The organism is Bacteroides sp. AR20, assembly GCF_964250605.1.
Classification (GTDB): Bacteria; Bacteroidota; Bacteroidia; order Bacteroidales; family Bacteroidaceae; genus Bacteroides; species Bacteroides uniformis.
The window spans coordinates 1-96170 of record NZ_CAXUGK010000019.1 but is presented as its reverse complement, the minus strand read 5'-3'; the positions used below and the strand labels follow the sequence as shown (position 1 = coordinate 96170).

General features: G+C 47.6%; 69 protein-coding genes and 1 pseudogene. 21 read left to right on the top strand and 49 right to left on the bottom strand.

Translation table 11 applies throughout. The features are described 5' to 3' along the window. Positions 1 to 80: 80 nt before the first annotated feature. The 5 genes and pseudogenes from ACESTD_RS11395 to ACESTD_RS11375 form a co-directional block, all read right to left on the bottom strand. Positions 81 to 682, bottom strand: a pseudogene (locus ACESTD_RS11395) (hypothetical protein); the annotation flags it as partial. Between the two features lie 221 nt (positions 683 to 903). Beyond that, positions 904 to 2478, bottom strand: a complete 1575-nt coding sequence (locus tag ACESTD_RS11390; protein ID WP_117681327.1) for a peptide chain release factor 3 — start codon at positions 2476 to 2478, stop codon at positions 904 to 906. A gap of 21 nt (positions 2479 to 2499) precedes the next feature. Next, entirely contained in the window at positions 2500 to 3354 is an 855-nt protein-coding gene (gene rfbD / locus ACESTD_RS11385) for a dTDP-4-dehydrorhamnose reductase (protein ID WP_120172670.1), read from the bottom strand. Between the two features lie 60 nt (positions 3355 to 3414). Continuing rightward, positions 3415 to 3960 carry a DUF4924 family protein gene (locus ACESTD_RS11380; protein ID WP_005826317.1) on the bottom strand — a complete coding sequence of 182 codons (546 nt, stop codon included), beginning with the start codon at positions 3958 to 3960 and terminating at the stop codon, positions 3415 to 3417. Positions 3961 to 3997: 37 nt separating this feature from the next. Then, the gene (locus ACESTD_RS11375) at positions 3998 to 4651 is read right to left on the bottom strand and encodes a LysE family translocator (RefSeq protein ID WP_005826316.1); all 654 of its coding nucleotides are present in this window, start codon (positions 4649 to 4651) and stop codon (positions 3998 to 4000) included. 140 nt (positions 4652 to 4791) lie between these two features. Between ACESTD_RS11375 and ACESTD_RS11370 the strand changes: the two genes are divergently transcribed. From ACESTD_RS11370 to ACESTD_RS11350, 5 genes are all read left to right on the top strand, one after another. Then, positions 4792 to 7044, top strand: coding sequence for a family 20 glycosylhydrolase (locus ACESTD_RS11370; protein WP_195288675.1), 2253 nt, complete (start codon positions 4792 to 4794; stop codon positions 7042 to 7044). 188 nt (positions 7045 to 7232) lie between these two features. Then, positions 7233 to 10937, top strand: a complete 3705-nt coding sequence (purL, locus tag ACESTD_RS11365) for a phosphoribosylformylglycinamidine synthase (RefSeq protein WP_195288676.1) — start codon at positions 7233 to 7235, stop codon at positions 10935 to 10937. Between the two features lie 173 nt (positions 10938 to 11110). Next, entirely contained in the window at positions 11111 to 15154 is a 4044-nt protein-coding gene (locus tag ACESTD_RS11360) for a two-component regulator propeller domain-containing protein (RefSeq protein ID WP_373158879.1), read from the top strand. Positions 15155 to 15171: 17 nt separating this feature from the next. After that, positions 15172 to 15714 (top strand): chromate transporter, encoded by a 543-nt coding sequence (locus ACESTD_RS11355; RefSeq protein ID WP_005826309.1) that lies wholly within the window; start codon positions 15172 to 15174, stop codon positions 15712 to 15714. Between the two features lie 63 nt (positions 15715 to 15777). Continuing rightward, positions 15778 to 16347 (top strand): chromate transporter, encoded by a 570-nt coding sequence (locus ACESTD_RS11350; RefSeq protein WP_373158878.1) that lies wholly within the window; start codon positions 15778 to 15780, stop codon positions 16345 to 16347. A gap of 52 nt (positions 16348 to 16399) precedes the next feature. On the opposite strand, the gene ACESTD_RS11345 is transcribed toward ACESTD_RS11350, so the two are convergent. Together ACESTD_RS11345 and ACESTD_RS11340 are read right to left on the bottom strand one after the other, a co-directional pair. Then, entirely contained in the window at positions 16400 to 17911 is a 1512-nt protein-coding gene (locus tag ACESTD_RS11345; protein WP_034525493.1) for a glycoside hydrolase family 10 protein, read from the bottom strand. Positions 17912 to 17951: 40 nt separating this feature from the next. Next, entirely contained in the window at positions 17952 to 19901 is a 1950-nt protein-coding gene (locus ACESTD_RS11340; protein WP_057256358.1) for a sensor histidine kinase KdpD, read from the bottom strand. 184 nt (positions 19902 to 20085) lie between these two features. Here ACESTD_RS11340 and uvrA point away from each other — a divergent pair, with 184 nt between their 5' ends. Then, entirely contained in the window at positions 20086 to 22869 is a 2784-nt protein-coding gene (gene uvrA / locus ACESTD_RS11335) for an excinuclease ABC subunit UvrA (protein WP_195583506.1), read from the top strand. Positions 22870 to 22969: 100 nt separating this feature from the next. Here the strand turns inward: uvrA and ACESTD_RS11330 are convergent, their stop codons facing one another. Continuing rightward, positions 22970 to 24148 carry an energy transducer TonB gene (locus tag ACESTD_RS11330; RefSeq protein WP_175331350.1) on the bottom strand — a complete coding sequence of 393 codons (1179 nt, stop codon included), beginning with the start codon at positions 24146 to 24148 and terminating at the stop codon, positions 22970 to 22972. A 192-nt stretch (positions 24149 to 24340) separates the two neighbouring features. Here ACESTD_RS11330 and ACESTD_RS11325 point away from each other — a divergent pair, with 192 nt between their 5' ends. Both ACESTD_RS11325 and ACESTD_RS11320 read left to right on the top strand, forming a co-directional pair. After that, entirely contained in the window at positions 24341 to 24658 is a 318-nt protein-coding gene (locus ACESTD_RS11325; protein WP_005826303.1) for a type II toxin-antitoxin system RelE/ParE family toxin, read from the top strand. Positions 24659 to 24666: 8 nt separating this feature from the next. Beyond that, complete coding sequence (locus ACESTD_RS11320; protein WP_005835633.1) at positions 24667 to 24975, top strand: HigA family addiction module antitoxin; 309 nt, start codon at positions 24667 to 24669, stop codon at positions 24973 to 24975. 123 nt (positions 24976 to 25098) lie between these two features. Here ACESTD_RS11320 and ACESTD_RS11315 read toward each other — a convergent pair whose 3' ends face one another. From ACESTD_RS11315 to ACESTD_RS11305, 3 genes are read right to left on the bottom strand one after another with little or no spacing between them, the layout of a single operon-like run. Then, positions 25099 to 25587, bottom strand: a complete 489-nt coding sequence (locus tag ACESTD_RS11315; RefSeq protein ID WP_005826298.1) for an outer membrane beta-barrel protein — start codon at positions 25585 to 25587, stop codon at positions 25099 to 25101. Positions 25588 to 25612: 25 nt separating this feature from the next. Continuing rightward, positions 25613 to 25834 carry a hypothetical protein gene (locus ACESTD_RS11310; RefSeq protein ID WP_005826297.1) on the bottom strand — a complete coding sequence of 74 codons (222 nt, stop codon included), beginning with the start codon at positions 25832 to 25834 and terminating at the stop codon, positions 25613 to 25615. After that, positions 25834 to 27264 carry a carbon starvation protein A gene (locus ACESTD_RS11305; protein ID WP_008663941.1) on the bottom strand — a complete coding sequence of 477 codons (1431 nt, stop codon included), beginning with the start codon at positions 27262 to 27264 and terminating at the stop codon, positions 25834 to 25836. The genes ACESTD_RS11310 and ACESTD_RS11305 overlap by 1 nt, the downstream gene beginning before the upstream one ends. Before the next feature lie 122 nt (positions 27265 to 27386). Here ACESTD_RS11305 and ACESTD_RS11300 point away from each other — a divergent pair, with 122 nt between their 5' ends. Next, a complete protein-coding gene (locus tag ACESTD_RS11300; protein ID WP_227239016.1) occupies positions 27387 to 28844 on the top strand; it encodes a glycoside hydrolase family 10 protein in 1458 nt (485 codons plus the stop codon). Here ACESTD_RS11300 and ACESTD_RS11295 read toward each other — a convergent pair. Then, a complete protein-coding gene (locus ACESTD_RS11295) occupies positions 28828 to 30036 on the bottom strand; it encodes a hypothetical protein (RefSeq protein WP_044467947.1) in 1209 nt (402 codons plus the stop codon). The genes ACESTD_RS11300 and ACESTD_RS11295 overlap by 17 nt on opposite strands. A 128-nt stretch (positions 30037 to 30164) precedes the next feature. Here ACESTD_RS11295 and ACESTD_RS11290 point away from each other — a divergent pair, with 128 nt between their 5' ends. From ACESTD_RS11290 to ACESTD_RS11280, 3 genes are all read left to right on the top strand, one after another. Continuing rightward, a complete protein-coding gene (locus ACESTD_RS11290) occupies positions 30165 to 31343 on the top strand; it encodes an ATP-binding protein (protein WP_005826292.1) in 1179 nt (392 codons plus the stop codon). Positions 31344 to 31384: 41 nt separating this feature from the next. Further along, complete coding sequence (gene nifJ, locus ACESTD_RS11285; RefSeq protein ID WP_005826291.1) at positions 31385 to 34942, top strand: pyruvate:ferredoxin (flavodoxin) oxidoreductase; 3558 nt, start codon at positions 31385 to 31387, stop codon at positions 34940 to 34942. Positions 34943 to 35032: 90 nt separating this feature from the next. Next, positions 35033 to 35221, top strand: coding sequence for a hypothetical protein (locus tag ACESTD_RS11280; protein ID WP_005826290.1), 189 nt, complete (start codon positions 35033 to 35035; stop codon positions 35219 to 35221). A 62-nt stretch (positions 35222 to 35283) separates the two neighbouring features. Here the strand turns inward: ACESTD_RS11280 and ACESTD_RS11275 are convergent, their stop codons facing one another. From ACESTD_RS11275 to ACESTD_RS11225, 11 genes are all read right to left on the bottom strand, one after another. After that, positions 35284 to 38043, bottom strand: coding sequence for a substrate-binding domain-containing protein (locus ACESTD_RS11275; RefSeq protein WP_083790035.1), 2760 nt, complete (start codon positions 38041 to 38043; stop codon positions 35284 to 35286). A gap of 71 nt (positions 38044 to 38114) precedes the next feature. After that, a complete protein-coding gene (locus ACESTD_RS11270; protein WP_005826288.1) occupies positions 38115 to 39002 on the bottom strand; it encodes a carbohydrate kinase in 888 nt (295 codons plus the stop codon). Positions 39003 to 39235: 233 nt separating this feature from the next. Then, positions 39236 to 40402 carry an MFS transporter gene (locus tag ACESTD_RS11265; RefSeq protein ID WP_234146074.1) on the bottom strand — a complete coding sequence of 389 codons (1167 nt, stop codon included), beginning with the start codon at positions 40400 to 40402 and terminating at the stop codon, positions 39236 to 39238. Positions 40403 to 40420: 18 nt separating this feature from the next. Further along, entirely contained in the window at positions 40421 to 42235 is a 1815-nt protein-coding gene (locus tag ACESTD_RS11260) for a GH32 C-terminal domain-containing protein (protein WP_151852573.1), read from the bottom strand. A 133-nt stretch (positions 42236 to 42368) separates the two neighbouring features. After that, positions 42369 to 44549: a GH32 C-terminal domain-containing protein gene (locus tag ACESTD_RS11255; RefSeq protein WP_373158877.1), complete on the bottom strand. Its 2181-nt coding sequence runs from the start codon at positions 44547 to 44549 to the stop codon at positions 42369 to 42371. A 4-nt stretch (positions 44550 to 44553) separates the two neighbouring features. Then, positions 44554 to 46587, bottom strand: a complete 2034-nt coding sequence (locus ACESTD_RS11250; RefSeq protein ID WP_227212870.1) for a glycoside hydrolase family 172 protein — start codon at positions 46585 to 46587, stop codon at positions 44554 to 44556. Positions 46588 to 46622: 35 nt separating this feature from the next. Beyond that, positions 46623 to 48107, bottom strand: a complete 1485-nt coding sequence (locus ACESTD_RS11245; protein ID WP_373158876.1) for a glycoside hydrolase family 32 protein — start codon at positions 48105 to 48107, stop codon at positions 46623 to 46625. Then, entirely contained in the window at positions 48107 to 50242 is a 2136-nt protein-coding gene (locus tag ACESTD_RS11240; protein WP_373158875.1) for a glycoside hydrolase family 32 protein, read from the bottom strand. The genes ACESTD_RS11245 and ACESTD_RS11240 overlap by 1 nt, the downstream gene beginning before the upstream one ends. Before the next feature lie 73 nt (positions 50243 to 50315). Continuing rightward, positions 50316 to 52100: a RagB/SusD family nutrient uptake outer membrane protein gene (locus ACESTD_RS11235; RefSeq protein WP_008663960.1), complete on the bottom strand. Its 1785-nt coding sequence runs from the start codon at positions 52098 to 52100 to the stop codon at positions 50316 to 50318. A 19-nt stretch (positions 52101 to 52119) separates the two neighbouring features. Further along, on the bottom strand, positions 52120 to 55191 hold the full coding sequence (locus ACESTD_RS11230) for a SusC/RagA family TonB-linked outer membrane protein (RefSeq protein ID WP_373158874.1): 3072 nt from the start codon (positions 55189 to 55191) through the stop codon (positions 52120 to 52122). Positions 55192 to 55449: 258 nt separating this feature from the next. Next, positions 55450 to 56301, bottom strand: coding sequence for a patatin family protein (locus tag ACESTD_RS11225; RefSeq protein ID WP_008663962.1), 852 nt, complete (start codon positions 56299 to 56301; stop codon positions 55450 to 55452). 95 nt (positions 56302 to 56396) lie between these two features. Here ACESTD_RS11225 and ACESTD_RS11220 point away from each other — a divergent pair, with 95 nt between their 5' ends. Beyond that, complete coding sequence (locus ACESTD_RS11220; RefSeq protein ID WP_034525503.1) at positions 56397 to 57596, top strand: aminopeptidase C; 1200 nt, start codon at positions 56397 to 56399, stop codon at positions 57594 to 57596. A 44-nt stretch (positions 57597 to 57640) separates the two neighbouring features. Here ACESTD_RS11220 and ACESTD_RS11215 read toward each other — a convergent pair whose 3' ends face one another. Then, positions 57641 to 59401: a 1-deoxy-D-xylulose-5-phosphate synthase gene (locus ACESTD_RS11215; RefSeq protein ID WP_005826266.1), complete on the bottom strand. Its 1761-nt coding sequence runs from the start codon at positions 59399 to 59401 to the stop codon at positions 57641 to 57643. Positions 59402 to 59737: 336 nt separating this feature from the next. Between ACESTD_RS11215 and ACESTD_RS11210 the strand changes: the two genes are divergently transcribed. The 4 genes from ACESTD_RS11210 to ACESTD_RS11195 are packed head-to-tail and all read left to right on the top strand — an operon-like array spanning position 59738 to position 64208. Further along, positions 59738 to 60631: an electron transfer flavoprotein subunit beta/FixA family protein gene (locus ACESTD_RS11210; protein ID WP_005826262.1), complete on the top strand. Its 894-nt coding sequence runs from the start codon at positions 59738 to 59740 to the stop codon at positions 60629 to 60631. A gap of 4 nt (positions 60632 to 60635) precedes the next feature. Further along, positions 60636 to 61655, top strand: a complete 1020-nt coding sequence (locus tag ACESTD_RS11205) for an electron transfer flavoprotein subunit alpha/FixB family protein (RefSeq protein ID WP_005826260.1) — start codon at positions 60636 to 60638, stop codon at positions 61653 to 61655. A gap of 14 nt (positions 61656 to 61669) precedes the next feature. Beyond that, positions 61670 to 62491 carry a TonB family protein gene (locus tag ACESTD_RS11200; protein ID WP_373158873.1) on the top strand — a complete coding sequence of 274 codons (822 nt, stop codon included), beginning with the start codon at positions 61670 to 61672 and terminating at the stop codon, positions 62489 to 62491. A gap of 10 nt (positions 62492 to 62501) precedes the next feature. Beyond that, complete coding sequence (locus ACESTD_RS11195) at positions 62502 to 64208, top strand: acyl-CoA dehydrogenase family protein (RefSeq protein WP_005826256.1); 1707 nt, start codon at positions 62502 to 62504, stop codon at positions 64206 to 64208. Between the two features lie 137 nt (positions 64209 to 64345). Here ACESTD_RS11195 and ACESTD_RS11190 read toward each other — a convergent pair whose 3' ends face one another. Beyond that, positions 64346 to 64639, bottom strand: a complete 294-nt coding sequence (locus tag ACESTD_RS11190) for a chaperone modulator CbpM (protein ID WP_009036538.1) — start codon at positions 64637 to 64639, stop codon at positions 64346 to 64348. A gap of 17 nt (positions 64640 to 64656) precedes the next feature. After that, positions 64657 to 65625, bottom strand: coding sequence for a DnaJ C-terminal domain-containing protein (locus ACESTD_RS11185; protein ID WP_373158872.1), 969 nt, complete (start codon positions 65623 to 65625; stop codon positions 64657 to 64659). 308 nt (positions 65626 to 65933) lie between these two features. On the opposite strand from ACESTD_RS11185, the gene ACESTD_RS11180 reads away from it, so the two are divergent. Beyond that, positions 65934 to 68444: a glycoside hydrolase family 9 protein gene (locus ACESTD_RS11180; RefSeq protein ID WP_117965130.1), complete on the top strand. Its 2511-nt coding sequence runs from the start codon at positions 65934 to 65936 to the stop codon at positions 68442 to 68444. Between the two features lie 171 nt (positions 68445 to 68615). Here the strand turns inward: ACESTD_RS11180 and ACESTD_RS11175 are convergent, their stop codons facing one another. The 4 genes from ACESTD_RS11175 to ACESTD_RS11160 all read right to left on the bottom strand — a co-directional run bounded on the left by ACESTD_RS11175 (position 68616) and on the right by ACESTD_RS11160 (position 72212). Next, positions 68616 to 69635, bottom strand: coding sequence for a low specificity L-threonine aldolase (locus ACESTD_RS11175; RefSeq protein ID WP_005835591.1), 1020 nt, complete (start codon positions 69633 to 69635; stop codon positions 68616 to 68618). 156 nt (positions 69636 to 69791) lie between these two features. Beyond that, entirely contained in the window at positions 69792 to 70010 is a 219-nt protein-coding gene (locus ACESTD_RS11170; RefSeq protein WP_005826242.1) for a winged helix-turn-helix domain-containing protein, read from the bottom strand. 254 nt (positions 70011 to 70264) lie between these two features. Then, complete coding sequence (gene groL / locus ACESTD_RS11165) at positions 70265 to 71902, bottom strand: chaperonin GroEL (protein WP_005835590.1); 1638 nt, start codon at positions 71900 to 71902, stop codon at positions 70265 to 70267. Positions 71903 to 71939: 37 nt separating this feature from the next. Then, a complete protein-coding gene (locus ACESTD_RS11160; protein ID WP_004290132.1) occupies positions 71940 to 72212 on the bottom strand; it encodes a co-chaperone GroES in 273 nt (90 codons plus the stop codon). Between the two features lie 183 nt (positions 72213 to 72395). Here ACESTD_RS11160 and ACESTD_RS11155 point away from each other — a divergent pair, with 183 nt between their 5' ends. Beyond that, positions 72396 to 73250, top strand: a complete 855-nt coding sequence (locus ACESTD_RS11155) for a bile acid:sodium symporter family protein (RefSeq protein WP_373158871.1) — start codon at positions 72396 to 72398, stop codon at positions 73248 to 73250. Here the strand turns inward: ACESTD_RS11155 and ACESTD_RS11150 are convergent. The 3 genes from ACESTD_RS11150 to hisS all read right to left on the bottom strand — a co-directional run bounded on the left by ACESTD_RS11150 (position 73220) and on the right by hisS (position 75773). Beyond that, positions 73220 to 73981 carry an EFR1 family ferrodoxin gene (locus ACESTD_RS11150; protein WP_044469222.1) on the bottom strand — a complete coding sequence of 254 codons (762 nt, stop codon included), beginning with the start codon at positions 73979 to 73981 and terminating at the stop codon, positions 73220 to 73222. The genes ACESTD_RS11155 and ACESTD_RS11150 overlap by 31 nt on opposite strands. Before the next feature lie 48 nt (positions 73982 to 74029). Further along, positions 74030 to 74188 (bottom strand): hypothetical protein, encoded by a 159-nt coding sequence (locus tag ACESTD_RS11145; protein WP_008663974.1) that lies wholly within the window; start codon positions 74186 to 74188, stop codon positions 74030 to 74032. A 217-nt stretch (positions 74189 to 74405) separates the two neighbouring features. Beyond that, positions 74406 to 75773 carry a histidine--tRNA ligase gene (gene hisS, locus ACESTD_RS11140; protein WP_098032321.1) on the bottom strand — a complete coding sequence of 456 codons (1368 nt, stop codon included), beginning with the start codon at positions 75771 to 75773 and terminating at the stop codon, positions 74406 to 74408. A gap of 132 nt (positions 75774 to 75905) precedes the next feature. On the opposite strand from hisS, the gene ACESTD_RS11135 reads away from it, so the two are divergent. Beyond that, a complete protein-coding gene (locus tag ACESTD_RS11135; RefSeq protein WP_373158870.1) occupies positions 75906 to 77069 on the top strand; it encodes a transglutaminase domain-containing protein in 1164 nt (387 codons plus the stop codon). A gap of 106 nt (positions 77070 to 77175) precedes the next feature. Here the strand turns inward: ACESTD_RS11135 and ACESTD_RS11130 are convergent, their stop codons facing one another. The 7 genes from ACESTD_RS11130 to ACESTD_RS11100 form a co-directional block, all read right to left on the bottom strand. Beyond that, positions 77176 to 77862: a zinc metallopeptidase gene (locus ACESTD_RS11130; protein WP_044467929.1), complete on the bottom strand. Its 687-nt coding sequence runs from the start codon at positions 77860 to 77862 to the stop codon at positions 77176 to 77178. Between the two features lie 141 nt (positions 77863 to 78003). Then, entirely contained in the window at positions 78004 to 79308 is a 1305-nt protein-coding gene (locus tag ACESTD_RS11125; RefSeq protein ID WP_087332792.1) for an alpha-L-fucosidase, read from the bottom strand. A 102-nt stretch (positions 79309 to 79410) separates the two neighbouring features. Then, positions 79411 to 80682 carry an adenylosuccinate synthase gene (locus tag ACESTD_RS11120; RefSeq protein ID WP_373158869.1) on the bottom strand — a complete coding sequence of 424 codons (1272 nt, stop codon included), beginning with the start codon at positions 80680 to 80682 and terminating at the stop codon, positions 79411 to 79413. Beyond that, complete coding sequence (locus tag ACESTD_RS11115) at positions 80679 to 81167, bottom strand: Fur family transcriptional regulator (RefSeq protein WP_005835580.1); 489 nt, start codon at positions 81165 to 81167, stop codon at positions 80679 to 80681. The genes ACESTD_RS11120 and ACESTD_RS11115 overlap by 4 nt, the downstream gene beginning before the upstream one ends. 127 nt (positions 81168 to 81294) lie before the next feature. Continuing rightward, positions 81295 to 81969 (bottom strand): DNA alkylation repair protein, encoded by a 675-nt coding sequence (locus ACESTD_RS11110; RefSeq protein WP_117922745.1) that lies wholly within the window; start codon positions 81967 to 81969, stop codon positions 81295 to 81297. Positions 81970 to 81975: 6 nt separating this feature from the next. After that, positions 81976 to 84024 (bottom strand): dihydrofolate reductase, encoded by a 2049-nt coding sequence (locus ACESTD_RS11105; RefSeq protein ID WP_117922744.1) that lies wholly within the window; start codon positions 84022 to 84024, stop codon positions 81976 to 81978. A 101-nt stretch (positions 84025 to 84125) separates the two neighbouring features. After that, the gene (locus ACESTD_RS11100; RefSeq protein WP_005826207.1) at positions 84126 to 84599 is read right to left on the bottom strand and encodes an AraC family transcriptional regulator; all 474 of its coding nucleotides are present in this window, start codon (positions 84597 to 84599) and stop codon (positions 84126 to 84128) included. 281 nt (positions 84600 to 84880) lie between these two features. Here ACESTD_RS11100 and recQ point away from each other — a divergent pair, with 281 nt between their 5' ends. Then, complete coding sequence (gene recQ, locus ACESTD_RS11095) at positions 84881 to 86692, top strand: DNA helicase RecQ (RefSeq protein ID WP_035449635.1); 1812 nt, start codon at positions 84881 to 84883, stop codon at positions 86690 to 86692. A gap of 3 nt (positions 86693 to 86695) precedes the next feature. Here recQ and ACESTD_RS11090 read toward each other — a convergent pair whose 3' ends face one another. From ACESTD_RS11090 to ACESTD_RS11050, 9 genes are all read right to left on the bottom strand, one after another. After that, a complete protein-coding gene (locus ACESTD_RS11090) occupies positions 86696 to 87547 on the bottom strand; it encodes a lipopolysaccharide assembly protein LapB (RefSeq protein ID WP_005826199.1) in 852 nt (283 codons plus the stop codon). 15 nt (positions 87548 to 87562) lie between these two features. Next, positions 87563 to 88513: a cysteine synthase A gene (gene cysK / locus ACESTD_RS11085; RefSeq protein WP_035449638.1), complete on the bottom strand. Its 951-nt coding sequence runs from the start codon at positions 88511 to 88513 to the stop codon at positions 87563 to 87565. Between the two features lie 409 nt (positions 88514 to 88922). Then, complete coding sequence (gene leuB, locus ACESTD_RS11080) at positions 88923 to 89984, bottom strand: 3-isopropylmalate dehydrogenase (protein ID WP_005835570.1); 1062 nt, start codon at positions 89982 to 89984, stop codon at positions 88923 to 88925. Between the two features lie 4 nt (positions 89985 to 89988). Continuing rightward, positions 89989 to 90231, bottom strand: a complete 243-nt coding sequence (locus ACESTD_RS11075; protein ID WP_373158868.1) for a hypothetical protein — start codon at positions 90229 to 90231, stop codon at positions 89989 to 89991. Between the two features lie 12 nt (positions 90232 to 90243). After that, a complete protein-coding gene (locus tag ACESTD_RS11070) occupies positions 90244 to 91785 on the bottom strand; it encodes an alpha-isopropylmalate synthase regulatory domain-containing protein (RefSeq protein WP_035457864.1) in 1542 nt (513 codons plus the stop codon). After that, positions 91775 to 92374, bottom strand: a complete 600-nt coding sequence (gene leuD / locus ACESTD_RS11065; protein ID WP_005826193.1) for a 3-isopropylmalate dehydratase small subunit — start codon at positions 92372 to 92374, stop codon at positions 91775 to 91777. Before leuD ends, ACESTD_RS11070 begins: the two co-directional genes overlap by 11 nt. Before the next feature lie 109 nt (positions 92375 to 92483). Next, positions 92484 to 93878: a 3-isopropylmalate dehydratase large subunit gene (gene leuC, locus ACESTD_RS11060; protein ID WP_373158867.1), complete on the bottom strand. Its 1395-nt coding sequence runs from the start codon at positions 93876 to 93878 to the stop codon at positions 92484 to 92486. Positions 93879 to 93920: 42 nt separating this feature from the next. Then, a complete protein-coding gene (locus ACESTD_RS11055; protein WP_005835565.1) occupies positions 93921 to 95417 on the bottom strand; it encodes a 2-isopropylmalate synthase in 1497 nt (498 codons plus the stop codon). Positions 95418 to 95783: 366 nt separating this feature from the next. Beyond that, entirely contained in the window at positions 95784 to 96020 is a 237-nt protein-coding gene (locus ACESTD_RS11050; RefSeq protein WP_034523359.1) for a hypothetical protein, read from the bottom strand. Positions 96021 to 96170: the final 150 nt, after the last annotated feature.

The following is a 96170-nucleotide window of genomic DNA, read 5'->3' as shown; positions in this document are numbered from 1 at the left end:
TTAATTAACTTTGCAAAACCTATCGGGTGGTACACGTTTCAAATGCTACCCGGGTCCCTTTTCAAGTGTTAGCTACAGACACGCTCGCCCTCTTTCCTCAACAGTTCCAGTTCGCGAGGCACAGGGTTGTCTTCATACTCCTTGAGACGGGCACGGAGTGACTCGTTTTCCTTATCCAGACGGCTGCCATGTTCCATGAGGTTCATCAGCGAGCTATGCACTTCTTCGCGCTCTTCGTCGGTCAGCGACATCTCCTTCAGGCACTCTTCCAGTTCCTCGCGCTCGCGTTCATTGTTGCGCAAGCGCTGTTCGTTTTCACTCAGGGTGACAAGATAGTTACGGGACTACGTTCTTTCTTGAAACGGATAAGGCTGAACAGCATAGCACCGGAAATGCTGAACATAATCACAGAAAACACTCCCCAGAAAAAACGTTCGTAACCACTGACCGGCTTCAGCCGCACATGCCTGCCATCGGAAAGCTCCTTTATCTGATTATACTCACGGTGCAAACCGGAAATCAGGCGGACGGCCCGGGCACTGTCGACAGCACCGCATTGCACCAACGAGTCAGCATGAGAAAGGGACTGTTCGTAGTCCATCAAAGTTCTATCGGCAGGTTTCGAGCAGGCTGTCAGCCCCAGAAGGAGAATCAGCAGGAGAAAAAGGGAGGTATGTTTCATCTTGAAATTTTGTGTTTATAATGAGTAAGGTGTAAAATCGGTAAGGAACGAGCTTACTTCAACAGTTTTCATAATCAATGCATATTAATCGTTACAGAAACAAAGGTAACACTTTCTTCCCACAATAAATAAAGAGGTACAAAGTTTTTCATTACTTTGTACCTCCTCTTTTTCTTCGACTTGCATCATTTATAGCCGTGAGTCAGCAAAAATCGTATAGCTTAGAACTCGCTCGTAAAGTGGAACTTGATATGCTTGAAGTCCATCTGCGCCATCTGCAACACATATCCGCTGTCCGCCAGGAACACATCCCTACCCTCGCGGTCTTTCGCCATATACTGGTATTTGCGCTTCTTGAAGGCTTCCAGTTCAGCCGCATCATCGCTCTCAATCCAGCAGGCTTTATACAGACTGAGCGGTTCCCAACGGCACTTCGCACTGTATTCGTTCTCCAGACGATACTGGATGACCTCGAACTGCAACTGCCCCACCGTACCGATAATCTTACGCCCGTTGAACTGGTTGACGAACAACTGCGCCACACCTTCGTCCATCAACTGGTCGACACCCTTGGCAAGCTGTTTCTGCTTCATCGGGTCGGCATTCTCAATGTACTTGAACATCTCCGGCGAGAAGCTCGGAAGTCCCTTGAAGTGGAGCGCCTCGCCTTCGGTCAGCGTATCGCCAATCTTGAACGTACCGTTATCCGGCAGGCCGATAATATCTCCCGCCCAAGCCTCATCGACAGTTGTCTTGCGCTGCGCCATGAACTGCGTAGGCGACGAGAAACGCATCGTCTTGCCATGACGTACATGCAAGTACGGGGCATTGCGTACAAACTTGCCGGAGCAGATTTTGCAGAAAGCGATACATGAACGGTGATTCGGGTCAATATTGGCGGTTATCTTGAAGATGAATCCGGTAAATTTAGGTTCTTCCGGCTCCACCTCACGTTCTTCCGCCTTCACGGGACGGGGACTGGGAGCAATCTCCACAAAGCAATCCAGCAGTTCCTGCACACCGAAATTATTCAGTGCCGAACCGAAGAATACGGGAGCAAGCTCTCCTTTCAAATATTCCTCCTTATCGAATTCGGGGTAAACACCGTCTATCAGTTCCAATTCTCCGCGCAGCTTGTCGGCCAGTTGGGCGCCAATCTGGTTGTCCAGCTCCTCGGTATGGATGTCCACTTCCACCTTCTCCGTCACTACCTGCTTGCTGGGCTGGTAGAGGTTGAGGTTATGCTCGTAGATATTGTAGACACCCTTGAAACGGACACCGCTCTCGATAGGCCACGTCAAGGGACGCACGTGGATGTGCAGTTCCTCCTCCAGCTCGTCCAGCAGGTCGAACGGGTCTTTGGCTTCACGGTCCATCTTGTTGATGAAGATAATCACCGGCGTATTACGCATACGGCAGACCTCCATCAGCTTGCGTGTCTGCGTTTCCACACCTTTCGCACCGTCCACCACGATGATAACACTGTCCACAGCCGTCAGCGTGCGGTAGGTATCTTCAGCAAAGTCCTGGTGACCCGGAGTATCAAGGATGTTGACCTTGTAGTCATGGTAGTCGAACTCCATTACAGAAGTGGTAACGGAAATACCACGCTGTTTTTCAATATCCATCCAGTCCGACGTTGCCGTCTTCTTTATCTTATTGCTCTTTACGGCACCCGCCACCTGGATTTGTCCACCAAAAAGCAACAGCTTCTCGGTCAATGATGTCTTACCGGCATCCGGATGCGCAATAATCGCAAACGTTCTCCGTCTCTCTATTTCGTTGTTATTGGCCATATATCAATTAGTCAGTAATAATCACTCTTCCAAATTCTTCATGCAGACGGCAAGGCTCGCCTCCCAATGGGGTATATCGATGCCGAATGTCTTCTTTATCTTTGTCTTGTCCAACACAGAATAATGCGGACGCGGTGCCTTGGCAGGGAATTCGTCCGTATGCAGCGGACTTACCTTGCAGCTCTTGATACCTGCCAGACGATGGATAGCCAACGTAAAATCATACCACGAGCAGACTCCCTCGTTGCTGAAGTGATAGATGCCGGGCACGATTCCCTGGCTGATAGCCGCAAAGATGGCGCGTGCCAAATCATTGGCGTATGTCGGCGTACCTATCTGGTCGAATACAACTCCCAGTGTCTCGCGCTCGCGTCCCAAACGGAGCATCGTCTTCACAAAATTATTTCCATAAATGGAATAGAGCCACGCCGTACGGATGATCATGGCACGGCTGCAATACTTCATCACCGCCTGCTCACCCGCCAGTTTGGTAAAACCATATACTGAATTGGGACAAGTAGCCGCCTCTTCCGTATAGGGGGTGTGTCCGGTTCCGTCAAAAACATAGTCGGTAGACACTTGTATCAATGCAGCACCGCAAGCTTCGGCAGCGGCAGCCAGATAGCCCGGAGCGACATGGTTCAGCTTGTCGCAAAGCTCCTGATTGTCTTCCGCCTTGTCTACAGCCGTATAAGCGGCGCAATTCACGATTACATCTATCCGGTTGTCCTTCACAAACCCATGCACAGATTGTTCGTCGCAAATGTCCAATTCCTGCACGTCAGTGAAAAAATAAGCATGTTGTCCGTTTTCTTTCGACAACACTCGCATTTCATTGCCAAGTTGACCGTTGGCACCGGTTATCAGAATATTCATTTAATAAAGTTACACTTATATATAGAATGTTACGATGAACAATATTTTCCTCCATAATTATCAATTATCCATCAACTCCAATTCTCCCCGCTTCTCCTTGTCATAATAGTTGGCAAGCAACGAGACGAAACCGCTGATGGCCTCCATAGCCTTTGCCGTGCCCTGACTGATTTCCTTCTTCTGCAAGCGCAACAGCAGCACTCCATAAAGTGCCTCGAAACAAGTGTCTACCTCAGGCTCCTCTTTCCGGCCGCTCTTCTGGCGCAGCTCCACGATAAAAGGCAGTGCCTTGAAATAAGCCGCATTATAGAACGGATATTTCGTAGAAGCCAGCAATTCGCCATGCAGCTCCGTCAGGTTCAGAATGACATTCCGGTTGATTTGCAGATGTCCTTTTTCCGTTACGCCTTCCGCACGCATCATATCTGCCAGATTTCCATACCATTCTTCCAACGCAGGCCGTTCCTCCTCCGGATAGCGCAAAATGATGTTCTGGCGTATCCGGTCTATGTCACAGCCGTTGGCACGGAGCAAATCCTCCACCTGCCACATATATATAAGGTATTCGGCTATATTCTTTTCTTTCAGTTGTTGCGCAATCTTCACGATAAAATGTATGAATTATGATTTTTCACCTTCCCACTCAATACAGCGATTCACCCATCAGCGTAAACACCAATCCCACCACAGACACCACAATGACAATGCTCCCGATAATACGGTTCAGCATCCAGATGCCACGCAAGTTGAATTGTGTACGGACTTTATTGACAAAAAAGGTAATGCCAAACCACCATGCCAAAGCGCCCAATGCGATGGCCAAGTATCCGGTAACGGCCTCGAATACCAGCACTCCCTCACTTACAAAAGCGAAGCGGGCGAAAAGGCCTACAAAAAGGAATATAATCAGAGGATTGGAAAGCGTGACGGCAAACGCCGTTATGAAGTTATGAAAATAGGAACCCTTGTTGATGGATACCGGACGGATGGACTGTACCGGATTGCTGCGGAACGTATAAACGCCAAACGCCAACAGAAGAATGCTTCCGAAAAGTTGCAGGTAAAAGATGTTCTTGTTGACATAATCAAAAACGAAACTCATCCCGTAGCCCGTCAGCAAAGCATATGCAATATCGCTTAGCGAAGCTCCTATCCCCGTTACGAAACCATACCACCGTCCTTTATTCAAAGTACGCTGAATACACAATACTCCTACAGGACCCAATGGCGCGGACACAATGACGCCGATAATGAACCCCTTCCACAATATGTCAAATATGGTCTCTATCTGAATCATGGCTGCAAATATCGGACTTTTTTATGAGACGAACGAATAGTGTTAACGTTTTTTCGACGGAAAAGGATTTTAAGAAGTAAAGATTATCCATTTTACATATTATTCCGTATATTTACCTCCGAACTTAACAATACCCCCTTATGAAACGAATAAAAAAAACTCTAACACTCGTTTCCATGGCCGTCTTACTACTGACGGCATGCGAATCCCCCAAGGAACTCGGTGTGGTTCCATATCCGCAGTATGCCCAAACAACGTCAAAAACAGTAGAACTGCCATCTACGGTAACCTTCTCGACCAATCTGGCGAAATCCGACATGAATGACCTGCTGGCCTATCTGCCGGACTTTGCCATCCCCATGAAGCTTGTCGACAAGAACCCTTTTGTAACGATAGAAATAACGGACGCAACGGATAATCCAATCGCTGCCGAAGGCTACAACCTGACAGTCAGCAAACAAGGTGTAAACATTCAGGCCTCCTCCGCTGCAGGTGCCTTCTATGGACTGCAAACCCTGGCACAACTTGCCCGTAACGGGAAGGAACTGCCAGTCACGACCATCAAGGACGAACCCAGATTCCCCTATCGTGGGCTGCACCTGGATGTTTCAAGACACTTCTTTAACACGGACTATGTCAAGAAACAAATAGACCTGGTAGCCACCTACAAAATCAACCGCCTGCATTGGCATCTGACCGACGGTGCCGGATGGCGGCTGGAGATTCCGGGCTATCCCCGCCTGACAGAATTCGCAGCCTGGAGAAAAGCCGCCAATCTGCAGGATTGGGGGAAATATGACCATCACTTCTGCGAGAAGGATGAAGAAGGAGCCTATGGAGGCTACTATACGGAAGCGGATGTACGTGAGGTTCTGGAATATGCCCGCTTGAGGCATGTCACCGTTATCCCCGAAATAGAAATGCCGGGACACTCGGGAGAAGTACTGGCAGCCTATCCACAGCTGTCCTGTACCGGCAAGCCTTATACATCCGGTGAAGTCTGTATCGGAAACGAAGAGACCTTCAAGTTCTTCGAAGATGTGCTGGATGAAGTGATACGGCTGTTCCCTTCCCGGTATATCCATATTGGAGGTGATGAAGCCAGCAGACGCCACTGGAAGGCATGCCCCAAATGCCAGAAGCGCATGAAGGAAGAAGGGCTCAAAGATGAAAGTGAGCTGCAAAGCTATATGATAGTCCGCATAGAGAAGTACCTCAACGACAAAGGGCGTGAAATCATCGGCTGGGACGAGATACTGGATGGAGGCCTGGCCCCCAACGCAACCGTCATGTCGTGGCGGGGTACGGAGGGTGGCATTGCCGCCGCCCGCATGGGGCATTACGCCATCATGACACCGGAGAGCCACTGCTATCTGGACCACTACCAGGATGACCCTGAGACACAGCCGCTGGCGTTTGGCGCCTGCATCCCCATCGGACAGACCTACTCCTACGACCCGGCTCCCGATTCATTGGGAAGTGATATCTGCAAATACATATTAGGCGTGCAAGGCAATGTATGGGCTGAATATCTGCCCACTTACGAACATGCCGAATATATGATATACCCACGCATCATCGCTCTGGCAGAAGTAGGCTGGACTCCCATGGAGAACAAGCATCCGGAGAGTTTCAAGAGACGTATCAACAACGAAATACGATACATCCGGACGAAAGGGTACAACCCGTTCACCTTGTCGGAACAAGTGCAGACCAGCCAGACCGTTGACTATGCCAAGAAAAAAATCATGCTGTCCCTCACCTCCGAAAAACATCCGATTGACATCCGCTACACAACGGACGGCTCCGAACCGACTGTATCTTCCAAGTTATACAAGAAACCGTTTGCCGTAAAAGACTCCATATTGCTGACCGCACGCCTTTTCGACGGAGAAAAGCCTATCGGAAAAAGCCTTCACCTGCGCACCGACTACCATAAGGGCATAGGCAAAAAGATAACCTATGCACCGGGCGGCAGATACTATCAGCATAAAGAAGTATACAAAGGCGGCGGTGACGCCGGTCTCCTCGACGGACTTCGCGGCGGCAAAAGCTACATGGACGGACGATGGCAGGGCTTCTGCCCCAATGATTTGGATGCCATTATCGACCTGGGCGAAGTGACCGCCATACATCGGGTCATGGCCAACTTCATGCAAATCCGTACCCCACAAGTATTTCTCCCTGCCAAAGTGGAAGTATGGGCATCTGTTGATGGCAAGAACTTCACCCTGCTGGGCAGTGATATCTGCAGCGAGGAAGAGGCCGGAAAGGACGTGATATTCCGTGATTTCGGCTGGATTGGCACCCCCACTGAGGCACGATATGTACGCTTCCATGCCATACAAGGGAAGAAGCAATTCTTATTTACGGATGAAATCGTCATACAATAACACACATCCGGTTTTTATGAAACAGAACAAAAAACGCATACGAGTAAAATTGCATGCGTTTTTTGTTTTCCTTTTTTTCTCCTCCCCACCGATTTTACGTATCTTTGCCCCCAAGAAGAAAAGATGAAGATACTCAAAGAAGTAACTTCAATCGTAAAATCGTAAATCGTAAAATCGTAAATATAACTATGATTCTTTTTTTCAGAACCCCATCCAAGAGTGTGATTGCCGTAGAATGTAATCATGAACTCCCCCAGGCAGACAGCGACAAACTCTGCTGGCTTTTTGGAGAAGCCACCCCCGAAAGTGAAGACAACCTGAAAGGACATTTCGTCGGCCCGCGCCGTGAGATGATTACTCCTTGGAGTACAAACGCCGTAGAAATCACCCAGAATATGGGGCTGGACGGCATCATACGCATCGAAGAGTACTTCCCCGTAAAAGATGAGAACGCAGACCACGACCCGATGCTGCAACGTATGTACAAGGGGCTGGACCAGAATGTATTTACAACCAACCGGCAGCCGGAACCGATTGTACACATCGAAGACCTGGAGGCATACAATGAAAAGGAAGGTCTGGCACTTTCCAAAGAGGAAATGGATTACCTCAAGAAGGTAGAGAAAGACCTCGGGCGCCCTCTGACAGACTCCGAAGTATTCGGCTTCGCGCAAATCAACTCCGAGCACTGCCGTCACAAAATCTTCGGCGGAACATTCATCATCGATGGAGTGGAACAGGAATCTTCACTCTTCCAAATGATAAAGAAGACCACACAAGAGAATCCCAACAAGATTATCTCTGCCTACAAAGACAATGTGGCCTTTGCCGAAGGTCCGGTTATCGAACAGTTTGCTCCGGCAGACCACTCCAAGCCCGACTATTTCCAAGTAAAAGACATCAAGAGTGTCATCTCCCTGAAAGCGGAAACACATAACTTTCCCACAACAGTAGAACCGTTCAACGGTGCGTCTACCGGTACGGGCGGTGAGATTCGCGACCGTATGGGCGGCGGTAAGGGCTCTTGGCCGATTGCCGGAACAGCCGTTTACATGACCTCCTACCCCCGTACGGAAGAAGGACGTCCCTGGGAAGAGATTCTGCCGGTACGCAAATGGCTGTATCAAACTCCCGAACAAATACTAATCAAAGCCTCCAATGGTGCCAGTGATTTCGGGAACAAATTCGGCCAACCGCTAATCTGCGGTTCCGTGCTCACTTTCGAACATAAGGAAAAAGATGAAGTCTATGGTTACGACAAAGTGATTATGCTTGCCGGAGGCGTAGGCTACGGTACCCAGCGTGACTGTTTGAAAGGTACACCGGAAGCCGGCAACAAAGTGGTTGTCATCGGTGGAGACAATTATCGCATCGGTTTGGGCGGCGGCTCCGTATCTTCCGTAGATACCGGACGCTACAGCAGTGGCATCGAGCTGAATGCCGTGCAACGCGCCAACGCCGAAATGCAGAAACGCGCCTACAACGTGGTACGCGCACTTTGTGAGGAAGAGACCAATCCGGTGGTTTCCATCCACGACCACGGCTCTGCCGGACATGTAAACTGTCTGTCTGAATTGGTAGAGGAATGCGGCGGTTTAATTGACATGAGCAAGTTGCCCATCGGTGACACGACTCTGTCTGCCAAGGAAATCATTGCTAACGAAAGCCAGGAACGCATGGGCTTGCTGATTCAGGAAGAGGCCATCGAACATGTACGCAAGGTAGCCGAACGTGAGCGTGCCCCGATGTACGTAGTCGGCGAAACGACCGGCGACCATCGCTTTGCCTTCCAGCAAGCTGACGGTGTACGTCCGTTCGACCTCGCCGTAGAACAGATGTTCGGCTCTTCCCCCAAGACCTATATGGTGGACAAGACCGTGGAACGTCACTACGAAATGCCCCAATACGAAGTTTCCCAACTACACGAATACCTCACCAATGTGCTCCAACTGGAAGCTGTGGCTTGTAAAGACTGGTTAACAAACAAGGTGGACCGTTCTGTAACAGGCAAGATTGCCCGCCAACAGTGCCAGGGTGAATTGCAGTTGCCTCTGAGCGATTGTGGTGTGGTAGCTTTGGACTATCGCGGCGAAAAGGGTATCGCAACCTCTCTGGGCCATGCTCCCCAGGCGGCACTTGCCGACCCGGCAGCCGGCTCCGTTCTTTCCGTCAGCGAAGCATTGACCAACTTGGTTTGGGCACCGCTTGCCGAAGGTCTGGACAGCGTTTCCCTTTCTGCCAACTGGATGTGGCCTTGCCGTTCGCAAGAAGGTGAAGATGCCCGTCTGTACACGGCAGTAAAGGCCTTGAGTGACTTCTGCTGTTCCCTGCAAATCAATGTACCGACCGGTAAAGACTCTCTTTCCATGACACAGAAATACCCCGACGGCAGCAAAGTAATTTCTCCGGGCACGGTAATTGTTTCTGCCGGTGGAGAAGTTTCCGACGTCAAGAAAGTCGTATCTCCGGTGCTGGTTAACAATGAAAAGACTACCATTTATCATATAGACTTCAGTTTCGACAACCTGAAACTCGGCGGTTCCGCCTTTGCTCAAACCCTGGGCAAGGTAGGTGACGAAGTTCCCAGCGTGCAGGATGCCGAATACTTCCGCGATGCTTTCCTTGCCGTGCAGGAACTGGTCAACAAGGGACTGATTCTTGCCGGACATGATATTTCCGCCGGTGGTCTTATCACTACACTGCTTGAAATGTGCTTTGCCAATGTGGAAGGCGGTATGGAAATCAACCTGGATAAAATCAAGGAGCAAGACCTTATCAAGATTCTGTTTGCAGAGAACCCGGGTATCGTTATCCAGGTGAGCGACAAGCACAAGGAAGCTGTAAAGCAAATACTGGAAGATGCAGGCGTAGGTTACGTGAAGCTCGGCAAACCGACAGACGAACGCCATATTCTTGTATCAAAAGGCGATGTTACTTATCAGTTTGGCATCGACTATATGCGTGATGTATGGTACTCTACTTCTTATCTCCTTGACCGTAAGCAGTCCATGAACGGCTGCTCCAAGAAGCGTTTCGAAAACTACAAGATGCAACCGGTGGAATTCGCCTTCATGCCGGACTTCAAAGGCAAGTTCTCACAATACGGCATTAATCCGGACCGCCGTACACCGTCAGGTATACGCGCCGCCATCATCCGTGAAAAAGGAACCAACGGCGAACGCGAAATGGCCTACTCACTCTATCTGGCAGGCTTCGATGTGAAGGATGTTACCATGACCGACCTTATCAGCGGCCGCGAGACGCTGGAAGATGTAAACATGATTGTTTACTGCGGTGGTTTCTCCAACTCCGACGTTCTTGGTTCTGCTAAGGGTTGGGCAGGTGCTTTCCTCTTCAATCCGAAAGCAAAAGAAGCGCTCGACAAATATTATGCACGCGAGGATACGCTTTCACTGGGTGTCTGCAACGGCTGCCAGCTCATGATGGAACTTAATCTTATCAATCCCGAGCACAAGAAAAACGGCAAGATGCTTCATAATGACTCACACAAGTTTGAATCCAGATTCCTCAGTGTTACCGTCCCCACCAACCGCAGCGTAATGCTCGGCTCACTGAGTGGCAGCAAACTGGGTATCTGGGTAGCTCACGGTGAAGGAAAATTCTCCTTGCCATACGACGAGGACAAATACAACGTCGTGCTGAAATACTCATACGACGAATACCCTTCCAACCCCAACGGCTCAGATTATTCCATAGCCGGATTGGCAAGTGCCGACGGACGTCATCTGGCCATGATGCCCCACTTGGAACGTGCCATCTTCCCCTGGCAGAACGGTTGCTACCCCGCAGACCACGTAAACAGCGACCAAATCACTCCTTGGGTAGAAGCATTTGTCAATGCACGCAAGTGGGTGGAAGCCAATAAAAAATGAGCTGAACTTCCTTCTTTATAGAAATGTAACAAGCGCGGGTTATGAATAATCCCGCGCTTGTTACATTTCTATTCTTCGCTTTCTTTTTTTGCTTTTCTCAAACAAAAGCATTATTTTTGTGTTTATTTTCAACTCTCCCTCAGTACAACATTCAAAAAAACCGCTCGACAATTATGAAAAAGTACTTCTTTTTCTGCATACTACTATTATTGCCAATTATAGGCATTGCACAAACATACAAATACATCGGTGTGGAAGACGGTTTGAGCAACAGACGGGTATATGCTATTCAAAAGGGACCCAAAGGTTACATGTGGTTTCTTACCCACGACGGCATCGACCGATACAACGGAAAAGAATTCAAGCCGTACAAACTGATGGATGGAGATGAGGAAGTGAATTCCATGATGAACCTGAACTGGCTCTATGTGGATTCCAAAGGAACCATATGGGAAATTGGCAAGAAAGGACGCGTGTTCCGCTATGATACAAAACACGACCGTTTTGTCCTGGTATACAAGCTACCCGAAAGCGAAGTGAAAGGACGTCCAACCCCTATCAGTTACGGTTTTGTGGATGCCAACAGCGTAATATGGCTTTGCAATGAAGATGCTCTATATCTGTACGACAGCAATACCCAGAAGGTGACATTCATTCAAAACGAAATAGGAGAACGAATTACTGATATCGCACAGATTGATTCGACCCACTTCTTCATCGGGACCGACATCGGCATACATTATGCTGAGCTGGCCAACAACACCCTCACCCTCAGTCCCTGCAACCAATTGGACACCTTGAAGATACAAATCAACGAACTATACTATCATAAACCGTCTCACAAGGTTTTTATCGGTACTTTCCAACGGGGAATATTTACCTATGACCTGAATGAGCACAAAGTCATGCATATCCCATCCGGACTGATGGACGTTAGTATTAACTGTATCCGTGCCTACAATAACAATGAAATCCTCATAGCTACAGACGGGGCCGGTGTCTACAAAATGAATACCGATACCTATGAATCTATACCATACATTGTTGCTGACTATAACCGGTACAACTCAATGAACGGAAATACCATCAATGATATCTACATTGACAGTGAACAACGCATCTGGATGGCTAATTATCCCATTGGTATAACTGTACGCAACAACCGATATGCCGATTATCAATGGATAAAACACTCTATCGGCAATAAACAGTCACTCATCAATGACCAGGTAAATGCCATCATTGAAGACCATGACGGCGATTTATGGTTTGCCACCAATAACGGCATCAGCCTTTATTATAGCAAGACGAAACAATGGCATTCTTTTCTCAGCAGTTTCGACACCGCAAGCCATAGTAAAAACCATATCTTCATCTCATTGTGCGAAGTGGAGCCCGGCATCATCTGGGCCGGAGGATATAGTTCCGGCATCTACCAGATCAACAAGAAACTACTGTCCACAGAGTTCTTTACTCCGTCTTTATTCAGTAATCTGAATATCCGGCCGGACAAGTATATCCGTTCCATTATGAAAGATTCTTCAGGAAACATCTGGTCCGGAGGGTATTATAACTTAAAAGAAATAGATTATTCCAGAAAAAATATACGCCATTTCCCGGGCTTGAATGGTATCACTGCCATCATAGAGAAAGACTCCACACATATGTGGATAGGCACTTCCACCGGCTTGTACCTGTTGGAAAAAGCAACCGGTAAGTATACCTATATCCAGATGCCGGTAGAATCCTACTACATCTACTCCCTATGCCAAGCTTCCGACGGAATGCTGTATATCGGTACCAACAATGCCGGTTTACTGGTATATGATACGACCAAAAACACATTCAGACATTATCATAGAGACAACTGCGCCTTGATTTCCAATAATATCTATACACTATTGTCTGATGGTAAAGGAAATATCTTTCTGAGTACAGAACACGGTCTGTCCACCTTCTATCCTGTCGAAGAGACATTCCATAACTGGACCAAAGAACAAGGACTGAAGTCTGACCATTTCAACGCAGCCTCAGGCACCTTGAGGAAAAACGGCAATTTCATTTTCGGCAGTACGGATGGAGCCATAGAATTCAACAAAGACATGATCCTGCCTCGCGACTATAAGTTCAAAATGGTATTCAGTGACCTGCGGGTATTCTATCAGACCGTTTATCCCAAGGATGAAGGTTCTCCACTTATTCTGGATATTGACGAGACAAAAACCTTGCGTTTGAAGTACAACCAGAACATCTTCTCATTGCAGGTCTCAGACATCAACTATGACTATCCTTCCCTAATTCTGTACTCCTGGAAACTGGAAGGCTTCTATGAGGGTTGGAGCCGTCCGGGAGAGGAAAACGTCATCCGTTTTACCAACCTGAGTCCGGGCAACTATACCCTCCGCGTACGTGCCATCTCCAACGAAGACCGTCGTATTGTCCTGGAGGAACGCAGTATGGACATCATTATCGAGCAACCCCTCTGGCTCAGTTTCTGGGCGCTGATACTCTATGCAGTGATTATCATATCCATTGCAAGCATCACTCTACGAATAATAGTCTTGAGAAAACAGCGGAAAGAATCCGATGAGAAAATACGCTTCTTCGTCAATACGGCGCATGATATACGTACTCCACTGACGCTCATCAAAGCACCCTTGGAAGAAATCACCGAACGCGAGCAACTGACTTCCAGCGGACAGAGCAACATCAATACAGCCCTGCGAAACGTAAATGCCTTGTTGCGCCTGACCACCAACCTTATTAATTTCGAGCGCGCAGACACCTATTCCGGAAGTCTATACGTATCCGAATACGAACTGAGCACATATATGGAAGAGACGATCGATGCTTTCCGTTCATACGCAAACATAAAACACATCAACCTGACCTACGAAAGCAGCTTCCGTTATCTGAACGTATGGTTAGATAAGGACAAGATGGATTCCATTTTGAAAAATATCATATCCAACGCACTGAAATATACACCGGACGGCGGCAATGTACATGTCTTTACTTCCGAGACAGAAGATACCTGGAGTATTGAGGTGAAAGATACCGGTATCGGAATTCCGGCTTCAGAACAGAAAAAGCTGTTCAAGATGCATTTCCGTGGCAGTAATGCTATCAATTCCAAAGTTACCGGCAGCGGCATCGGACTACTTCTGGTAGGGAAACTTGTACGCTTACATAAAGGAAAGCTCAACTTCAGCAGCATGGAAGGGAAAGGCTCTTGCATCAAAATCACGTTTCCCAAAGGGAACAAGCATTTCCGCAAAGCAATCCAACGCCCTCAACCCAAAAACGAACGGATTGTTTATTCGGCTTCCGGAGTGCCTATCAATGCCTCTACTACATCATCCCCTGCTTCCAGTGGAATCTACGACAAGACGCAGCAACAGTCACAAAACAACAGTAACCACCAGAAAATTCTTATTGTAGAGGACAATGACGAATTAAGGGAATATCTGCGCAGAACATTGTCTGAACAATACAACATACAAGTATGCTCCAATGGAAAAGAAGCACTGACCATTGTCAAGGAGTATATGCCCAACCTCGTCATTTCAGACATTATGATGCCGGAAATGAGAGGAGACGAATTGTGTCATATCCTGAAGAACGACATCGAGACATCACATATCCCCATCATCCTGCTCACAGCACTGAATACCGACAAGAATATCATCGAGGGACTGCAAAGCGGAGCGGATGAATATATTGTGAAACCCTTCAATATCGGTATATTGCGGGCAAACATTGCCAACCTGCTGACTAACCGGGCACTGTTGCACCACAAATATGCCAGCCTGGACCTGAACGACGAGAAGAACAATACGGATTGCATCAACTGCTCCAACGACTTGGACTGGAAATTCATTGCAACCGTCAAAAAGAGCGTCGAAGACAATATGGACAACCCAAGCTTCAACGTCGACGTGCTCTGCAACCTGCTGAATATGAGTAGGACCAGCTTCTACAATAAGATAAAGGCACTGACCGACCAAGCTCCGGCTGACTACATCCGGCTGATTCGACTGAAACATGCTGCCCAACTTCTGAAAGAACAAAAGCATACCATCACCGAGATTTCAGAGCTGACCGGTTTCAGTGATGCGAAATATTTCCGTGAAGTATTCAAGAAACATTTCAATATGAGCCCAAGCCAGTATGCCAAGAGAGGGAAGGAAGGGAAAGATGATAAAGAAATAAAGTAAATTACAACATTTTGAATATGAATATATATCTTGAAGCATTCTCCATTTTCTTTAAGATAGGAGCCTTTACCATCGGCGGCGGTTATGCTATGGTACCGCTGATAGAAAACGAAATCGTAACCAAACGAAACTGGATAGCCAAAGAAGATTTCATTGACCTGCTTGCTATATCACAGTCCGCTCCGGGCATCCTTGCCGTCAATATATCCATTTTTATAGGGTACCGGCTACGGGGAATACGAGGGAGCATAATCACTGCATTGGGAACCATACTTCCTTCGTTTCTCATCATCCTCGCCATAGCGTTGTTCTTTCACAACTTCAAGGACAACACCATTGTGGAACGTATATTCAAAGGTATTCGCCCGGCAGTGGTTGCATTGATTGCAGCCCCTACATTCAGCATGGCTAAATCGGCCCGGATAAACCGATACAACATATGGATACCGGTGGTTTCAGCACTGCTCATCTGGCTGTTGGGCTTCTCTCCCATCTGGATTATCATTGCGGCAGGTGTAGGAGGATACTGCTTCGGACGTTTTCAACGTCCGAAGAATTAAAAATTAAAGAATTAAAAAGGATAGCAACATTAATCACTAACCATTTATCATTAATTACTAATCATGGTTTTCTTACAGTTATTCTATACATTCTTTAAGATTGGGCTTTTCGGCTTTGGTGGCGGATATGCCATGTTGTCTATGATACAAGGTGAAGTAGTTACCCGTTACGGTTGGCTTACAGCGCAGGAATTTACTGATATTGTGGCAATCAGCCAGATGACACCCGGTCCGATAGGAATCAATTCGGCAACTTATGTGGGTTATACTACGATAGCTGATTGCTACGGTACAAGCTATGGTATTTTAGGTTCTATTATTGCTACGTTTGCCGTGGTGCTTCCTTCTTTCCTACTGATGCTGACCATCAGCAAATTCTTTCTGAAATACCAGAAACATCCTTCCGTGGAAGCGGTATTCAGTGGGCTCCGCCCGGCAGTGGTCGGTCTGCTAGCCTCAGCCGCGCTGGTATTGATGAATTCGGAAAACTTCAGTTCTCCCAAAGAAGACATATATTCCTTCGTCATCAGCTGCCTCATCTTCCTCGTGGCATTTATAGGTACAAAGAAATATAAACTGAACCCGATAGGAATGATTGTAGCTTGTGGAATAGTAGGATTGATACTTTATTAGGGATTAAGGATTAAACGTTAATGATTAATCCCTAATCCTTAATCCCTAATTTTTAAAGTTTAATCTTCTTTCCAACGGATTTCGATTCATTATGCAGACGGTCCAAGGCTGTCACCACATAGCGGTACTTTGTCTTTCCGTCTTCGTAAGGAAGTTTATAGAAATTATCGCGCGTGATGGCTACAATATGGGAAGGGTCATCTATATTCACTTTCTCTTTGTCATTAAAGCGATAGACCACATATTGGACGGCACGGTTCATTTCCTCTTTATACTTGGGAGCTGTCCAGAAAAGAATATATCCGTCTTCCGTCCACACCGGTTTCATCTTACGTACCTTTGCCGGGGCTTCGTTATCCATGAAATCGAAAACGGGAGGTAGCGCCGGATACTTATGATATTCGGCAATCAGGGCATCGCGATACTTGCCTGCATTCTCTACAACCGCACTGGCAGGCCACTGGCAACTGCCACCGATGGTCTGATAGGCCCGTTGCAAGGCCATTTTGCGAGGAAGCTGATTTATCGACGGGTTCTTGGGGTCGGCATTCTGCACGGTGTTCATCACGGACTGGCCGATAAACAAGGGGCGGTTTTCCGTATTCCTGGCCCACCACTTCACCAGTGTCTCATAGTCGGCAACCGGATGTCCTATATGCCAATAAATCTGCGGAATATTATAGTCTATCCAACCTTCACGGGCCCACAGCAACACGTCCGCATAAAGGTCATCGTAGTTTTGCAGGCCTTTGGTCTTACTGCCAAGCGGGTCACTGCTTTCATTTCGGTAAATGCCAAACGGAGAAACCCCGAACTTCACCCACGGCTTGATTTCACGAATTGTTTCATGCAGTTTCTTAATCAGCACATTCACGTTGCTCCGGCGCCAGTCTCCTTTATTGCTGAAACCTCCGCCAAAACGTGCAAAACTTGCATCGTCAGGGAAATCCTTTCCCTTAATGGGATAAGGATAAAAGTAATCGTCCATATGAATGGCATCCACATCATAGCGGGAAACGATGTCGCTCACCACCATGCAGATGTGCCGGCGGCTCTCAGGCAGTGCCGGGTCAAAATACAACTGGTCGCCATAAGTGACAAACCATTCCGGATGGATATTGTACACATGATTGGGAGCCAACTCACTCTTCAAGGTCGTCTTCGTGCGATACGGATTAATCCATGCATGAAACTCCATACCACGCTTATGGCATTCATCAATCATAAACTGCATAGGGTCCCAATAGGGTTCGGGCGCTTTACCCTGCACTCCGGTAAGGAAACGACTCCACGGTTCCAGTCTGGAAGCATACAGAGCATCCGCTTCGGGACGTACCTGGAAAATTATGGCGTTGATTCCCGCCTTCTGCAAGGAATTCAACTGCCCGATCAGATTCTGCTTCAGTTTTTCGGTCGGCATTCCACGGAACTGTCCGTTTACTGACTGTATCCATGCTGCACGAAATTCACGTTTAGGATAGGCAGACCCGGTCTGCACTTGCGCAAATACTCCTCCCGCCATTAGCAGCAAGAAGAATACACATAAAAGGGATTTTACTCTCATTCTCTAATTACAGCTTTTTAACACTTAAAATAGTTTATAATTAAGGTTTGTCCTTCATCGGCCATTCCACAATAAAGCGGCATCCTCCGCAATAGGTGTCATCCAGATAAATCCGGCCTCCCACCAACTCCATTATCTCATTGGCTATGGCAAGCCCCAATCCGGACCCTTTGGTAAACGTGTCCACTTTATAAAAACGTTCGAAAATACGGTCCGATTCGTCCGGCCTGATGCCTATACCGGTATCCTCTATCACGAAGCGCAATACATGTCGGGACTTATCTTCCTCGCAGGAAACGCGTATATGACCTTCTTCCGTAAACTTCACCGCATTATCCAACAAAGACACCAGCACCATTTTCAGCCATTGCCGGGCTGCATAAAAGGCCATAATGCCGGAAGCAGGCACATATTCCAGTTCAACTCCCGGCTTCAGTTCCGGACGGAAGCCCTCAATACATTCCTTGCAACACGCATCCACTTCTATCTCCTCCCGCGGCATCTCCCACACTCGCGAATCCATATCCGCAATATTGAGTATGTTCTCCATCAGACTCAACAGATATGTATTGTTGCCCTCCACTTGTTCAACATACTCGCGTTTCTCCACATCATCCAGTTTCTCTTGAGCCAGCAAGGTAGAAAAGCCGACGATGGAATTCAACGGAGTACGGATTTCATGGGTGATATGCTGTATAAAGGAACTTTTGACCTGGCTCATTTTTTCCACCGCCCTGCGTGCAGCTTCCAACTTGCGGTTCATGGAGAGGGTGCGGATATACAGATAAGTAATGAGCAGCAAAAGCAACAATACCAGTCCGCCAACGGCCAAGGCTATCATCAGTCGTTCCTTGTTCAATCTGGCACTCAGCTCCAGCTTCTCCATCTTCAACCGGTCCACCTCAAACTGTGCCGTATATTTGCTTAGCTTGTCATCCATTTCTGCCGTACGCACGGAGTCACTCACGGCGGCATATCTGGCATAACTGCGGCAAGCCGCACGATAATCGCCCAACTGTTCCTGCAGTTCTCCTTTCATATAATGGTTATAAGGATAGCAAAGCCCCAGTGAATGCTGATAATCCATGAGTGAATCCACGTAAGCAATGTTACCTTTCAAATCACCGAGGATACGGCAACACATTATCTTATAGCCAAACCATGCTTCGGGCGTCGAGCTCTCCGGATGTTGACGGTAGAAGCGGTCAGTCTCCTCAATATAAGGCTCAGCAGCCTTTCTACCTTCATTGGCCAATAAGCCTATAACCCTGAATTCACAGAAACGCAGGTGCAGGGAAGGGTCTACGCCGACTTGTTTACGGTTCAGTTCATCCTCCAGTTGCGACAATTTACTCAGATACTCGCCGGCTTCTGCATACTCACTGCGTGAAAGATAAGTCTGGATAATATTAAGCAACACCACGTATGCGTCACGATAGTAGCTGCCTTCCTCGAAAAGTTTCAGTGCATTGTTGTAATTCTCTATACACAGTTTTACGTTGTTTCCAAAGACCCGATGGTTATACCCGATGCACATTTCGCCACATGCCAATCCGTATTTGTCCCGGGCTTGCTCGGCATCCTGATGGAGCCTGACGGTTTCAGCCATCGCCTCCTCCTGCATACCTTTCTCTGTCATGCGCTGAATGTACTGCCGCCACGCCATATACCGGTCTCGTGTCCGTTGGTATTTCCGGCACCAGTCCATATATTCATAGGTTGCGGCTTTCAGGTGGTCAATGTCCCCCAACTGATAATAATGAGAAATCAGGTTGTTGTGGGCATCGCTAATCTGTACCGTATCGTTCAGTTCGCGGGCAAATTTCATCCACCGGGCATTGACGGAAGGCAGCCGGTCTTGTCCCAACACTTTCCGCGCACTATCTGCCAGAGCTTTCATCTCTCCATAAGGGTCTTCGGCATACAAGATTGAGGGGTATAAACCTAATACCAGCACAACAAGAAGCCATTTTATATTACGCTTTACCATGTTCGGACATTAAAAGGAGTCGGATGCGAATTTAGTGCTTTTATTTAATGTAAATTAGCAGTCATCCTAAAGTATAACAAATCTTAACCTTGCCTGTCTGATACGATTTTTCCAGCAGGTTCGTTTTATTCTACCCCGGTTTGCATTATCTTTGCAAATCCTAAATCACATAAGTGACTTTTATATGGCAGAAAATACATCGATTATCATAAAGGGAGCTCGTGTCAATAACCTCAAGAACATTGACGTAGAGATTCCCCGTAACAAACTCGTAGTCATCACCGGACTGTCCGGTTCCGGAAAATCCTCACTTGCTTTCGATACATTATATGCCGAGGGGCAGCGCCGCTACGTGGAGAGCTTGAGCAGTTACGCCCGCCAATTCCTGGGACGCATGAGCAAGCCCGAATGCGATTTCATCAAAGGCATCCCGCCTGCCATTGCCATCGAGCAGAAAGTTAGCAGCCGCAATCCGCGGTCCACCGTGGGCACCTCCACCGAAATATACGAATACCTGCGGCTGCTCTATGCCCGTGTGGGGAAAACCTTCAGCCCGGTCAGCGGACAGGAAGTGAAGAAGCATTCGGCGGAAGACATCGTGAAGTGCATGCTGGAATATCCGGAAGGAACCAGATATACCGTGCTCGCCCCGATATTGCTGCGCGAAGACCGCACGCTGCAACAACAACTGGAGATAGACATGAAGCAAGGTTTCACCCGTCTGGAAGTGAACGGTGAGATGATGCGCATCGACGAATACAAGCCGAAAGAGGGAGACACCGTTTTCCTGCTGATTGACCGTATGACAGCCTCTTCCGAAAAGGACTCCGTGAGCCGCCTCACCGACTCGGCAGAGACAGCCATGTACGAAGGAGACGGCGCCTGCCTGCTGCGGTTCTACCAGTCCGACGGAAGCACCTGCCTCTACCGGTTCAGCACCAAGTTCGAGGCGGACGGCATCATCTTCGAGGAGCCGAACGACCAGATGTTCTCCTTCAACTCTCCCATCGGCGCATGTCCCGTATGCGAGGGATTCGGGAAAGTCATCGGCATCGACGAGCATCTCGTGATACCCGACCGCTCCTTGTCCGTCTATGATGGAGCCGTTGTATGCTGGCGGGGCGAAAAGATGGGCGAATGGAGGGATATGGTGATACACGGAGCCGAGAAAGCCGGCTTCCCCATCTTCACTCCCTATTATGAACTGACCGACGAGCAACGCCGGATGCTGTGGGAAGGGACACCCTACTTTGAGGGCATCAACGCCTTCTTCAAGATGGTGCAGGAAAATCAGTACAAGATACAATACCGTGTGATGCTGGCACGCTACCGCGGAAAGACGCTCTGCCCCAAATGCCACGGTACCCGCCTGAAGCCCGAAGCAAACTACGTACGCGTGGGAGGACGCAACATCTCCGAACTGGTAGATTTGCCCATCACTGAGTTGAAGCTCTTCTTCGACAACCTGCAGCTAGACCCACATGACGCCGACATAGCCCGCCGCATCCTGACAGAAATCAACAGCCGCATCCAATTCCTATTGGATGTCGGTTTGGGATACCTCACGCTGAACCGCCTCAGCAACTCGCTCTCCGGCGGTGAAAGCCAGCGAATCAACCTCGCCACCTCGCTGGGAAGTAGTCTGGTGGGCAGCCTGTATATTCTTGACGAACCGAGCATCGGCCTGCATAGCCGCGATACGGACAAACTGATACACGTGCTCCGCCAGCTGCAACAGTTGGGCAATACGGTAGTGGTAGTGGAACACGATGAAGAGATTATCCGTGCTGCCGACTATATCATCGACATCGGTCCCCGGGCAGGCCGCCTGGGAGGGAAGGTCGTCTACCAAGGAGATATGAAAGACCTTCAGAAAGACAGTGACAGCTATACCGTGCGCTATCTGCTGGGCGAAGAAACCATCCCCCTGCCGGAACACCGCCGCCCGTGGAACAACTACATAGAAATAAAAGGCGCGCGCGAAAACAACCTGAAGGGTGTAGAGGCACGGTTCCCGCTGAATGTAATGACCGTAGTCACCGGTGTCAGCGGTTCGGGCAAGAGTACGCTGGTACGCGACATCTTCTACCGCGCCCTGAAACGAGAGTTGGATGAATGCAACGAACGTCCAGGCGAGTTCACTTCCATTGGAGGAGACTTGCAGAACCTGCGCAATGTAGAGTTTGTTGACCAGAATCCTATCGGGAAGTCATCGAGAAGTAACCCCGTGACCTACATCAAGGCCTACGATGAAATCCGTAAACTATGGGCGGACCAACCGCTTGCCAAGCAGATGGGATACAGTGCCGGATACTTCAGCTTCAACAGCGAAGGCGGCCGTTGCGAGGAATGCAAGGGTGAAGGCACCATCACGGTGGAGATGCAATTCATGGCAGACCTTGTACTGGAATGCGAATCCTGCCACGGCAAACGCTTCAAGGCGGACACGCTGGAAGTGAAGTTCCACGACATGAATATCTACGACGTATTGGAGATGACCGTAAACCAAGCCATCGAATTCTTTACGCAACACGGACAGAAAAAGATTGTGAAGAGGCTGCAACCCTTGCAGGATGTAGGTTTGGGATATATCAAACTGGGGCAAGCCTCCTCCACCCTCTCCGGTGGAGAGAACCAGCGCGTGAAACTCGCCTTCTACCTCAGCCAGGAGAAAGCAGACCCGACCATGTTCATCTTCGATGAACCGACCACCGGACTACACTTCCATGACATCAAGAAACTGCTCGAAGCCTTCGATGCCCTAATACGCCGCGGGCACAGCATTGTCATCATCGAACATAATCTGGATGTGGTGAAGTGTGCGGACCATGTGATAGACCTGGGGCCCGAAGGAGGGGACAAAGGAGGAAACATCGTAGCTACCGGTACACCGGAGGAAGTGGCGAAGTGTGCGGCAAGTTATACGGGACAATTTTTGCAAGAGAAATTACACCCCTCGCTTCCTTAAATAGAACACAGAGGCACGGAGACACAGAGATATTAAATTCAAGGAAAAAGAATAAAACTCTATGCCTCCGTGTCTTTGTGTTTAATCTTACCGGGTGCTACTACTCCAATTTAAAAGTAACCGGAAAAGTAAATTCCACCTTCACGGCTTTACCCTGCTGCATCCCCGGTTTCCATTGTGGCATCAATTCTACAATCCGTAATGCTTCCTCATCCAGGGCAGGATACCTGCTGCGCATAATAACGGGGTCCGTCACACGACCATTCTCGTCAATCACCACGCTGACAGCAACTCTTCCTTGAATGCCATTCTTACGGGCTTCTTCCGGATAACGGATATTCTTTTGAATAAAATCCATTAAGGCTTTCATACCTCCCGGAAACTCGGGCATCACTTCCACTACTTTATAGACCGGTTCTTCCATTGGCTCTTCCGTTATCAATTGTGGGCTCCCGCCCTTCCCTGCATCCGAAATATAAGGGGGAAGAGATGTCTTTTCCGCCGTTCTCCATTCTTCCTCATTGTCCGTCAGTCTGAACTCAGCCATCATCAAGACAGGTTTCCTCCTGATGGTTATCTCATAAAAGTAACGGTAGCGTCTCGGCTTGTTGGGATGCACATCCGGATAAAGGGAGGCTTTCATAACCCTTTCCTCCCCATCCCGCAGCACATAGGCGATGTCCCAAAAGGCAGCGTTTATCGGCAATTCCCGCCAGGTACCTTTTTCGTCTTCGAACGTCAGGTAGTAATGCTCGCCGCAGGTCAAATCTCCGCCGCTGTGATTGCTGAGGATGAATGTCGCATGGAGAGCTTTCGTTGAAAAGACCGGATATTCGAGACGGATATGGATGCCACGAATATGATTCCTGCCTACTCTCTCGTTGATGACGGGGACTTCTACACCATGAAAACAGAAAACGGGGGAGTCCATTATCTTCTCCCGGAACTCTTTCTGCCGCTCGGGAGTATTCACCATCAAATCTATATCGATGCAATGCAACCCCACCCCATATCCGGTCACATTCCTCTGAATGTGTGTATATGGTGTATTATTCAATCTTTTTCTCAGTTCTTCGTGAATGGCAAGCAATTGTCTTTGCAAGTAGTCACCATCATCCGCAATCCCTATCTTGAGGCTATCGCTCACTGTTTTTTTTCCCACCCCTTGGTCTATCCTTACTGTATCTATGGAATCTTCAGACATTTCCATGCGTTCCGTCTTATTCATTCGGCAAGATGACAAGCAGCAAAGCAATAAGGTAATACAAACTCTATTCATGGCATTTTGCTTTTAGGATTCATACTTCGAGTATAAATATAAGGATTTTTGCTATAATGTTCAAAACCAGCCTCTACTTTCATTAACATATAAAAAGTTTCACGTTATCCAGGCAACCAACAAATATCCACTTTTATAGTGGAATATTGGAGATATACATTACCTTTGCACAATGAAAACAATCTAAAAACAATGGAAATACACTTTGATAAGGAATACTTGCAACAACTATATGAGGAAGGAAAAACAAAGGATAAGAAATATCGCTTTCAGCCTCAAATGGTGAAACGATATCAGTTGCGCATAAAGACCTTGGAATACGTTCAAAATATCGAAGAGCTTTACGCCATTCGGTCGTTTCATTACGAAGTATTGAAAGGAGATAAAGCAGGTATTTCTTCCATTAGAGTAAATGACCAATACCGCATAGAATTCACAGTAAAGCAGAGTACATCTGAAACCGTAGTGACAATATGTAATATCCTGGAATTATCGAACCACTATAAATGATTATGAATATGGGAAATTATAAATGTCAACGCCCTATACATCCGGGTGAATTACTCAAAGAAGAGGTGGGAAATAGAAAATTACCCCAAACTAAGCTTGCTGCACAAACCGGCATCTCATATAAGGTACTAAACGACATCTTGAACTGTCGACGTCCCCTCACAACATCTACAGCATTGCTCTTTGAAGCAGCATTGGGAATCAGTGCCGGCTTGCTGATGCGAATGCAGCTAGACTATAACATGCAATTGGCTGAAAGTGACCAAACACTCATGGAGCGCTTGAAACAAGTTAGAAAATATGCAGCATTGCTCTAAGCAAAACGTTACTGCAAAACCACTGCATATCTTTTGCAGTACTGCTGCAAACATTTATGCAGTGCCACTGCAACACATTTACAGCGGCACTGCAAAAAAACTTGCAGTAGCAGGAAAATAAGATTAGAAATAGAATCCGAAACCTACCTTCAGACCGAATTTAGAACGGTCGCTATTGACGTTCCAGTAAGCTGCAGGTTCGATGGTCACCGTGCGGGTCAGGAAGAACGCATAACCGGCTTCCAGACCGAAAGAGAACTTGGTATCATCCAAATCATGTCCCCAATCCCAACGGTCCACATTGACATCGGCACCCAGATACACGCCAATCTTGTCGAAATAATAACGTCCACCTACACCCAGCGTATAGACATCGAGGTCAGACCCTCCGGTATTCCAAGCAGCCCCGGCATGCACCAGCAAGGCGATGTTGTCGAGCAGGAAAGCACCTCCCTTGGCTTCAAGGCCAAAACTTGTCTTGTCGGTTCCCGTGTCATGAGAAAATTCCAAACCGGTGATGGACGGGTTCAAAATCCACTTACCTTTTTCAAACTGTGCCTGAGCTGCCACTGTGACAACAAGCAAGCAAACGAATAATGCCAGTTTTTTCATCTTGTTCTGTTTTTTGAGTAAATAATCAATGTTGTTTATTGTCTTCTTCGAATCGCTTGCGTTGCAGCGCCTCCTTCTTGCGAAGCACCAGCCACAGCACAAATACAATGAGGTACGAAGCAGCTACGGTGACATACTTCTCAGTATCGCTGATTTCCGTATTGCGGGGAAGGAAATAAGCGGCAGTAGCAGAAACGTAAATAAGCAGGGCCAACGTGAGCCCGGTAGATTTCTTGATTTTCTTCATTACCAAAGTTTTTTAGTCGTCTTAAAATACCAAATATTAAACCAAATAGCAGCCAGCACAACAGCTATCAAGGCTATGCCCAGCGCATAATTCGGACCGAGCCCGAAACCTTCGGGAGCAATGCAGATGTAAGTGGTACACACAGCCGTCATGAATAATGCCGGGAAATAGGTGACGTAATAATAACGTCCTTTCTTCTCGCGTACCAGATAGACCGTAATGGCCCACAACGTAAAGACGGACAGAGTCTGATTGGCCCAGGCAAAATAACGCCAAATCATATCAAATCCATCCTTGTCCCGCAGGCTGTAAAGCAACAAGCTAATGGCTACCAGGAACATCGGGATGCATATATATAAACGGCGACGCATGGATTTTTGTTCCATTCCCAAGAAATCCGCCACAATGAGGCGCGCTGAACGGAAAGCCGTGTCGCCACTGGTAATAGGCGCGGCAATAACACCCAGAATGGCCAATACGCCACCTACGGCACCCAGCCAGTCTTTTGTAATGGCGTCTACAATGATAGAGGCATTCGTCTCCCCCATCCCGTTCTCGTGGAAGAAATAAGTGGCGGCGGCAGCCCATATCAGAGCTACAATGCCTTCGGTTATCATTGCCCCATAGAAAACGGGGCGTCCGTGGCGCTCGCTTGTCATGCAACGTGCCATCAGCGGACTCTGCGTGGCATGGAAGCCACTGATGGCACCGCAGGCAATACTGACGAACATGATGGGGAAGATGGGCAATGCAACCGCATCGGGATGCGTGTTCTGCAATCCGTCCCATATCTCCGGCAATGCAGGATGGTTGACGTAAAGCATTACCAGAATACCGACCGCCATGAACAGCAGGGCAACGGCGAACAGTGGGTATATCTTACCGATAATCTTATCTACCGGCAGCAAAGTGGCAAAGATATAATAAGCGAAAACAACAATAATCCAGAAGGTGGTATCCAAGCTGTCGGGGGTCAACTTGGCAAGCAGTCCGGCCGGCCCTGCCACAAAGACAGCTCCCACCAATATCATCAGGATGACGGTAAAGCCGCGCATCACCTGCTTGGTGGTCAGCCCCAGATAGCGTCCGATGATTTCCGGCAGGCTTTCCCCGTCATGCCGCAAGGAGAGCATACCGGCAAGATAGTCGTGCACTGCACCGGCAAAGATACTGCCAAGTACAATCCACAGATAGGATGCCGTACCGAACTTAGCTCCCATGATGGCACCGAAGATAGGTCCCAACCCGGCAATATTGAGAAACTGTATCATAAAGATTTTCCAAGTAGGCAGTGGAATGTAATCCACACCATCGGCTTTGGTAAGGGCGGGTGTTTTGCGGTCATCGGGACCAAAGACGCGTTCTATGAAGCGTCCGTAGATAAAATAGCCGGCTATCAACGCCAGCAGGCAAAGCGTAAATGTAATCATGGCGTGTTAATATCTTTAATGTATGCAAATGTAACAGTTTCCAAGTAAACAGCACAAAATAATCGGGTGTTTTGCTTATCTTCGCCGAGAAATATGACAGAAATAAAGAAGAAAAGAGAAAAATGAAACGAATTATTTCCATTTTACTATATATGGCCGTCTTGCTGCCACTGGCTGCGCAACCGCCCAAGCATGAAGTGCGTGCCGCCTGGATAACTGCCGTCTATGGCCTGGACTGGCCGCAGACACGCACCACTTCGCCCGAAGGCATCCGCAAGCAACAGGCCGAACTGATTGAAATATTGGACAGACTGAAAGCCGCCAATTTCAACACAGTACTGTTCCAGACCCGTACACGGGGAGATGTCCTCTACAAATCAGCCATCGAGCCCTACAACTCCATACTGACCGGAAAGGTGGGCGGCGACCCCGGCTACGATCCGCTGGCTTTTGCCATAGCCGAATGCCACAAGCGCGGTATGGAGTGCCATGCCTGGATGGTGACCATCCCTCTGGGCAACCGCAAGCATGTAGCCGCCCTCGGTAAAGAGTCCGTCACCAAAAAGAAACGCGCCATCTGCGTACCCTACAAACGCGAATACTTCCTGAATCCCGGACATCCGCAAACCAAAGAGTACCTGATGAGCCTTGTCCGCGAAGTGGTGGAACGCTACGATGTAGACGGGATACACTTCGACTACCTGCGCTATCCGGAAAACGCCCCCCGTTTTCCCGACAGCTACGACTACCGCAAATACAGCAAAGGACGCAGCCTTGCCCAATGGCGCAGAGACAACCTGACGGAAATAGTACGCTATATATATAAAGGTGTAAAAGCCATGAAACCCTGGGTAAAGGTCAGCACCTGCCCGGTAGGAAAATACAAAGACACTTCCCGCTACCCCTCCCGTGGCTGGAATGCCTTCCACACCGTCTATCAAGACGTGCAGGGTTGGCTGGGCGAGGGCATCCAGGACCAGATTTATCCGATGCTCTATTTCCGTGGCAATCATTTCTATCCCTTTGCCCTCGACTGGCAGGAACAAAGTAACGGACGCCAAATCATTCCCGGTCTGGGCATCTACTTCCTCGACCCCAGCGAAGGGAACTGGACGCTGGACGAGATTGAACGGCAGATGCACTTTATCCGCGCCCACGGTCTGGCGGGCGAGGCACACTACCGCGTGAAGTATCTGATGGACAATACGCAAGGGCTTTATGAGGCGCTGGAAGAAGACTTCTATACCGCCCCGGCCCTGCAACCCGCCATGCCGTGGATAGACAATGTAGCTCCTACACCTCCCTCCGGACTCACGGTGGAAACACCGGAAAACGGCTATTGGAAACTAAGCTGGCAACCCGCCACGGACAATGACAAGCGGAATGCTCCGATGTATGTAATCTACGGTTCGGACACCTATCCCGTAGATACCTCCAATCCGGAGAATATCCTGGCACAACGAGTACAAGGTACGGAATATACCTATGCCCCCATCCGCCCGTGGACTGCCCGAAAATATTTTGCCGTGACAGCCATAGACCGTTGCGGAAACGAAAGCGAAGCTATTCAGCAGCAGTGACACAGACAAAAGCCCGGTAACGGCTCTTCGGAGTGACCGGTACCAGAGGCAGATAGCCGGAAACAACCCTGCCGTCCTTCACCACCAGCGGATAGCTTTGCATATCCTGCTCATGCCGCTCCATCAAAGCTTCATGGGTCGGAAAACAATCAATGGAGAAACGTCCCTCCCCACCGGGGACAATGAAATGATCACTAAGCACATGGGAAACGATTCCCATATTCATCCGTAGATTTATTTCGACATGGGGGTTGATGGCATACGGATGCCCTTCCTTCTGACGGCAGACCATCATGTCCACACCCAAGAAACCCATATAAGATGTAGCATAACTCGTTTCCAATGCTTTCTGCATCATATTGCGTATGCGTACAAATGCTTCAAAGGGTACATATTGCTGAATCCATTCCTCCACTTGCTCATCCGAAGTAAGGATATTACCACGATATGCCCCTTTGTCATCCGTAACAAAACGGGAATAGCCGACAAAAAGAAGCTTTCCCCGACCATCCGAATAAAATTCCATGGCAAAGTCTTCCACCTTATCAAATATAGGCTCCATCACAAAACCTCTATTTTCTTTCAGCGCCCTACTACACCAATCGGAAACATTTTTCGTAAAGCCATGACGGCACCAACACAATCCCTTTCCACTTCCCGACCAAAGTGATTTGAACACACATCCCTCCTTGTAACGATCAACAATATCCGGAGAGATATCCGTCATTCTACCATCAGCCTCCACCAAGCAACAACCGTCACCACAAGTATAATCTATTTTATTGAAATAGAAAAGTGCGCGAAAAGCCAAAGCGTTACTACGGGCAGCCTTCATACGATATTTATCCAAAGCATCCGGCGTAGGAAGATTTTTTTCCAGAACACCGCCTTTCAACATCCGTTTACGGATAGCGGGGTTCCATCCCCAAGGCATTACCCGCACATCAGCATAATCGGGCAGCTCCGGCTCTGTCACCAAATGCACATCCAGCCGGAACAACTGTTGCATCTGTTTCAGATAATCTGCATTATAGGCGGAAGAGGCCAGTACCCCACTACCCGGCTGGGCATACCAAATCGGCAACAAAGCCAAGTCTTCAGCCATACGGCGGATGGTAGCGGGCGCCATATAATTTTCTTCATTATTTCCCAATGCCATATCTGCATCAGGATTGAACACATAAAGTTTCATCTTTCAAATGTTAACCAATTACTCACGTTTTGTATGAGAGTGCAAAGTTATATAATATTTTGCCATCTCTACTTTGCAAATCTATAAAAAAGCCGTATATTTGTCGCCCGATAAACCGAATTTAAAGCATGGAAGCATTTTACCGTACACACGCTTATCTCGTAGAGCATACCAATGCCCCCGTACGCCGCGACCTAATGGACGAAATAGACTGGAATGACCGTCTTATCGGTATCAAAGGCACAAGAGGCGTAGGTAAGACTACTTTCTTGCTGCAATATGCCAAAGAGAAATTCGGCACAGACCGCTCCTGCCTCTTCATCAACATGAACAACTTCTACTTCTCCGGACATGGCATCGTGGAGTTCGCCGCCGAATTCCAGCGTCGCGGAGGAAAAGTGCTGTTGATAGACCAGGTATTCAAGTACCCGGAATGGAGCAAGGAACTGCGTATGTGCTACGACCGCTTCCCCAACCTGAAAATCGTGTTCACCGGCTCGTCCGTGATGCGCCTGAAAGAGGAGAATATGGAGTTGCGCGACATCGTGAAGAGCTACAACCTGCGCGGCTTCTCCTTCCGCGAATACCTGAACCTGCAGACGGGCATGAAGTTCCACGCCTATCCGTTGGAAGAAATCCTGAGCAACCACGAACAGATAGCCAAAGGCATCCTCTCCAAAGTACGTCCATTGGACTACATGCAGGACTATATGCACCACGGCTTCTACCCTTTCTTCCTCGAAAAGCGTAACTTCTCGGAGAATCTGCTCAAGACAATGAACATGATGGTGGAAGTAGACATCCTGCTCATCAAACAAATTGAGCTGAAATACCTTTCGAAGATAAAGAAATTACTATATTTGTTGGCCGTGGACGGGCCGAAAGCGCCGAATGTCAGCCAACTGGCAAACGACATACAGACCTCCCGTGCCACCGTGATGAATTACATCAAGTATCTGGCAGACGCACGACTCATCAATATGGTCTATCCGAAGGGAGAAGAATTCCCCAAGAAGCCGTCGAAGATAATGATGCACAATTCAAATCTGATGTATTCCATCTATCCCGTCAAGGTGGAAGAGCAAGACGTACTGGACACTTTCTTTGCCAACACAATGTGGAAGGACCACAAGGTGAACAAGGGCGACAAGAACATCTCGTTCATGGTAGATGAGGTGATGCCTTTCAAGATTTGTCCGGAAGGAACAAAGATAAAGAATAATCCGGGAGTTACTTATGTACTGCATAAGGCAGAAATAGGCCGAGGCAACCAAATACCTCTCTGGTTATTCGGTTTCTTGTATTAAGAGAGAGATTTTTTTACTTAAATAAATAATTCAATTTAGTTATGACTAAACAGAAGAAATTCATTACTTGTGATGGTAACCAGGCTGCTGCACATATCTCGTATATGTTCTCCGAAGTAGCTGCCATCTACCCCATCACCCCCTCTTCTACGATGGCTGAATACGTAGACGAATGGGCTGCCGCAGGTCGCAAGAACATCTTCGGCGAAACAGTATTGGTACAGGAAATGCAGTCAGAAGGTGGTGCTGCAGGTGCCGTCCACGGCTCTCTGCAAGCCGGTGCGCTGACTACTACTTACACAGCTTCACAAGGTCTGTTGCTGATGATCCCGAACATGTACAAGATTGCCGGTGAATTCCTGCCTTGTGTATTCCACGTATCAGCACGTACATTGGCAAGCCATGCACTGTGTATCTTCGGTGACCACCAGGACGTTATGTCTGCACGCCAGACCGGTTTTGCCATGTTGGCCGAAGGTTCTGTACAAGAAGTTATGGACTTGGCAGGTGTTGCCCACCTAGCCACCATCAAGGCCCGTGTTCCGTTTATGAACTTCTTCGACGGCTTCCGTACTTCTCACGAAATCCAGAAGATTGAAATGTTGGAGAACGAAGACCTCGCTCCGCTTATCGACCAGGAAGCTTTGGCTGAATTCCGCGCACGTGCATTGAACCCGATGAACCCGGTTGCCCGTGGTATGGCCGAAAATCCTGACCACTTCTTCCAACACCGTGAATCTTGCAACAACTACTATGAAGCAGTTCCGGCTATCGTTGAGGAATACATGAACGAGATTTCCAAAATCACAGGCCGCAAGTATGGTTTGTTCGATTACTACGGTGCAGAAGATGCAGAACGCGTTATCATCGCCATGGGTTCTGTAACGGAAGCTGCCCGCGAAGCTATCGACCACCTCGTTGCCAATGGCGAAAAGGTTGGTTTGGTTGCCGTTCACTTGTATCGTCCGTTCTCTGCCAAGCACTTCCTTGCCGCCGTTCCCAAGACTGCCAAGAAGATTGCCGTACTGGACCGTACGAAAGAACCGGGTGCTAACGGCGAACCGTTGTACCTCGACGTAAAAGACTGCTTCTACGGTGCAGAGAATGCTCCGGTTATCGTAGGCGGCCGTTACGGTTTGGGATCCAAGGACACTACTCCCGCGCAAATCCTCGCCGTTTACAAGAACCTGGCTATGCCGATGCCGAAGAACCACTTCACTATCGGTATCGTAGACGACGTTACCTTCACTTCTCTGCCCCAGGAAGAAGAAATCGCATTGGGCGGCGAAGGCATGTTCGAAGCCAAATTCTACGGTTTGGGCGCTGACGGTACAGTAGGTGCCAACAAGAACTCTGTGAAGATTATCGGTGACAATACCGACAAGCACTGCCAGGCTTATTTCTCTTACGACTCCAAGAAATCAGGCGGTTTCACCTGCTCGCACCTGCGTTTCGGTGATACTCCTATCCGCTCTACATACCTGGTAAACACGCCTAACTTCGTGGCTTGCCACGTTCAAGCTTACCTGCACATGTACGACGTAACCCGCGGCTTGCGTAAGAACGGCTCTTTCTTGCTGAACACCATCTGGGAAGGCGAAGAGCTTGCCAAGAACCTGCCCAACAAGGTGAAGAAGTACTTTGCACAGAACAATATCACTGTTTACTATATCAATGCAACCCAGATTGCACAGGAAATCGGTTTGGGCAACCGTACCAACACCATCCTGCAATCCGCATTCTTCCGTATCACCGGCGTTATTCCGGTTGACCTGGCTGTAGAACAGATGAAGAAATTCATCGTTAAGTCTTACGGCAAGAAGGGTGAAGACGTTGTCAACAAGAACTACGCAGCAGTTGACCGTGGCGGCGAATACAAGCAACTGACCGTTGACCCGGCTTGGGCCAATCTGGCAGACGACGCCAAGGCTGAAAACAACGATCCTGCATTCATCAACGAAGTGGTTCGTCCTATCAACGCACAAGACGGTGACTTATTGCCGGTATCCGCTTTCAAGGGTATTGAAGACGGTACTTGGGAACAAGGCACTGCCAAATATGAGAAACGTGGTGTAGCCGCATTCGTTCCCGAATGGAACGCTGAGAACTGTATCCAGTGTAACAAGTGTGCTTACGTTTGTCCTCACGCTTCCATCCGTCCGTTCGTACTCGATGCTGAAGAGCAGAAGGGTGCCAACTTCACTCAACTGAAGGCTGTAGGTAAAGCATTCGACGGTATGACATTCCGTATTCAGGTAGACGTTCTCGACTGTCTGGGTTGTGGCAACTGTGCCGATGTCTGTCCGGGCAACCCGAAGAAGGGTGGCAAGGCTCTGACTATGAAGCACCTCGAAAGCCAATTGCCGGAAGCTGCCAACTGGACCTACTGTGCTGAAAACGTGAAGAGCAAACAACATTTGGTTGACATCAAGGCCAACGTGAAGAACTCTCAGTTCGCTACTCCGTTGTTCGAGTTCTCAGGTGCTTGCTCCGGTTGTGGTGAAACTCCGTATGTGAAGCTGATTTCCCAGTTGTTCGGTGACCGCGAAATGGTAGCCAACGCAACAGGATGTTCTTCCATCTACTCCGGTTCAGTACCTTCTACTCCTTATACCAAGAACGAAAAAGGTCACGGTCCTGCTTGGGCAAACTCATTGTTCGAGGACTTCTGCGAATTCGGTCTGGGTATGGAGCTTGCCAACGAAAAGATGCGCGCACGTATCGTGAAGGCTATGGAAGATGCCATCGCAGCAGAAGGAACTCCGGCTGAATACAAAGAAGTATTCCAGGCTTGGATTGAAAACATGTACGATGCAGACAAGAGCAAGGAACTGGCTGAAAAGATTATTCCGATGGTAGAAGCTGCCAAAGACAAGTGCGACAGCTGCAAGACTATCGCCAGTCTGTCTCAATACCTGGTAAAACGCAGCCAGTGGATTATCGGTGGCGACGGTGCCTCTTACGACATCGGTTACGGTGGTCTCGACCATGTAATCGCAAGCGGTAAGGATGTCAACATCCTCGTACTGGATACTGAGGTTTACTCCAACACAGGCGGTCAGTCTTCCAAGGCTACCCCGGTAGGCGCTATCGCCAAGTTTGCCGCTGCCGGTAAGCGTGTACGCAAGAAAGACCTCGGTCTGATGGCTACTACTTACGGTTACGTATACGTTGCCCAAATCGCTATGGGTGCCGACCAGGCTCAGACTTTAAAGGCTATCCGTGAAGCAGAAGCATATCCCGGTCCGTCACTCATCATCGCTTACGCTCCGTGTATCAACCACGGTCTGAAGGCAGGTATGGGCAAGAGCCAGGCAGAGGAAGAAAAGGCCGTTAAGTGCGGTTACTGGCACTTGTGGCGTTACAACCCGGCTCTGGAGGCTGAAGGCAAGAATCCGTTCACGCTGGATAGCAAGGAACCGGATTGGAGCGGATTCCAAGACTTCCTGAAGGGTGAAGTTCGTTACGCATCCGTAATGAAGCAATATCCGCAGGAGGCCGACGAGCTGTTCAAGGCTGCTGAAGAAAACGCTAAATGGCGTTACAACAGCTACAAGCGTCTTTCCAAAGAAAATTGGGGCGCTGAAGTTACAGAGTAATTCCGATTACTAAATAAAGAATAGAGGCTGCTCCTGAATAAGGCGTAGTCTCTATTTGTTTTTAATTAACAATACTAAATATCACAGGTTATGATTGGATTTATCATTTGGATTATCGGTGTGGTTCTGTGTGTCAAAGCCGTACTTGAAATCATGAAGTGGCCGGTAGACGGCGTGAAGAAACTATTAGTTGCAATTATCATCCTGCTCACAAGCTGGATTGGAATCTGTGTTTACTACTTCTGGGGAAGGGAAAACCTGCCTCAAATACTGAAATAAGTTCCAGTATCATTTACAGAAGTAAACAGACGTGTATTAAGAACAAGGGGGATAGACAACAGCTATCCCCTTCTTTTCAGAAACTCGGTAGGACTCTCCCCAAACTGTTCCTTATAGCATTTCGTGAAATAGGAAGGTGACGAAAAGCCCACTTCATAGGCAATCTCCGCTACCGTCATGTCAGAGGAGGCAAGCAGTGAGGCAGCCTTTTTCAACCTCATCTGGCGCAGCAGCTCATTCGGCGAATAGTTGGTCAGCGATTTCAGCTTACGGTAAAGCTGCACACGGCTCATACCCATATTCCGTCCCAAATCCTCCACATTGAGTTCCGCATCTTTCATCCTCTCCTCGACAAGCGATTTGAAGCGGGAGACGAAACCCTTATCCAAATCACTGATGGCTTCCTTCTCGATAGTCTGGTTATCTCCGAAGAACTGCCTCAACTGACGGCGGTTTGCAATAAGATTGCGGACACGAGACAAGAGCAACTGCGAATTGAATGGTTTGGAAATATAAGAATCGGCACCGCCATCATAGCCCTGGATACGCTGTTCGTCCAGCGAGCAGGCCGTCAGCAGAATCACCGGGATATGGCATGTCTGTAACTCCCCCTTCAAGCGGCGGCAACATTCCACACCATCCATACCGGGCATCATTACATCCGAAATAACCACATCCGGCACATACTTCATGGCCAGCCGGATACCCTCTGTCCCGTCCGCAGCATCCAGCACGCGAAATTCTTGCGTCAACAGTGACTTCACATAGTTGCGAATATCCGCATTATCGTCAATTACCAGCACAGTAGGACAATCAGCCTCAACCACCTCTTCGCATGCCTTCACTTCCGTATCTATCAGGGTGGACGACACGTCCTTCTCTTCGGCAGGCAACGTCACTATGGTGGGATGGTACTGCAAAACATCCTGCTTCGGGAAAGTGACGGTGAAGGTAGTACCCTTATCATCACTGTGTGCCGCAATGTTGCCACCATGCATCTCTACAAAAGCACGTACCAGCGCAAGGCCGATACCGGTACCTGCCTGATGTCCGTCCACTTGATAAAAACGCTCGAAGATAGCTTCCACATCGGTCGAAGAAATGTAACTGCCGGAATTGAAAACAGACAAGCTATAGTTCTGCTCTGTCATTGACAAGCGTATAGCTATCTTCCCATTCTCCGGCGTATACTTCACGGCATTGGAGAAGAGATTGAAGTAAATGCGCTCCATCTTCTCCGCATCTGCCATCATCCGGAAGTCCGTATCGGGAGATGCCTCAAAGCTGAAAGCAATATGTTTCTTCAGCAACGCCATGCGGAAAGAGTCGTTCCAGCCCCGGAAGCTGTCGAGCAAATCAAAAGGTTCGAGATGGAGCTCCATGCGCCCGTTCTCCACCTTCCGGAAATCAAGTATCTGGTTGACCAGGCGAAGCAGGATATGCACATTCTTTTTCATCAGCTCGAGGAGCTGGCGCGGCTGTCCGTCGAGGGTGCGGTTGGCAAGAAGCTGCTCTATGGGATCGGCTATCAGCGTCAGCGGAGTACGGAAATCGTGTGAAATATTCGTGAAGAACACCAGCTTGGCGTGCGTAGCCTCCTCCAGTTCATGGGAAAGCTGTTCTAACTGCGACTTCTGTACTTCCAACAGTTCCTTCTGCTGTATCAACTGGGTTTTCTGTTCCTCCAGTTTCTTTTTCTGCATGGACAGTTCACGGTTCAACCGGTTCTTGGCACGCAAGGAGAGGTAGACAGCCACCAACAAACCGACCAGCAACAATAGGGCGGACAGACTGCCGTACAAGACAACCTGCTGCGTGGCATAACTGGCTAAATACTGGTTTATCTTTCCGTTCAGGGTTTCTATCTTTCCATCCAGAGTGCCGATGTGGGCGGTCTGCATCTTCATGATGAGAGCATTGTCGCGGTCGACGACGGAAGTGCCCAGGATAGTTTCACGGGGGAAATCACGCTTGTTCAGGATATCCATGGCAATCTGCATCACGCGGTCGCCACCGGTAGGATATATAAACGTGGCATCCAGTTCGCCGGCAAGCACTTTCTCCACTCCATAGTCTTTGCCGGACAGGGCGTCTATGCCGATGAACCGCATATCCTTTTCCCGCCCCTCTCGGGCAGCGGCAGCATAGGCTCCGGCCGCCATACGGTCATTCTGCGCATACACCAGGTCGATATGCGGAAAGCGGCTCAGCAGAGTATCCATTTTCTCTCCGGCCTTGAGTTGCAACCAGGCACCGTCTTCAACGGCCAGCAACCGGATACCGGGATAAGCGGATATAGCCTTCACAAATCCTTGATGACGGTCTACGGCAGGTGTGGAGCCCACCAAACCTGAGATTTCCACCACATCTCCCTGCCCATGCAGCACATTGGCCACATACTCTCCCACAGCTTTCCCTATCTCGTAGTTGTCTGCACCGACGTAGGCCGTGTATTTGTCCGAAAGGATTTTACGGTCCACTACAATCACCGGAATGCCCCGGTTGTATGCCTCCTCCACAACCGGAGTTATCGGAGTGGCTTCATTAGGGGCCACAATCAGCAGATCCACCCCTTCGGCTATCAGCTCACGAATGTCTTTTGCCTGACGGTCATTATCGTCGACAGCAGTACGGATGTCCACCTCCACATCCTCGTAGAAATGGGCTTCACGGAGTATCTCACTGTTCATCTGGCGCCGCCATTCATCCTCGCTACATTGGGAAACGCCGATACGGAAACGTGCCTCGCGCCGGGAGCAGGCAACCGCCACTCCCCAAAGCACGAGCAAAAAGAATAAAATCCGAAGGTTATGCTGTCTCATCTTCACTTTCCTCTGATTTAAGATTGCAGATGAGCAAAGATAACGAAAAATGTGAAAAGAATAAGAAAAATCTATGCCAGCCTTTCTTTCAAGGCCACCGGCAATTCCGGCATGGCACCGCTCTGGGTACATACATAGGCAGAGACTTCCACCGCCAGTTTATGGGCATCGGGCACCTGCTTCCCGCTGAGAATGGCAGCGGTGAAGGCTGCCGTGAACGAGTCACCGGCTCCAACGGTGTCCGCCACCGGTACCTTGGGCGTCTCCTGGAAGGAAACCACTCCCGGAGTGAACACATAGCTGCCGTTCGTTCCGCAAGTCAAGATAAGCATCTTCAGGTTATACTTGGCCAGCAGAATCCAGCATTTGTCCTGCAAGTCGATGCCCGGGTAGCCGAAAATACGGCTGATGGTCACCAGCTCCTCATCGTTTATCTTGAGGATGTTGCAGCGGCGCATGGATTCGCAGAGTATCTCTTTGGTATAGAACCCTTGGCGGAGATTGATGTCGAATATCTTCAGTTGCCCCTCCGCATCGGGCATCGTGTCGAGAAAACGGTTGATGGTGATGCGGCTTGTTTCACTGCGTTGCGCCAAAGAGCCGAAACATACGGCACGCGTGTTCAGTGCCAGACGCTTCAGTTCGTCGGTAAAGGGGATGTTGTCCCAGGCCACGCCTTCTTTTATCTCATAGCACGGCACGCCCACGGCATCGAGCGTCACCTGCACCGTTCCCGTGGGGTAAGGCACGCGCTCAATCTGCGTGCGCAGCCCCTTCCGGGCGAACACATCCAGAATCTCGTCCCCATCCGCATCGGCACCTACGGCACTGACCACACGGCTGTCGAAACCAAACTGCGATGCATGGTAAGCAAAGTTTGCCGGAGCACCGCCTATCTTCTTTCCTTCGGGGAGGCAGTCCCACAGAGCCTCGCCCATACCTACTATTATCTTATTCATAATATTATATTGTTTAATGAATGATATATTTTATTCACGGCAAACTCAATGTCCTACCCGCTGCAAACCTAATAAAAAGTTCCTAACTATAGAATGAAAAGTTGCCAACTATCTATTAAAAAGTTTCTAAGAACCAAGGATTATCTCTATCCCAAGGCTTGGGATAGACATCCTCAACCTTGGGACAGATATCCGCAGCCTTGGGATATGTGTCCGCAGCCTGCGAACAAAGATTACCGCTTCATACGCAGCATATAGAAGAACAAGTACACTACCCCTACCGTCATCACAGCCACGGCACCGCTTTGTCCTACAGCATCACTTGCCAAGCCCATTGCTATCGGAAATACCGTACCGCCGAAGAGCCCCATAATCATCAAACCGGAAACCTCGTTCTTCTTTTGTGGCATAGCAAGCAACGCCTGAGAGAAGATAACCGGAAAGATGTTCGAATTGCCGAAACCGATAAGGGCAATGCAAATGTATATCATTGTCTTTTCATGGAAAACGAACAACCCTACCATCGCAGCCAACATACATAACACGCTGATGCCGAAGAAGGTTCGGGGAGCCATCTTCTGAAGAATGAAGGCGCCGAGAAAGCAACCCGCCGTGCGGAAAATGAAGTAAAGGCTGGTGGCAAAGCCGGCATCGGCCAGCGTCATGCCCAGACGCTCCATCAAGATTTTGGGCGCTGTGGTATTCGTACCTACATCAATGCCCACATGACACATGATGCCCAGGAAGCAGAGAAAGATAAACGGCTTGCCCAGCAGGGCGAGGCACTCCCCGAAGGTGGAAGGGCGTCCCTCTTCCTTTTCCTCGCGGATGGAAGTACCGCTCAGCCAGAGAATGGCAATCACCGCAATGACCATATAGACCGGGAACAGCACCCTCCAGCCTATGCCCAGAGACGGAATGGCCTGCGTAGCTCCCCACATGGCGATGTATGGAGCCAGAAACGAAGCAATGGCTTTTACAAACTGTCCGAAGGTGAGCGAACTTGCCAGCCGCTCGCCGCTTACGATATTGGAAAGCAGCGGGTTGAGCGACGTTTGCATCAGCGCATTGCCGATGCCCAGCAATGAGAACGAGAGCAGCATCAGCACGTAGCCGTCTCCGAAAACCGGGAGAAGCAAAGAGGCAAACGTGATGACAAGGCTGAGAAGCACCGTCTTCTTGCGTCCGATGCGGTTCATCAGCATACCCGTAGGTACGGAGAAGATGAGGAACCAGAAGAACACCAGAGACGGGAATATGTTGGCTTGCGAGTCGGTCAGGTTCAAGTCGGCCTTCACGTAGTTGGAGGCGATGCCCACCAAATCCACAAAGCCCATGGCGAAGAAGCAAAGCATGACCGGAAAGAGCTTTGCCAAAGAAGAATTCTTAGTATTTTCCATGCTGAAGATTATTATCTGTTATTTTAATCCGAGTTTGTACACAGTAAACGAGGTGACATTGCAGCTTCCACCTTTAGCATAGAAACTGATGCGGTTGTAAGGTTCCGACGGGAATACAAGATTTGTCATGGCAAAACGTCCGTCGTTGCCAAACGCTTCAATGCCCGACTTGTCTACGAACAAGCGGAGTTTCATTTCATTGCCACCCTCGACAGGAGCCACGGTCACTGCAGGGAAGTCCTTGCTGAACGACACCTCACCACTCTTGATACGGTCCATGGTGAACGTCTTTTCCGCCAGGTTATAGTACATCTCCACCTCCTCGCCTTTCGAGTTAAAGAGCTGGAATCCTATCACATCCGCATCCTTGTTCTTGATGGTCATTTCGATTTCATACGTTCCGGAATTGTCATTCAGCAGTTTGTCCAGATTATACGTGCGGTCTACCTTGAAAGCACGCTTCTTGCTGCCTTTATCCCTCAGTTTCAGCAATTCGGGAGACGGGGTTACCTTTACATAGGTTTCACCCTCCGAGGTATAGAGCGAAAGGTCGCGCGGCACGGAGTTGGCACTACGGTATTGGCGGGTGGGCACATCGTTGGCATATTGCCAGTTGCTCATCCATGCCAATGCAATGGCACGTCCTGCAGGAGCATTGCTCCAAGTGACAGTTGCATAATGGTCTTTTCCCCAGTCCATCCATTTCGTCACTGCGGGAGACTCGTTCACGAATCTCTTTCCGTCAAATGTCCCCACGAAATATTGTGTGGCAGAGCCACCGAACGGTCCACCCGGATTGAGGTTACAGACGAGTACCCACTTCTTCAGTTCCGTACCTTCAACCGGCAGTTCAAGCAGGTCGGGACACTCCCAGACTCCGCCGTGAGCACCTTGTCCTTCACCGAATTTGCTCTCCAGCGTCCAGCTCTTCAGGTCGGCAGAAGAGTATATCTCCATTTCCTGCCCTACGGCAAGAACCATGATCCATTTCTTGGTATCTTCGTGCCAGATGACTTTAGGGTCACGGAAGTCGCGCTGCGTGGAAGTCAGGATGGGATTTCGCGCATACTTCTTGAAGGTCTTTCCGTTGTCAAGGCTATAGGCCATGCTCTGCACTTGGCGGTCGCTTGCCGATGTATAGAAAGCAATGACGGCACCGGCACCGAACCCGGCCGTATTATCCTTGTCGACAACACAAGAGCCACTGAAAATTGTTCCCAGCGCATCGGGCGAAATAGCATCTCCGTGATGTTCCCAAGTGACGAGGTCCGTACTGGTGGCATGTCCCCAATGCATGTTCCCCCACATGGAGCCGTAGGGATTATGCTGGTAGAACAAATGGTAGACCCCGTCTTTGTAGAACATTCCGTTAGGATCATTCATCCAACCGTAAGCCGGGCTGAAATGATACACCGGACGGTACTTCTCCCGGTTCGAAACATCGAATTCATCCGACAGTTTCATTTCTTCCCAGCATAAGGCCGAATCCGGAATAAGCTGGAAGTTGAAAGAGAGATGTTTATTATCGAAGCCGGTCAAATCGACCGGAACAAAATAGTCAACCTTATTGACTGCCAATCGCACGTTCATACTGCGTACAACATCATTGTCCGCTATCATATACAATTTTGCCTCCGGAGAAGCCTCTTCCACCGGCAGCAGCAAAAACTTCTTCTGCTCGTCAATTTGGACGATACTCTGTCCGTCACCCAGATGTTTAATCACGAAAGGAGGATTTATGGCCTGGCATGTGAAGACAGCCACGGTAGTTCCTAATATAAATACGGTAAGCGTCCTTCTGATTGTCCGCCAAAAGTCTTTTAAATGAATCATGTTTCTGTTGGTATTAAATTAATTATGTTTTTCTAGCATGCAAAGATACGCCACCAAGCAGCAGGAGACTATCTTTTTTGTTTCAAAGCATACTACAAATGTTACATTCCATCCTTAAAAAGGTATCTGTATGTCACTGGGGAACATACATAGAATTCAATTCATGAATTGTCAACTGTTTCAACTTTGTTTGTCCGCCTTCAACTGATATGGTGACAGAAGGAGTGTTTTTTTCAATCAGATGATAGAAAGCAGCAGACAGTGCTCCTTGATTGACGAAGATTTCTACAGAAGCAATATCCGACAATATATCCAATTCAATTCTTCCTTCATTGGGCTTTAGCACCATCTGCTTCAAGGTTTCCCCATTCTCTTTCTCAACAGTGAGTATCTGTTTGACAGAATCGTAAATCAAATTCAAACCATTAATATCAAAAGCCAATATCTGCGCATCAACACTATCTACAGCAAAACCCGTTTTCAGATAGAAGGCAGGAGTATTCAACTTTGTCGTGAAACAATTCTTTTCTTCAACTACCAGACTCTTCCAGATGTACTTTCTCCCATATAATAAAGCGAGTTCATTTACCGGCATACTTTTTAAGACATATCCTTTATCAACCCGATGTAATGTTAATTCACGCGGAAAGGACATTTGTTGATTGAAAGGCATATCCGGGAAATTACTTCCGTTCATCCATGCTATTTGTATTCTTCGGTCATCTGGTGCATTACTATATGTTTGAACCGCATAATAGTTTGTACCACTATCCATTTTTACAGGTTTCGTCTCAGGCCGAAAACGATATCCATCAAAACTCCCAACCAAATAGGTACTGTTCGCCCCGGTAAAGACCCATTTCCGGACAGTAGGTTCATTGGTTACGGACATTTCAAAAAAGTCGGGACACTCATCCGCCCCCTCTAATTTAAAACGGTCCGTTTCAGTCCAATCCATCAAATTGGGAGATGAAAAGATAGCATACTCCTGCTTATCCAAGTACAATACCATAATCCATCTGCCAGTCGGCGTATGCCACGTCACCTTAGGATCACGATTGTACCTGACCAACGTGGGAAGTACCGGATTACCGGAAAAAGTAACCCAATTACGCCACTTATCCAAACTATATCCTATACTTTGTGAATGTTGCAAATGCCGGGTGTGATACCCGAATCCACCTGCCGAAGTATAAACAGCAACCAATACTGTATCTCCATTTTGTTGACACCCCAGCGTATTCTTTTTATCAACAACTACCGAACCGGAAAAAATAGGTCCCAACGAGTCCGGATGTAATACATCCCCCAACTCAGTCCAATGTGCCAAATCCCGGCTCACAGCATGCCCCCATGTCATATTACCCCAAATACAGCCATAGGGATTATGCTGATAAAACAGATGCCACTCCCCTTCATGCCAAACCAGACCATTCGGATCATTCAGCCATCCCCGGCGAGAAGTAAAATGTACTTTAGGACGTAACGGTTCTTTATAAAACAAGTTCTCTTCCTTAGGAGTTTCAGAACAAAAGCATTGATTCAAAGCTTGCTCTACATTAGGACTCTTACTCGCCTCTATCCGTAATTCTTGCCCAATCCAATCCTTGACCTCCAATGTAACCCAATAATCAGGTTCATCGCCGCCAAGCTCCACTTCCATATTACGTACCATTTTATCACCAATCCATATATCCATCTGTTCTATAACCGCTCCCATCTTTACCGGAATATTCAAATAACGGTGAGTTACCAACATTCTTTTCGCAAAAATTTCTTTTTCCAATTTGGTATCAGACTGGTAGAAACAGTCGGCATTGATAAATCCCCAGCCCTCTTTTGATTGGTCCACTAAAACAATCCGGGCATTTTTTCCCATATATTCAGCAACATCCCAAGACTCATATTCCATGACACGTCTATTATACCCCGTACTTCTTTTCACCTCCTTTCCATCAATCCAAAGGGCTACATACTCCCGCTGATAATCAACACCCCCACCTATCAGAAAATTAACATATCTGCGTTCTATCCTGAAAAGAGGTGACTTCAATACACCGGTACCGGCATCTCCATTGACAAAGCTAGAAGCCATCCGATTTCCTTCAAACCTATTATCCCCCCATATTGACAAACGTTCCATAGAAACTGGTGAATTGCCAAAAGCATTTCCTTCCAATATCCAGTTTCCAAAAGTATCTCCTTCAAAATTATCTATCAGTAAATCATCCGGACGTAGTGCCATGTGAATATTTTGTGCCTGCATACTACAAACAGTAGCCAGTAGTAAAAGTATCAGTATCCTCTCTTTCATAATATCATTGTTTTTTCATAAGTTGTATAGCATCTAATCCAAACAAATTCTTCTCCTCAACAGCTTTTGGGTTAGCTCCTGACAAAGATATTTTCAAAGTCAATGCTCCACGCACCGGACTATAGCATCCTAAAGAAATAGGGTCAGAAAGAGTAACTTTTGTATCATATCCATCCCACTTTATATGTGTATCTTGTCCATTTACGGAAAAAGAAACTATGCCATAATCAGGAGCTTTCGTGGCATACACCACCAGTTGATAAGGACAGTCTTCCAATTGATTGAACTCAAACTCTACAGAATCACCCGGTTTTCCACCAATACACAAGAGTTGGGTTCCTCCACTCCATTGCCCGTCAACGAAACCAAGCATACTCTGCTTGTCAAAATGAATGGATGGAGAAGAGGCTATTGGAGTTGTTTCCTCAAATTCTATGCTATTTTCTCTTCGATATTTAGATAAATCGCCGGGAACGGGTAGCAAGTCTTGGGCTGCTTCCTCAAGTCCTGAAGTATCAACAGCTTTCGCTCCCATATCTCCATACCAGTAAACGGTAGTTGCATAATCTACAGTTCCCCTTACCCAACTCAACAATTCAATGTCGAAACGCAATAATGAAGAAAACGGTATACCGTCCAAATTCCTTGTACGGAAGAATGTATTATAACCGTGAGAACTCGCCTGGTCGGCACGGGGTGCGCCACCAAAAGGCGTTTGGAATATTACGACCGGAGCCCACGAACTATTGTAGTAATCTTCTGTTCCGGTACCGAAATGCGATGGAAAAACATCATCATCTACCCATATCTTTTCATCCCCTTCTCCGTACCAGGCACGCGAATGGTTATACAGAGTCAGGACATCCCCTTTGTATATGCCTCGTCCGGTCAATGTGGCAAAGTTCCACTCCCGGCAATTTGCATCATCATCCGGACGCTCATAAACCGGAAGTCCGGTCTGCTGGCGCCAGGAAGCATGGAAATAGAGGGAACGCCCTCCCCAAGGCAAAGGTGCCGTTCCCACTTCCATACTCACGTCTGCAGTGTGTGCGGAGATATTTTGTAACAATAGTCTGCCTTCTGTCTTGTAGGGCATCAGCCAGCGGCTCACCACCTTGCCTTGTCCGTCTGCAGACAAGAACCAGCTATCAACAGCCGGAGCACCCATACCCCCTCCCGAATAATCCGAAAGAGGAACCCAAACCGTAGACCGGCCGTCAAAATCAGCCTTAAATATAAGATTGCGCATCAGTTGGGCATAAGCCGTAGAATCTGCATTCGCGAGCTGGAAACTGATTTCATAAACCGCATTTTCCCCTTGCGGCAGGTCAATCCACAAAGAATCGCCCGGCTGGAGCACCTGCCGCTTCTTGTCCACCTGCAAACCGGAACGGGATGCAGGATGCAGCAAGGCATCATCTACCTCTGAAATCTTTTTACCGACGCGGGCTACGGATGCCGCAGAGAAGGTTTCCACAGAAGTTCCTTCGGGATACTTGCGATAATTGATGTGATAGTATTTGGGAGTAGGCGCAATGCCCGGTTCGTCTTCAAATGTAATTTTACAACTCCGGGCAAAAGGGATGGGCAGGAAAAGAGTATTGCCGCCTTTCCCGTCCGGAGTATAGCTGGTGTGGGGTTGAAGCAGTCCCCTACCCAACCTGGGTATTCCGAAACGCATCAAATCATAGGCAGGAACTATCCATCCGGGAGTACTTTCGCCATCAAAATAAAATCTCCAAGTCCCACGCTTGTCAACTGTGGTTATCCAGATACGGGTAATAGCTCCAGGGCCCTTTTCATCGAACATCACACGTTCCACTCTCCCATCAACCGTATCCGTACAGACAATGCCATAGCCATCATTGTTGGCAAACCATCCCGGCGAATCGGGAGACACGGAGGAGCGGTCATAACTGCTGACTTGCAGGCAACGATATGGCACCAGCGGATAACGTGCGGATTCTTCTACAGATATCATTTCATCCAGCAAAGAGTCCAAAGTCACTTGTGCCGTATCCTTCACACAAGAGGCCATCAAAGGCAAAAGCAGCAATGCAAACAATAAATTCCTCATCTCCATATTGATTTAAGCATCCAGGCATCCAACTCCATCTTCGTCCCCTTCTTCTGCGCAAAAAGTTCGATACCGGTTTGAGCCTCGCCCGGATAGGTTAATAATGTGAATACATCCTTCCCGTCATTGGCAAAGATTTCAATACTCGATTTGTCTACAAATATATGCAAACGTATCTTATTATCTACCGGTTCCACCCTGGCATATGCCATACAGCTGAATTTAGGAATCTGCACATCGGAGCAATGGGTGCGGTCAATCACCAGATTATGTGAATCCGTATCATAGCTGACCACCACTTTGCGCCCTTCACCCACACACAAATTCAAGCCAAAGGTGTTGGATACGTCAGTAGAAAACGAAGCATCGAGTTCGTAGACATTCTCATCGGGAACAAAGCCGGGTAACCTCTGTGTTCCCACCGATAAAGCACGTTTCACCGATGCAGGCTTATGGCGAAGTGTTTGCAACTGTTCCACCGGTTTCTGCACCAGCCTCACGCCTTCCTTGTATGTCTTCAGTTCCAGATTACGGGGAATGGACCAGAAGCCCTTCCCATACTTCGATGGAGCTACCGGTGCATAGTCCCAGGTTGCAACCCAGCCCATCGAAATTTTGGAATCCAACGTTCCGTCAAAATCCTGAAATGTGCGGGATGCATAAAAGTCCAGCCCTTTGTCCACATATAGAGGCTCTGCAGGATGGTTCTCCATCAGCTTAAAAGAAGTGCCGTCGAAGTCTCCTATAAAATATTGTTCTTGCGCCCAGTTTACAGATACGACCATCACCCACCTTTTCTTGTCAGAATCCCCGTCAACCGGCAACTGGAATAAATCCGGGCACTCCCAAGACTTTTCACTGTCACCGGCAGGGCCAAAATCACTGGTCCAAGTCCAGCTCTTCAAATCAGGAGAGGTATAAAACTTTATTTTCTTCTCCAGGGCCTTGGCTACAACCATCACCCATTTTTGGGTCGGCTCGTGCCAGAAGACGGTAGGGTCCCTGAATTCCGTACTCCAAAGGTCCAGAACCGGGTTACCTTCATAATAATGAAATGTCTTTCCGTCATGACTGAAAGAGATGCCCTGCGCCTGTTTCTTGGAGTCCTTCTCAAAAACGGTGTAAGCCGCCACATAAGCCCCCTTGCCGAAGCCGGCCGTGTTGTTCTTGTCTATGACCGCAGAACCGGTGAAGTAACTGATATTGTCATCCGTTCCGGTCATGGCATAAGGGGTTATCTGTTGGTAATGTACCAAATCTGTAGATTCGACTTTGCCCCACCAGTACATATGATATTTACCCTGATAGTACATGAATCCCGAGGGATCACCAATCCATCCCTTCTCCGGACTGAAATGATACTGAGGACGATACGGCTCTTTGTATAAACTGTCTGAATTCATTTGTGCACCGGCAGACAATGTTCCTGCCAATAAAAGTGCACCCAATATAGCTGGTATCTTCATTTTCTGTATTTTCATTAAAAGTTCATCTTTACCTTTACATCTTTCAGTTTCCAAACTTCGGCAGCAACTTCCGTTGTTTTTCCATCAGAGAATAGCTCCAATAGCGTACTATTTTCTTTCAAAGGGAAGATTCTTGTAGTGAACGCATCTTCGTTATTAATAAATCCTTCCACTACAGAACCGTCAATAAACAAACGAATCTCCACCGGTTTAGCAGTATCCAACCGATAATGATCCTTACGAATCTTCAAAGGAATGTGTGCACGCAAGGAAGAATGCGTCTGGTCCACAATAAGTTCCTCCTTCTCCACATCATAATAAATCAGGCTATATTCGCTATTATCCGGATTCTTACACAATGTAAATCCAAACCGTTTTGCGTCACCGGGATAAAAAGTCGCCTTGACTTCAAGCTGATGTTCCCTTCTGCTCACAATGCACGGTTTCGCAGCAGTCAATGCCTGTCTGGAATAAACCGTCGGTTGTTCACGCAATTGTTTCATCACGGGATGGGGTGTTTGGCATAGTTTCCCATCTTTCAGCTGCCATCTTCTGGGCATACTGTAGAGATGTGCCCATCCTTGTTCATAAGTGGCCTCCCCTCCTATTTCATCGGGTATAATGGCAATGGCAGCAACATCCCCTTCCGGAGTCTCAACAACAGAGGGGGACAGCAAGCGATTGATGACCTCCAGATTTTGAGGGACTGGGTTGTCCGGTATAAACTTTTCATTCTTGAAATCTCCTATCCAATACTGGCAACGCGCAGGTATGCCTTTATGAGGAACCCTATTCACCAAAAGAACATATTTGCCGCCCATCTTCTTAAAGACCGGCATTTCCCAGAAAATACCGGAGTCATCCACTTCCGGATTGCCCTCAAACAGCAAATGTACAAAATCCCATCTCTTCAAGTCCGCCGATTTATAAAGCAGCAAAGCCCCGTGGGGTGTATCGGTCTGCTCAATGCCGAAACCGATAATCATATACCAGACATCACCCTCTTTCCAAACATACTGGTCACGCATGTCCGTACGGGTATATCCGGCAGGCTTCTCGGCAATAACCGGATTACCCGCATATTTCTCCCATTCTATCAACGCTGTATCTTTTGGAAAAGCAATACCCACTCCCATCTTGTCTCCACCGGCTGTGTATATCAGCTGGGGGATACCGTCATCATTGATAACAGCATGCCCGGACCATATTCCATTCTTGTCATAAGCAGCATCAGGAGTCAAAGCCGGCTTTTCCTCCGTCCAATGAAGCATATCGGGACTGCTGAAATGTCCCCAATTTATCTGTCCCAGGAAGATTGCAGAAGCATTCTTCTGATTGAATATATGATATTTACCTTTATAAAGAAGTAAACCATGCGTCTCATTCGTCCAGTTGGCAGCCGGCAACAGATGATAGCGAGGACGGTTGAAGTCCTTCGCAAAACGGGTTTCCGGAATAGCCAAAACCGGAGTCTTCTTCAATCCTAAGGCAATCTCGTCTCTCCATGCAGACGAATCATCGGAAAAGGGAGTGAGGCTTATCCCGTCAATCAACCCGTTTATAGCCGTAACATCGTACATCCAAACCTTCTTTTCCCTGAAATCCTTACCTACCCGAAACATCATTTCACCATCCTGCAAGTTCCGGGGCCATACCTCTGCACTCATCCTCTGCCCATTCAGGCAAACCGATTCATTACTCAAATCAAAGACCACATGCAGCCACTTGAAACGGTCGACTTTTGTCTTTAATGAACAGTAAGAGTATGAGCCATTCTGCCCCATTCCCAACAGCAGCTCACCATAACGGTCTACACATACCGCTACAGATGTTCCTGCCATGTCTCTGATTCCCATAAAGGCAGCAGTATCCGTCGGATAAGATTCCAGAGCAAACCATCCGGACAACGACGAAACATCTCCTTCCGTGGTTGTATCCATCCAAGTGGAATACCCGTCTGTACGAAGGGCTTTACCTTCGACTCCGGTAACAAATTCTGGTATTTCCTTTATAGTGTACAAATTCAACAATGACTTACCGTCACAGGAAAGTAAGGGGTCCTGCCCGTCAAACGACCATGTTTTTTGAGCAAAAGCTGCATTCAAAGAAAGCAATAGACAGCCTAATATAGAATAGGCAAAGTTTTTCATAATAAAAGATTGTTTAAAGGAAAAGAGGGAAACAAACGTTTCCCCTCCCTTACGTTTTTATTTCAAAATATAATTAGTTGAACGGAGCATAACCGGGATTCTGTACATACTTGCCTCCAGAAAATCCGTATTGATTGTTCGGAACCGGATAATACTCATCCTTTCCACCCGTAAAGTGCGCATTGGCATAATAAATGCGATTGTCCGACTCCGCGGTAATGTACTTGTTCATGGTTGTTTCCACTATGCCCCAACGGACTAGGTCGAAGAAACGTTCACCTTCCAAAGCCTTCTCCAGACGTGTTTCCCAACGGAGGGCCTGACGGGCATAATCCTGATTCCAGACATCAGCAGGATAAGGATTGACAAGGTAGTTGGCCGCATATTTGGAATGGTCGTTGAAATCCTTTACATAGGCGCTGTTCCGGGCACGATTGCGTATCTGATTAATCAAATCACGGGCAGTTTCGAGTCCATTGCCTTCATTGAGTTCAATAAGAGCCTCAGCTTTCCAAAGAAGAATATCCGCGTAACGTATAATCTGCCAGTTCAACTGTGAAGCCCCCCAAGGCCAGCCATTAAACATATCACTACTTTCCGGAGAAACCCAGAAGCGCTTCGCGCAATTATAGCCATAAGTATCCTTATCACGCACCCATCCCTCACACGGCTTGTCCGGATAAGTTTTCCAAGTTATAGTAGGACGGCCCACAACAAAATCGAGACGCGGGTCTACATTGGGAGTCGTGTTTTGTAAAGTATAAACCCCATTGTTCAATACCGCCCAACTATAATCAGACTTTGACTGATAATTAAAATCGGGCAGACCGTTTGCATCTGTCTGGTAAGCATTTATCAGATCTTGACTGGGCAGGAAGAAACCGTCACCTCCGTAAGGGCTGCCTCCACCCGGAGAATTCAACAGATTGCTCCAGTTGATGCGGCCGGCACTTTCGGTACCGTCATTCATGGAATATTGAATGGCAAAAACAGATTCTTTACCGTTTTCATTAGTTACTAAATCCAATCCCTGGAAATCGTCAAGCAAACCGTAACGGTTGCTGGCAGTCACTTGGTCGCAAAGCGAAACGACTTCCCTCAGCAGCTCTTTATTGATGGAAGTTACGGCATGCGTAATCTCATCTTGCTGATACGCCTGGTACAGCTTGATTTTAGCCGCATAGGCCAGTGCTATGTATTTATGAATACGCCCTACCTCCGGCTGTGATGCAGGAAGCTGTTCGGCGGCATCAAGCATCTCCTTGGCCAGCATACTCAGAATCTCGTCACGGGTAAACTCATTGTTCGGAATATCCGGATATTGGGAAATCTCAACGTTCTCATCAAAATAAGGTATCTTGTTGAAAAGGCGGCTTAATTCAAAATAATAATGGGCACGAAGCACTTTCATCTCCGCAATGCGGGATACACGTCCGTTTACCTGCTCATCTGTTGCAGCATTCAGTACGCGCAATGCAGAGTTACAACGCTGTACACTGCAATATAGATGATACCACTTGCTGTCCAAGAATCCATTGGTTGCATCCATATCAAATGTCTCCATACGGTGCACTTCATTAAGGTCACCGACACCACCACCGCCTTTATAGGCATTATCCGAACGCACCTCACCATAAGTCCAATTGGAAGTAGGATGACACCATACACTCCAACTCTGTCCCTCGGGACCACCCAAAGCAGCATACGCGGCATTCACTAAAAGGTCGGCACCTTCTGTAGAAGTCATAATATCTTCGTTCAAGCTACCCTGGGGCTTCAAATCCAGGAAACGGTCTTCATTACAGCTTGCAGTCATCAGCGCTACTGCGCCAAGCATATATAAATGTTTCAATTTCATAATAGTATAGTTTTAAAGTTTAGAAACCAAATGATAATCCCAAAGAGAACGTACGGGGCAACGGATAAGGATAGCCCAGACCTTCAGGGTCGGCACCCGTATAACCGGTAATCGTAAACAAATTCTGAGCCTGGAAATAAATGCGCGCATGACGCATCTTCATCTTGTCGAGAGCTGCTTTAGGAAGCGTGTAACCCAATGTCAGGCTTTTCAGCTTGATATACGAACCATTTTCAATATAGAACTCAGAAACTTCGTGCTCATTGTTGCTGTTAAGGGTGGTTAAAGCAGGTACACTGCTATTGTAAACACCCGTCTTTTCAAAGTTCTCGTAGGCATGCATGGCATCGAGCAGGCGGGTAGAATGATTACCGGTCCAGCATTGGAACAAATCCGTATAATATTTGGAGTTGTTATAGGCATCACGAATCATACCGTTGAAGAACATGCTGAGGTCAAAGCCTTTCCAAGATGCCCCAAGATTCAGACCTGCAATCACTTTCGGATTGTCAGACCCCAACCATACACGGTCGTTCGTATCAATCGTACCGTTACCATCAGCATCCACGTATTTAATACGTCCTACTCCGGGAGCGCCAAACTGTACATTATATTTGGATTTATACTCATCCACCTCCTGCTGGGTACGGAACACTCCATCTGTCTTGAAGCCCATCCATGAACCGAACGGTTGACCAACCAAGGTCTTGTCAACACCATTACCGCCACCATAAGTATAGTAAATTTCTTCCGACAGCTCTGTCACTTCATTCTTGTAATATGAAAGGTTAAATGCTACATTATACTGGAAATCCTTCACCTTATCATTCCAGGTCAATGCCATCTCGAAACCTTTATTGTTCATCGTACCACCATTATACCAGCAGTAACCACCCTCGCCAATGACAGCAATATACGGTTTCTCTACAAGCATATCACTTGTCTTCTTATCAAAATAATCGAGAGAAGCACTCAGACGTCCATTCAGGAAAGCGGCGTCCACACCAATATTGAGTTGTCTTGTACTCTCCCACTTCAAATCGGGATTGGTAGACCTCACTTTGTAACCACCGGGAGCCAAAGTCGTTCCATCACCGTTCATGTTGTAGCTTGCATCCTTCAGACTAATCAAGTATTTAGTATAGGGGGACTCATTATCAATAATATCGTTACCATTGATACCCCATGAAGCACGTAGTTTCAAATCTGCCAACCAATTCTTGGTCGCTTCCATAAACTTCTCACTTGAAATGCGCCAGCCTGCCGACACTGAAGGGAAGTAATCCACATTATTACCCTTTGCCAAGCGGGAAGAAGCATCACGGCGTACCGTAACAGAAGCCAGATACCGTCCTTCATAATCATAATTCACTTTACCAAAGTAAGACACCATGCCATAATTGGAAGCACCGGCACCTACATTCTTACCGGCAGTCACACCGTCGAGATAAATATAATCTTCATCTTCTACAGCCAGTCCCGTACCATAACCGAACATGGATTCCGAATGGTTCTTCTTGGCTTCTGTACCAAGAAGTGCAGTCAGATTGTTCTTTCCAAAAGCTTTGCTATAAGTCACGGTATTGGTCCATACCCAATCCAGTCTTTTGTTGGATGATTGAGTCAGCTTATTGACCTCATCGCGTGCCCATGCCGGCTCAAAAGTTTTGTTGGTTTCATCATAATAATTCATACCGAAATTGGTTTTCAGCACCAGGTTCTTAATCGGTTCAATTTCAAGGAATGCATTACCAAAGATACGCCAGTAATCATGTTTGTTCTGTTTTTCATTCTCCAACAAACGTGCCATATTGGGGGCATCACCCAAAACATCATTGATGGCATCGTTATAATTGCCATTCTCATCATAAACCGTCTTGGCAGGATGCTGTTTGATGGCATTCTCATCTACACCGGCCGGACTGAGGGTCTGTGTCCAACGATTGATAGCAACGTTCTCGCCGATGCGCAAGCGATTGTCAAGATAATGATAGTTAGAACTGATGCGGGTATTGATACGCTGGAAATTCGTATTCTCTACCAGACCGTCATGGTCGAGATAGTTCAACGCTAACGAGAAGGCACCATTGTCAGAGCCCTTTGAAAGTGTCGCACTGTAATTCTGCATCAAGGCAGTGCGATAAACCACATCGCGCCAATCCGTATCAACGGCATGTACTTTAGCTCCATTCAGGCCGATATAGTCTTGAAGTTGAGGAGTTGCACCATTACCATATATTTCGCTGCTTGGCGTAGCTCCATTATTGGCATACTTATAAGCCGACCAATAAACCTGGCCCCACTCATCTGCATTCAACATATCAAAGCCACATTGATAGGTCTGCAAAGTCAACGACATATCAAAATCCACACGGGTCTCCCCTTTCTTGGCACGTTTGGTAGTAATGATAATCACACCATTGGCAGCCTGTGCACCATAAATAGAAGCGGAAGCGGCATCCTTCAATACCTGAATGGATTCTACATCATTGGAAGAAAGGATAGACGAGATGTTCTCACGGGTCATCACACCGTCAATGACATAAAGCGGGGAATTGGCATCATTTCGGAAAGATGACTTACCACGGACCAATGTAGAAGTATTTCCACCGCCCGGTGTGCCGTCAGTCGTAATGTTCATACCGGCAACACGTCCCTGCAAGCTCGACAACACATTTCCCGTAGGAATATCTGCTACATCCTTCATCTTGACCACAGCCACCGAACCGGTCAAACTGGCCTTCTTCTCGGACATATAGCCGGTCACCACTACTTCATCAATCAACTGGGAATCTTCCGTCAACTCAATGCGTAAAGTGGGCTGTGCCTTTACTGTAACGGTTTTATATCCTATATAGGATACGGACAATGTGGCACCGGAAGTTACAGACAGCGTGAAATTTCCATCAATATCCGTAATTGTTCCATTGCTGTTGGAACCTACTTCCATGACAGAAGCACCGATAATGGATTCACCACTCGATTTTTCAACGACAGTACCTTTTACCTGAACTTGCTGGGCAAAGGAAAGAATGCCCACAAAAAGAAGCACAATTAGTGTGCAAAGCCTGAGACTAATGCTTTTCAACATATCTATTAATTTAAAGTTAATAATAAACCAATTCTGCAATTGAGTTTTGTGTCAGCAAAATTAAGCGAAACCAGGATTTGCACCTATAACAAATGTTACGAAAGGTGGTATTTTTGATACATCCCCTTTCTAAAGGTATTCTACGCGTGTTTTTTGCTAAATAAACTTTAGCTTTAGCAGCAAATTAATAGAAAAGAATGAAAACAATATGGGAGCAGATGCTAATTGCACCAGCTCTCATAGTATACTCTCTCAGAATCAAAAACGAAAAGCAAACTGTTCCGCACACCGGTATCCTTCTTCATAAAGCTCCGTCAGCTTCTTGATGTCACGCTCGATGCGGTCTACCACTACCGGCTTCTGTGGACGGATCACAACGATTTCCCCGGCGGCTTCCATCCGTTCCACCTGCTCCAACTGTTGATTATAGACAATGCTGCGGCGGTTGATGGCTTCACGCAATAGCGGATATTTCTTATATATAAAAGGTGGAACCTTCGTTCCCTGAATTTCCTTACGGTACCCATGATTGCGCGTCAACACCACCACATTATTGGTAAATCCATCCTGACGGGCACGCATCAAAGGGATACTGTCCACAATACCTCCATCCAGCATCGGGATGTTGTCCACGTAGGTAATGGGACAGACAAACGGCAGACTGCTCGAAGCACGCACAATATCAATGACGCGCTCTTTACTCCGCTTCTCCTCAAAATAGTTCGCTTCGCCCGTCTCGCAGTTGGTAGTTACCATCACATAGCGTTCGGGACAATGAAAGTATGCCTCGTAGTCGTAGGGAAGTATGTGTTCCGGAAACTCCTGGAACAACAAGTCGAAATCCATGATATTCCGCTTCTTCAACAGATACTTCAATCCGATGTAATTGTATTTTTCCAGCAAGTCGATATTGCTGTACTTGGCACGCCCGCGCTGACCGGACATATAAGAAAGTCCGTTGCAGGCTCCGGCACTGACGCCGATGGTATAGGGAAAGCGAATGCCACGATCCATAAAGCTGTCGAGCACACCGCAAGTGAAGACGCCGCGCATACCGCCGCCCTCCAAAACAAGACCGCTATGGTCGTCGATACGTATTATTTTCTCCATAAGTGTCAGAATTAACGCTCCAAAGATAGCTTTTGTTTACGATATTCTATCTATATTTGCAGTTGCAACTATAAATCTATAACATTTTAATTATGATGAAGAAATCAATACTGATGGCTGCATTGGGTTTATTAAGTTTAAACACAATAGCACAAGACACTCCGAAAGAGGAAGGTTTCATTTTTACAACCGTAAAAGAAAATCCTATCACTTCTGTTAAGAACCAAAACCGTGCCGGTACATGCTGGTGCTATTCCGGACTGGCATTCATCGAATCCGAACTGCTCCGCATGGGCAAAGGCGAATACGACTTTTCTGAAATGTTTATCGTACACAACACCTATCTGGACCGTGCCGACAAGGCAGTGCGTACACATGGTGACGTTTCGTTCTCACAAGGCGGTTCGTTCTACGATGTAATTTATGGTATGAAAACTTTCGGTCTGGTGCCCGAAGAGGAAATGCGTCCGGGCGTTATGTATGGCGACACGCTGAGCAACCACACCGAATTGACAGCCGTATCTGATGCCGTAGTGGCAGCCATTGCCAAGGGAAGACACCGCAGCCTGCAAGCAGACAAGGAAAATAACCCGCTTTGGAAGAAGGCCATCACTGCCATCCACGACATCTATCTGGGCGAACGTCCCGAGAAGTTCACCTACAAAGGCAAGGAATATACTCCGAAGTCTTTCTATGAATCTACCGGACTGAATGCAGATGACTATATCTCACTGACTTCCTATACCCACCATCCCTTCTACCAGCCGTTCGTCCTGGAAATACAAGACAACTGGCGTTGGGCTTCTTCCTACAACTTGCCTATCGACGAGTTGATGGAAGTGTTTGACAACGCTATCAATAAGGGTTACACCATTGCATGGGGTAGTGACGTAAGCGAACAAGGCTTCACACGCGACGGTATAGCCGTAATGCCCGATGCAGAAAAGGTGCAAGAACTGAGCGGTTCGGACATGGCACACTGGCTGAAAATGAAACCCGAAGAAAAGAAACTGAACAGCAAGCCTCAACCGCAGAAGTGGTGCACACAAGAAGAGCGCCAGCTGGCATACGACAACTGGGAAACTACTGACGACCACGGTATGCTGATTTACGGTATAGCCAAAGACCAGGAAGGCAACGAATACTATATGGTAAAGAACTCTTGGGGTGAAGCCGGAAAGTACAAAGGACTGTGGTATGCTTCCAAAGCTTTCGTGCGCTATAAAACAATGAACATCATTGTGCACAAGGATGCACTGCCTAAGGATATTGCCAAGAAACTGGGTATTAAATAAATAAAAGAAGGAGATGCAGTTTGATGCATCTCCTTTTTCAATTCTTACCAAATCCTACAGATATCTTCCACAATCTGCGGAACCGTCAACCGGTTCTTCTTCAACTGCTCCTCCACATCGTAACGGTCGATAAACTCTTTCTTCACACCATAGTTCAGTACCTTCATATCCGACGGACCGTAATAACGGGCAATCTTCTCGCCAAAGCCACCGTCCAGCACTCCGTCCTCAAGAGTAATGACCAGTGTATGGTCGCGCTTCAGGTCATCGAGCAAAGCCTCGTCCACACCCGTGATGTAGCGAGGATTGACAAGCGTGGCATCCACTCCTTTCTCTTCCTTCAACCGGGCAGCCACGGCTTCGCCCAACTGATAGAAAGAGCCCAGTCCCAATATGGCGACCTTCTCTCCACGATGGGACACCTCATAACGGTTCAGCGTCTTGCCGTAATCCTTCTCCGGTTCTACATTCCTGCGGACAACCCCATTGGCCGGCACGCGAATGGCAACCGGATGTTCCGTTTGACGGATGCCCCACTCCAGCATTGCCATATACTCCTCACGACAAGTAGGTGCCAGATAAACCATATTCGGAATATTACCGATGACCGGAATATCAAAAAGACAAAGATGGGTAACATCATTCATACTCGATAAGCTTCCCCAGAAGACAAGAATCAGTGCAGGATTATTGTTGATGCAAAGATCCTGGGACAACTGGTCGTAGGCGCGCTGGATAAAGGTGCTGTAGACCCCGAATACCGGTTTTCCACCTCCGGCAGCAATGGCAGAAGCCATGGCAACAGCCTGCTCTTCGGCAATGCCCATATCGATGAACTGCCGCCCTGCCTCCTTGCGGCGCTCCGGTGTAAAGCCAAATACCGTAGGTGTACCTGCGGTGATGCCCACCACAGTCGGGTCTTTCTTCATCTCCTGCAACAAATAACCGGCGGTAAGGTCGGCATAGTCTTCACCCTCTCCAGACTCACCGGTCAGATTGCCGGTTTCAAGGTCGAACGGAACACTGTAATGGAAACGTTCTTTTTGCTCTTCCGCCAATTTGTATCCCTTACCTTTCAAGGTATTGATATGTACCACAACCGGATGCTTCTTGTCCTTCACTTCACGGAAAGCCTCTATCAATTGCTCCACGTCATTGCCATCCTTCACATAGAGATAATCATATCCCATTGCCTTAAAATAGTTGCAGGGAGCCTGCCCCTCCGTTTCGCGTAACTGTTGCAGATTGCGGTATAGCCCGCCATGATTCTCGGCAATGGACATCTGGTTATCGTTGACAATGACGATGAAGTTCGTGCCCAGTTCGGCACCTACATTCAATCCTTCGAAGGCTTCACCTCCACTCAACGAGCCATCGCCGATGACGGCAATCACATTACCCGCCTCCCCCTTCAGGTCACGCGCCTTGGCAAGCCCGCTTGCCAGACTGACGGAGGTAGAGGTATGCCCGATGACGAAGAAGTCATGCTCGCTTTCCGACGGTTCGGAATATCCGGAGACTTCGTCATACTCATCCGCATTCATAAACGCTGCCCGGCGACCTGTCAATATCTTATGGGTATAACTTTGGTGAGACACGTCATAGACTATCTTGTCCGTTGGTGAATCGAACACGTAATGCAGGGCTATGGTGGCTTCTACCATTCCCAGGTTGGGACCTACGTGTCCTCCGTGGGAGCTTAACTTGTTTAACAACACCTGGCGGATTTCTCCACCCAATCCGTTCATTTCGCTGACTGATAACTTTTTCACGTCAGCAGGGGAATTTACTTTTTCAATATACATATTCTATAATAACGTTTAAGTAGCAATGCTTGTTTATCCGATGCTGCCCGTTATGCAGACCTCATCCGGACGCTGCAAAAGTACAGAGGAAACGGGAACGGAAAGGTAGATAAATTACCGGTTTTATTACCTTTTTTACAGATATAGAGCCAACTGATATTTGCGCAAAATCCCTCAACTTGTGCATTTTTCACCCCATTTTCTTGTCAAACCCAACTCTTTCCGTAAATTTGCAGGCTGATAATGAGTTAACCGGCCAATTTCAGTAGCAGGATTCTACTACTCCTATTCCCGGTACTGACATACAAAGAAATACTAATACTAATAATTAATAGCATGAGTTTGAAAATTGTTGTATTGGCAAAACAAGTTCCCGACACACGCAACGTTGGGAAAGATGCCATGAAAGCCGACGGAACCATCAACCGCGCGGCACTCCCTGCCATCTTCAACCCCGAGGACCTGAACGCTCTTGAACAGGCTCTCCGACTGAAAGATGAACATCCGGGCTCCACCGTTACCATCCTGACCATGGGACCGGGACGTGCAGCCGAAGTTATTCGTGAAGGACTTTACCGTGGTGCCGACAACGGCTATCTGCTGACCGACCGCGCCTTTGCAGGTGCCGATACGCTTGCCACTTCGTATGCCCTTGCCACAGCCATCAAGAAGATAGGCGACTATGACGTCATCATCGGCGGACGCCAGGCCATCGACGGTGATACCGCCCAAGTAGGCCCGCAGGTTGCCGAAAAGCTGGGGCTGACGCAAGTGACCTACGCAGAAGAGATTCTGAACGTGGATAAAGCCGCCAAGAAAATTACCGTGAAACGTCATATCGATGGTGGTGTGGAAACCGTTGAGGCTCCCCTGCCCATAGTCATCACCGTAAACGGAAGTGCCGCTCCCTGCCGCCCGCGCAATGCCAAACTGGTGCAGAAGTACAAACGCGCCCTCGGTGCCCAGGAAAAAGCTGCCATCACCAAGGAAGGCGCTGAGCTTGCCTACGCCGGCCTCTACGAGAAATATCCCTATCTGAACATCACGGAATGGAGTGTTGCCGACGTGAACGGCGACCTTGCACAATGCGGTCTGAGCGGTTCGCCTACCAAGGTGAAGACCATTCAGAACATCTCATTCCAGGCCAAAGAAAGCAAAACGCTGACAGGCAGCGACAAGGATGTGGAAGATTTGATTGTTGAACTGTTAGCTAACCATACGATAGGATAAGATTATGAATAATGTATTTGTATATTTAGAGATAGAAGGCACAACAGTTGCCGACGTCAGTCTCGAACTCTTGACCAAAGGTCGTAAATTAGCCAATCAGTTGGGCTGTCAACTGGAGGCAGTTGCTGCCGGCAACAATCTGGCAGGCATTGAAAAGCAAGTATTGCCCTTCGGAGTAGACAAACTCCACGTATTCGACGCTCCGGGCTTGTTCCCCTATACTTCCCTTCCCCACTCCTCTGTCCTCATCAATTTGTTCAAAGAAGAAAAGCCGCAAATCTGCCTGATGGGCGCCACCGTTATCGGTCGCGACCTCGGCCCGCGCGTTTCTTCCGCTTTGACCAGCGGACTGACTGCCGACTGTACCTCACTGGAAATCGGCAACCACGAAGACAAGAAGGAAGGCAAGGTTTACGAGAACCTGCTGTATCAAATCCGTCCCGCATTCGGCGGTAACATCGTTGCCACGATTGTGAATCCCGAGCACCGTCCGCAGATGGCAACCGTTCGCGAAGGCGTGATGAAGAAAGAGATACTGGACGCTGACTATAAGGGCGAAGTCATCAACCACGACGTTGCCAAGTACGTGCCCGAGACGGATTATGTGGTAAAAGTCATCGACCGCCACGTAGAAAAGGCAAAACACAACCTGAAAGGCGCTCCCATCGTGATTGCCGGCGGCTACGGCATGGGAAGCAAGGAAGGTTTTGACATGTTGTTCGAGCTTGCCAAAGAACTCCATGCAGAGGTAGGCGCCAGCCGTGCTGCCGTCGATGCCGGTTATGCCGACCATGACCGCCAGATTGGCCAGACCGGTGTCACTGTCCGCCCCAAACTGTATATTGCTTGCGGCATCAGCGGACAAATCCAGCACATTGCCGGTATGCAGGAAAGTGGTATTATCATCTCCATCAACAATGACGAGAACGCTCCCATCAATACGATTGCCGACTATGTCATCAACGGTACGGTGGAAGAGGTTATCCCGAAGATGATAAAATATTATAAATCACACAGTAAATAACAATAAAGGTAATCATGAAAGGGCTGATTCTTATATTTGTTCTTCTTTCAGGTATATCTTCCGCTATCGCTCAAGAAAAGCTCTGGTTGGACAAGAATTACCAATGGACGGACGACTCCATCCAGGCAGTCAAGTATGCTCTTGTTTCCAAGATAAACAAGAAGTGCATCAAGGTGGAAGAGTATGCTTTGGAAGGACAAAAGAAGGATGTCTGGCATTTCTCCGAATACAAAAGCAATCCCCGCAAAAGGATAAGGGAAGGCCTGCATACATCATTCTATGCAAATGGCAAGGACAGCCTGACAGAAGTATATAGAGACAACCGCCTGGAGGGGCAGACCATGGTGTATTATCCCGACGGTGCCATACATCTGGCCCGGAGCTACAGCGATGGTAAACTTGACGGAACACTCCTGCAGTACTATCCCGACGGGAAACTCCGTAGAGAGGAACACTATTCAGAGAATCAGTGTACCGGTGGAAAAATGTTCGACGAGCACGGAACTGAAATGGAACATCAGCCGTATTTCGTGTTTCCATCCTTCCCCGGTGAAATAGAGAACCTCATGAAACTGGTGGCCAATGTTACCAAATATCCGGAAGACGCCTGGAAGCAAAAGGCAGAAGGAAGGGTAATCCTGCGATTCGTTGTAGACGAAGAAGGCAAGATGACCCATCCCCAAATTCTCCAGTCCGTGCGCTATGACATCGACAAAGAAGCCATACGCGCTTTCGAGGCCATTGCCGACGTCTACCGCTGGTCGCCCGGCTATCAGGACGGAGAGGCCAAGCGAGTGAAATTCACCATACCCCTATACTTCAGAATACCTAAATAACCAAGAAATTATGGCAAATTTTTATACCGAAGTTCCCGAATTGAAGTATCATCTGAACAACTCGATGATGGAACGTATCTGCGAACTGAAAGAACGCGGTTACCAAGACAAAGACAAGTATGACTATGCCCCGCAGGACTATGCGGATGCTATGGACTCTTTTGACAAGGTACTTGAAATCACCGGAGAGATTACCGGAGAGATTATCGCTCCCAATGCCGAGGGCGTGGACGAAGAAGGTCCCCACTGTGCCAACGGCCGTGTGGAATATGCCAGCGGCACCAAGCAGAACCTCGACGCCATGGTAAAAGCCGGATTGAACGGTATGACCATGCCGCGCCGTTTCGGTGGCTTGAACTTCCCGATTACTCCGTACACCATGTGTGCGGAAATCGTTGCCGCCGCCGATGCCGGTTTCGGTAACATCTGGTCACTGCAAGACTGTATCGAAACGCTCTACGAATTCGGTAACGAAGACCAGCACAGCCGTTTTATACCGCGTGTCTGCGCCGGAGAGACCATGTCTATGGACCTGACAGAACCGGATGCCGGTTCCGACTTGCAGAGCGTAATGCTGAAAGCAACCTATGACGAGGCCAACAACTGCTGGCGCCTGAACGGCGTGAAGCGTTTTATTACTAACGGTGACGCCAATCTCCACCTCGTACTGGCACGTTCAGAAGAGGGTACCAAAGACGGACGTGGCTTGTCCATGTTCATCTACGATAAGAATGAAGGCGGTGTAGACGTGCGCCGCATTGAGAACAAGCTGGGTATCCACGGTTCTCCCACCTGCGAGCTGGTTTACAAGAATGCAAAGGCAGAACTTTGCGGCGACCGCAAGCTTGGTTTGATTAAATACGTTATGGCTTTGATGAACGGTGCCCGTCTGGGTATTGCCGCACAGTCGGTAGGCCTTTCACAAGCTGCCTACAACGAAGGTCTGGCTTATGCCAAAGACCGCAAGCAGTTCGGCAAGGCTATCATCGAATTCCCGGCTGTATATGACATGCTGGCTATTATGAAAGCCAAGTTGGATGCAGGACGCTCCTTGCTGTACCAGACTTCCCGCTACGTTGACATCTACAAAGCGCTGGACGACATTGCTCGCGAACGCAAACTGACTCCGGAAGAACGCCAGGAACAAAAGAAGTATGCCAAACTTGCCGACGCCTTCACTCCGCTGGCAAAAGGTATGAACTCTGAATATGCCAATCAGAATGCTTACGACAGCATCCAGATTCACGGCGGTTCGGGCTTCATGCTGGAGTATGCTTGCCAACGTATCTATCGTGATGCACGTATCACTTCTATCTACGAAGGTACTACTCAGTTGCAGACCGTAGCTGCTATCCGCTATGTAACAAACGGCTCATACTCTGCCACCTTGCGCGACTACGAGCAAGTGCCGTGCAGCGAAGAAATGCAACCGTTGATGGACCGCATCAAAGAGATGACCAACAAGTTCGAAGCCTGCACCAATGCGGTGAAAGAGGCACAGAATCAGGAATTGCTGGACTTCGTGGCACGTCGCCTCTATGAGATGGCTGCGGTATGTATCATGTCGCACCTCATCATTCAGGACGCGACAAAGGCTCCCGAACTGTTCGGCAAGTCGGCTCTGGTGTATGTGAACTACGCAGAAGCTGAAGTGGAAAAACACTTTAACTTCATCCGTAAGTTCAAGGCAGAAGAGCTGGAAAGCTACCGCAAATAAACGCATTGCTTGGACAAGGCAAATATAGCGGGCACCGGAGTTTAGCTACTCCGGTGCCCGCTTGTTTTTTCTGAAATACTTCCTCCTGCTTGCCCCTTCTTAAAAGGACAAAAGTTCTCAAAGAGACGAAAGGAAAATTAATACTCTCCGTGCAGCCTCAGCCTGCCGCGCAGCGAGTGTATCTCCCGCTGCATCTCTTCCATCCTTGCCAGCAGATGGTGGATGGCATCAATCCCTTCCATATTGATGGAAAGGTCGTAGTACATACGGCTGTACCGTTCCACATCCGGCAACTCGGAGAAAGGCAGATAACGCTCTCCACCTTCCTGCTCCACATCTATCAGTCCACTTTCGCACAACATATCAATAAAAGTGGGCTCTATATGACACTTGTCACAATATTCGCTGATGACAATCCATTCGTTCTGCATAATCCGTTCTCCTTTCATTAGTTCATACTCTGAATTTTACGGAACATCTCTTTCTGCTGTTCCGTCAGGTTTGTCGGCAACTTCACGGAATAAGTCACGATGAGATCGCCAAACTGTCCCTCCTTCTTATATACGGGGAAGCCCTTACCCTTCAGACGTACCTTAGTCCCGTTCTGAGTTTCGGGTTTCACCTTCAGCTTCACCTGACCATCCAAAGTATCCACCAACTGGTCGCCACCCAGCAGGGCTGTATAAAGGTCGACGGTCACATCCACATACAAGTCATCTCCCAAACGCTTGAATACCGAGTCGTCCGGAATCACAAACGTGATGTATAAGTCACCTGCAGGACCTCCGTTGATGCCCTCGCCACCATAGCCTTTCAGTTTGATGACCTGTCCGTTGGCCACACCGGCCGGAATGGTAATACGCACTTGCTTGCCATTCACCGTCAATATCTGTTTATGGGTCTTCGCAGCCTCACGAAGCGAGAGGTTCAAATCCGCATGATAATCCTGCCCGCGGAAACCGGTATTGGCACCGCCTCCGCCGCGCGTACGATGACCGAACATCTGTTCGAAGAAGTCTGAGAAACCACCGGCATTACTGCCCGAAAATTCCTGGCCGTCGGAAGAATACCAATACGTACCGCCTCCGTCCGTACCAAATCCCGCACCGGAACCTCCAAAACCGGCACCGCCAAATCCCCCGAAGCCCCCGGCTTGCTGCTGTGCCCGCTTCTGCGCTTCAAACTCGTCGGCATGTTTCCAGTGTTCACCATATTCATCATATTTCTTTCTTTTTTCAGGATCACTCAGCACCTCATTCGCCTCGTTGATAGCCTGAAACTTATCCTTGGCCGTAGCATCGTTCGGATTCAAGTCAGGATGGTACTTGCGCGCCAGCTTGCGGAACGCTCTCTTGATGTCATCCTGAGATGCCTTTTTGTCCACTCCAAGGACCTGATAGTAATCAATATAAGCCATAGTCTATTAGTTTTATTGTCTAAATACCATAAAACAAATAACACGCCAATTTGTTTTACGCATTACTAAAATAGGTAAACGAAAATTAAAAAGCATCATCAAGCATAATAATTACGTGATAAACAAACATTTAGTTTCAACCAGACACTTATTTCACGTCTATAAAATACCAAAATAGTGTAAACGACACCTAATATCGTCTAATTATTCATCCTAAATCTTCCTAAAATTGACAGAAAATGCTTTATTTGTAATAAGGAAAATTTGTTTTATATATAATCCCCAACCTTAGATTAAAAACCCCCATTATGAAAAGTAATTATTGGCTCCTAACGGTAATATTCGCTCTCGTAGCCCTACCGGGCAAAGCAGGCGAATGGATCAGAATCAACCAACTCGGCTATTTGCCGCAATCCGTCAAAGTCGCTGTATTCATGAGCGAGGAAGGAACAAACGTAGAAAATTATTCATTGATTGACGCTTTCACCGGAAAGGTGGTGCGTACCTTCAACACAACCAAGGCCACCGGCAAGATGGGAGGCATGAAGAGTACCTACCGGTTGAACTTCAGTGATTTCACAGAACCGGGCACGTATTATCTGAAAGCAGGCAAAGCGGTCTCCCCCCGTTTCCCCATCAATGCACAAGTCTACAACGGTACCGCAGACTACCTGCTGCACTACATGCGGCAGCAACGCTGCGGCTATAATCCGTTCCTGAAAGACAGCTGCCACGTGCACGACGGCTACATCGTCTATCATCCCACCAAAACCGGACAACATATAGACGTCCGCGGAGGCTGGCACGATGCTACGGACTATCTGCAATACACCACCACCTCCGCCAATGCCATCTACCAGATGATGTTTGCCTATCAGGAAAATCCGGAATCATTCGGTGACGCCTATGATGCAGCCGGACATCCGGGAGCCAACGGCATTCCCGACATCGTGGACGAAATCAAGTGGGGACTGGACTGGCTGAACCGGATGAATCCTGCTCCGGGCGAGCTGTACAACCAGATAGCCGACGACCGTGACCATGCCGGAATGCGCCTACCTAACAAAGACCTGGTGGATTACGGCTACGGACCGGGTAAAGGACGCCCCGTTTACTTTTGCAGTGGCGAACCGCAAGTACGTGGAGAGTTCAAGAATGCAACGACCGGAGTGGCAAGCACTGCCGGCAAGTTTGCCTCCTGCTTCGCTTTAGGCGCCAAGATACTGAAAGACTACTATCCTAAATTTGCAGCAGAAATCGAAGCCAAGGCCGATGCCGCCTATCAGGAAGGCGTAAAGAAACCGGGAGCATGCCAGACTGCCTCTGTCTTGTCTCCCTACATTTACGAAGAGGACAACTGGGTGGACGATATGGAACTGGGAGCCATGGAACTGTACAAAGCCACCGGCGACAACAAATACCTGGCCCAAGCCCTTGAATACGGACGTCGCGAACCGGTGACTCCTTGGATGGGCGCCGACAGTGCACGCCACTACCAATGGTATCCGTTCATGAACATGGGGCACTACCATCTTGCCAAAGTGGACAACAGCCGCATCAGCAAGGAATTCATCCGCAACATGCGTACGGGCATTGAACGCACGTACGAGAAAGCGGTAGAAAGCCCCTTTCTGCACGGTATACCCTACATCTGGTGTTCCAACAATCTGACTACCGCCATGCTAACCCAATGCCGGCTGTACCGTGAAACCACCGGCGATGACACATACGCCGAAATGGAAGCCTCCCTGCGCGACTGGCTGTTCGGCTGTAACCCTTGGGGAACCAGCATGATTGTGGAACTTCCCCTTTACGGAGACTATCCCTCGCAACCCCACTCCTCACTGCTGAATGCAGGCGTGGGCAATACTACCGGCGGACTGGTGGACGGTCCTGTCTATCGTACCATCTTCGAAAGCCTGCGCGGTGTCAATATGACGGGAATTCCCGGAACTCCCGGACAAGACTACGAACGCTTCCAGCCAGACCTGATGGTATATCACGACGCCATCCACGACTATTCCACCAATGAGCCTACCATGGACGGAACCGCCTGCCTCACGTACTACCTCTCTGCCATGCAGAAGGATGGAATGAAGCAAGCCGGTATCCCAAATGACAAGAATGTATATGTGGACGGAGGCATTATCCGCACCGATCCCTCAAAAAAGCAAATCACCCTCGTATTCACTGCCGCCGACAAAGCAGACGGTGCCGATGCCATCATCAGCACCTTGAAGAAGCATGGCATCAAAGGTGGCTTCTTCTTTACCGGAGAGTTCTATGAACTCTATCCCGATGTAGTGAAACGCCTGCTCGACGAAGGGCATTTTGTAGGCAGCCACAGTTACGGACATCTGTTGTACATGCCTTGGGAAGACCGTGATTCTCTGCTGGTCACCCGCGAAGAGTTTGAGAACGATATGATGAAAAGCTACGAGACCCTCCGCAAGGCAGGTATCGAATACAAGGACGCTCCCGTCTATATTCCTCCTTACGAATACTATAACAAGAAAATATCTGCCTGGGCAAAGAATATGGGTATTCAAGTTATCAACTATACCCCTGGTACCATGAGCAATGCCGACTACACCACTCCGGACATGGGACAGAAGTACCGGAGTAGCAAACTCATCTACGACAAGATTATGGAGGTGGAAAAGAAAGAAGGTCTGAACGGACACCTAATGCTGATACACTTCGGAACGGACGACCGCCGCACAGACAAGTTCTATAATGGCTATCTGGACAAGATGATTAAGACGCTGAAACGAAAAGGCTACACTTTTGTACCGGTCCGCGAGGCTGTCGGTATATAAGCATACTCTAACAAGGATTTATTGAAAAGGTTAGTTAAAAAGGTTATCGTGCAAAGGTATTTAAGGTAAATATTCAATCGGTTTGTTTTCAGTAAACCTTCCCCTACCCCCAAGAGGGGAAAGTTTCGAAGTAAGCTCCCAGCCTGTGAAGGTTAGGAGCTTTTATATATTTCAGAGAAGCCTTTTTACCGATTGCAGCAATTGCTCGATATCTTCTTCCGTAGTATCAAAAGAGGTTACAAAACGGATTTCGTGGATGGCCTCATCCCAGAAGTAGAAGAAATAGTCCTTCAACAGCTCGTCAATCACCGGACGGGGCATCGTAAGGAAAAGCTGGTTACTTTCCACCTTCTGCGTAAAATGCGCACCTGGCAATTCCTTCAATCCGTCGTAAAGAATCTTTGCCATACGATTGGCATGCGCGGCATTTTTCAACCAAAGGCTGTCCGTCAGATAGGCAGTAAACTGGCAGGACAGATAGCGGAGCTTGGATGCGAGCTGTGCCGACTGCTTGCGCACAAAATAAGCTTCCTTCTTCAAAGCTGGGTTAAAGACAACCACGCTTTCTCCCAACATCAGTCCATTTTTCGTACCACCGAAGCTGAGGATATCTATCCCGCAATCCACTGTCAGTTCCCTAAAGCCAAGATTCAAGGCTGCACAAGCATTTGCCAGACGGGCTCCGTCCATATGGACATACATGCCATGCCGATGGGCCAAATCCGTCAAAGCCCGCAACTCGTCCGGCTTATAGACAGTGCCCAGCTCCGAACATTGCGAAATATAGATGGCTCCGGGCTGCGAATGATGCTGTTCGCCGAAATGGCACAAATAAGGACGGACTAAATCGGGCGTCAGCTTGCCGTCAGGGGTAGCTATAGGACGAATCTGACAACCTGTCATACGGGCAGGCGCACCGCACTCATCGACATAGATATGTGCAGTCTCTGCACAAATAATGGAATTATAAGGGCGGGTACACAGCTGCAAAGCCACCGCATTACTGCCCGTACCGTTGAATACGAACAACGGTTCACAATCCGGCGTAAACGCTTCTCTTATTTTACAGACAGCCTCCTCTGTCCAAGGGTCATCTCCATAACCTACAGCATGGTCACTGTTGGCCCGGTTCAGTGCCTCCATTACCAGCGGATGTACGCCTGAATTATTGTCTGAAGCAAAACTTCTCATAGTCATTCTGTTTTTGTTCATTGAAAAGAATGTGCAAAGGAAAGAATATTCTGCAACATGAAAAAACAAAGGAGCACAGATTTCATCCCCCCGGCAGAAAATGCTTCCGCACTGCGAAATCTGTGCTCCTCAATCAATCCATTCAATCGGTTTCCTTTATCCGATATAAACATTTACCCCTAGTGAAACATAAAGTTCATCTTCTTCCTGATGAATTTCAATCTTGTCCTCACGGGCAAGCCACCCCAATGCGGCTCCCAACTCCTTGTCCTTCAGTCCGGACTTCCTCTTTAAAGAACCGTAGCTCCATCTGGTATAATCGCTAAGCAACTGCCAAACTTTCCCAGCATTTAGTCCAATTTCGCTTTTGTTCATTTTCTCTTCAATTAAAAAGGTTAATAGTTCTTGTTGATTAGGTTATCTTTACGAAGGGTAAAGATATGATTTTTTATTTTACCAACAACAAAAACGAGCAAAAGATATGAAAACTAATCATTTTTGTAACACTTTTGTAATATTACACGCTTTTTATTAATAATCAAGAAGGTAAATAGAACAAAAAAACCGCAGTATCTATCAAAAAGACACTGCGGTTCTCCTATTTGATTAAGCAATCAGGGAAAACAATCTTACATCATTCCGCCCATGCCTCCCATTCCGGGAGCACCCATCGGCATCTCAGGCTTATCTTCTTTCTTCTCTACAATTACACATTCTGTAGTCAAGAACATACCGGCAATAGAAGCAGCATTTTCAAGAGCCACACGAGTAACCTTGGCAGGATCTACCACACCAGCTGCGTGCAGGTTCTCATAAACATCGGTACGGGCATTGTAACCGAAGTCTGCCTTGCCTTCGCGCACTTTCTGCACAACAACAGCACCTTCTTTACCGGCGTTGGCAACAATCTGACGCAACGGTTCTTCGATAGCACGCTTGATGATGTCGATACCTGTGGTTTCGTCCACATTGTCACCCTTGAAGCCTTCCAATGCATCCAATGCGCGAATATAGGCTACACCACCACCAGGAACGATACCTTCTTCGATAGCAGCGCGGGTAGCACGGAGTGCATCGTCCACACGGTCTTTCTTTTCCTTCATTTCAACCTCAGAAGCAGCACCCACATAAAGAACAGCTACACCGCCAGACAACTTGGCCAGACGTTCCTGCAGTTTTTCCTTATCATAATCAGACTTCGTAGCAACAATCTGAGCCTTGATTTGTTCGCAACGTTCCTTGATGTTCTCTTTGTCACCGGCACCGTTTACGATGGTCGTGTTATCCTTGGAAACAGTTACCTTGTCGGCAGTACCCAGCATTTCGATAGTAGCTTGTTCCAGCTTCAGACCTTTTTCCTCGCTGATGACAACACCACCGGTCAGCACTGCAATATCCTCCAACATTTCCTTGCGACGGTCACCGAAGCCCGGAGCCTTCACTGCACAAATCTTCAACTGAGAACGCAGACGGTTTACAACCAAAGTTGTCAGCGCTTCGCTATCCACATCTTCTGCAATAACCAGCAAAGGACGGCCGGTCTGTACTGCCGGTTCGAGGATAGGCAGGAAATCTTTCAGGTTGGAAATCTTCTTATCATAAATCAGAATGTACGGTTTTTCCATTTCGCACTCCATCTTCTCCGTATTGGTAACGAAGTAAGCAGAGAGGTAACCACGGTCGAACTGCATACCTTCAACCACACCGATAGTAGTATCAGTACCCTTTGCCTCTTCGATAGTGATAACACCGTCTTTGGAAACTTTGCGCATAGCGTCTGCAATCAGCTTGCCGATAACGGGGTCGTTATTGGCAGAAACGGAAGCAACTTGCTCAATCTTGTCATAGTTGTCACCCACTGTTTCCGCCTGGCCTTTGATAGAATCAACCACTTTGGCAACAGCCTTGTCAATACCGCGTTTGATATCCATCGGGCTAGCACCGGCAGTCACGTTCTTCAGACCTTCGGCTACGATAGCCTGAGCCAAAACAGTAGCAGTTGTAGTACCGTCACCTGCATCGTCGCCGGTCTTGGAAGCAACTTCCTTTACCAGCTGTGCGCCAGTATTCTGATATGCGTCTGCCAACTCTACTTCTTTAGCTACCGTTACACCATCTTTCGTGATGTGGGGAGCACCGAATTTCTTTTCGATGATAACGTTACGACCTTTAGGGCCGAGGGTTACTTTTACTGCATTTGCCAGTGTGTCGATACCTTTCTTCAATTGGTCGCGAGCATCGATATTGAATAATATTTCTTTTGCCATAACTATATTTACATTTTAACGATTTACAATTTACAAATTAACCTAAAACAGCGAGCACATCGCTTTGACGCATGATGAGGTACTTGGTTCCTTCAACTTCCAGTTCAGTACCGGCATACTTGCCATACAGCACTGTGTCACCAACCTTCAACACCATTTCTTCGTCTTTTGTTCCGTTGCCTACTGCAATAACTTCACCTTTCAAAGGTTTCTCTTTCGCTGTATCAGGAATAATGATACCGCCAATTGTCTTTTCTTCTGCAGGTGCAGGGAGTATCAGCACTCTGTCTGCTAATGGTTTAATGTTCATAATCTTTTTGTTTTATATGTTATACATTTGTTATAATGGTAATTTTGCTTTAAACAAGCGATAAACAACTTACGAAAACCGTGCCAAACGAACAAGCTGATTGTTTGGCAGACAAAGGCTGACAAAATGGCAAAGTATACAACAATATTTGCTATCTTTGCAGCCTCAAAAATGATTTGACTTATGAACGCAATATGGATAGTCCTCCCCATTCTTACCTTATTGATGTTTGAACTGGGACTGACATTACAAACCGAAGACTTTAAACTGTTCCGCAAACGCCCCCGCCCCATTATTGCCGGGCTGGCAGGCCAAATCATCCTACTGCCGATGCTGGCATTTGCTTTAGGACATGTCTTCCAGCTCGAACCTCTGTTCTTTATCGGCATCATACTCATAGCCTGCTCGCCAGGCGGCAGCTCATCCAACATCTTCTCCATGATAGCCAAAGGAGACGTAGCATTGTCCGTATCACTGACGGCATGCAGCAGCATTATTACGCTGTTCACTATCCCCGTGATTATGGAATTCGCCACACACTTTGTAGACAGCAATCTGGACATAGATATCCATCTCCCCGTAGGCAGCCTCATCATGCAGAACTTGGTCCTAATGCTTCTTCCCATTGTAGCCGGCATACTCACGAGGCGCTACCGTCCGCAAATGGCAGAAAGGCTTCATAAGATATTGTCCAAGACAGCCTTTCCTGCACTTATCCTGCTGGCAACCATCTTCTTCATACAGCACCATGCTACCATCACCGGCCAATTCGGCAAACTGGGCCTCTGCATCTCCATTCTTATCCTGCTGGCTATGGGAGGCGGCGTAGTGCTATCGAAGTCCATGCGCCTCAACCGGAAAGAACAACGTACACTCATTATAGAAATCGGTATGCAGAATGCCGCACAAGCAATTGCTGTTGCCAGTAGTCCGTTTGTATTCAACAATGACATTATTGCAATACCTGCCATTATCTACGCACTGGTAATGAATGTTATTCTGCTGATTTATGTGGGAGTGGTGAAGCGGCAAAGATAATCTTCCAACCGGTATCTCCCCTTCTTCTGTGTCGCTTTTCCATACTGTATCACTTTCCGGGGGCAAAAATGCAAACAAGCCATACAATGAATGCACTGCTTTCCCCACACCGGATGCCCATCCACCAACCGGATATTACCTACCGGACAAGATTTGCCGCATATTCCGCAAGAGATACAGCCTTCATCTACATGGAAACTCCTTGTACCAATGACAAAACGGACAAACAAAGGATTCACGACATATGTTTTCAGCCAGGCTGCACTGCCCTCATGCACATTCCAGACCCTCTTCCGTGCAATGACATCTTCGGCAATCGAAGCGACAGCATGCCGTGCGTTCTCTATCTTCTCGCGGCAAAGCGACTCATCGTCCAAATTGAACATCGGTACGTAGGTATTGGGCATTGCAACAGACCAGGCAGCATCCAGCGGAAAATGCTCCGCCAGGCGGTTCATTCCCTTCCCCATATCGTCCCCGCATGTACACACGGCATAACGATAGCAGCAGTCCGGCAACCGGAGCTGCGACAGAAAATCAATCAAGACACGGGGTGCATACCAGGAGTGTACCGGAAAAACGATACCCAATCTGTCGGCTTCCATCAGCCCTGCGGGTATCGGGCCTTGCCTCAGGCAATCAACAATGCTGACAGCAGTATCATGCGTAGCCTCTGCAAGCAATTCTGCAATCCAGCGTGAGTTTCCGGTTGCGGTAAAATAAAGTATCATCGGCAGTATGTTTTGCCGACAAAGGTAGTGATTTGACTTGAATTCCTTCTACTCCAGCAACTCTTCTATGGAATAATTTTCCCAGAACGCTTTTGTAGAATGCACCAATGAACTGCCCATATAGAGCAGGAACAATGCCGCTATAACAATCATCAGGAAACTGACGAGGGCATTGTGCTTTTCTTGCTTCAGCTCAACAGAAACCATAAGAACCTCCTTTTTTTGTCAGTACAAAGATAAATGCAGGATGTTTCATTTCTCCTACATCCTCATTACAAATAAAAGGAACAAACCGAGTGCACCGTACAGCAACACATCAACAAGCCCGCCTTCATTCATGCTCTAAATATACAAAAAAAGGAGCTACTTTGTGCTCCTTTTTAAATGTATTTCAGCTTTTATAATATTAAAGAGATACAATATTTCATTTATGTAATTTACGTATCAGTTGTTCAAAAGTTACCAATGTCTGTTTCCCTGTTTTCATATCTCTTAAGGTAAACTTTCCCACATACATTTCATTACTGCCAATCAAAGCTACATAAGGTATTTTATTATAATTAGCATAATTCAGTTGCTTCTTCATTTTACTTGCATCAGGATAAACCTCTGCACATATGCCCTTTGCACGCACTTTATTCAACAAAGTCCTTGAATAATCAGCTTCTTTCTCACCAAAATTTATAAATAACAATTGTGTACCTTTTATCGCTTCTTTCGGATAAAGATTGAGATGATTTAATACATCAAAAATACGGTCTGCTCCAAAAGAAATACCAACTCCAGATACGCCAGGCATACCAAATACTCCCGTTAAGTTATCATATCGTCCTCCTCCTGTAATGCTACCAATTTGCACATCAAGAGCCTTTACTTCAAAAATAGCACCTGTATAATAATTTAAACCACGAGCTAAAGTTAAATCTAATTCAATTTTATTCTTTAATCGAGGTGCTTGCCATAATTTACTCAAAATAAATTTTGTTTCTTTTATCCCTTCTAATCCAATCTTACTTTGGGATAATATTCGCTTTAATTGCTTTAATTTATCCGAATTTGAACCGTTCAGCAGAATGATAGGTTGCAGTTTGGCGATAGCCTCGTCACTGATGCCTTTCTCTTTCAACTCGGCATTGACATTGTCCAGACCTATCTTATCCAACTTATCGATTGCCACGGTAATGTCTACAATCTTGTCCGACTCACCGATGATTTCGGCAATGCCGCTCAATATCTTGCGGTTGTTAATCTTGATACAGACACGGATGCCGAAGCGGGTAAATACCGTATCTACAATCTGCATCAGTTCCACTTCGTTCAGCAGGGAATCGCTGCCTACCACGTCGGCATCGCATTGATAGAATTCACGATAACGCCCTTTCTGCGGACGGTCGGCACGCCACACGGGTTGTATCTGATAGCGCTTGAAGGGGAAAGTGATTTCATCGCGGTGCATCACCACGTAGCGGGCAAAAGGCACTGTGAGGTCATAGCGCAAACCTTTTTCGCAGAACTTACTGGCAAGCTTCACTGCATTACGGCTCAACAGTTCTTCATCCGTAAGTCCGGAAAAGTAATCACCGGAATTCTGTATCTTGAACAAAAGCTTGTCGCCTTCCTCACCATACTTCCCCATCAAGGTAGAAAGCATTTCCATCGAGGGCGTTTCTATCTGCTGGAAGCCATAGAGGTGATACACCTCACGAATCGTATTGAATATATAGTTACGCTTCGCCATTTCTACGGGCGAGAAGTCACGGGTTCCTTTCGGAATACTTGGTTTTGCTGCCATAATCAGTTCAATTATTTTAAAAATCGGACGACAAAGTTACAGTATTTTATTGATTAAGAAAAGAGAATGTTTACCTTTGTATCATTACCGTCGCATAAAAACGACCAAAACAAACTTCAAACTTACACATCTATGAAAGAGAGACTGATTTTATTCTGCATGTTGTTGCTATGCGGCATCGGTGTTAGCCGGGCACAATCCGACAACGCTAAAGACTTCGACCAAAAAGAAGAAGCCATCGCACAAAAGCTGCAACAAGCCGTCAATGAGAAAAACTATAAAGAAGCCGAAAAGAACGGTAAGGCTTTGATAACTCTGTTCAAAGAACAAGACGAGAACACTCAGAAAAAGTACAGCTGGCTCATACAGTCCTATTACTACAATTTAGCCTGCTTCCAATCCTTGTTAAAGAAAAAAGGTGAAGCCATCAAAAATTTAGAACTGGCCTACGACAATGGATTTCAAGATTACAACCACATGATGAATGATACCGACTTAGACAACCTGCGCAGCGATAAACGCTTCAAGGCAGTGCTTGCCAAAGTGAAGAAAGTGGGTGACTACCTCGACATTCTTCAAAAAGCACCGGGATACACCCACAATGAGCGCCCTGATACACTCCCGCGCTTCGAATACATCAATCCCAACAACAAGTATTTAGTAGAGGTACGCCAATACTTCAAGTTGGACAGTGTGGCAGGCGCAGGCGACGAATTATCAAAAATAAAGAACATACTGACTTATATACACAATACCATAAAACATGACGGAAACCATGAAAGTCCGGCAGGCAGCAACATCATAAAATGGGCAGAAGCTTGCAAAGGCGGTGCGCGAGGTCTGCATTGCGGAGGTCTTGCCCATGTACTGAAGGATTGTTATCTGTCCATGGGATTTAAGGCACGCCACATCAGCGGATTACCCCAAAAATACATTGGCGAATGCCATTCCATTAACGTAGTTTATTCCAATACCTTGGATAAATGGATATGGGTAGACCCCACCAACAATGCCTGGGTGATGGATGAAAACGGCATCATGCTAAGCGTACAAGAAGTGCGCGAACGCCTGCGAGACGGTCGTCCGGTGACCCTAAATGAAGAAGCCAACTGGAACAACCAACAGAAGATTACCAAAGAATATTATTTAGACAGCTATATGGCCAAGAATCTCTATAGCATAAAAGCAGACGATGTACTGCTTTGCCCCTCAGACCCTAATGCGGAAAACTTCTTCCAAGCCAAGTACGTGGTCAATGACGATGCCTGGTTCTGGCAGTCGCCCTATCAGGAATAAAAAAAACAGATGATGTATCCGGCAGAAACACATCATCTGTTTAAAGCAAACAGACCATCTGTTTCGGGTGAACAGATGGTCTGTTTTTTATGTCTGCATCATGCGTTTAATCTCTGCGTCCCAGGAATATCATGATATAATAAATCAGCGTAGCAAGCGAACCGAGAGCAGCCACTACATAAGTATAGGCAGCCGAGCGGAGTGCATCTTCTGCTTGCGCATGATTATATGAATTCGTAATGCCGGAGTTGCTAAGCCATACCAGCGCACGCTTGCTTGCATTGATTTCCACCGGCAAGGTGATGAAGCTGAACAAAGTTGTCAATGCAAACAGTATGATGCCCGCCAGCAACAGTTGCGGGAAGGAGTTCAGCAGCAGGATACCTGCCAGCAGCAGCCACGTCATCCACTGTGAGGCAAAAGAGACTACCGGCACCAGTTTGCTGCGCATTGTCAACGGAGCGTATGCGCGTGCATGCTGCACGGCGTGGCCACATTCGTGGGCTGCAACGGCAGCAGCCATGATGCTGTTGCTGCTATAAACGCCCTCACTCAGGTTTACTGTCTTATTGGCAGGATTATAATGGTCGGTCAGATGTCCGGGAGTATGCGTCACGGTCACATCGTAGATGCCATTGTCGTGCAGCATCTTCAAAGCAACGTCCGCTCCCGTCATTCCGTTGCCGGTAGGGATTTTAGAGTACTTCTTGAACTTGTTCTGAAGATTCATCTGTACCAGCCAGCTAACGGCGGCAATACCGATAAAAATAATCCATATCATTCCTGTTCCCATAATTTTCTTTCTTTAAATTGTGAATAAATCAGTCGTTTCTTATTGTATAACAAATAGTCTGCCAAAAATAAAAGGAAACGGTGAGCAATGCCAGCGTTTCCTTTATCTTTTAGGAAGAATTAAAGATTTCTGATTTATAATTTATTTTTCAATATCCACCTCTATCACTTTATCAATATCCGTCGGAACCTCCGGCAAGTAGAGCATCACCCCTCCTTCACACTTACGGAACTTCACTGGAAGACGGTCGGCATACCCCACTGCCTTCCTCACTTTCTTGCCTTCCAACGGCAGGAAGAGAGCCTTATCCTGCAATTCGAGAATATGCACGTATAATTTATTTTCTCTTTGTGTAGTGACTCCCCAAGGATGCGGAGCAATGCAGCCGCCACGGGTTCCGTAGATGGTTTCACCGTATACCTTCATCCATTCCCCTACTTCTGCCAGACGCTCCAATGCAACAGCAGGCAGCTCACCGTCCGGCTGAGGACCGATATTCATCAGCAGATTGGCATCTTTACCCGCAGCCTTCACCAGGTAATGTATCAGCGTTTTGGTGGATTTATAATCCTGGTCCGTAATCTTATATCCCCACATTCCATTCATCGTCTCGCAGGTTTCAAGGGGCAAGGCGCTGATATCCTGCCCGGAAAGACCGGCACGGTTCTCTCCCGGCAGGTCGCGCTCGAATATCTGGATGTCCTCGCCGGCAAACGGTGCTTGATGATGGTTGTTCCCAACCAAGCAAGCCGGTTGCAGGCGGTGTATCATGGCATATTGCCCGGGCAGTTGCCAGTCAAAATCCGGATTCTGGTCCTGGTCCCACCAGCCATCAAACCAAATGGCACCTATCTTTCCATAATTGGTGAGCAGCTCGGTCAGCTGGTTGTTCATGAATTTATAGTAGCTGTTCCAGTCGCCCTTCGGATTCGGTCGTCCCGTTCCACGTCCGGTGCGTCCCCACGGAGCATCTTCGCGATACCAGTCGATGTGCGAATAGTAGAGATGCAGACGAATACCTTGCTTGTGGCACTCGTCCGCCAATTCTTTCAGAATATCCCGCTTAAAAGGGGTAGCATCCACAATATTGTAATCGGAAAAGCGTGTGTGGAACATAGAAAAGCCATCGTGATGCCGGGATGTAAAGCAGATATACTTTGCCCCGGACGCCTTAATGGCTGACACCCATCTGGCAGCATCGAATTTGGCAGGATAGAAACCTCCCGCCAGTTTGGCATACTCCTTATAATTAAGGTTCTTGTTCGTCATGGTCCATTCTCCGGTAGCCAGCATACTGTATATCCCCCAATGCAGGAAGATACCGAAGCGATTGTCCCGAAACTCCTGACGGGATTTCAGGTTCTCCTCCGTCGGCTGGTAAGTCTGCGACTGTGCGGAGCACACAAGAAGAAACAACAGTAAAAAAGACAAAAGACGTGTTTTCATGGCAATAAATAAAAAAGGCACGGATTATCCGGACACCCACGGTTCTTCAGATGAAGCCGCGAAATCCGTGTAATCCGTGTCTAAGGTTATCTGTTTGTTTTATTATTCCTCTGTATACCGTTCGATGGTCTGCTCACGGTCCGGTCCCAGAGAAACAATCTTGATGGGCACACCAAGCTGTTCTTCCAGGAATGACAAATATGCATTGAATTCTTCCGGGAACTCATCTTCACTCTGCATCTTGGTCATATCCGTCTGCCAACCGGGTAGCTCTACATAAACCGGTTCAACAGTCTCATTGATATCGAACGGGAAGTAATCAATCTCTTCCTCATCCATCTTGTAAGCTACACAAGCCTTAATGGTTTCAAAAGAATCGAGCACATCGCTCTTCATCATAATCAGTTTGGTAACCCCGTCTACCATAATGGCATATTTCAATGCCACCAGGTCAATCCAGCCACAACGGCGCTTACGTCCTGTCACAGAACCGAACTCATGACCCAGCGTGCAAATCTGGTCACCGGTCTTGTCGAACAATTCCGTCGGGAACGGACCGGCACCTACACGCGTACAATAGGCCTTGAAAATACCATATACCTCACCAATCTTGTTGGGAGCAATACCCAGACCGGTACAAGCACCTGCACAGACCGTATTAGAAGAAGTGACAAACGGATAAGAACCGAAATCAATGTCCAGCATTGTCCCCTGCGCACCTTCGCACAATACAGACTTGCCGGCAGCCAGCAGATTGCTCATCTCGTGCTCGCTATCCACCAACCGGAATTGTTTCAAGTATTCGATACCTTCGAACCATGCCTTCTCCATTTCGGTAATGTCATACTCATAGTTCAAGCCTTTCAAGATTTGCTCATGACGGGCCTTGGCCGCTGCATACTTCTTGTCAAAGTCATGCAGAATGTCGCCTACACGCACACCGTTACGGCTGATTTTATCCGTGTAAGTCGGTCCGATGCCTTTTCCGGTCGTTCCTACCTTTGCATCGCCTTTGGCTGCTTCGTATGCAGCATCCAGTATGCGGTGAGTCGGCAGAATGAGGTGTGCTTTCTTGGAAATGTGCAAGCGTTCCTTCAAGTTATGGCCGGACGCTTCCAATGATTCGGCTTCCGCTTTGAAGAGAGCCGGGTCAAGCACCACTCCGTTACCGATGATATTCACCTTGTCTCCCTGGAATATTCCAGACGGAATGGAACGGAGCACATACTTCTGCCCTTCAAACTCGAGTGTATGTCCGGCATTCGGTCCGCCCTGGAAACGAGCTACGACATCGTATCTCGGAGTTAACACATCAACGACTTTGCCTTTGCCTTCGTCGCCCCATTGTAATCCTAATAATACGTCTACTTTCATTTTTCTTTTTTATGGTTATTATTCTTTTTCTTCCGTTTATTGGCCCGGTCACACTTGCTGCACAACCCATACATATATAAGGAATAGTGCGTAAGATTAAAACGGCTCAGTTTGGTATTCTCAATGGCATGCTGCAACTCCTCGTTCTGAAACTCTGTCACCTTTCCGCACTGGGTGCATATCTGGTGATGGTGCGTATCGCGATTATAAGATTTTTCGTATTGGGAAGAGTTGCCGAACTGATGCTTGATGACCAGACGAGCATTTATAAGCAAAATGATGGTATTGTAAAGCGTTGCACGGCTGACGCGGAAGTTCTCCTGGTCGGCCATCAGTGAATAGAGCGTGTCGATATCAAAATGACCGTCTATGGAGTAAATGGTGTCAAGTATAGCATAACGTTCGGGAGTCTTCCGATGCCCGTTCGCATTCAGATATTCAGTGAATATCTGCCTAACTGTATCTTTCACATTCTGACTTTCCATTTGACGGCGCAGTTTTACAGCCAACAAAGTTAATCCTTTTTTGTGGAAAGCAAACGAGAAAGAGATAAAAATTGCGATAAGGGAAATATTCCCTTACCGCATCAGTCTCTATAACCATAGAACTAATCTAACAAACCTCCTCTTTTACAAGATTGTATAGTAATTGTTCTACATCAGAAGAAGAATTGTCCATACCCTCCACCCTGCGGCAAACTTGAAAAGAATTTTCCTCATTTTGCTGCATAAAGCGGCGGATGGCAGTCATGGCTGCATTGCGTACATGGTAGGAGCCCGACAAAAAAGCCGTTATTGCCTGGTCGAGGAACTCATTTTCAACCCGTTCGTTCATATCCCCTTTCTTCATCAATAGACGGGCTATGGTGAGGAAGCCGCAAACCTGCGTGTATTCGTCCTCGCTTGCAATCCAATGGAAGGACTTGGCAGGCGCATAAGGAAGATGTTGGAATAAATTCATGCTGGTAAGTTCTGCAATCTCGATATTACGGATATCTTCCACCCAGATATCGGCTATCTCGGGCAGGAAACTCTCTACCGGCTGTAAAAGTCCCGCCAATATTTTACACTCTCTGATATCTTCTTTCCACAAAGCCTGAGCCAGAGAGTGGTCCTTCTCGTAACCGGCAGCAATACCCTTGATACGGGGCAGCTCCACGCCAAAGTTCAGCTTATATACCAGCCCTTTCTCACGCATACTTTGGGACACAGCCCCGTTCATTGAGAGACGGAGCTGTGTCTTTATATCTTTCAGCTGCTGATGCAGCTGCTCTTTAGTATCTATCATAGTTCATCATTTATTGACAGAAGGCAATGTAGAATAATCTTTGCTATAACGCAACATCTGTTCCGCATAACCTTCATCATAAGTCACTGTCACATCTGTTATAGTACCGTCGGCATCCGTCACCGCTTCATACTTGGGATTGACGAACCCCTTATACGGCGCAAGATTCAGCTTCTTGTAGCGTTCCAGCACTTCGGCATGCAAAGCGGGATCGACTTTCACGGCATAGGCTTCCACCAAATCATGGGCGCCGGCATAGTCACCGGTGGACTTGATACGCTGTATCTCGGCAAGCAACCGGCCAAACAAGTCACGCACTTTCTCATAATCGTTTATCACGACGTACGTCTTCCCATCCTTCTTTACCAATTCCACAACCTTTTCTGCCGCACCTTTCTCGTACACCCAGCGGGCTATGAGCTGACGGTTGCGCATATGGGCTTCTTCTACATTGTTACCCGGTTCGATACGTACAAGCTGTGTCATCAAACCATTCATCAGATAGGTGTAGTATTGAGCCTTATAAGCATCCGCACTTGGAGTAAGCCCCAGTTCCACCAGCTTCGGGTCGGCCACGTAGTAGAGTCCGAACAAGTCGGCGCGCGCTTCTTCGATAGTAGAACCATATGCCTTCAACGCATCGGGGTCCACACCCGGGAGCAATTTACCGGAACCATGTCCCAAACATTCATGCAAGTCAGTATGCAGTTCATCTGTCACATCTGCATACTTATCAATCAGTTGAAGCTCTGCATCACTGTACACAAACTCCTCATTGAACCCGTTGCCGTGAGCTGCCTTGTTATAAGCATCTGTAATGTTACCGATTGTAACGGATTTCGAACCATGATGGCTACGTATCCAGTTGGCATTGGGCAGGTTGATGCCGATAGCTGTTGCAGGATACAAGTCACCGGCCAGAATAGCCGCCGTGATTACCTTAGCAGACACCCCTTTCACTTTCTCCTTCTTGAATTGTCCGTCTACCGGCGAATGGTCCTCAAACCACTGTGCATTGCCGCTTATCAACTCTGTACGCTGGGTAGCTTCCAAATCTTTAAAATTCACCAGAGATTCCCAGCTTGCCTTCATGCCGAGCGGGTCACCATAACTTTCGGTAAAACCGTTCACAAAGTCAATGCGTGAGTTCAAATCCTTCACCCACAAAATGGCATATTCATCGAATGTCTTCAAATCGCCGGTTTCATAGAATTCCATCAGTTTGGCTATCACCGCCTTCTGCTCGGGAGTCTCGGCAACTCCTTCTGCCTTCTTCAGCCAGTAGACAATCTTTTCAAGTGCCTGTCCATACAAGCCCCCCACTTTCCATACTTTCTCCTGAATCTTGCCATCCTCTTTCACCAAACGGCTATTCAAACCATAGGAAACGGGAGTTTCATCCTGCGGATTCTTCAAGGCATTATAGAAATCTTCGGCCTCCTGCTGCGTCACGCCATCGTAATAATTGCATGCGGAAGTCAAAACCAAATCTTCACCGGCAGCTTGGTTCACCCGTTTGGGCATCACCGTGGGGTCGAAAATAACGGGGAACACTTCCTCGCACAGTTGTTCCACAGTCTGTCCTTCGGCAAGCGGCAATGTAGCTGCATCCACACTCTGTACAGCCTGCCTGAAGAATTCGGGAGTAAATCCCGGAACGAACTTTTCGCTACCATAGTGATGATGAATGCCGTTAGAGAACCATACCCGCTTGAGGTACACTTCCATAGCCTTGAAATCAGGAGTATTCTTATCTCCCTTATAGCCGGTATAGACAGCTTCCAGCATCCGGCGAATCGTCAGGTTATACTTGCCATTCTGGTCGAAAAGAATGTCTCTGCCCTGCAAAGCCGCTTCCGTCAAATAATAAACCAATTCTTTTTGTTTGAGGGACAAATCCTCAAAACCTGGTACGCGGTAACGTAAAATCTGTAAATCTGCAAATTGTTCCACTGTATAGTCAATTTTTTCTGCCTCAGCAGTTGTTTTCGGATTTCCGCCACAAGCCGTCAATAGAGAAAGGGCAGTCACCATAGAAATTAGTTGTTTCTTCATGTGTCGGGAGTATATAGATTGGTATTAAAAAAGAAGAAAAGGAAGTATCCCGAAACAACTGTTCCGGAATATTTCCTTTTTATTCATTCAGTCATACAGAATTATTTCTTCTTAGCTTCTTTTTCTGCGTGTCTTTTACGATATCCATTAGGAGTCTCACCTACATTTTTATAGAAAGCAGCATAAAAAGACTGACGGTTTGCAAAGCCGACCATCGTACTGATCTCCTCTACATTCTTGTCAGCATATCTTTTGTCTGTCAACAAATGCTGCGCTTCTTTTACTCTATATTCATTCAGCAGGCAAGAATAGTTCATGCCGAAGCGTGAATTCACCACTGCAGACAAATAGCGAGTATTGGTCTGCAATTCTTTCGCCAAATCCTTAGCGGAATAATCAGCATCTCTGTACTTCTTTTGTACAACAACGATATTCAATATCTTGTCATACAACTCATCTGCCAATTCCGGCCTTATCAAAGAACGGTAGGCAGCATCCTTTTCTTTCTTTTCGCGCAGGTTGTAAGGACGTTTCTTCGTTCCTTTTTCCTGGGCATTGTTTTCTAAATCACTCATTGAATTAACTGGTTAGGGTTGTTTAAAATCGGAAAAGCCAAAGGGTTAGCCCCTTAGACTTTACAAAAGTCAGACATTTTTTTTTAATACACAACTTTTCCCGTATATATTTTTGATAAATAAACAACGAAAAAGGTTGAAAAGTAGGTCAATTCAGCCATTAATAAGAAACTTTAACCTTTTGCAGAAACTCATATGATACAAAATCTTGATGACTTTCCATTTGTAGTATATGCAATAATTAGTGTACCTTTGCCGGAAGAAATCCATACTGCCAGATTATGCTACAAACGCTCAAGACATATTTCGGTTACGACAGTTTCCGCCCCTTACAAGAAGACATCATACGCCATCTGATGGACCGTAAAGACGCATTGGTACTGATGCCTACGGGAGGTGGAAAATCCATCTGCTACCAACTTCCCGCCCTATTGAGTGAAGGCACGGCGGTAGTGGTTTCTCCGCTCATTTCCTTGATGAAGGACCAAGTGGAAACGCTCTGTGCAAACGGTATCGCGGCCGGTGCACTGAACAGCAATAATGATGAAACAGAGAATGCTTCCCTACGACGTGCATGCATGGAAGGCAAGCTGAAACTGCTATATATTTCTCCTGAAAAATTATTGGCGGAAGCCAACTATCTGTTAAGGGATATGCATATTTCCCTTTTCGCCATTGATGAAGCTCACTGCATCTCACAATGGGGACACGATTTCCGTCCGGAATATACACAGATGGACATCCTTCACCAACTGTTTCCCCAGGTTCCCATCATTGCACTTACTGCCACAGCCGATAAAATAACCCGTGAAGATATTATTAAACAGCTACACCTCAACCAACCGAGAATTTTCATTTCATCTTTCGACCGTCCCAACCTGAGTCTCACCGTAAAAAGAGGTTACCAGCAGAAGGAAAAAAGCAAAGCCATCCTCGACTTCATCGCCCGCCATCCGGGAGAGAGCGGCATCATTTATTGCATGAGCCGCAGCAAGACTGAAACAGTGGCACAAATGCTTCAAAAACAAGGGATAAAGTCAGCAGTCTATCATGCCGGACTGTCGTCGGCACGAAGAGATGAAGCACAAGACGACTTCATCAATGATCGCGTGCAAGTGGTATGCGCCACCATTGCCTTTGGAATGGGAATTGACAAAAGCAATGTGCGCTGGGTAATTCATTACAATTTGCCCAAAAGCATTGAAAGTTTCTATCAAGAAATAGGACGTGCCGGACGAGACGGAATGCCCAGTGACACCCTTTTGTTCTATTCACTGGCCGACCTCATTCTGCTCACTAAATTCGCAACGGACAGCGGACAACAAAGCATCAACCTGGAAAAACTGCAACGCATGCAGCAATATGCGGAAGCAGATATCTGCCGCCGCCGCATTCTGTTAAGCTATTTCGGTGAAAATACGACCTGCGACTGTGGAAACTGTGATGTATGCAAAAATCCCCCCGAACGTTTCGATGGTACAATAATCGTACAAAAGGCACTTAGTGCAATCGCGCGTTCCGAGCAACAGATAGGAACCGGTATTTTAGTGGACATCCTCCGAGGAAACATGAGTTCTGAAGTTACAGAAAGGGGATACCATCGCCTTAAGACCTTTGGAGCCGGGCGTGAAGTACCTGCCAGAGATTGGCATGACTACCTGCTGCAAATGTTGCAACTCGGCTATTTCGAAATAGCCTACAATGAAAACAACCATCTGAAAATTACTCAAAGCGGAACAGATGTCTTGTTTGGCAGAGCACGCGCCCTGCTTGTCACCATCCGCCGCGAGGAAGCTGTACAAGCTACAAGAGGCCGTAAACGCAAGGCTACAGTTCCAACCAAAGAATTGCCATTGGGATTGCCCAATAAAGAAAGTGGGGAACTTTTCGAGGCTCTCCGCACTCTCCGCAAACGCCTTGCCGACCAGGAAGCACTTCCTGCCTATATCGTACTGTCCGACAAAGTGCTCCACCTACTCAGCACCTCCCGCCCCACTACCATAGAAGAATTTGGTAATATCAGCGGTATCGGTGAATATAAAAAGAAGAAATACGGAAAAGAGTTTGTGGAACTGATACGGAAATACAGTTGAATATTATTTACACTGTAACAGTAAATCCCTAAGGTCACCTTGCGGCACGCCAAGCGAAATGGCTTTTTCGAAGTCACGTTTTGCCAACTCCTTTTTCTTTTGAGAAAGGTAAATTTGCCCCCGTATCAAGTAGGCTTCTGTCTGCGAAGCATCCAGCTTGATGGCTTCTTCCAAGTCCATCATGGCCAGGTCCACATGTTTCATATCCTGCTCTACACCCGCACGTGCTACGTAAAGTACGGCATATTGCTGGGTAGTCAGCCGGGTAGCTTCTCCTCCTTTTTCTGCAATCATGGCATTCAATATCGAAAGCGCCGCTTCATATTTGCCCTCCTTCTGCTCCAGTGTAGCCAACCCCAGACGGCCATTGTAACTCTGGGGGGCAAGTTTCAGCAGACGTTCATAATCAGACTTTGCAAAATTATAGTTGCGCTGCCGCATATAGATATAGGCACGCATCAGCAAGGCTTCCTGATTATCGCTCTCTATATCCAGCACCAAAGAATAGTCTATCCGGGCCAAGTCATCCTTTCCCAACTCTAGATAAAGAGCGGCACGATTCATCAGGGCGGGTATGGCACGCGGAGCAATGTTCAATGCCAGCGTATACGAGTCAAGGGCCTGCTCATACCGGTGCTGCCGACGTTGTATCGTACCCAAGTTGGAGAACAGCAAAGCGTTATGAGGATTGGCGGGCTCCATTTTCAAAGCTTGTTCAATGTATTTTTCGGCCAATGACAAGCTGTCTTGCTCCGTGGCTGCAACCGCACGTTCGCTCAGTTCCTGATAGGTTTGTGAAAAGGCAGGGAACATCGTGGCTCCACACAAGAAGAAAGAAAAAATAAGTTTCTTCATATAATAGTTCAGTATTTATTCCAAAGGATAGGTATCGAAAGCGAACAGTTCTGTTGACAAATAGCGTTCCCCCGTATCGGGCAGTAGGGCAACAATCATTTTATCCGCAAATTCAGGGCGTTCGGCCAGCAACCGTGCCGCATATACCGCCGCACCGGATGAGATGCCAGCCAGCAAGCCTTCCGTAGAAGCCAGCTCTCGTCCTCCACGAATGGCCTCGTCATCGGGCACCGGAATAATCTCGTCTACTACAGAAGCATCATAAATGGAAGGAATAAAATTGGCCCCAATCCCCTGGATGCGGTGCGGTGCATCTTCCCCTCCTTCCAGAACCGGAGAGGAGGCCGGTTCTACAGCCACAACATAGACATCCGGATTATGTTTCTTCAAGGCACGCGCCACTCCACAGACCGTACCGCCCGTGCCCACACCGGCAACAAAAACAGTCACTTTACCATCCGTGTCCGTCCAGATTTCTTCCCCCGTAGTATGTTCATGAGCCTTGGCATTGGAGGGATTCTCAAACTGCTGCAGAATAACCGCACCAGGTATCGCATCCCGCAATTCTTTCGCTTTGGCAATGGAGCCGGCCATACCTGCCAGTCCGTCGGTCAGTACAATCTCCGCACCCAAGGCTTTCAACAGATTACGGCGTTCCACACTCATGGTCTCCGGCATGGTCAATATCAAATGATATCCCTTGATGGTTGCCACCATCGCCAGTCCCACGCCGGTATTGCCACTGGTAGGTTCAATAATCGTGGCTCCGGGTTTCAAAGCCCCACGTGCCTCGGCATCCTCAATCATGGCAAATGCCACACGGTCCTTCACGCTTCCCGCCGGATTAAAAGATTCCAGCTTAGCCACAATATTTCTTTTCAATCCGTATTTACGACTGTATTCAGCCAATTCCATCAAAGGAGTATGCCCAATCAACTCCGTCAGGTTCTTTGCAATTTTCGCCATAATCTCACTGTCTAATACATTCTTCCCGTACACACTTATGTAACATGGATATGCTGACAAAGATATGGAAATTCCAAGAAATAAACCGTGCGGGAAAGGAAAGATTATACTGCCATCTATCAAAGCTTAACACGAATAAAGAGGATGAAAGGATATGAAACGATTGAAGAAGGCAGGATGAGGAGGAAGAACCATATCTGACAATCAGCGACTTCCCACTGCAAAGATGGTGCATGCTTTTTGCAGTAGTACTGCAAACGAGCTGCAGCGTTACTGCAAATAGGTTTGCAGTGGTACTGCAACTGCTTTGCAGCGCAACTGTAACAGCTTTGCAGTGACACTGCAAAAGGTTTGCAGAACTTTGCAGTGAGAAGTTACTGATGAACAGAACGGTAATGAGACACTGTTATCAAGACTTCTTAAGATAGTCTACAATCCACGCGCCCACTTCCTTGGTACCGTATTTGTCGCCACCTTCTACTTGAATCTCCGGTGTACGTACATTCGCATCGAGTGAAGCATCAACTGCCTTACGAATCAACGCCCCCTCCTCTTTCAGGTCGAAGTATTCGAAAAGCATGGCTACAGACAAAATTTGCGCCAGCGGATTGGCTATATTCAAGCCTTTCGCCTGCGGCCAGGAACCATGGATAGGTTCGAATACCGGCGTGCTCTCTCCCGTAGAAGCAGAAGGCAGCAATCCCATAGAGCCACTGATGCAGGAACCCTCGTCCGTCAAAATATCACCAAACGTATTTTCCGTAACCATTACGTCAAAGAATTTCGGCTCTTGAATCATCTTCATGGCGGCGTTGTCCACAAACATATAGTCGGTTGTCACCTCGGGGTACTGCGGTGCCATCTCCTGGGCAATCTGTCTCCAAAGACGGGAAGAGGCAAGCACATTGGCTTTATCCACCACCGTAAGATGTTTACTGCGTTTCATGGCATATTCAAATCCGACTTTCAGGATACGCTCAATCTCAGGACGGGTATACATGTTCGTATCATACGCCTTGTCATTGTCCTGGTATTTCTCACCGAAGTACATGCCACCGGTCAATTCGCGGATGCAAAGGAAATCGGCACCATCCACCAGTTCCGCACGAAGGGGAGACTTATGGAGCAGACATTTGAAGGTCTGCACGGGACGGATGTTGGCAAACAGTCCCAGTTTCTTGCGCATAGCCAGCAAGCCCTGCTCGGGACGCACTTTGGCAGTAGGGTCATTGTCGAATTTCGGGTCACCTACGGCAGAGAACAATACAGCATCCGCATTTTTACAAGCCTCATAAGTGGCTTCGGGAAACGGGTCACCCACCTTGTCTATCGCGTCTGCACCGCAGATGGCATATTCATAGTTCACTTTATGTCCGAACTTCTCACACACGGCAGTCATCACATCCACGCCTACGGTAGAGATTTCGGGGCCGATACCGTCACCGGCCAACACTGCAATTTTAAAATCCATTGTTTTATTTATTATTTAAAAGTTCATCTATCTTCTTTTTGTTTGCAAGATTCTTGCGGCGATACCGGTCACCCCACACAAAACCTGCCGTCAATATAAGGGTATTGATGACTGACATAAGATACTCGTCCGCATCCAACTCGCCGCTCCACCAACGCAGAAAGAGGTTAAAAGCAAAAAGCAAGCCTGCATACAACGCATAGCATACATAAGGACGCCTCTCAAAAAACGATTTCTTTTTCTCCATGAGATTCATTTTTTATGATTCGTATTCGTCTTCTATGATATTCAGCATCTTCACCGTCGCCTTGATGGCCGCTTCCGTCTGGTCTGCGTCCAATCCGCGTGTACGGAATATCGTATCTTCAAAACTCCAGGTAATAACCGTCTGCACAAAGGCATCGGTACGCCCGCCGGGAGGAATGGTCACGGCATAGTTTGTCAGCATCGGGAACTTACGACCCAGTGTCACTTTATATATCTTGCGCAAGGCGCGCACAAAAGCATCATACTGGCCATCTCCACTGGAACTTTCCTCATATTCCTTTCCGTTAATTTCTATCTTCAACGTAGCCATCGGCTTCAATCCATACGCCAGATTCACAATATAGCTCTTAAGGCTGACGCGTTCTTCTGCCATTCCGTGCTTCAGTACGTCCGAAACGATATAGGGCAGGTCTTCTTGCGTCACCAGCTCTTTCTTGTCGCCCAACTCAATGATGCGTTCGGTCACTTTGCGCATGGCATCTTCATCCAGTTGTAACCCCAAGTCCTCCAGATTCTTCCGGATATTGGCTTTACCGCTGTTCTTGCCCAGGGCATACTCTCGCTTGCGACCAAAGCGTTCGGGCAGGAGGTCGTTGCAGTAGAGGTTACTTTTATTGTCACCGTCGGCATGGACGCCTGCCACTTGGGTAAATACATTCTCGCCAACAATCGGTTTATTGGCGGGAATGACGATGCCCGAGTAGGACTCCACCACACGGCTTACGTCGTTCAGGCGGCTTTCGTCAATGTTGGTAATGGCATTGAAGTGGTCTTTCAGGATAGCCTGCACACTGGCAAGCGGAGCATTGCCGGCGCGTTCGCCCAGGCCGTTAATGGTAGTATGCAGTCCCTTGCAACCGCTAAGTACGGCGGCAAGCACATTGCTCACGGCAAGGTCATAGTCATTGTGGGCATGGAAGTCAAAATGGGCATGCGGATAGCGTTTCACCATCTTGCGCATGAACTCGATGACCTGCAGCGGGTTCAATACGCCCAACGTGTCAGGCAACATATAGCGGCGGATATTGGTCTGCTTCAAGGCGTCCATCAGACGGAACACATATTCCGGAGAATCTTTCATGCCGTTGCTCCAGTCTTCCAGATAGACATTCACTACCATATCCTGCTCGTTGGCGTAATCCACTACGGACAGAATATCCTCGATATGCTCTTCGGGAGTCTTCTTCAACTGGTAGGTGCAATGCTTCAGCGAGCCTTTGCACAGCAGATTGATGACACGGCAACCGGTCGCATGTATCCAGTCCACCGACGTGTGGCCATCTACAAAGCCAAGCACTTCTACTCTTGGCAACAGATTACGGCGTGCCGCCCAGTCACAAATCATTTTTACGGCATCAAACTCTCCTTCGGATACCCGCGCAGAAGCCACCTCTACCCGGTCTACCTTCAATTCCTCCAGCAACAAACGGGCAATCATCAGCTTCTCATGGGGCACAAAGGAGACTCCGCTGGTCTGTTCACCGTCGCGGAGCGTAGTGTCCATGATTTCTATCTTCGGATGATTATGCTTCATTTTTATTCTCCCAAGCTTCTATCTTATCTTTATTCTCAACCAGAAAATCGATGTCATCCAAGCCATTCATCAGGCAATGTTTCTTGTAGGCATTGATTTCAAAATGTTCGATCTTGCCCGTAGCTTTGTTGGTGATGGTCTGTTCGGGCAGATTCACTTCCACTTCCATCTTCGGATTGGCAGAGATAGAGTCGAACAACTCTTTCAGGAACGGCTCACTTACCACCACCGGAAGCACAAAGTTGTTCAGTTCATTGTTCTTGTGTATATCGGCAAAGAAACTCGATACCACCACGCGGAAACCGTAACCGGCAATGGCCCATGCAGCATGCTCACGGCTGGAACCGGAACCGAAGTTCTTTCCCGCCACCAGAATCTGTCCACCGTAAGTGGGATTGTTCAAAACAAAGTCCTTGTTCAGAGAACCGTCCGGATGATAGCGCCAATCGCGGAATAAATTATCTCCGAAGAACTTTTCCTCACGGGTAGTAGCTTTCAGAAAACGTGCAGGGATTATCTGGTCTGTATCCACATTCTCTAATGGAAGAGGCACACAAGTACTGGTTATTATATCAAATTTTGTCTTCATCTTTGTATTTACGATTTACAATTTACGATTGAAAATACTCTTGATTTACCTTTGTTGAACGATGTTTGATTTACGAAGTAATTTTAATCGTAAATCGTCCAATCGTACATCAAATCAGCGTTCTCGGGTCAGTAATTACTCCAGTCACTGCCGCTGCTGCAGCTACAAGCGGGCTGGCAAGCAGTGTTCGGGAACCCGGCCCCTGGCGTCCTTCAAAATTACGGTTACTGGTAGACACTGCATACTTTCCGGCAGGCACCTTATCGTCGTTCATTGCCAGACAAGCGGAGCAACCCGGTTGGCGAATGGCAAAACCGGCCTCTTCCAAAATCTTGTCCAGTCCCTCTTCGCGAATCTGTGCATCTACCATCCAGGAGCCCGGAACCAGCCATGCCACTACATTCCCGGCTTTCTGACGGCCTTTCACAATGGAGGCAAATGCACGGAAATCCTCAATGCGTCCATTGGTGCAGGCACCCAAAAACACATAGTCAACCTTCTTACCCAGCAAAGGTTCTCCCGGTTGGAAACCCATATAGCTAATAGACTTCATGAAAGAGGTCCGGGCAGCTTCTCCCATGCCTTCGGTAGTAGGAATATGTTGTGTGATACCCATACCCATGCCCGGGTTGGTACCGTATGTAATCATCGGTTCAATATCTTCGGCAGCAAAACGGACTTCCTTGTCGAACACTGCATCCTCATCACTCTTCAATGTTTTCCAATAGGCCAATGCCTTGTCCCATGCCTCACCCTTCGGAGCATATTCGCGTCCTTTGATGTACTCGAAAGTGGTCTCATCCGGAGCAACCATACCGCCGCGGGCACCCATCTCTATACTCAGATTGCACAAGGTCAGACGGCCTTCCATAGTCAGACCACGCACAGCTTCTCCGGCATATTCCACGAAATATCCCGTAGCGCCGCTGGTCGTCATCTTCGACATCATATACAATGCTAGATCTTTTGCCGTCACTCCCTTGCCAAGTTTGCCGTCGACAGTGATGCGCATTGTCTTAGGACGGGTCTGAAGGATACATTGCGAGGCCATTACCATTTCCACCTCACTCGTACCGATACCGAAAGCCACTGCTCCCATCGCCCCGTGGGTGGAAGTATGCGAGTCACCGCAGACAATGGTCATGCCAGGCAGGGTCAGCCCGCGTTCCGGACCTACTACATGGATAATTCCGTTCTTCTTGTCCATCATGCCGAAATGGGCCAATCCAAACTCTTCCGCATTCTTGGCCAGTGTATCTACCTGAGTCTTTGAAACCGGGTCTTCAATCGGCTTGTCCTGGTCATGCGTCGGCGTGTTATGGTCGGGCATACAGAAAATCTTTTCCGGACGGAAACACTTGATTCCACGTTCGCGCAATCCCGAAAAGGCTTGCGGGCTGGTTACTTCATGACAATAAAGCCGGTCAATATAAAGCTGTGTGGGACCGTCTTCCACTTTCTGTACCACATGGGCATCCCAGATTTTATCAAATAATGTATTCATCTCTTTATGTACAATTTAGCTATTTACAATTTACGATTAAAATCACATCTTGAACTTATTGATACAGTCGATGTACGCTTCCACTGATGCCGCGATAATATCCGTATTGGCACCGAACCCATAATAAATATGATTATCGTATTCCACCTGCATATGTACCTTACCCATATCGTCGCTACCCTTGCTAATAGCCTGGATGGTGAATTCCTTCAATGTCATATGGCGGTCGATAATCTTCTTCAAAGCCTTGATAGCGGCATCTACCGGACCGTTTCCACTGGCAGCGGCTTCAAACTTCTCACCGGAGATGTTCAATCCCAAACTGGCAACCGAACGAACCCCCACCCCACTGGTCACCTGGAGATATTCCAGTTTGATACGGTGGTTCTGCGTACGATTTGCCCCTGCCAATACCAGAATGTCGTCATCATTGATATCTTTCTTCTTATCGGCAAGTTTCAAGAACTCTTCATACACTTTGTCCAGCTTCTCCTGATCCAGCTGTACTCCCAATATCGACAAACGATTCTTCAAGGCTGCACGTCCGCTACGGGCTGTCAATACGATGGAATTATCATCAATACCCACATCATGCGGGTCAATGATTTCGTAAGTCTGTACATTCTTCAACACACCATCCTGGTGGATACCCGACGAATGGGCAAAAGCATTGCGACCTACAATAGCCTTGTTGGGCTGCACCGGCATGTTCATCAGGCTAGACACCATACGGCTGGTTGGATAAATCTTCTGTGTATTGATGTTGGTCTCGATTTCTATGTCCTTGTGACATTTGATAATCATCGCCACTTCCTCAAGAGAAGTATTGCCGGCACGTTCACCAATACCATTGATGGTTACCTCCACCTGGCGGGCACCATTCAGTACGCCAGCCATTGTATTGGCAGTAGCCATGCCCAAGTCATTGTGGCAATGAGTAGAAATAATGGCATTATGAATACCGTTGACATGTTCCATCAGATATCTTATCTTCGCGCCATACTCATCAGGCAAGCAATACCCCGTTGTATCGGGAATATTCACCACAGTCGCACCTGCCTTGATAACAGCTTCTACCACCCGTGCCAAATATTCATTATCCGTTCGGCCTGCATCTTCGGCATAGAACTCTACATCATCCACATACTTACGTGCATACTTTACGGCAGCCACTGCACGCTCTATAATTTCTTCGCGATTGGAATTGAATTTATACTTAATGTGCGAGTCAGATGTACCGATACCAGTATGAATGCGTTTATGCTTGGCAAACTGCAAAGCCTCTGCCGCCACATCAATATCTTTCTGTACGGCACGTGTCAAGGCGCAGATAGTGGGCCATGTCACAGCTTTTGATATCTCAATGACCGAATTGAAATCTCCCGGACTTGAAATCGGAAATCCGGCTTCAATCACGTCCACCCCCAGGGCTTCCAGTTGTCTGGCTACCTGAATCTTTTCCACTGTATTCAATTGGCATCCCGGAACCTGCTCGCCATCGCGGAGCGTTGTGTCGAAAATAAATAATTTGTCACTCATTGCTTTATTGTATTTAATTTATGTTCCATAAAAAAAGCCTTTCACACTTGGAAGTGAGAAAGGCTTCATATATCATTGCATCTTACATATATATTCACGCACAGCACTCACTTCCACTAAACTTTGCCAGTAGAATAATAATACCACACAGTAGAATATATGTAAAGTTCTGAATCATCTTCTTTTTTGTTTTGACGTTGCAAAGGTAGATATTATTTCGTACCACACAAACAAATTCGTTACTTTTTTCCGATAAAAAATATCATTTTATAAGTTTGTATTCATTTATCGCTGAAATATATCACAAAAAAAGGCGTACCTCAAGGTACGCCTTTCCTTATTCTTCAGTTCAATACAAGTTCTGAATTACTTCTTTTCACAAGGTTTGTCACACTTGGCACCATCACATGCAGCCTTAGGACACGCTGCTGAATCAGCAGCCTGGCAACATGCCTTTGCAGAGTCACATACTTGTTCTGTTTTTGCAGCACAGCAAGAATCTGCCTCAGTTGCATTAGAATCTGCAGCCTTTTTGTTGCCACAAGATGTCACTGCGAAAGAAAACGCTACCGCAACGGCAGCCAATAAAACTTTAGTCTTCATACTTTCAATTTGCTTTAAACGTTGATATAAAATTAGTTCGGCGCAAATATAAGAAAAGTTTATGAGACCGCCAAAAACGAACAAAGCCTCCGTATCCTTATCAGACACGGAGGCTTCTTCTGAAAACGGCGACTACCTACTCTCCCACTG

Excerpts from the sequence above, each read along its gene's own strand:
- ACESTD_RS11390 (WP_117681327.1), bottom strand. The coding sequence starts at position 2,478 with ATGGCCAATAACAACGAAATAGAGAGACGGAGAACGTTTGCGATTATT.
- rfbD (WP_120172670.1), bottom strand. The coding sequence starts at position 3,354 with ATGAATATTCTGATAACCGGTGCCAACGGTCAACTTGGCAATGAAATG.
- ACESTD_RS11375 (WP_005826316.1), bottom strand. The coding sequence starts at position 4,651 with ATGATTCAGATAGAGACCATATTTGACATATTGTGGAAGGGGTTCATT.
- ACESTD_RS11370 (WP_195288675.1), top strand. The coding sequence starts at position 4,792 with ATGAAACGAATAAAAAAAACTCTAACACTCGTTTCCATGGCCGTCTTA.
- purL (WP_195288676.1), top strand. The coding sequence starts at position 7,233 with ATGATTCTTTTTTTCAGAACCCCATCCAAGAGTGTGATTGCCGTAGAA.
- ACESTD_RS11360 (WP_373158879.1), top strand. The coding sequence starts at position 11,111 with ATGAAAAAGTACTTCTTTTTCTGCATACTACTATTATTGCCAATTATA.
- ACESTD_RS11355 (WP_005826309.1), top strand. The coding sequence starts at position 15,172 with ATGAATATATATCTTGAAGCATTCTCCATTTTCTTTAAGATAGGAGCC.
- ACESTD_RS11350 (WP_373158878.1), top strand. The coding sequence starts at position 15,778 with ATGGTTTTCTTACAGTTATTCTATACATTCTTTAAGATTGGGCTTTTC.
- ACESTD_RS11345 (WP_034525493.1), bottom strand. The coding sequence starts at position 17,911 with ATGAGAGTAAAATCCCTTTTATGTGTATTCTTCTTGCTGCTAATGGCG.
- ACESTD_RS11340 (WP_057256358.1), bottom strand. The coding sequence starts at position 19,901 with ATGGTAAAGCGTAATATAAAATGGCTTCTTGTTGTGCTGGTATTAGGT.
- uvrA (WP_195583506.1), top strand. The coding sequence starts at position 20,086 with ATGGCAGAAAATACATCGATTATCATAAAGGGAGCTCGTGTCAATAAC.
- ACESTD_RS11330 (WP_175331350.1), bottom strand. The coding sequence starts at position 24,148 with ATGAATAGAGTTTGTATTACCTTATTGCTTTGCTGCTTGTCATCTTGC.
- ACESTD_RS11325 (WP_005826303.1), top strand. The coding sequence starts at position 24,341 with ATGGAAATACACTTTGATAAGGAATACTTGCAACAACTATATGAGGAA.
- ACESTD_RS11320 (WP_005835633.1), top strand. The coding sequence starts at position 24,667 with ATGGGAAATTATAAATGTCAACGCCCTATACATCCGGGTGAATTACTC.
- ACESTD_RS11315 (WP_005826298.1), bottom strand. The coding sequence starts at position 25,587 with ATGAAAAAACTGGCATTATTCGTTTGCTTGCTTGTTGTCACAGTGGCA.
- ACESTD_RS11310 (WP_005826297.1), bottom strand. The coding sequence starts at position 25,834 with ATGAAGAAAATCAAGAAATCTACCGGGCTCACGTTGGCCCTGCTTATT.
- ACESTD_RS11305 (WP_008663941.1), bottom strand. The coding sequence starts at position 27,264 with ATGATTACATTTACGCTTTGCCTGCTGGCGTTGATAGCCGGCTATTTT.
- ACESTD_RS11300 (WP_227239016.1), top strand. The coding sequence starts at position 27,387 with ATGAAACGAATTATTTCCATTTTACTATATATGGCCGTCTTGCTGCCA.
- ACESTD_RS11295 (WP_044467947.1), bottom strand. The coding sequence starts at position 30,036 with ATGAAACTTTATGTGTTCAATCCTGATGCAGATATGGCATTGGGAAAT.
- ACESTD_RS11290 (WP_005826292.1), top strand. The coding sequence starts at position 30,165 with ATGGAAGCATTTTACCGTACACACGCTTATCTCGTAGAGCATACCAAT.
- nifJ (WP_005826291.1), top strand. The coding sequence starts at position 31,385 with ATGACTAAACAGAAGAAATTCATTACTTGTGATGGTAACCAGGCTGCT.
- ACESTD_RS11280 (WP_005826290.1), top strand. The coding sequence starts at position 35,033 with ATGATTGGATTTATCATTTGGATTATCGGTGTGGTTCTGTGTGTCAAA.
- ACESTD_RS11275 (WP_083790035.1), bottom strand. The coding sequence starts at position 38,043 with ATGAGACAGCATAACCTTCGGATTTTATTCTTTTTGCTCGTGCTTTGG.
- ACESTD_RS11270 (WP_005826288.1), bottom strand. The coding sequence starts at position 39,002 with ATGAATAAGATAATAGTAGGTATGGGCGAGGCTCTGTGGGACTGCCTC.
- ACESTD_RS11265 (WP_234146074.1), bottom strand. The coding sequence starts at position 40,402 with ATGGAAAATACTAAGAATTCTTCTTTGGCAAAGCTCTTTCCGGTCATG.
- ACESTD_RS11260 (WP_151852573.1), bottom strand. The coding sequence starts at position 42,235 with ATGATTCATTTAAAAGACTTTTGGCGGACAATCAGAAGGACGCTTACC.
- ACESTD_RS11255 (WP_373158877.1), bottom strand. The coding sequence starts at position 44,549 with ATGAAAGAGAGGATACTGATACTTTTACTACTGGCTACTGTTTGTAGT.
- ACESTD_RS11250 (WP_227212870.1), bottom strand. The coding sequence starts at position 46,587 with ATGGCCTCTTGTGTGAAGGATACGGCACAAGTGACTTTGGACTCTTTG.
- ACESTD_RS11245 (WP_373158876.1), bottom strand. The coding sequence starts at position 48,107 with ATGAAAATACAGAAAATGAAGATACCAGCTATATTGGGTGCACTTTTA.
- ACESTD_RS11240 (WP_373158875.1), bottom strand. The coding sequence starts at position 50,242 with ATGAAAAACTTTGCCTATTCTATATTAGGCTGTCTATTGCTTTCTTTG.
- ACESTD_RS11235 (WP_008663960.1), bottom strand. The coding sequence starts at position 52,100 with ATGAAATTGAAACATTTATATATGCTTGGCGCAGTAGCGCTGATGACT.
- ACESTD_RS11230 (WP_373158874.1), bottom strand. The coding sequence starts at position 55,191 with ATGTTGAAAAGCATTAGTCTCAGGCTTTGCACACTAATTGTGCTTCTT.
- ACESTD_RS11225 (WP_008663962.1), bottom strand. The coding sequence starts at position 56,301 with ATGGAGAAAATAATACGTATCGACGACCATAGCGGTCTTGTTTTGGAG.
- ACESTD_RS11220 (WP_034525503.1), top strand. The coding sequence starts at position 56,397 with ATGAAGAAATCAATACTGATGGCTGCATTGGGTTTATTAAGTTTAAAC.
- ACESTD_RS11215 (WP_005826266.1), bottom strand. The coding sequence starts at position 59,401 with ATGTATATTGAAAAAGTAAATTCCCCTGCTGACGTGAAAAAGTTATCA.
- ACESTD_RS11210 (WP_005826262.1), top strand. The coding sequence starts at position 59,738 with ATGAGTTTGAAAATTGTTGTATTGGCAAAACAAGTTCCCGACACACGC.
- ACESTD_RS11205 (WP_005826260.1), top strand. The coding sequence starts at position 60,636 with ATGAATAATGTATTTGTATATTTAGAGATAGAAGGCACAACAGTTGCC.
- ACESTD_RS11200 (WP_373158873.1), top strand. The coding sequence starts at position 61,670 with ATGAAAGGGCTGATTCTTATATTTGTTCTTCTTTCAGGTATATCTTCC.
- ACESTD_RS11195 (WP_005826256.1), top strand. The coding sequence starts at position 62,502 with ATGGCAAATTTTTATACCGAAGTTCCCGAATTGAAGTATCATCTGAAC.
- ACESTD_RS11190 (WP_009036538.1), bottom strand. The coding sequence starts at position 64,639 with ATGCAGAACGAATGGATTGTCATCAGCGAATATTGTGACAAGTGTCAT.
- ACESTD_RS11185 (WP_373158872.1), bottom strand. The coding sequence starts at position 65,625 with ATGGCTTATATTGATTACTATCAGGTCCTTGGAGTGGACAAAAAGGCA.
- ACESTD_RS11180 (WP_117965130.1), top strand. The coding sequence starts at position 65,934 with ATGAAAAGTAATTATTGGCTCCTAACGGTAATATTCGCTCTCGTAGCC.
- ACESTD_RS11175 (WP_005835591.1), bottom strand. The coding sequence starts at position 69,635 with ATGAGAAGTTTTGCTTCAGACAATAATTCAGGCGTACATCCGCTGGTA.
- ACESTD_RS11170 (WP_005826242.1), bottom strand. The coding sequence starts at position 70,010 with ATGAACAAAAGCGAAATTGGACTAAATGCTGGGAAAGTTTGGCAGTTG.
- groL (WP_005835590.1), bottom strand. The coding sequence starts at position 71,902 with ATGGCAAAAGAAATATTATTCAATATCGATGCTCGCGACCAATTGAAG.
- ACESTD_RS11160 (WP_004290132.1), bottom strand. The coding sequence starts at position 72,212 with ATGAACATTAAACCATTAGCAGACAGAGTGCTGATACTCCCTGCACCT.
- ACESTD_RS11155 (WP_373158871.1), top strand. The coding sequence starts at position 72,396 with ATGAACGCAATATGGATAGTCCTCCCCATTCTTACCTTATTGATGTTT.
- ACESTD_RS11150 (WP_044469222.1), bottom strand. The coding sequence starts at position 73,981 with ATGATACTTTATTTTACCGCAACCGGAAACTCACGCTGGATTGCAGAA.
- ACESTD_RS11145 (WP_008663974.1), bottom strand. The coding sequence starts at position 74,188 with ATGGTTTCTGTTGAGCTGAAGCAAGAAAAGCACAATGCCCTCGTCAGT.
- hisS (WP_098032321.1), bottom strand. The coding sequence starts at position 75,773 with ATGGCAGCAAAACCAAGTATTCCGAAAGGAACCCGTGACTTCTCGCCC.
- ACESTD_RS11135 (WP_373158870.1), top strand. The coding sequence starts at position 75,906 with ATGAAAGAGAGACTGATTTTATTCTGCATGTTGTTGCTATGCGGCATC.
- ACESTD_RS11130 (WP_044467929.1), bottom strand. The coding sequence starts at position 77,862 with ATGGGAACAGGAATGATATGGATTATTTTTATCGGTATTGCCGCCGTT.
- ACESTD_RS11125 (WP_087332792.1), bottom strand. The coding sequence starts at position 79,308 with ATGAAAACACGTCTTTTGTCTTTTTTACTGTTGTTTCTTCTTGTGTGC.
- ACESTD_RS11120 (WP_373158869.1), bottom strand. The coding sequence starts at position 80,682 with ATGAAAGTAGACGTATTATTAGGATTACAATGGGGCGACGAAGGCAAA.
- ACESTD_RS11115 (WP_005835580.1), bottom strand. The coding sequence starts at position 81,167 with ATGGAAAGTCAGAATGTGAAAGATACAGTTAGGCAGATATTCACTGAA.
- ACESTD_RS11110 (WP_117922745.1), bottom strand. The coding sequence starts at position 81,969 with ATGATAGATACTAAAGAGCAGCTGCATCAGCAGCTGAAAGATATAAAG.
- ACESTD_RS11105 (WP_117922744.1), bottom strand. The coding sequence starts at position 84,024 with ATGAAGAAACAACTAATTTCTATGGTGACTGCCCTTTCTCTATTGACG.
- ACESTD_RS11100 (WP_005826207.1), bottom strand. The coding sequence starts at position 84,599 with ATGAGTGATTTAGAAAACAATGCCCAGGAAAAAGGAACGAAGAAACGT.
- recQ (WP_035449635.1), top strand. The coding sequence starts at position 84,881 with ATGCTACAAACGCTCAAGACATATTTCGGTTACGACAGTTTCCGCCCC.
- ACESTD_RS11090 (WP_005826199.1), bottom strand. The coding sequence starts at position 87,547 with ATGAAGAAACTTATTTTTTCTTTCTTCTTGTGTGGAGCCACGATGTTC.
- cysK (WP_035449638.1), bottom strand. The coding sequence starts at position 88,513 with ATGGCGAAAATTGCAAAGAACCTGACGGAGTTGATTGGGCATACTCCT.
- leuB (WP_005835570.1), bottom strand. The coding sequence starts at position 89,984 with ATGGATTTTAAAATTGCAGTGTTGGCCGGTGACGGTATCGGCCCCGAA.
- ACESTD_RS11075 (WP_373158868.1), bottom strand. The coding sequence starts at position 90,231 with ATGGAGAAAAAGAAATCGTTTTTTGAGAGGCGTCCTTATGTATGCTAT.
- ACESTD_RS11070 (WP_035457864.1), bottom strand. The coding sequence starts at position 91,785 with ATGAAGCATAATCATCCGAAGATAGAAATCATGGACACTACGCTCCGC.
- leuD (WP_005826193.1), bottom strand. The coding sequence starts at position 92,374 with ATGAAGACAAAATTTGATATAATAACCAGTACTTGTGTGCCTCTTCCA.
- leuC (WP_373158867.1), bottom strand. The coding sequence starts at position 93,878 with ATGAATACATTATTTGATAAAATCTGGGATGCCCATGTGGTACAGAAA.
- ACESTD_RS11055 (WP_005835565.1), bottom strand. The coding sequence starts at position 95,417 with ATGAGTGACAAATTATTTATTTTCGACACAACGCTCCGCGATGGCGAG.
- ACESTD_RS11050 (WP_034523359.1), bottom strand. The coding sequence starts at position 96,020 with ATGAAGACTAAAGTTTTATTGGCTGCCGTTGCGGTAGCGTTTTCTTTC.